This is a genomic window from Streptomyces sp. H51 (genome assembly GCF_035656535.1).
Taxonomy (GTDB): domain Bacteria; phylum Actinomycetota; class Actinomycetes; order Streptomycetales; family Streptomycetaceae; genus Streptomyces.
In genome coordinates this window covers 1-115,343 of the sequence record NZ_JAYMHD010000020.1, presented here as the reverse complement: position 1 = coordinate 115,343, position 115,343 = coordinate 1, and the positions used below count along the sequence as shown (strand labels likewise).

Below are 115,343 nucleotides of genomic sequence, written 5' to 3'. Positions count from 1 at the left end.
CTGCACCTCGCTGGAGGCGCCGGTGTCGTACGAGCGGCGGTCCTGACTCTGACCCATCGTCACAATCCCCCTGTTTCCTGTCGGCCGCGTCTACCGGCCGCCGAAGCGGGCGGCGTCGAAGTTGGCCGCGCCCATGTTCTTGGTGGCGTTGTCCCGGGTCTCGACGTCACCGGTGCCGAAGGCGGTGTCCATACCGCTCTGACCGCCGAGGATCGCGCCGAGCGAGCTGTTCAGCGCGTTGGTGATCTCGTCCGCCCTGGCCTTGAACGAGTCGAAGGCGACCTTGCCGGACCCGTTGAACTTGCCCTCCAGCGGCTCCGCCGCCTGGATCAGCCACCGGATCAACGTGCCCAGGTCGTCACTGGAACCGACCGTGCTCCTGCCGAGCTCCGACAGGGTCGTCGACCCCATGTCGAACTTCACGTGCCCACCCCCGTGCATCACGTAACAACCAGACAATCACAGCGCGTTCGCGCATGTTGCATCACAACAGGTTGCACACGCAACGCGGTTGATCGTGGTGTGGCAGGATCCGGACATCTCCGCGACGTGATCACCGCACCGTTCCGCCGACAGGGGGCGGGCGTCCGCCGGGCCGGGAAGGAATTCCGCGCATCCGTGCAACCCTCCCCCCGCCTCGCGGGTCGTACGTGGCATCAGGGCTTCCGGGCGGGGATCCGGGGGGATCGCGGGGGTTCTGACGGGAGGGGAAGACGAGGGGGCCCGGCCGACGGGCCGGGCCCCCTCGAAGCATGTCCGGGCAGCGCAGCGCAGCGCCATGGCATCGCGGGTCAGCGGGCGCGTCTCACAGCTCCTCGACCTCCGTAGCCGTCGGGAACGACTCCTGGGCTCCCCGCCGGGTGACCGCCACCGCGCCCACCCGGGCCGCGTACTCCGCCGCCTCCGGCAGGGGCGCGCCGGTTCCCAGCCGGTAGGCCGGCGCCGCCGTGAACGCGTCGCCCGCGCCCGTGGTGTCCACCGCGTCGACCCGCACCGGCGGGACGCGGCCGACGCCCGCCGGGGACGCCACCAGGGCGCCCCGCGCGCCCAGCGTCACCACCACCGATCGCGGGCCCTTCGCGAGCAGCAACCGCGCCCGGTCCTCCGGCCGGTCGCTCACGCACGCGTCGCCCAGGATCACCCTGGCCTCGTGCTCGTCGACGATGAGCGGGTCGCAGGCCGCCAGCACCTCGCCCGGCAGCGGCCGCGGCGGGGACGGGTTCAGCGCGAAACGGCTGCCCGGCGCCAGGTTGCGGACCACCGCCACGACCGTCTCCAGCGGGATCTCCAACTGGGTGGAGACCACCCGCGCGGCCTGGAAGAGGCTCGCGGCCGTCCGGACGTCCTCGGGGTCAGCCGGCCGTTCGCGCCCGGCGAGACCACGATGCTGTTGTCCCCCGACGGGTCCACCGTGATCAGCGCGACCCCGGTCGGTGCCCGCCCACCAGCACGCCCACCGTGTCGACCCCGGCCGCCCGCTGCGAGTCCAGCAGCAGCCGGCCGTGGGCGTCGTCGCCGACCCGGGCCAGCAGGACCGTACGGGCTCCGAGGCGGGCCGCCGCGACCGCCTGGTTCGCGTCCTTGCCGCCCGGGTGCACGGCCAGGTCGGAGCCGAGCACGGTCTCCCCGGCGCCCGGCCGGCGCTCGACTTCGATCACCAGGTCGGCGTTGGCCGACCCCACGACCAGCAGGTCGTAGTCGTACATGAGGGTTCCGTCCCGCCGTCCTCGTCCCGTGATCCTCGTTCTTCGGGGTCCTTCGGCGTCCTCCGGAGTCCTTCGGGACCACCTTCACCGGGAGCCACGGGCCGCACCGCGGGACGCAGGGGCCCGAGACCGGATCGTGATGTCAGAGCGCGGCGGTAGCGTCGGATCATGTCCAATCAGGCGGGGAGTGCCTCCGGACCGGGGGAGCGGCGCACGGCCGTGCTCGAGGGTGTCCTCGAGCGCATCACGTACGCCAACGAGGAGAACGGCTACACGGTGGCCCGGGTCGACACCGGCCGCGGCGCGGGCGACCTGCTCACGGTCGTCGGCGCGCTGCTGGGCGCCCAGGTCGGCGAGTCGTTGCGGATGGAGGGCCGCTGGGGCTCCCACCCCCAGTACGGCAAGCAGTTCACGGTCGAGAACTACACGACGGTGCTGCCGGCCACCGTCCAGGGCATCCGCCGCTACCTGGGCTCCGGCCTGGTCAAGGGCATCGGACCGGTCTTCGCCGACCGCATCACCCAGCACTTCGGCACCGACACCCTGAAGATCATCGAAGAGGAGCCGAAGCGCCTGATCGAGGTGCCCGGGCTCGGCCCCAAGCGCACCAGGAAGATCGCCGAGGCCTGGGAGGAACAGAAGGCCATCAAGGAGGTCATGCTCTTCCTCCAGACGGTCGAGGTCTCGACGTCCATCGCGGTGCGCATCTACAAGAAGTACGGCGACGCCTCCATCTCCGTCGTGAAGAACCAGCCCTACCGGCTCGCGGCCGACGTCTGGGGCATCGGCTTCCTGACCGCCGACAAGATCGCCCAGTCCGTCGGCATCCCGCACGACAGTCCGGAGCGCGTCAAGGCCGGCCTGCAGTACGCGCTGTCGCAGGCCACCGACCAGGGCAACTGCTACCTGCCCGAGGAGCGGCTGATCGCGGACGCGGTGAAGCTGCTGCAGGTCGACACGGGCCTGGTCATCGAGTGCCTCGCCGAGCTGGCGGCGCCCCCGGAGGAGGGGGAGGACCCCGGCGTCGTACGGGAGAAGGTGCCCGGACCGGACGGCGGGGAGCCCGTCACCGCGATTTATCTCGTCCCCTTCCACCGCGCCGAACTCTCCCTCTCCGCACAGCTGTTGCGCCTGCTGCGCACCGACGAGGACCGGATGCCGGGCTTCCGCGAGGTGGCCTGGGACAAGGCGCTGGGCTGGCTGCGGGGCCGCACCGGCGCGGACCTCGCCCCCGAGCAGGAGGCCGCCGTCAAGCTGGCGCTGACCGAGAAGGTCGCCGTGCTCACCGGCGGTCCCGGCTGCGGCAAGTCCTTCACGGTCCGCTCGATCGTGGAGCTGGCCCGCGCCAAGAAGGCCCGGGTGGTGCTGGCCGCTCCCACCGGCCGGGCCGCCAAGCGGCTGGCCGAACTCACCGGCGCCGAGGCCTCCACCGTCCACCGCCTGCTGGAGCTGAAGCCCGGCGGCGACGCGGCCTACGACCGGGACCGTCCCCTGCAGGCCGACCTGGTCGTGGTCGACGAGGCCTCCATGCTGGATCTGCTGCTGGCGAACAAGCTGGTCAAGGCGGTGCCGCCGGGTGCCCACCTGCTGTTCGTCGGGGACGTCGACCAGCTGCCCAGCGTGGGCGCCGGCGAGGTGCTGCGCGATCTGCTCGCCGAGGGCGGTCCCGTCCCCGCCGTCCGGCTCACGCGCGTGTTCCGGCAGGCCCAGCAGTCCGGCGTGGTCACCAACGCGCACCGGATCAACGCCGGGCAGCACCCGGTGACCGACGGCATGAAGGACTTCTTCCTCTTCGTCGAGGACGACACCGAGGAGGCCGGACGGCTCACGGTGGACGTGGCGGCCCGGCGGATCCCGGCCAGGTTCGGCCTCGACCCGCGCCGGGACATCCAGGTGCTCGCGCCGATGCACCGCGGGCCGGCCGGCGCCGGCACGCTCAACGGGCTGCTCCAGCAGGCCATCACCCCGGGCCGTCCCGATCTGCCCGAGAAGCGTTTCGGCGGCCGGGTCTTCCGTGTCGGCGACAAGGTCACCCAGATTCGCAACAATTACGAGAAGGGCAGCAACGGTGTCTTCAACGGCACCGTGGGCGTGGTCACCTCGCTGGACCCGGTCGACCAGCGCCTGACGGTGCTGACGGACGAGGACGAGGAGGTTCCGTACGAATTCGACGAGCTGGACGAACTGGCGCACGCGTACGCGGTGACCATCCACCGCTCCCAGGGCAGCGAGTATCCGGCCGTGGTGATCCCGGTGACCACCGGCGCCTGGATGATGCTCCAGCGGAACCTTTTGTATACGGCGGTCACCCGGGCCAAGAAGCTGGTGGTCCTCGTCGGTTCACGCAAGGCGATCGGTCAGGCGGTGCGCACGGTGTCCGCGGGACGCCGCTGTACGGCGCTCGACTTCCGGCTCGCCCCCCGGCCCCTGTAGGCCCCCGCAGGGGGCTCCCGGGGGAGACATCGTAAAAAATGATCGATCAAATGAGTCGCCTAGGTCACACAGCACTTCCGGATGAGCAACAGAGGGGGCAGGATGAGCAAGTTGGCGGCACTGAGTGCCGCCAATAGGCCCGATGGTCGACCCCGAGTGCACTCTCCTGAGCCAATTGGGGGATGGTAGAGACAGTCAGGGCAACCTCGAAGATGAGGCACTACGTCGGTGAGGGAAGACGTGAGCGACAACTCTGTAGTACTGCGGTACGGCGACGGCGAGTACACCTACCCGGTGATCGACAGCACCGTCGGCGACAAGGGCTTCGACATCGGGAAGCTCCGCGCCCAGACCGGTCTGGTGACCCTGGACAGCGGCTACGGCAACACGGCCGCCTATAAATCCGCGATCACCTACCTCGACGGCGAGGCGGGCATACTCCGGTACCGCGGCTACCCGATCGAGCAGCTGGCCGAGCGCTCCACCTTCCTGGAGGTCGCCTACCTGCTGATCAACGGCGAGCTCCCGACCGTCGACGAGCTGTCGACCTTCAAGAACGAGATCACGCAGCACACCCTGCTGCACGAGGACGTCAAGAACTTCTACCGGGGTTTCCCGCGCGACGCCCACCCGATGGCCATGCTGTCGTCGGTGGTCTCCGCGCTGTCCACGTTCTACCAGGACAGCCACAACCCGTTCGACGAGAAGCAGCGCAACCTCTCGACGATCCGCCTGCTCGCCAAGCTTCCGACGATCGCGGCGTACGCGTACAAGAAGTCGATCGGCCACCCGTTCGTCTACCCGCGCAACGACCTCGGCTACGTCGAGAACTTCCTGCGCATGACCTTCTCCGTGCCCGCGCAGGAGTACGACCTCGACCCGACCGTGGTCTCCGCGCTCGACAAGCTGCTGATCCTGCACGCGGACCACGAGCAGAACTGTTCGACCTCCACGGTCCGCCTGGTCGGCTCGTCGCAGGCCAACATGTTCGCGTCGATCTCGGCCGGCATCAACGCGCTGTGGGGCCCGCTGCACGGCGGCGCCAACCAGTCCGTCCTGGAGATGCTGGAAGGCATCCGGGACGCCGGCGGCGATGTCGACTCCTTCATCCGCAAGGTGAAGAACAAGGAGGACGGCGTCCGGCTGATGGGCTTCGGCCACCGGGTCTACAAGAACTTCGACCCGCGCGCCAAGATCATCAAGGCCGCCGCGCACGACGTGCTGTCCGCCCTCGGCAAGTCCGACGAGCTGCTGGACATCGCGCTGAAGCTGGAGGAGCACGCGCTCTCCGACGACTACTTCGTCTCGCGCAGCCTCTACCCCAACGTGGACTTCTACACCGGCCTGATCTACCGCGCGATGGGCTTCCCGACCGAGATGTTCACGGTCCTGTTCGCGCTGGGCCGGCTGCCGGGCTGGATCGCCCAGTGGCACGAGATGATCAAGGAGCCGGGCTCCCGCATCGGCCGCCCGCGCCAGATCTACACGGGCATCGTCGAGCGCGACTTCGTGCCGGTCGAGGAGCGCTGACCCACGGGTCGAGGGCTCGGGGGCGCGAAGCGCTGAGCGCGGTCGGGCTCCCGACACCGGCTGAGCTCGCCCGCGGGCGAGCCGGACAGGACAAAGGCAGAAGGCGCCCTGGCGCCGGTCCCCCCACGGGCCGACGACCAGGGCGCCTTCCCATGTCCCGGTGCGGATTCCCCCCACGGGATCCGGCCGGGCGTCTGTGAGGACAGCGCCTGAATCGCTGTTGTGCAGATCGAGCGGTCGAGCGTTGAGCGTTGAGCAGAACGAGCAGAAGTCGCCGTACCGCTCGGGTGTGCGATCTGCCGGGACAGCGCACGCACGGGAGGGCCGCTCAAAGCTTCCCGCTGTACGTGCCCCGGCAACGCATCTCCGGAGAAAGTCCCCCAAGACATTCTCCAGACGCCAGTCGGCGCCCCCCAAGACGCCTTCTGACATCGTCAACTTAGACCTTCGAGCCCCCTCGATGGTTACGTTCACATCACTGTGATCTGCGTCTCTTGCATATGTCCGTTAGATGCGCAAGAGCCCCGATCCGGCGACCGGGAGTCAAGCGTAAGGATGATGCGCGAGCCTTGTGAAGAGCTTATGTGAGCCCAGAGCATGACTCTAGAGGGACTTTTACTTCCGACCGCACCAACCCGCCGGTAATAAAATCGCCGGCCGTCGGCGGACCGTTCCCCCGGCAGAAGGTCGGCGGAACGTCGGCGCAATGTCAGCGGAACGTCCGCAGCCGCAGGCTGTTCGTCACGACGAACACCGACGAGAAGGCCATCGCGGCCCCCGCGATCATCGGGTTGAGCAGGCCCGCGGCGGCCAGCGGCAGCGCGGCCACGTTGTATCCGAAGGCCCACACCAGGTTGCCCTTGATGGTCGACAGCGTGCGGCGCGAGAGCCGGATCGCGTCCGCGGCCACCCGCAGGTCCCCGCGCACCAGCGTCAGGTCGCCCGCCTCGATCGCCGCGTCCGTCCCGGTCCCCATCGCCAGGCCCAGGTCGGCGGTGGCCAGCGCGGCCGCGTCGTTGACCCCGTCGCCCACCATGGCCACGCTGCGCCCCTCGGCCTGCAGGCGCCTGACGGCGTCGACCTTGTCCTCCGGAAGCACCTCGGCGATCACGTCGCCGGGGTCGATCCCGACCGCCCGCGCCACCGCCTGCGCCACCGCCCGGTTGTCCCCGGTCAGCAGCATCGGCGTGAGGCCCAGTGCCCGCAGCTCGCGCACGGCCTCGGCGCTGGTCTCCTTGACCGCGTCCGCGACGGCCACGACACCGCGTGCCACTCCGTCCCAGCCGACCACGACGGCCGTACGGCCGTCCCGCTCGGCCTCGTCCTTGGCGCGGGCCAGCTCCGCGGGCAGTTCCTCGAAGAGCCGCCCCACGGCCACCTCCAGGCCCTCCACGCGCCCGCGTACGCCCCGTCCGGGCACGTTCTCGAACGCCTCGACCTCCGGGAGCCGTCCGACGCGCTCCTCGGCGCCCGCGGCCACCGCCCGGGCGACCGGGTGCTCGGAGGCGTGCTCCACGGCGCCCGCGAGCCGCAGCACCTGCTTCTCGTCCGCGCCGTCGGCGGCGTACACCTCCTGGAGGGTCATCCGGCCGGTGGTGACGGTGCCGGTCTTGTCGAGGACGACCGTGTCGACGCGCCGGGTGGACTCCAGCACCTCGGGGCCCTTGATGAGGATGCCGAGCTGGGCTCCGCGCCCGGTGCCGACCATCAGCGCGGTCGGCGTGGCCAGGCCCAGCGCGCACGGGCAGGCGATGATCAGCACCGCGACGGCCGCGGTGAACGCGGCGACGGTGTCGCCGGTGGCGCCGAGCCACCCCCCGAACGTGGCGACCGCGATCCCGATCACGACGGGCACGAACACCGCGGAGATGCGGTCGGCGAGCCGCTGCACCTCGGCCTTGCCGTTCTGCGCGTCCTCCACCAGCCGCGCCATCCGGGCCAGCTGCGTGTCGGCGCCGACCCGGGTGGCCTCGACGACCAGCCGGCCCCCGGCGTTCACCGTCGCGCCGGTGACGGCGTCGCCGACGGTCACGTCGACCGGCACCGACTCGCCGGTCAGCATGGACGCGTCCACCGCGGAGGTGCCCTCGACCACGGTGCCGTCGGTGGCGATCTTCTCCCCGGGCCGTACGACGAACCGGTCGCCGACGGCCAGCCGGGACACCGGCACCCGGACCTCGCGGCCGCCGCGCAGCACGGCCACGTCCTTGGCGCCGAGTTCCATCAGCGCCCGCAGGGCCGCTCCCGCGCGGCGCTTGGAGCGGGCCTCCAGGAACCGGCCGAGCAGGATGAAGGCGACGACGCCGGAGGCGACCTCCAGGTAGATCGTGGACGTGCCCTGGGCGCGGGAGACGGTGAAGCCGAACTCGTCGTGCATGCCGGTCATGCCCGCGTCGCCGAAGAACAGCGCCCACAGCGACCAGGTGAACGCGGCCAGCGTGCCGACCGAGACGAGGGTGTCCATGGTGGCGGCGCCGTGCCGGGCGTTCGTCCAGGCGGCCCGGTGGAAGGGCAGGGCGCCCCAGACGACCACGGGGGAGGCGAGGGTGAGCGCCAGCCACTGCCAGTCGTCGAACTGGAGGGCCGGGATCATGGACATCAGGACGACCGGTGCGGCCAGCAGGGCGGAGACGGTGAAGCGCTGCCGGTAGGCGGCGAGTTCGGGGTCCTCCGGCGTCGTCTCCCCGGCGGACTCCGGCTCCGGCCGCGGCGGCGCGGGCTCCTCGGCGGTGTAGCCGGTCTTCACCACGGTGGCGATCAGGTCGGCGATCCGCACCCCGGCGGGGTAGCTGACCTTGGCCTTCTCCGTCGCGAAGTTCACCGTGGCGGTGACGCCGTCCATGCGGTTGAGCTTCTTCTCGACGCGGGCCGCGCAGGAGGCGCAGGTCATCCCGCCGATGAGCAGCTCGACCTCGGAGTGGCCGTCCTGGTCCGCCGGTGTGTGGGCGGTGGTGCTGGTCATGTCCGGACTCCAGACATCGGACCGGGCCGTGCGGACGCAGTATCAGCTGGTCGGCACAGCCGGTCGGAGAACAGGTGCTGTCGGTCAGACGGTACCGACGAGCTCGTAGCCGGCCTCGTCCACCGCGGCGCGCACCGCGGCCTCGTCGAGGGGGGCCGCGGAGACCACGGTGACCTCGCCGGTCGAGGCGACGGCCTTCACCGAGCTGACGCCGGGGATCTCGGAGATCTCACCGGAGACGGAGCCCTCGCAGTGCCCGCAGCTCATGCCGCTCACCTTGTAGACGGTGGTGACGGAACCCGGGGTGTCGGACTGGGCGGTCATGTCTCTCTCCTCGTCGAGGCGGGTGGGACGGTGGGGCCCACGGGGACCTCCACCGACTCCACTGTACCCCTAGGGGGTATTTATCCAAGGATCGCCCGCCGCGGCGGGCTCCCCCGGTCCTCCCCGGCTCCTCCCTGGCCCCTCCCCTAGAGTTCCGCGAGAACGCGGTGATCTCCAGGAGCCGAGGCCAGGGCGTATCCGGACGGGCCCCTGGGGCGGACGAAGGTGAGGCGGCGGATGCGCGCAGTGGTGTTCGAACGGTACGGCGAGCCGGCCGAGGTGCGGGACGTGCCGGATCCGCGGCCCGCCGAGCACGGCGTGGTCGTGCGGGTCGAGGCCACCGGCCTGTGCCGCAGCGACTGGCACGGCTGGCAGGGCCACGACCCGGACATCACGCTGCCGCACGTGCCCGGCCACGAACTCGCCGGCGTGGTCGAGGCGGTGGGCGACCGGGTCACCGGCTGGCGTCCCGGCGACCGGGTCACCGTGCCGTTCGTGTGCGCGTGCGGCACCTGCGGCGCGTGTGCGGCGGGCGAGCAGCAGGTGTGCGAGCGGCAGACCCAGCCCGGCTTCACCCACTGGGGCTCCTTCGCCCAGTACGTGGCGCTGGACCACGCCGACGTGAACCTGGTCGCCGTACCGCCGGAACTGTCGTCCGCGACGGCGGCCTCGCTCGGCTGCCGGTTCGCGACGGCGTTCCGCGCCGTGGTGCAGCGGGGCCGGGTGGCCGCGGGGGAGTGGGTCGCGGTGCACGGCTGCGGGGGAGTGGGCCTGTCCGCGGTGATGATCGCGGCCGCGTCGGGCGCGCGGGTCGTCGCCGTCGACGTGTCGCCCGGGGCGCTGGAGCTGGCGCGGCGGTTCGGCGCGGCGCACTGCGTGGACGCCTCGCGCACGCCGGACACCGCGCAGGCCGTGCGTGAGCTGACCGGCGGCGGCGCCCACCTCTCCCTCGACGCCCTCGGCTCGCCCGCCACCTGCGCCGCGTCCGTGAACGGCCTGCGCCGTCGCGGCCGGCACGTGCAGGTGGGCCTGCTGCCCTCGCCGGACGGCACGACCGCCGTCCCGATGGCCCGCGCGATCGCCCTGGAACTCGACGTCATGGGCAGCCACGGCATGGCCGCCCACACCTACGCCCCGATGCTGGAGCTGGTGCGGGCGGGCGTGCTGCGCCCCGATCTGCTGGTGACGTCGACGATCCCGCTGGACGCGGTGCCGGAGGCGCTGGCGGCGCTCGGCACGGCGCCCGGAGCGGGGGTGACGGTCGTCGCGCCGTGGGACTGACGGCGACCGGGGGGCCGTGCCGGGTGGGTCAGTCCTCCCGGCGCCCGCGGTTGCGGGGCCGGGCGGCGACCCAGGCGCGGACGGTGTCGGCGTACCAGTAGGGCTTGCCGCCCTCGACGTGGTCGGGCGGTGGGAGCAGCCCGTGCTTGCGGTAGGACCGCACGGTGTCCGGCTGTACCCGGATGTGCGCCGCGATCTCCTTGTACGACCAGAGCCTTCGGTCGGTCATCGACTGCACCTCCCCGCGCGCACCGCGGTGGCGGCCGGGGGCGGCCGTCGGGGGGACCGGGCGCTGCGCTGGCGATCAGGAACCCTGTGTCCAACGAGCCACCCCGATGGCGGACAGCGGCTGTGCGCCGGGTGTGACGGCACGCCCGCGAAGACGCGACATGTGTGACACGGGGGTGGCTTTTGTGACAGGAGTGCAGCAAAGGCGTACGCGGGCTCACCGGCGCGGCGCGTTGACGTCGGCGACGCGGCCCCGCGGCGAGCGCCGCAAAAGGACTCGTCCGAATGTCCGGACAAACCATTGACACGGCTCGCCGTGCGGAGCTAGAAACGCCGGAGAGCCGATGTGAAGGGAAGCCGATGGCGTACGACCTGATCACCATGGGGCGGATCGGGGTGGATCTGTATCCCCTGCAGACCGGTGTCCCGCTGCCGCAGGTGACGACCTTCGGCAAGTTCCTCGGCGGCTCGGCGGCCAACGTCGCGGTCGCCGCGGCCCGCCTGGGCCGCCGCTCCGCGGTGATCACCCGGACCGGCGACGACCCCTTCGGCGTCTACCTCCACGAGGCGCTGAAGGGCTTCGGCGTGGACGACCGCTGGGTCACCCCGGTCCCCGGCCTGCCCACGCCCGTCACGTTCTGCGAGGTCTTCCCGCCGGACGACTTCCCGCTCTACTTCTACCGGCAGCCCAAGGCCCCCGACCTGGAGATCGACGCCCACGACCTCGACCTCGACGCCGTCCGCGAGGCCCGCGTCTTCTGGGTCACCGGCACCGGCCTGAGCGAGGAGCCGAGCCGCACCGCGACGCTGGCCGCCCTCGCCCACCGGGCCAAGGCCGGCACCACCGTCTTCGACCTCGACTGGCGCCCCATGTTCTGGCGCGACCCGGACGCGGCCCGCCCCTTCTACCGGGAGGCCCTGCGCCACACCACCGTCGCCGTCGGCAACCTGGACGAGGTGGAGGTCGCCACCGGGGTGCGCGAGCCGCACGCCGCCGCCCGCGCCCTGCTCGACGCCGGGGTCGAACTCGCGGTCGTCAAGCAGGGGCCCAAGGGCGTCCTCGCCGTCGACAGCGGGGGCGGCACCGCCGAGGTGCCCCCGCTGCCGGTCGACGTCCTCAACGGCCTCGGCGCCGGCGACGCGTTCGGCGGCTCCCTGTGCCACGGCCTGCTGGAGGGCTGGGACCTGGAGACGGTCATGCGGCACGCCAACGCGGCCGGCGCGATCGTCGCCTCCCGCCTGGAGTGCTCCTCCGCCATGCCGACCACGGACGAGATCGAGGCCGCCCTGAAGGCCGGAGCGGTCCGGTGAGGGCCGGCCGCGTCACGGGCGCCCACCTCCGGGACACGCACACCGCCCACCCCACCCCCGCCCGCGTGGACGTGGCCGAACTCGTGCGCCTCCGCGCCCACCACCCCGAGGCGGTCGCGGAGGCCGCCGCCCGCCGTGTCCGCCGTCCGCTGCTCGGCGACACCGGCCGGCTGATGATCGTCGCCGCGGACCACCCGGCCCGCGGCGCCCTCGGCGTCGGCGGCCGCGGGTTCGCCATGGCCGACCGCGCCGACCTGCTCCGGCGCCTGTGCCTGGCCCTGTCCCGCCCCGGTGTGGACGGCGTCCTCGCCACCGCCGACGTCCTGGACGACCTGCTGCTGCTCGGCGCCCTCGACGGCAAGGTCGTCATGGGCTCCATGAACCGCGGCGGCCTGCAGGGCGCCCGCTTCGAACTCGACGACCGCTTCACCGGCCACCGCCCCGAGGACATCGACCGCCTCGGATTCGACGCCGGCAAGCTGCTGCTGCGCATCGACTACGACGACCCGGGCTCCCTCACCACCCTGGAGTCCGCCGCCCGCGTCGTCGACGCCATGGCCGCACGCCGGCTCCCCGTCTTCGTCGAACCGTTCATCAGCCGCCGCACCGGCGGCGGCGGACTGCGCAACGACCTGTCCGCCGAGGCGGTGACCAGGTCCATCGCCATCGCCTCGGGCCTGGGCGGCACCTCGGCCTACACCTGGCTGAAGGTGCCGGTCACCGACGACCCCGACGCCATGGCGGAGGTCATGGCGACCTCCACGCTGCCCGCGGTCCTGCTCGGCGGCGACATCGGCGACGGAGCCGAGGACCGGGCGGCGGCGTACGAGAAGTGGCGCCGGGCCCTGCGGCTGCCGACCGTGCGGGGCATGGTGGCCGGCCGCTCGCTGCTGTATCCGGCGGACGGCGACGTGGCCGCGGCCGTGGACGCCGCCGTGGGACTGCTGTGAGGCCGCCGTATGAGCGACGTGCGCGACATGAGCCACACGAGCGACGAGCCGCGGGTGCTCGCGCGACACGTCGGATGTACCGTGCAAACAGGTTCTGAGGAACCACAACTCCCGGACAGGGCAAGCGTGTTCGCGTCGGACAGCGGCGCGGCGCACGCCCCCCGAGACCCCCGGGTCCAGATCGCCTCCGGCGCGGGAGACCGCTTCGCCCTGGCAGGAGCGAAGTGCGAGCGACGACTCCCCGCCCGCTACGGCCCCGCGCCGGAGGTCCCGAACGGCTTCGGCCGCACACGCGTGTCTCCCCGGCGTGGAAGCGCACCCGAGGGCTCTCACGCGGACCGCACGGAGGGATACCGATGACGGTGCGGACCTCGACGACGAGGCTCACGGTCGCGCAGGCGCTCGTGCGCTTCCTGTCCGCCCAGTACACCGAGCGGGACGGCGTACGGCGCCGGCTCGTCGGCGCGACCTGGGGCATCTTCGGCCACGGCAACGTGGCGGGGATCGGCCAGGCCCTGGTGGAGTACGCCGCTGACATGCCGTACCACCAGGGCCGCAACGAGCAGGCCATGGTGCACGCGGCGGTCGGCTACGCCCGCCAGTCCGACCGGCTGTCCACACACGCGGTGACGACCTCCATCGGTCCGGGCGCGACCAACCTCGTCACCGGCGCCGCGCTCGCCACGATCAACCACCTCCCGGTCCTGCTGCTGCCCGGCGACGTCTTCGCCGGCCGCCCCGCCGACCCGGTGCTGCAGCAGCTCGAGGTACCCCACGCCGGCGACGTGTCGGTCAACGACTGCCTGCGCCCGGTGTCGAGGTACTTCGACCGGATCACCCGCCCGCCGGCCCTGATCCCCGCGGCGCTGAACGCGATGCGCGTGCTCACCGACCCGGTGGACACCGGCGCGGTCACGCTCGCCCTGCCGCAGGACGTCCAGGCCGAGGCGTACGACTGGCCGGAGGAGTTCTTCGCGGAGCGCACCTGGGCCGTCCGCCGGCCGGGCCCCGACCCGGCCGAACTCGCCGACGCGGTCCACGCGATCCGCTCGGCCCGCAGGCCCCTGGTCGTCGCGGGCGGCGGGGTGCACCACAGCCGCGCCGAGGCGGCCCTCGCGGAGTTCGCGGAGGCCACCCGCATCCCGGTCGCCTCCACCCAGGCCGGCAAGGGTTCGCTGCGCCACGACCACCCGCAGGACGTCGGCGGCATCGGTCACACCGGCACCGCGACCGCGGACGAGCTCGCCCGCACCGCCGACCTGGTGATCGGCGTCGGCACCCGCTACACCGACTTCACCACCGCCTCCGGCACCCTGTTCACCGGCGACGGCGTCCGCTTCCTCAACCTCAATATCGCGCCCTTCGACGGCCACAAGCTCGCCGGCCTGCCGCTGGTCGCGGACGCCCGCAGCGGCCTGCAGGAGCTGACCGAGGCGCTCGAGATGCACGACCACCGGGTCGCCGACTCCTACGCCGCGCGGTACACCGAGGACAAGGAGCGCTGGGAGCAGCGCGTCGACGCCTGCTTCGAGGCCGGCGACCCCGACGTCCGGCCGACCCAGCCGCAGGTCCTCGGCGCCCTGGACGCCGTGGTGGACGACACGGACGTGATCGTCAACGCGGCCGGTTCGCTGCCGGGCGACCTGCACAAGCTGTGGCGGACCCGCTCGCGCGACCAGTACCACGTCGAGTACGGCTACTCGTGCATGGGCTACGAGATCCCGGCCGCGATCGGCGTGAAACTGGCCGCCCCCGACCGGCCCGTGTGGGCGCTGGTCGGCGACGGCACGTACCTGATGATGCCGACGGAGATCGTGACGGCCGTGCAGGAGGGCGTCGCGATCAAGGTCGTCATCGTGCAGAACCACGGGTACGCCTCCATCGGCGGCCTGTCGGAGTCGGTGGGCGGCGAACGGTTCGGCACCGCCTACCGCTTCCCGGCCGGCGACGGCACGTACACCGGCGCCCCGCTGCCGGTGGACCTCGCCGCCAACGCGGCCAGCCTGGGCATGCGCGTGCTGCGCGCGAGGACCGTCGGGGAACTGCGCGCGGCGCTCGCCGAGGCGCGGGCCGCCGACACACCCACATGTGTCTACGTCGAGACCGAAACGTCAGACACAGTGTCGGGCGCGCCTCCCGCGCAGGCCTGGTGGGATGTACCCGTGGCCGAGACCGCGACCCGAGCGTCGGCGGTCGAGGCACGAGAGCTGTACGAACGGCACGTCTCCACCCGACGCCGCCATCTGTGAAGGAGAAACCGGGCATGACGAAGATCGTCAACCACTGGATCGGCGGCAAGACCGTCGAAGGCGCCTCGGGTACGTTCGGGCCGGTCACCGACCCGGCGACCGGCGCCGTCACCACGAAGGTCGCCTTCGCGACGGTCGACGAGGTGGACGCGGCGGTCGCCGCCGCCAAGGAGGCCTACGCGACCTGGGGCCAGTCCTCGCTGGCCAAGCGCACGGAGATCCTCTTCCGCTTCCGCGCCCTGCTGGACGCCAACCGGGACGCGATCGCGGAGCTGATCACCGCCGAGCACGGCAAGGTGCACTCCGACGCCCTCGGCGAGGTGGCGCGCGGCCTGGAGATCGTCGACCTGGCGTGCGGGATCACCGTGCAGCTCAAGGGCGAGCTGTCCACGCAGGTCGCCAGCCGCGTCGACGTGGCCGCGATCCGGCAGCCGCTCGGCGTCGTCGCGGGCATCACGCCGTTCAACTTCCCGGCGATGGTCCCGATGTGGATGTTCCCGATCGCCATCGCCTGCGGCAACACCTTCGTGCTGAAGCCGAGCGAGAAGGACCCGTCGGCCTCGCTGAAGCTCGCCGAGCTGCTCGCCGAGGCGGGCCTGCCCGACGGCGTCTTCAACGTCGTGCACGGCGACAAGGTGGCCGTCGACCGCCTGCTGGAGCACCCGGACGTCAAGGCCGTCTCCTTCGTCGGCTCCACCCCGATCGCCCGCTACATCCACACCACCGCCTCCGCCAACGGCAAGCGCGTGCAGGCCCTGGGCGGCGCGAAGAACCACATGCTGGTGCTGCCGGACGCCGACCTGGACGCGGCCGCGGACGCCGCCGTCTCGGCCGCCTACGGCTCCGCCGGCGAGCGCTGCATGGCCATCTCCGCGGTCGTCGCGGTCGGCGCGGTCGGCGACGAGCTGGTGGAGAAGATCCGCGAGCGCGCCGAGAAGATCAAGATCGGCCCCGGCAACGACCCCGCCTCCGAGATGGGCCCGCTGATCACCGCCGTCCACCGCGACAAGGTGGCGTCCTACGTCACGAACGCGGCCGCCGAGGGCGCCGAGGTGGTGCTCGACGGCACCGGCTACACCGTCGAGGGCCACGAGGACGGCCACTGGATCGGCATCTCGCTGCTCGACAAGGTGCCGACCACGGCGAAGGCCTACCAGGACGAGATCTTCGGCCCGGTGCTGTGCGTGCTGCGCGTCGACACCTACGAGGAGGGCCTGGCCCTCATCAACAACTCGCCCTTCGGCAACGGCACCGCGATCTTCACCCGGGACGGCGGCGCGGCCCGCCGCTTCCAGCTGGAGGTCGAGGCCGGCATGGTCGGCGTGAACGTCCCGATCCCGGTCCCCGTCGGCTACCACAGCTTCGGCGGCTGGAAGGACTCCCTCTTCGGCGACCACCACATCTACGGCAACGACGGCACGCACTTCTACACCCGCGGCAAGGTCGTCACCACCCGCTGGCCCGACCCGGCGGACGCCCCGGCGGGCGTCGACCTGGGCTTCCCGCGCAACCACTGAGCGTCACCCGAACCCCTGGTGGGGCCGTCCGATATACGGACGGCCCCACCTTTTTTTCCGGCCGCGCTACGGTTACCGTACGGCTGAAAGTGGCCCGTTTTGCGGTCTTGACGCAACGTTAACGCTCGGCGAATCGCACGCTGGCGACGGAATCCGTAGGTAAACAGCCATTGACGTGATGGTTTTCGTCGGGGTTCCATGCTGGCGCCGGGAGCGGACGTAGAGACCCAGGACGCGATCCGCCGGAGGCGATAGCGCGCTCCCGACCCACACCCTCAGTCGTACGAGTCGATCGGACCTGTTGCATGACCGACACGCTCCGCCCCGCCGAGACCGCCGCCGCGGCGGCGGTGGACAGCCCCCAGAAGCTCAAGCGCTCCATCGGCGTGGTCGGCGGGACCCTGCTGACGCTCTCGTGCGTGACACCGGCCTCCACGCTGTTCGTGGTCGTCCCCGACCTGTTCGGCTCGCTCGGCACCGCCACCGCCCTGACGATCGCCATCGGCTCCCTGTTGTGTATCGCCGTGGCGTTCTGCTACTCCGAGCTGGGCACCCTCATCCCCAGCGCGGGCGGCGAGTACGCCATGGTGTCGACGATGGCCGGGCGCCTCGCGGGCTGGCTGGTCTTCGTGCTGTCCCTGCTGGTGGTCATGATCGTCCCGCCGGTGATCGCGATGGGCACGGCCGACTACCTCGCCCCGATCGTGCACCTCGACCCGGCGATGACCGGCGCCGGCGTGATGCTGCTGGCCACCCTCGCCGGTCTGCTCGACCTGCGCGCCAACGCCTGGATCACCGGCATCTTCCTGGTCCTCGAGGTCATCGCGGCGGCCGTGGTGGCCTTCCTCGGCTTCGCCCACGGCGAGCGGGGCGCCGACAGCCTGGTGTCGATGCAGGTGGCCGGCGCCGACGGCCACGCGGACACCGTGACGGCCATGATGGTGGTCTCCGGCCTCGCCATCGCCCTCTTCATCACCCAGGGCTTCTCGACCGCCGTCTACCTGTCCGAGGAACTGGAGCACCCGCGCCGCAACGTCGCCCGCACGGTGCTGGCCACCCTCGCCATCTCCACCGTGATCATCCTGGTCCCGGTCGCCGCGATCACCATGGGCGCCCCCGACATCGCCGCGCTCACCGGCGGCGACATCAGCACCATGGTCACCGACTGGTCCAACTCGGCCGTCGGCACCTTCGTCAGCCTCTGCGTGGCCCTCGCGATCATCAACGCCGGCATCGTCATGGTCATCCAGAACTCCCGCGTCCTGTTCGCCTCCGCCCGCGACAAGGCCTGGCCCGAGCCGGTCAACAACGTCTTCTCCCGCCTCGGCCGCTTCGGCTCCCCCTGGGTCGCCACCCTCGCGGTCGGCGTCCCCGGCGCGCTGCTCTGCTTCGTGAACCTCGACACCCTGTACGGCGTGACGGGCGTCTCCGTCACCGGCATGTACCTGCTCGTCGCGGTCGCCGCGCTGCTGTCCCGCCGCGGCCACCACAAGCACACGCCCGCCTGGCGCATGCCGCTGTGGCCCGCGGTGCCGGTGCTGCTGATCGTGGTCCTGGCCTACGTCCTCAGCCAGCAGGAGACCGGCTACCTGCTGTGGACCGGCGGCATCACCGCCGTCGCCACCCTGTACTGGGTCCTGTACCTGCGTCCGCGCAAGGACACGCGCTGGCTGGTGTCCCTCCCGGAGGACGCGCAGGCCTGAGCCCGGGGGCCCGGCGAGCCCGTTGGGGCCGGCCGGCCCGGCCTACCGCGACCGCGGTACGCCGGCCCGGGCGCGTACTCCCGGGGGAGGGCCGGAGGCTCACCCCCGGGTCTGCCCCGGTCGCCGGCCGCGGACCGTACCGTTGACGCATGGATCTTCGACTGCCCCGCGTGCGAGGGCTGCTGCGGAGGCCCCGGAGGCTGCTGGCCGCCGGGGCCGCCGTCGTCGTGCTCGCCGGTGCCGGCACGTGGACGGCCGTCGCCTCCGACGACGCCCCCCGGGTGCGCCGCAGCGACCGGGTGCTGGCCGTGGACGGGGTGCGCCTGGACACCTCGTACTTCACCGCGGGCCCGGCAGGCCGCCGCCCGGCCGTCCTGCTGGCGCACGGCTTCGGCGGCAGCAAGGCCGACGTCCGGCAGCAGGCGGAGGACCTGGCCAGGGACGGCTACGCGGTGCTGACCTGGTCGGCGCGCGGTTTCGGCAGGTCCACCGGGAAGATCGGGCTGAACGCCCCCGACGGCGAGGTCGCCGACGTCTCCCGGCTCGTCGACTGGCTGGCGGCCCGGCCCGAGGTGCGGCTCGACAAGCCGGGCGACCCGCGCGTCGGCGTCGCCGGCGCCTCCTACGGCGGCGCGGTCTCCCTGCTGGCCGCGGGGTACGACGACCGGGTGGACGCCATCGCCCCCGCGATCACCTACTGGAACCTGGCGGACGCGCTGTTCCCGAACGGCGTCTTCAAAAAGCTGTGGGCGGGCGTCTTCGTCAACACCGGCGGCGGCTGCGCCAGGTTCGAGACCCGGCTGTGCCGGATGTACGAGCGGGTCGCGGAGTCCGGCACGCCGGACGCCGCCGCGCGCTCCCTGCTCCAGGCCCGCTCGCCGTCCGCCGTCGCCGACCGCATCAAGGTGCCCACGCTGCTGGTGCAGGGCCAGACCGACTCCCTCTTCCCGCTCGGCCAGGCCGACGCGGCGGCCCGGGCGATCCGGGCGAACGGCGCCCCCGTCGACGTCGACTGGATCGCGGGCGGGCACGACGGCGGCGACCTGGAGGCCGGCCGCGTGCAGGCCCGCGTGCGCGCCTGGTTCGACCGCTACCTCAAGGACGACCGGCACGCCGACACCGGCCCGGCCTTCCGCGTCACCCGCACCGGAGGCGTCGACTCCACCGACGGCGCGGCCCGGCTGCGCGGCGCCGGCGGCGACACGTACCCCGGGCTGGCGAGCGGGCGCAGGACGGTCGCCCTGACCGGACCCGAGCAGAGCTTCGCCAACCCGGCCGGCGCCGGCCCGCCCGCCGTCTCCGCCCTGCCCGGCCTCGGCGGCCTGGGCGGCCTGGCCCGGCTGTCGTCGCTCGGCGTCGGCGTGTCGGCCGACTTCCCCGGCCAGTACGCGGGCTTCGAGTCGGCGCCGGTCCGCACCGACCTCAGGATCACCGGCTCGCCCACGGTCACCGTCCACGTGCGCTCCACGAGCGACACCGCCGTCCTGTTCGCCAAGGTGTACGACGTCGGCCCCGGCGGCGGGCAGCCCGTGCTGCCCGCCCAGCTGGTCACGCCCGTCCGCGTCGAGGGCGCCGAGGCGGGCAAGGACGTCACGGTCACCCTCCCGGCGATCGACCACGAGGTCCAGCGCGGGCACCGGCTGCGCCTGGTCCTGGCCTCCACCGACCTCGGCTACGCCTCCCCGGCGGCCCCGGCGACGTACACCGTCTCCGTGCGGGGCGGACTGCTGGTCCCGACGGCGCCCGGCGTGCGGACGGCCGCCGCGCCGCTGCCCGGGTGGGTGTGGTGGCTGCCGCTCGCCGGCGCGGCGGTCGCCCTGGCCCTGCTGCTGACCGGCCGCCGCCGCACCGCCGCCGCGTCCCCCGACCCGGCGCTCGACGGCGTCCCGCTGCAGATCACCGCGCTGAGCAAGCGGTACGCCGGCGCGGCGGACCGGTACGCGGTCCGCGACCTGTCCTTCCGCGTCGAGAAGGGCCAGGTGCTCGGCCTGCTGGGCCCGAACGGCGCGGGCAAGACCACCACGCTGCGCATGCTGATGGGCCTGATCAGGCCCGACGCCGGCGAGATCCGCGTCTTCGGCCACGCCGTCCGCCCCGGCTCCCCGGTGCTCTCCCGGGTCGGCGCGTTCGTCGAGGGCGCGGGCTTCCTGCCGCACCTGTCCGGCCGGGAGAACCTGGAGCTGTACTGGCGGGCGACGGGCCGCCCGCCCGAGGACGCGCACCTGGACGAGGCGCTGGAGATCGCCGGCCTCGGCGACGCGCTGGCCCGCGCGGTGCGCACGTACTCGCAGGGCATGCGCCAGCGCCTCGCCATCGCCCAGGCCATGCTGGGCCTGCCCGACCTGCTGATCCTCGACGAACCGACCAACGGCCTCGACCCGCCGCAGATCCGCGAGATGCGCGAGGTGATGATCCGGTACGCCGCCGCAGGCCGCACGGTGATCGTCTCCAGCCACCTGCTGGCCGAGGTCGAGCAGTCCTGCACCCACCTGGTCGTCATGGACCGCGGCAGGCTCGTCCAGGCCGGCCCGGTGCACGAGATCGTCGGCTCCGGAGACACCCTGCTCGTCGGCCTCGCGGCCCCCGTCCCCGACCCGCTGATCGAGAAGGTGGCGGCCCTCCCGGGCGTGAACGCGGCGACCCGCACCCCCGAGGGCCTCCTGATCCACCTCTCCCCGACGCCGACGCCGACGCCGACGCCGACGCCGACGCCGACGCCGGCGGCACCAGCCTCTGCCGGGACGCCGGTCGCCTCTGCCGGGACCTCGGTCGCGCCGGTCGGGCCGACCCCGGTCGGTGCGTCGGCCGCGCGGGTCGAGCCCGCCTCCGCCGGTGCGTCGGCCGCGCCGGCCTCCGCCGGGACGCCGGCCGCGGCGTCCGGCCCCGCCGGGACAGGGGAGACGCCCGTCGCGCCCGTGTCCGGGCCCGTCGGGACGCCCGGGGCGCCGGACACGCCCGTCGGGACGCCGGCCGCGCGGATCGCGCCTGGTCCTGCCGGAGCGCCGGGCGCCCCTGCCGGAGCGCCGCAGGTGCGAGCCGGGAGGCCGGAAACGCGTGACGAGCCCGCGCCCGACGGGGCGCCGGACGCGTCGTCCGCATCCGCCCACGCCGGGGCGTCGGCAGCGCCTGTCGACACGCCGGACGCCGCGCCCGCCCCTGCCAGGGCGCCGGACGCGCGGGTCGGCACGCCGGACATGCCCGGGGCGCCCCCGCCCGCCCCGCCCGTGCCCGCCCCGCCCGCGCCCGCGTCGGCCGCGGGGACGGCGGACGCCCCGGTCGCGACGGCGCCGGCCGCGGCGGCTGCCACCGTCGGGACGCCGGACGCGCCCGCAACCGTCGGCACGCCGGAGGCGCCCCGTGCCGCGGCCGCCGCGCTGCTGTTGGCCGAGTTGGTGCGGCTCGACGTTCCGGTCGCCTCCTTCGGCCCCCACCGCCGTCTGGAAGACGCCTTCCTCACCCTGATCGGAGGCTCCGCATGAGCACGCTCGCCGGGCACGGCCCGTCCGCGCAGTCCGCCTCCGGCTACCGGGCCGGCCGCACCCTGCCCCTTCGCGTCGAGCTGGTCCGGCAGTTCAAGCGGCGCCGCACCCTGATCATGGGCGGCATCCTCGCCGCGCTGCCGTTCGTACTGCTGGTCGCCTTCGCGATCGGCGGCGACCCGGGCGGCCGCAACGCCCGGGTGACGCTGATGGACACGGCCACCGCGTCCGGCGCCAACTTCGCCGCCGTCAACCTGTTCGTGTCGGCGGGCTTCCTGCTGGTGATCCCGGTGGCCCTGTTCTGCGGGGACACGGTCGCCTCCGAGGCGAGCTGGTCCTCGCTGCGCTATCTGCTGGCCGCGCCCGTGCCCAGGGCCCGCCTGCTGTGGTCCAAGCTGGCCGTCGGGCTCGGACTCAGCCTGGCGGCCATGGTGCTGCTGCCCGTGGTGGCTCTCGCCGTCGGCACGGCCGCCTACGGCTGGGGCCCGCTGGAGATCCCGACCGGCGGCGCGCTGGAGCCGGGGACCGCCGCCCAGCGGCTGGCGGTGGTCGTGGCGTACCTCTTCGTGTCCCAACTGGTCACCGCGGGGCTGGCGTTCTGGCTGTCCACGAAGACCGACGCCCCTCTCGGCGCGGTCGGCGGCGCGGTCGGCCTGACCATCGTCGGCAACGTCCTGGACGCCGTGACGGCCCTCGGCGACTGGCGCGACTTCCTGCCCGCGCACTGGCAGTTCGCCTGGGCGGACGCCGTCCAGCCGCACCCCGAGTGGTCCGGCATGATCCAGGGCACGGCGGTCTCCGTGACGTACGCGCTCGTGCTGTTCGCCCTCGCCTTCCGCGGTTTCGCCCGCAAGGACGTGGTCTCCTAAGCCGGTCGCGGGCCGGCCCCAGGTCACCGGAAGGTCACCCACCGGTCTCGGCGGGCCATGATCGTGGCCGTGTCGAGACCCTTCCGCAACGCCCCGTCCCGCACGCTTCCGCCCCCTGCGACGTCACAGTCGAAAGCAAGGGACTCGGACGTCGACGCACCTTGGGGGCAGGGAAGATGGAGCAGTACCGCACAGCACCGCCGGGCGTCTCCCGGCCGCGCGCCCGACAGCTGCGCCGCACCCTGCTCGCGCTCACGGCCGCGGGCGGCCTGCTGCTGACGGCGGCGGCCTGCAGCGCGAGCGACTCCGGTGGCAGCGGCACGGACGGCCCGGAGCACGGCGCCCTCCCGGCCCCCGTGCCCGCACCCGGCCAGAGCGGCGGCGAGCGGCGGCAGGACGGCACGGCCCGCGACGCCGACCCGTCCCCGGACCTCGTCTCCACCTTCGCCCTCGACGTCGACACCGCCTCCTACGGCTACGCGCGCCGCACCCTCGCCGAGGGCCGCCGGCCCGACCCGTCGACCGTCCGCCCCGAGGAGTTCGTCAACAGCTTCCGCCAGGACTACCGGCGGCCCGACGGCAACGGCTTCACGGTCACCGTCGACGGCGCCCGCACCGACCGGCGCGACTGGTCGCTCGTCCGCGTCGGCCTCGCCACCCGCCCCGCCGGGACGGGCCGCGAACGCCCGCCGGCCGCCCTCACCTTCGTCATCGACGTCTCCGGGTCCATGAGCGAGCCGGGCCGTCTCGACCTCGCGCGGAAGTCCCTCGGCACCATGACGGACCGGCTGCGCGACGACGACTCGGTCGCGATCGTCACCTTCAGCGACAAGGCGGAGACGGTCCTGCCGATGACCCGCCTCGGCGGCCACCGCGGCCGGGTCCACGACGCCGTCGACGGCTTGGAGCCGGCCTACTCCACCAACCTGGGCGCCGGCGTCGAGACCGGATACGCCACCGCGGTCGAGGGCCGCCGGGAGGGCGCCGTCAACCGGGTGGTCCTCGTCTCGGACGCCCTCGCCAACGACGGCGACACCGACCCCGACTCGATCCTCGACCGCATCGCCGCCGCCCGCCGCGAGTACGGCATCACCCTCTTCGGCGTCGGCGTCGGCAGCGACTACGGCGACGCCCTGATGGAGCGCCTCGCCGACAAGGGCGACGGCCACACGGTGTACGTGTCCGGCGAGGACGAGGCCCGCACGGTCTTCAGCGAGCAGCTTCCGCGCAACATCGACCTGACCGCCCGGGACGCCAAGGCCCAGGTCTCCTTCGACCCCGCCACGGTCGCCGACGTCCGCCTCGTCGGCTACGACGACCGCCGCGTCGCCGACGACGACTTCCGCGACGACCGCGTCGACGGCGGCGAGGTCGGCCCCGGCCACACGGTCACCGCCCTCTACGCCGTGCGCACCCGGCCCGGCGCCGACGGCCACCTCGCCACCGCGACCGTCCGCTGGCTCGACCCCGCCACCCGGGCCCCGCACGAGCGCTCCGGCGACCTGGAGACCGGCGCGCTCCACGACACGGTGGGCGCGGCGAGCCCCCGCTTCCAGGTGACGGCCGTCGCCGCCTACTTCGCCGACGCCCTGCGCGCCGGAGCGGACCGCGGCCGCGACATGCCCGGCGCCCCCGGCCTCGCCGCACTCCATGAGACCGCCTCGAAGCTGGCCCGGCAGACGGAGGACGAGCAGGTACGCCACCTGGCCACAGCAATCGCCCAGGCCCACCGAACCGAAAACTGACCCCCACCCAGCAACCCCCGACCCCGACCCCCGACCCCGACCCCGACCTCCACCTCGGCCTCCCACCTCGGCCTCCCACCTCGGCCTCCCACCTCGGCCTCCCACCTCGGGCCCCGGCCTCGGGCTTCGGCTCTCGGTTCTAGGGCCGTAGGACCGGGCCTCGGGCCGGGCTTCGGGTCTCGATACGGTCCCCAGCCTCCAGCCCCGGTCTCGGACCGCGGGCTCCGGCCCCCGCCCTCGGGCCCCGGCCTCCGGCTCGGGCCCCGACCCCGACCTAGGGTCTCGGGCTCCCGGCTCCCGGCCCCTGGCCTCAGGCCTCAGGCCTCGACCTCCGGCTGTGGCTGCGGGTCTCGCCCCCGGCCTCGGGCCCCGGCCCGCGGTCTCGGGCTTGGGCTCGGTCGCGGGCCCCCGCCCCCCGGCTTCGGGCCCCGGCTTCAGGCCCCGGCCCCGGCCCCGGCCCAGGGTTTCGGGCTCCTGGCGCCCGGCACCTAGCCCCCGGCCTCGACCTCCGGCTGGGCCTCGGGCCCCGGCCCGCGGTCTCGGGCTTGGGCTCGGTCGCGGGCCCCCGCCCCCCGGCCTCGGGCCCCGGCCCCGGCCCCGGCCTAGGGTTTCGGGCTCCTGGCGCCTGGCCCCTGGCCTCGACCTCCGGCTGTGGCTGCGGGTCTCGCCCCCGGCCTCGGGCCCCGGCCCGCGGTCTCGGGCTTGGGCTCGGTCGCGGGCCCCCGCCCCCCGGCTTCGGGCCCCGGCCTCGGGCCCCGGCCCCGACCTAGGGTTTCGGGTCTCGGGCTCCCGGCTCCCGGCCCCTGGGCTCAGGCCTCGACCTCCGGCTGGGCTTCGGGCTCAGGCCTCGGCCTCCGGCTCGGGCTCCGACCCCGACTCCGGTCTCAGGCTTCGGGTCTCGGCGCCCGGCCCCTGGCCTCCGGCTGGGCTGCGGGTCTCGCCCCCGGGCCTCGGGCCGGGCCTCGGGCCGGTCCCGGGCCCCGGCCCGCGGTCTCGGGCTTGGGCCCGGTCGCGGGCGCAAGCCCCCCGGCCCCGCCCCGCCCCCACCAGCGCGCCCCCGCGGATGCGGTCGGACCCATTGACCTTTGTTTACGCGCGGGTAAGTTGACTCCGGAGTAAGTTCGAGCTGTCCGTCCGAGTCGCGATCTGGAGCCGTGATGGGTGTACGCAAGGATCTGAAACGGGCGAAACGGCGCACGGACCTGGCCGCGCGCGCCGAGGTCGAGCTCGTGCGGGACGACACCGGCACGGTGCGCGAGGTCCGCACCGCCCCCATGGCCGCGCCGCTCACCGCCGGCAGCACCGCCGACCTGCCCTTCACCAACGCCGCCGAGGCCCCCGACGCGGTGGTCCTGCGCCGCCGGCGCGACGGCGGCTGGCAGCCGGTGACCGCCGCCGCGTTCGCCCGCGAGGTCACCGCCGTGGCCAAGGGACTGATCGCCGCCGGCCTCGAACCCGGCGGCCGGGTCGCCGTGATGTCCCGCACCCGATACGAGTGGACCGTCCTGGACTTCGCGATCTGGGCGGCGGGCGGCCAGACCGTGCCGGTGTACGCCACCTCCTCCGCCGAGCAGGTGGAGTGGATCGTCCGCGATTCGGGCGCCCGCCTCGTCGTCACCGAGACCGCGGACAACGCCGCGACGGTCACCACCGCCACGGCCGGCCACCCGCACCAGCCCCGCGTATGGCAGCTGGACACGGACGCGCTCGCCGACCTCACCGCCCTCGGCCGCGACGTGCCGGACGACGAGGTCACCAAGCGCCGTACGTCCCTCACCCCCGGCACCATCGCCACCGTCTGCTACACCTCCGGCACCACCGGACGGCCGAAGGGCTGCGTGCTCACCCACGCCAACCTGCACGCCGAGGCGGCCAACACCGTCGAACTGCTGCACCCCATCTTCAAGGAGGTCACCCACCAGGTCGCCTCCACCCTGCTCTTCCTCCCGCTCGCCCACATCCTCGGCCGCACCCTGCAGATCGCCTGCCTGATGGCCCGCATCGAGGTCGGCCACTGCCCGAGCCTCAAGCCCGACGAACTGCGCCCCGCGCTCAAGGAGTTCCGCCCGACCTTCCTCGTCGGCGTCCCCTACCTCTTCGAGAAGATCCACGACACCGGCCGCGCGACCGCCGAGAAGCTCGGCCGCGGCGCCTCCTTCGACCGCGCGCACCGCATCGGCGTCCGCTTCGGCGAGGCGCACATGAACAGGTTCCTCGGCCGGGGCAAGGGGCCCGGCCCCGGCCTGTACGCCGCCTGGGCCCTGTACGACCTGCTGGTCTACCGCCGCATCCGCAAGGAACTCGGCGGCCGCACGCGCTACGCCATCAGCGGCGGCTCCCCCCTCGACCGCGACCTCAACCTGTTCTTCTACGCGGCCGGGATCATCGTCTACGAGGGCTACGGCCTGACCGAGACCAGCGCCGCCGCCACCGTCGTCCCGCCCCTCGGGCCCCGCCCGGGCACCGTCGGCCTGCCCGTCCCCGGCACGGCCGTACGCATCGCCGACGACGGAGAGGTGCTCATCAAGGGCGGGGTGGTCTTCGGCGCGTACTGGAACAACCCCGCCGCCACCGACGCCGTCCTGGACGACGGCTGGTTCGCCACCGGCGACCTCGGTTCCCTCGACGAGGCCGGCTACCTCACCATCACCGGCCGCAAGAAGGACATCCTCGTCACCTCCGGCGGCAAGAACGTCTCCCCGGCCGTCCTGGAGGACCGGCTGCGCAGCCGCCCGCCCGTCGGCCAGTGCATCGTCGTCGGCGACAACCGCCCCTTCGTCGCCGCCCTGATCACCCTCGACCCGGAGGCCGTCGCGCACTGGCTGTCGGTCCGCAGGCTGCCCGCGGACACCCCGGCGTCCGAGCTGGTGCGCGACCCGCGGATGCGCGCCGACGTGCAGCGGGCCGTGGACTTCGCCAACCAGGCGGTCTCCCGCGCGGAGTCCATCCGCGCCTTCGCCCTCGTCGAGGGCGAGTTCAGCGAGGAGAACGGAATGCTGACGCCGTCTCTGAAGGTCAAGCGGCACGCGGTGCTCGACGCCTACGCCGACGACATCGAGGCGCTGTACGGGGGCGGCGGCCGCTGACACCCGCCGGGACACGCCGAAGGGCGGAGCCGCCGGCCGGCGACCCCGCCCTTCGCGGACCGTGTCAGCGCTCGCTGTTGGCGGACAGCAGCGACACGTCCTCCAGCAGGTGCGACAGCGCCCCGTCGCGCTTGGCCTGCGTGGAGTTCTCCGTGCACTGCTGGTTCAGGTCGTCCGACAGGAGCGGCACGTCCTGGATGACCGAGGCAGGACCCGGGCCGGCGGCCGCCACCGGAATGTCGTTCACAGCGATGCAGGGCTTGTTGAAGGAGCCCTGGATGAGGGCCATCTGGGGGCTCATGTTGCCGTACGTGGCGGAGTTGCCGTAGCTCTGGATCGCGCCGTTGCCGTTGGCCACGGTCGGGCCGCTGTCGTCGCCCAGGGCCATGGCCTGGGGGGCGGTCGCGGCACAGGCTCCCATGACGGAAGCGGCGACAGCCGCCGAGGCGAAGACCTTCTTGATCATTGCTCAGTCCTTTCCGAAGAAACCCCGTTCACCGGAGCTCTCTGGACAACTCCATGCGGACGGTGCGGTTTCTCCCGTTCACCCGGTCGGCGGACACGGCGAGGCCCGGCGGGACCACCCTGCCGCGGCCGGGGCCGGGAAGCCCGGGGCGGTGCGGCCAACCGGGTGAACGTCCGCAACCAATACCGCCGGGCCCGGTTGTTGTGGCCGTAGGACAGTGCGTCGCTACGAGGAAAGGAACGCGAAGTGCTCAAGAAGGCAATGGTCGCCGCAGCGGCCGCCGCTTCTGTCATCGGAATGTCGGTCGCGGCCGCTCCCACGGCTCTTGCCGCGGGTGACGACTCGGGCCCGACCGTGGCCAACGGCAACGGCGCGTCGTCGTCGTTCGGCAACTCGGTGACCAAGGGGGACAGGAGTCCGCAACTGTCGTTCATCGGGGGCTCGTTCAACAAGCCGTGCGCGGCGCTGAACGACATCGACGTCGCGACCGCCGGTCCGGGCCCGGCCACGGTCCTGCAGGACGTGTCGCTCCTCTCGGACGACCTGAACCAGCAGTGCGCCGACAACTCCACGCAGGCCAAGCGCGACGGCGCGCTGTCGCACGTCCTGGAGGACATGGCGGTCCTGTCGGCGGTCCGCGGCTGAGGCACGCGGTCCCGCGAGCGGCGCGGCGGCCCGCGGACTTCCCCGCGCGGGCCGCTCTCCGTCGTCCGTTGCTCCTCTCGGATGAGCGACGTCTCACGGTGTGATGCATCCGGATGAACCGGTCGTGCTCCACGGTTCCCTTCCGCCTCTGCCGTCAATTCCTGGTGTGCAGCCTGCGGGTCATGATGCGAGCCGTTCCTGTTGTGCTCGCTCGGCTTCGGCCGTCATCGAGGCATGACCGCAGAGAAGGGATAGAGATGAAGAAGACCGCCGCTGTCGTCGCTGGTGTGGTTCTGGCCCTCGGCATGGCCGCCCCCGCCTTCGCCGACGAGGACACGACCGGTGTGGCCGCCGGCTCACCCGGTTTCCTCTCCGGCAACGTGATCCAGCATCAGGTTCACAACGACCTGAACGTGTGCGGGAACTCTTTCGGCCTCATCAGCCTGTTCAACGCGCCCACGGGCGTCTGTGTCAACCGCTGACGACGCGTCATCCCGGCCATCCGGCCGGGTGAGGCCGGTCTCGGGCACCTTGCTGTGCGCCCGGGGCCGGCCTTTCCCATCTCTCGAGGAAGACCACCACGACAATGCGACTGACCCTGAACAAGGGAATGGTGGCGGCCGCCGCTGCGACGGGCATTCTGTCCCTGTGCGGCGGACACGCCCTCGCCGACGCGCACAGCGACGGAGTGGCCGCGGGTTCGCCGGGCGTTCTGGCCGGCAGCAATGTCCAGCACCCGGTCGACACGCAGGCCGACGTCTGCGGCAACACCGTCGACGGATCCGCCGCGAGCGATCCGGCCTCCGGCAACGCCTGCGCGAACACGTCGGGCCCGGACGACCAACGCCCGCACGACACACTGCCCAGCGACGACACCGGATACGGCGACGACGCCGGCCCCAGCGACCAGGCCGGCCCCAGCGACCAGGCCGGTCCCAGCGATGACGCCGGTCCCAGCGACGAGGCTGGTTACGGCGACGAGGCCGGTCCCAGCGATGACGCCGGTTACGGCGACGACGCCGGTCCGAGCGACGAGGCCGGTCCCAGCGATGACGCCGGTCCCAACGACGAGGCTGGTTACGGCGACGAGGCCGGCCCCAGCGACGAGGCCGGTCCGAGCGATGACGCCGGTTACGGCGATGACGCCGGTCCGAGCGATGACGCCGGTCCCGTGGACGAGTCCGGTTACGGAGACGACGCCGGTCCCGTGGACGACTCTGGCCATGGGGACGACTCGGGCCATGGCGACGAATCGGGTTACGGCGACGAGGCCGGTCCCGGCGACGAGGCTGGTTACGGCGACGAGGCCGGTCCCAGCGACGACTCCGGCTACGGCCACGAAACGCCCCCCGAAGGCCAGCCCACGCCGGCACCCCCCGGCGGGCCCACGCCGGCACCCCCCGGCCAGCCCACGCCGGGTCCCACCGGGCCCACGCCGGGTCCCACCGGGCCCACGGCGCCTCCCGGCGGTCACCCCACCCCGGCCCCGCCCTACGGCGAGCACCACATCCCGCCCGGCGGCGAGGACACCACGGCGCCCTCCACGCAGCCACCTCAGCTGGCCCACACCGGTAACGGCGCGGCGCTGGCCGCCTCCGGTGCCGGTGCCGCCGCGCTGATCGTGGGCGGCATCGTTCTGTACCGGCGAGGCCGCACCGCGTCCCGCCGGTGACGCACCGGGTGCCGGACGGTTCCGCGTCCGGCACCCGACGCCCGCACCGCTACGCGGTGCCGCCCGGCAGCGGGACGGACGGCGAACCGGCGGCGCCGCTGCCCGTGGGCTGCCGGACGATCGTGCTCGGGCCGCCCCCCGCGCGCAGCCGTCGCCGTACCCCTCGGACCAGCGCGCCCGCCGTGTAGGTCGCCCCGTGCACGAACCGCATCGCCGGGCCGAAGCCCGAGGCCGTGACCAGCCCCGCCATGAACAGGCCGGCGTACGACGACTCGAAGTCCCGCCCGACCTCCGGCGATCCGTCGGCCACCGTGGCCAGCGCCCCGCGCAGGTCGTCCGAGAGCAGGCCCAGCCGGTCGCACGTCGCCGTGAAGCCCGTGGCCGCGATGACGTGCTCCGTCTCCAGGGACCGCTGCGACCCCGCCGCGCCTCCCCGGCCCACCAGGTCCAGCCGGACCCCGTCGGACACCGGCCGGGCCGCCGCGACCTCGTGGCCGAGCAGCACCTGCACGGCCGGCTCCACCCGGTCCCGTACCCACCACGCGCCGGCCGGACCGAGCGCCGTCGCCGCGATCCGGGCGCGCGTCGACTCCGGCAGGCGCCGGAAGAGGCCGGGCCGCTCGGAGTAGAACCAGTTCCGCCAGCCGCAGCCCAGGCCGCTCTGCGGTGAACGGACCGTCTGCCACCAGGGGCGTTCCCACGGCGGCGGCACGTCGTTCCAGCACAGCCGGTCGGCGCGGGCCAGCACCCGTACCCGCGAGCCCTCCTCGGCGAGGATGGCCGCCGTCTCCAGGGCCGCCTGGCCGCCGCCGATCACCGTGACGTCCCGGCCCCGGAACCGGGCCAGGTCGCTGTGGTGGCTGCTGTGCGAGACGAGCGAGGCGTCCAGTCCGCGCAGGGCGCCCGGAATCTCGACGAAGGGCATGACGCCCACCGCCAGGGCCACGGTACGGGCGTGGAGCACCTGCCCGTCGTCCGTGACCGCCTCGAACCCGCCCGGGCAGGGCGACACCCGGGTCACCATGCGCTCGTCCACCTCCGGTACGGCATGACGGGCGAACCACAGGCCGTATTCGGCGAACATGTCCAGCGGGATCGGGTGCCCGTGCCGGGCGGCCACGCCCCGGCCCGCGCAGTACACGTCCAGCCGCCACCGCCCTTCCGGGTCCGAGAGATTCGAGGCCCACGGCTCCGACTTGAGGAACATGCCGCGCGGCATGTGGTCGCGCCAGGACGCCATGGGCCGGCCGAAGACGCGCAGGTTCAGCCCGGCGGCCGCGGCGTGGGACGCGATGGACAGGCCGTAGGGGCCCGCACCCACCACCAGAAGGTCGTACATCAGCAACTGCTCGCTTTCTCGTCGTCGGTCAGGCCGGCGACATCGGTCGGTTCGGTCGGTTCGGTCGGTTCGGTCTGGTGGGTCTGGTGGGTCTGGTGGGTCGGGTGGGCCTGTTCGTTGCAGGAGTGGGTCGAGAGGGCGGATGGGCTTCGGGGCGGCTGGGGCGGCTGGGGCGGCTGGGACGATTGGGGCGGTCGGGTAGCGGTGGCCCGGCCGGCCGGGCCGCCCAGGCGGTCCCGCAGGCGCCGGGAGACGTGGCGGCCCCACAGCGGCCACAGCGCGCGGCCGGGGGAGGGGTCGTCGGCGGCGTGCCAGGCCAGTTCGCGCCCGGCCGGGGAGGGCCGCAGCGTGGTCAGCGGCGCGTAGTTCTCCACCACGAACTCCCGCCCGGGCAGGGGCACCCCGGGAGGCAACGGACGGTGTGTCAGGTCCAGGTGCAGGGCGCGGACCACGTCCAGACCGGCCGCGTCGGCGAAAAGGCGGAACTGGGCGCCGGGGCGGGGGTTGAAGTCGAGCAGGTGGTAGCGGCCGGTGGTGCCGCAGCGGCGGAAGTCGAGGTCGAGGATGCCCCGGTAGCCGAGTGCGGCGGTGAGGCGTTCGCAGAGCGCCTGCACCTGCGGGTTGGGCGTCCAGCGGCCCACCGCCGTCAGGCCCGCGCCGCGCGGCCAGGACCGCAGCTTGACGCCGGGCCCGCCCCCGCGCATCCCGCCCGCCCGGTCGGCGTACCCGTGGAAGAACCAGTCGCGGTGCGGCCCGGGCGGCAGGAAGGCCTGCAGCAGAAGCCGGCTGCCCGCCTCCGCCGAGCGCAGGAACAGCTCCCGCGCCTCCCGCGCCGAGCGGACCACCACCGTGCTGCGCAGACCGCTCCCCGGGGGCAGCAGCCAGGGGCGGCTCCACTTGGCCACCACCGGCAGGCCGAGCCGCCCGGCGTCGGTGGCCGCCTGCCGCGGGCTGTCGGGGACGTGTGTCTCGGGGTGGGGGACGTCCAGCTCGGCGCACACACCGGCCAGTGCGGCCTTGTCTGCGACGCGCTCGGACAGCGAGGCGGGCAGCGCGGGCAGCAGGTAGGAGGGGGCGAGTTCCTCGCGCAGCCGGCCCACGGCGAGGGCGCTCGCGTCGTCCATCGGGATCAGGACGGCCGGGCGCGGGATGCGGGCGGCCACCCGGTGCAGCGCGACGGAGATGTCGTGGGCGGACGCGCCGGGCGGGGGCGGGGGATGGATCTGGCGCACGAAGCGCGATCGGGACACGGGACTTTCCGTGGTGTCGGCGACCACGTGCACATCGATCCCCGCTCTGCCGAGCGAACGCACGGCGCCGAGCGTGCCGTGGTGAAAGGGATTCCGGTCGATGCGCAGCAGAACGGCCGGCACGCGGGTGTCGAAAAGCGACGCGGACATGGTGTCTTCTCACTCGATAGCCGTAGCGGCGGTGGCGTACTTGCGGTTCGTATGACTGAGTGTCAGTGACAGAAGTCCAGTGATGGACGGTCGGCGCCGGAAATTTCAGCGACGGAGATCCAGTGGCGGAGATTCAGTGACGGAAATCCACAGCACGAGGACGGAGAAAGGAGCAGGAATGGCCACACAGCAGCGGCGCCCCCGGTTCGGGCGGCCGGCCGTCGTCGTGGCGGCGGTCGCCGCGACGGCCGTCCTGGCGTCGGGTCCCGGTTTCGCCGCGGGCGTGGGAACGGATCGGGCCGCCGATCCCCCCGCACCCGCGCCGACGTCCCAGGCCCCGCCGCCCACCGCGCCGCCGCCCACCACCCCACCGCCCATCGCGCCGCCGCCCGGCACGCCGCTCCCCGCCACTCCGTCGCCCGTCGGGACCCCGCCCGGCGCGGACGTCCCCGCCTTCGGCGCGTACCTCGACTACGGAGCCTCCGGCGTGGCGCGCATGGCCGCGCTCAGCCACTGGCTGGGCGGCGCCGAACTGCGCGTCGGCCACACCTACCTGCCCGGCGACCGCTGGAGCAACATCGAGGGAGCCCCCGGCTTCCTCGACATGTGGGCGGACTGGCGCACCGAGAAGGCCGACCGGATGCTCGTCCTGAACGTCCCCATGCTGGAGCGCAGCGAGGGCGGCGTCCCCGACGACGAGGTGCGCACGCTGCTGCGCGAGGGCGCCGCCGGCGCGTTCGATCACCACTTCAGGGCCCTCGCCGAGCGGCTGGTGCGGCTGCGGGTGCCGGACACGGTGATCGTGCTCGGCTGGGAGATGAACGGCATCACGTACACCCATCGCTGCGGGCCGGACCCGGAGGCCTGGAAGAAGTACTGGAACAGGATCGTCACCACCATGCGTTCGGTGCCGGGACAGAAATTCCGGTTCGATTTCGCGCCGACCCGCGGCCGGGACGCCGTTCCCTGGACGGAGTGCTATCCGGGAGACGACACGGTCGACATCATCGGCATGGACGCGTACGACCAGCCGTCCGGACTGTCGTTCGATCAGCAGGTGAAAGAGCCCTACGGGCTTCAGCAGCACGTGGATTTCGCCAAAGCCCACGGCAAGCCCATTTCCTATCCCGAATGGGGACTCTTCCGCAACGGCGACAACGCCGAGTACATGAAACGGATGCTCGCCTGGATGGGCGAGCACAAACCGCTCTACAACACGCTGAGCGACTACTGCCCGCACGGCGTGTGGCAGTGCCCGGCCAACCCGAGGGCGTCCGCGGTCTACCGCTCCGTGCTCTCCGGCCGCACCGGCGACCCGGACCCGGCGCCCCCTGCGGTCCCGGTACCCGGCCTGCCCACCCGCCCGGCCGACACACCGCCGCCCGCCGCTCCGCCGCCCCTGTCCGACTGCTCGCCGCTGAACCTCGGCGAGTGGGTCGAGTACTGGATCGGCGGGAAGGTGTGCCTGCTCCTCGACCGGTGGTCGCGTGACTGGTGACCCCGTGGCGGCGGGACGGTCACGCCCCGCCGCCACCGCGTTCCCTCCACTTCCGCAGCAGCTGCCCGCCGCGGTGCCGGGCGGCGACCGCGCCGACGGCCGCCGCGAGCAGCGGGGCGGTGTGCGGGCGGGCCAGCAGCAGCCGCCGGTTGACGACCGGTACCGGGCGCCAGTGGTGCTTGTAGGGCTCGTCGCCGCGCAGCAGGCTCAGCGTGCCGGAACGGACGTGCTCGGTGCACGCGTCGAGCAGCATCACCGCCACGTCGGCCTTGCGCTGCCGCAGGCACGGATGGGCGCCGTACAGGTAGCCGCCGGTCAGCCGCCGCGACAGCAGCGTCAGGTCGACGGCCACCACGTCGTCGTCGAGCCGGAACTCGGTGACGACCGCGTCCCCGGCGCGCACCATCGGCTCGACCGCCCGCACGAGGTGCCGGGCGAACCGCGGCCGCAGGTGCTCGGCGGTCACCTTCCGGCCCTCCCACTGCAGCCGGTGCAGCTCCAGCAGCCGCCGCAGCGCCTTGTCCACCTCCTCCGGGCCGACGGCATGACGCTCGACGCCGAGCGCGGACAGCTTGCGCAGCTTGGCGCGCACCCGCTGGGCCTTCGCCGACGGCAGCCGGGCGACCAGCTCGTCCATCGGCACGCCGGGCAGCTCCAGGCACAGCGAGTCGCTCATCCGGTGCCGGGGCCCGCGCCAGCGCTCGTAGACCCGCTCGGCCGCGCCGCCGGGCCGCACCTCGCGCAGGTCGATCAGCGCCGTGCCGGCGCAGACCGCCAGGGCGTCGCCCAGCGCGGCGACGGCCGCCTCGCCGCGCTCGTCGTCGAGCAGCACGTCGCCGTAGTCGGAGATCGCCCCGCCGAGCGGCACCAGCGCGGGCACCGGGCGCCGGACGCGCATCAGCGGCGCGGCCGCCACCAGGTCCCCGCCGTCCCGCACCACGAGCAGCCGCAGCCGGCCGGGGCTGCCGTAGCAGCGCCACCAGGAGTGCAGCCAGGCGTGGCTCTGGAACGGGGTCGCCGACGCACACCGCCGGTACAGCCGGTCCCATTCCGGGGCGAGCCGCGCGAAGGCGGCCTCGTCGGTGACGAGCCGCGTCGTGTACGTCACAGCTGCCCGTGGGCGGCGACGGCGACGGCCGGACCGGGCACCGCGGCGGACCCTTCCCGCTGCCTCCACCCCTGCCGCGGCCGTACCAGCAGCACCAGCCCGCCCAGCAGTCCGCCCGCGCTCGCGCCCACCAGAGCCGTCACCGTCGCCGAGGGCGAGGAGGGCTCGGCCGGTTCGGTGGCGCGGGCGAACGACTCCAGCGTGACGTTGGTGTCGGCCTTGGTGTTCTGCGCCTGCCGGGTCACCGCCCGGGAGACGGCGTTGGCCATGTCGGCGGCCAGGTCGGGGCGGGTGGAGGTGGCCGTGATCGCGACCATCGGGGCGTCCGGCGAGGTCGCCGTCCGCACGCTCTCCTTCAGCGTCCGCACCGGCACCCCCGCCCACACCTGCGCGTCCCCGAGCACCGCCAGCTGGGTGGCGACCCGGCCGTAGGCCTGGGCGAAACCGAGCGCGGAGGCCGGGTCGGAGGTCTTCGTCGGCACGGCGACGACATAACTGGTGGCCGTGTAGGCGGGCGGCTCGGCGAGGCCGTAGGCGCCGCCGATCAGGCCGCCGGCGAGGACGCCGGCCGCGAGTACGGACCAGGGCGGCGGCGTCAGGCCGCGGAGGAACGCGACCGCGCGGCGCGTTCCGGCGGGATGGTCGGTCATCAGGAACTCGCTCCCAGGAGTGAGGGGGACAACGACGGGGACACCGTGGCCGTGTACACGTCCATCAGCCGTGCGGCGCTCCGGGTGATGCAGTAGTGGCGGGCCGCGTCGGGGGCGGCGCGCGGCCCCGGGTCCCGCGCGCGGGCCGCGGCCACGGCGGCGGCGAACTCCGCGGCGCCGCCCCGCACCCGGCGCGCGCCGGACGCCGCGTGCGGCGGCAGGTCCTCCAGCGCCGGGCAGGAGGCGTACAGCACCGGCAGCCCGGCCGCCAGCGCCTCGACGATCGCCAGGCCGAAGGCCTCCTCGGGGGACGGCGAGGCGAGCACGTCCATGGCGGACAGCAGCGAGGGCAGGTCCGGGCCGGGGCTGCCGTCGGGCAGGCAGGGACGCTCGCCGGTGAACAGCACCCGGTCGGCGACCCCCGCCTCGTGGGCGGTGCGCCGCAGGACGTTCTCCTCCGGCCCGCCGCCGACCAGCATCAGCCAGTGGTCGGGCGGCAGCTGCGCCAGCGCGCGGACCAGCACGCCGAAGCGCTTGCCCGCGGTGAGCCGGCCGATGCCGCCGACGACATGGGCGTCCTCCGGCAGCCCGAGACGCCGGCGGGTGCGGTGGCGCCGGGCCGGGTCGAAACGGAAGCGGGCCAGGTCGACGCCGTTGGGGACGACCTCGATGCGCGGGCCGGGCACGCCCCAGCGCCTGAGCCGCTCGGCGACCGTGGGGGAGACGGCGACGGTCCGGCGGCCGAGGCGCTCACTGGCCAGGTACAGCCCGCGCACCCCGGCACTGAGCCGGCGCCCCTCCATCTGCGAGTCGCCCAGCGAGTGCTCGGTGGCGACGATCGCGCGGACGCCCGCGAGCCGCGCCGCGAGCCGGCCGTAGACGCAGGCGCGGTAGAGGTGGGTGTGCACGAGGTCGTAACCGCCCTGGCGGATGAACCGCACCAGGCGCGGCAGCGCGGCCAGGTCGCGGTTGCCGGCCATGCCGAGGTGCACCACCCGCACCCCGTCGGCGGACAGCCCGTCGGCGACCGCGCCCGGGTTGGTCAGCGTCACGACGTCGCAGTCCACGGGCAGGTGCCGCAGCAGCAGCCGCAGCTGCTGTTCGGCGCCGCCGACGCCGAGCCCGGTGATGACGTGGAGGGCCCGCATCTCACAGCCCCCCGACGGGGCGGCGGCGCAGACGGTGCAGCCGGTGCTTGAGGAAGAGGCGCACGGCGGTGTCGTTCTGGCCGACGTGCACGCGGGGCAGGGCGTGCGGGCCGGTGAGCGGGCCGGGGTCGATGGCGCAGGCGTACGCGTATCCGGCGTCCCGCACGGCGGCCACCGCGCGCCGGTCGACGGTGCCGTACGGATAGCAGAAACCGGCGACCGGAGTGCCGGTCAGCTCCGCCAGCAGCGCGCGGCTGTCGCGGACCTCGGCGGTGAGGGTGGCGTCGTCCGCCCGGGTGAGGTCGACATGGGTGAGGCCGTGCGAGCCGATCTCCACGCCCGCGGCGGCCGCCTGCCGGATGCCGTCGGCGGTCAGCAGGGGCTTGCGCGGGCCCAGCGGGTCCCAGGCGTTGTCCCCGCCGAGCCGGCCGGGCAGGACGAACAGGGTGGCGCCGCAGTCGAAGCGCCTGAGCAGCGGCAGCGCCGCGTCGACGAAGTCGGCGTACCCGTCGTCGAAGGTCAGCCCGACCAGGCCGCGGCCCTGACCGCGGGCGCGGGCGGCCAGCAGGTCGGTCATGCCGACGCCGCGCAGTCCCCGCCGGCGCAGCCAGCGCAGCTGCGCCCGGAGCCGCTCGGGCGTCACCGTGATGCGGTACGGGTCGTCCGAGCAGTCGCCCACGGAGTGGTACATCGCCACCCACGGGACGGGTCCCGCGGCGAGGCGTCTGCCGGTGTCGGGGGAGTCAACGGGTACGGCCATCGGTGAGCCTCCGGGTGGCGGAACGGACGAGACGGAGCGCGGGTTCGATGCCCTGGACGTCCAGGGCCCGGCCGAGCAGGACGAAGACGCAGGCCACGACGGCCGCGCCGGTGACGAGTGCGGGCAGGGGCGAGTCGATGCCGTGCGCGGTGAGGGCGCCGGCCGCCGCGGCGGCCAGCGCGGCGCACACCGGCCTGCCGAGCCCGGCCAGCACCCGCCGGCCGCGGATCGGTACGCCCCGGGGGCCGCCGGCCGGGCCGGCCAGCAGCAGGGAGGCGGTGAGGGTGATGCCGGCCGCGTTGGCGGCGGCGATGCCGCACACGCCCCAGAACTCCACGGTCGCGGCGCCGAGACCCGAGGTCAGCAGGATCCCCGCGCCCATGGCGCCGGCCGGGTACCAGGTGGGACGGCCCGCCGAGAAGTACGAGCGGACCAGCACGCCGACCAGGGTCTGGCCGAGCAGGCCGAGCGCGTACACGCGCATCACGCCGGCCGTGGCCGCCGTGTCCCGCGCCGTGAACGCGCCGCGCTGAAAGAGGAGTTCGACGATCTGAGGGGCGCAGGCGAGCACCGTGGCGGTACCGAGCAGCACCAGGCAGGCGGCCAGCGCGACGTCCCGCTCCACCCGGTCGCGGGCCCGCCCGGTGTCGCCCTCGGCCAGGGCGCGGGCGACCACCGGGAAGGTCACCGTGCACAGCATCAGCGACAGCACCATGGGCATCTGGGCGACCTTCTGGGCGTAGTTCAGGTGCGAGATGGCCCCGGCCGGGAGGTGGGAGGCGAAGAAGCGTTCCACGAGCGTCTGGGACTGGCGGCACAGCGCGAAGAGCAGGACGGAGCCGACCAGGGCGAGGTCCATCGGACGCGGTTCGTCCGCCCCGGCACCCCCGTCCGACGCCTGCCCGCGCAACTGCCGCCACAGTGCCGGGAGTTGCGCGGCCACCATGAGACAGCCGCCCGCCGCGACCCCGGCCGCCGCCGAACGCACGCCCCAGCGCCCGCCGAGGACGAGCATCCCGGCGATGATGCCGGTGTTGTAGGCCACGTAGATCGTCGCCGGGGCCAGGAAACGGCGGTGCGCCCGCAGGGCCGCGCTGCAGTACCCGGCCAGGCCGAAGCTCAGCACGCAGGTCGCCGTCAGCCGGGTGCAGTCCACGGCGAGGGCGGGGTCGGGCAGGCCCGGGGCGAGGGCCCCGACCAGGTAGGGAGCGGTGCCGACGAGCAGCGCGGACACCGCGACCAGGGCCAGCGACAGGCGGGGCAGCGTGGCGGCGACCAGGGCGCGCACCGGGTCACCGGGAGCGCCCTGCGCGCGGCGGGCCAGGGCCAGGCTGAACGCCGGGATCAGCGCGAAGGCCAGCCCGTCCTCGATGAGCAGCGTGGAGGCGAACTCCGGCACCGTCCAGGCCACCAGGAACGCGTCCGTCTCACTGCCGGCCCCGAACAGCCGCGCCAGCGCCTGGTCCCGCACCAGCCCGAGCAGCGCCCCGGCGACCGACAGCGCGGCGGTGACCAGCGCGGCCTTGGCGAGGAAACGGCGGGAGACGTGGGAGCCGGAGACGGCCGGGGAAGCGGGGGAGACCTCGGAGGCGGGTGGATCCGGACGCGTCGGAGAGTCCGGAGAGCCGGCGCCCGGAGGGTCCGCGTAACCGGCGTCCGGAGAGTCTGGAGAGCCGGCGTCCGGAGAGTCGGGGGAGGTCAGCGGGGCCGGGGCGGCCTCCGGCCCCGCCCGGCCGGGGGCGTGGTGGCCGGCGGGGGCGGGGGTGGTGGCGGTGGCGGTGGCCGGGTCGGGGTCGTGCAGGGCGGTGGGGGTGCGCGGTGCGGGGGGCGGTGTCGGCGTCATCGGGCGGCCGCCTCCTCGGCCGGTGCCGGTGCCGGTGCCGGCGCCGGTGCCGGGGCCGGCACCGGCGCGTCCGGCGATTCCGGCGCGGTGCCGGCCGCGCCACCGTCGGCCAGCGCCCACCACGCCACCAGCCCGAAGCACACCGCCGTCAGCACCGTCGACGGCCCGCCGATGTCGGCGTACGCGAAGTCGACCAACTGCCAGACCAGCAGCCCGCACGCGACGAGGGCGCAGTCCAGCCCGCCGCCGTGTCCGCGCGCCCGCCGCAGTCCCCGCAGCCCGCACACCAGCAACGCCAGCCAGCTGCCGACCAGGGCGAGGACCCCGAGCAGGCCCTGTTCGGCCAGCACCAGCAGGTACATGTTGTGCGGGGACAGCAGCGGCTGCCTGCGGAACGCGGCCCCCGCGCCCTCCGTGTCGCTGGCCGACGACAGCGCCAGCGAGGCGTGCGCGTCCCGGTGGTCGGGGAAGCCCTTCAGCCCCACGCCGGTCAGCGGGTGCTCGCGCCACATGTCCACGGCCGCCGCCCACATGGTGTACCGGTCGACGACCGACTGGTCGGGCGCGTCGGTGACCTGCGCGATGCTGCCGATGCGCGCCTGCAGCGGCGTCGTACCGGCCCCGAACCCGCCCACCAGGACCACGCCCGCGGCGACCAGGGCCGCACCCACCCGCAGCGCACGGCGCAGCCCGGACAGCACGAGCAGCACACAACAGGTGACCGCCGTCGCGATCCACGCCCCCCGGCTGAAGGACAGCGCGAGCGGCAGGACCAGCGCCGCCGCGCACCCGGCCGCCGCCGCCCGCTGCCGCACCGGGCCCCGGCCCAGCGCCAGACCCAGCGCGGCCACCAGCCCGAAGGAGACGACCGTCGCCATGCCCATCACGTCCGTCGCCCCGAAGGTGCCCACGGCCCGGATGTCCTCGCCCTGGTAGGAGGCGCCGGTCCCGGTGACGTACTGGTGCACGCCGATCGCCCCCTGCCACCCGGCGAACCCCACCAGCGTCCAGGCCAGCAGCCGGAAGTCGCGCCGGCCGCGGATCAGCAGCAGGACGGCCGCCGGGACCAGCACGAAGACCTGGAGGTAGCGGCCGAGGCCGGTGATCCCGGCGTCGGCCGACGCGGCCCCCGCCGCGGCGACCGCGAGGCCGAGCACGGGCAGGCCCAGCACGACTCCGGCGGTACGCGTCAGGGGACGTCGGCGCTGCCGTACCAGACCGATCGCGCAGAGGGCGACCATCAGCCCGGAGAGCGCGTCGGCGGGACGGGCCCCGCCCTCGCCGCCCGGCCCGGACGGCAGCGCGAGCACGGCGATCACCGCCGGCACCGGCAGCAGGGGGGCCAGCGAGCGCACCCGGGGCAGGGAGAGGGGCAGGACCAGGCTCATCGGCTCAGCTCCCGGTGGGACGCACGATGGCGACAGCCGTGCGCAGCAGGATGCAGACGTCCTGCCACAGCGACCAGTTGTCGATGTAGGCGTTGTCGAAGCGGGCCCGGTCCTCGATCGAGGTGTCACCGCGCAGACCGTGGATCTGGGCGAGCCCGGTGATGCCGGCCCGCATGCGGTGGCGGGCCGCGTAGCCGGGGTAGGTCTCGGTGAACTGCGCGACGAAATAGGGACGTTCGGGGCGCGGGCCGACCAGGCTCATGTCGCCGAGGAAGACGTTCCACAGCTGGAGCAGTTCGTCCAGCGAGGTGCGCCGCAGGAACCGGCAGAACCACGACATGCGTTCCTCGCCCGCCACGCTCCACCGGGTCGCGGACTCGTGCTCGTCGGCCGGGCGGTGGGTGCGGAACTTCAGCAGCGTGAAGGGGCGGCCGTCCTTGCCGATGCGTTCCTGCCGGAAGACCACGCCGGGTCCCTCGCCGATCCGCAGCGCCACCGCGCACACCAGCAGCAGCGGGCTGACCAGCAGCAGCAGGGTCCCCGACACCGCCACGTCCAGCATCCGCTTGCCCACGTCGCCGCGCCGCCGCGAGCCGAGGTCGAGCCGTCGGCAGGCGAACCCGGCGAGCTGCTCCCGGCTCGGGTACGCCGGGGACTCCGCGTCGACCTCCCACACGGCGCATCCCGATGCGGCGAGCGCCACCAGCAGCGGCCCGTGCTGGGACCGCACCGACGGGTGCACGGTCAGGACGTCCCGCACGCCGTTCTGGATGAGGGCCCGCTGCACCTCCTCGCCCGTCGTGAGCACCGGCAGCCCGTCGGCGCCGTCGGACTCCTCGGCCACGATGCCCACCGGCCGCACCCCGCAGCCGGGGTTGCGCAGGACGGCGGTCGCCACCCGCCGCGCGGTCGGCGCCGGGCCGACCACCAGGGCGGCGTGCGGCCGGCGCAGCAGCGTGACGCGCCGCCGCCAGTGCACCAGACCGCGGCCCGCGCAGGCCACCGCCGACTGGAGCAGGAAGCCCAGCAGCAGGGTGCGCGCGGACAGCGCGTGCCACGGGGCGTACGCCGCCACGAGCGCCGCCGGCGTCGTCCAGGCCACCGCGATCCGGCCGCAGACGGCGGGCAGTTCGTCCAGGACGCCGGTCACCGGCCGCGGCGGGCGCGGGCGCAGCAGCAGCGTCCCGGCCAGCAGCAGGGCGGCGAGCAGCAGACGGTGCCGGGTGTCGGCGAGCACGGCCGCGCCGAGCCCCGCCGCCGCGAGGTCCACGGCGAGCAACGGCACGGGCGAGGCGGGCCGCTCCGACGCACGGCGGGCGGGAAGACGGGGGCCGGCGGCGCCGGGCGGCGGCAGCAGCGAGAGCGGGGAGGATCCCGGGTCCCGTGGCTGGCCACCGGGGGAGGGGACGGTGCTTTCCGCGGTCACGAGTGAATGGACTCCCTGCACTCGGTGGGCTCGACGCTGTGGGTCGTTCGGTTCGCGTGCGGGCCGTCCCGGCCCGCACCGGGCCCCACCCCTTCGGCGGCGGCTCCCGCCTGCTCGGCGGCGGCGCCCATTTGGTCGGCGGCGGCGCCCGCCTGCATGGCGCCGGCGCCCACTTGGCCGGCGGCGGCCCCCGCCTGCACGGGGGTGGGCGCTGCCTGCTCGCTTCCTGGCCGCGCCGCCTTGTCGCCGGGCTCCACCGACTGCGCCCGGTGCCCTGCTCCTTCGGCGGTGGGCGTCGCCTGTCGGGTGCCCGGTGTTGCCTGCCGTGTGCTGGGCCCGGCGGTCTCGGCCCGGTGCCCTGCTCTTTCGGCGGTGGGCGTCGCCTGTCGGGTGCCCGGTGTTGCCTGCCGTGTGCTGGGCCCGGCGGTCTCGGCCCGATGCCCTGCTCTTTCGGCGGTGGGCTCTGCCTGCTGGGCGCGGGACGTGGCCCTGTCGGGCCCGGGCCCTGTCGTCGCGGCGGTGGGCCCTGCCTGTCGGGGGCTGGGCCTCGCCGCCCCGGCGCCGGACCCGGCCCGCTCGGCGCTGGACCCGGTCCGTTCGGCGCTGGACCTGGCCCGCTCGGCGGCGGGCTTCATCAGCTCGGCGGCCGGCTTCGTCCGTTCGGCGGCGGGCTGAGTCCGTACGGCGGCGGGCGCGACTCCGAGGAGGTCGCGGTACACGTCCGTCACCGCTTCGGCCGCGTGCCGCACGTCGTGCGTGGACAGGACGTGCCGGCGCCCCCGCTCCCCGAGCGACTCGCGCAGCGGCGGGTCGAGCAGCAGCCCGGCGACCGCCCCGGCGAGCGCCGCCGGGTCCTCGGGGGGCACCAGGCAGCCGGACACGAGTTCCGGCGGCAGGCTCTCCCGGGCGCCGTCCACGTCCGTCATGACCACCGGCCGCCCGCACGCCATCGCCTCCAGCGGGGCGAGCGCCATGCCCTCCCAACGTGAGGGCAGCACGACCAGGTCGGCGGCCTGGTACCAGGGGACGGTGTCGGCGACGGCCCCGGCGAACAGCACGCAGGCGGGGGCGCGGGAGGCGAGCGACGCCCGGTCGGGACCGTCCCCGACGAGCGCCAGACGGGCGTCCGGCACCCGCTTCCGCACGGCGTGCCACGCGTCGAGCAGGACGTCCTGGCCCTTCTGCCGGCACAGCCGCCCGACACACACGACGAGCGGGGCCGCCGGATCGACGCCCGGCAGGAGCCCGGCGCGCACGGTGCCCACGGCGGCCGGACGCCACCGCCGCGGGTCGATCCCGTTCGGCACCACGCTCCACCGGGCGGCGACCCCGGCGCGTACCCCGGTCGCACGCTCCGCGTCGCTCACGCACACCACCCGGGAGGCCCAACGCGCCCCCCAGCGCTCCCACTTCAGCGCGAGCGCCGCGGTGATCCCGCCGACCGCCTCGAACGACCAGGCGTGCGGCTGGAACACCGTCGGGATCCGCCCGCGCACCGCGAGCCGTCCGGCCAGTCCCGCCTTCGCGCTGTGCGCGTGCAGCAGATGCGGCCGCACGTCCTCGATCAGGCGGGACAGCCGCCGTACCTCGCGGCCGAGGGACGGCCCCGGCGAGCGGGTCGCCTGCCAGCGCCGTACGTCGGCGCCCAGCGAGGCCAGCCCGGCGGCGAGCGGACTGTCGGGACAGGCGACGGTGACGTGCAGGCCGGCCGCGAGCTGGGCCCGCGCCAGGTCCGTCACTACCCGGGCGACCCCGCCGTCCACCGGCTGGGTGACGTGCAGGACCCGGGTCCGCGGGGCGGTTGCTGACAGGTGCATTGCGCGAATACCTCGCTCACGGGTGGCGCCGGGGGCTGCGGGCGGGAACGCGCCTCACCGCGGTGCGTCGACGGCGGCGAAGAGCACGCCCGCCCACACCACGTCCCGCGGGGAGCGAAGCCGGAAGGCGAGCCCGTCACCGCCGGGCCGCAGAGCCTTCCCGAGATCGAACACGTCGGAGTCGTAGCCGAGGGTGTTGGCGTACGACGGCACGCGCGTCGACCGGACCGCGGCCGGCTCGGAGATCGTCGAGTTCAGCACGTCCTCGCGCGGGTTGGCGGCGTCCGTCAGCGGCGTGGCCGGCGAGCGGCCGGCCGTCACGGTCAGGGTGTCGCCGGTGATGCCGCGGTCGCCGTCGTAGGCGACGAGTCCGGCCCGGCCGGAGGCGTTCTTCGCGAACTTCATGTCGCGCAGCCGGATCTCCCGGCCGGCCTTCGGGTCCAGCGGCTCGAAGCCGTCCCACAGGGCGAGCCGGCGCAGCGGCTCCGCCGGGTTCTCGTACGCCACCACCAGCGTCCAGCCGCCCCACGCCCCGGCCGACGACTTCCCCATGGCCGTGTTGACCTGGGCCACGGTCCACAGGCCCGAGCCGCTGTCCCGGACCAGCCGGGTGACGTCCGCCGAGGCCTGGAAGGCGTCCGCGCCCCGGGCCACCCGGTGGCCGACGACCGAGTCGGCGAGCACCTCCTTGTACTCGCCGCCGGGCTCGGCGATCAGCACCCGTCCGTTGTCCTCGGGCGGCTTCTGCTCGCCCACCCGGAGGTTGCCGCCCCAGTACAGGCGCGCGTACGACACCCGGGCGCCCTGCGGCAGGCGGACCTCGGCGCTGGAGGAGTTGTAGGTGTTCGGGTCGCTGTCGATGTCGACGTAGAACATGTCGAAGTCGCCGTTGACCGCGGTGGCGCCCTCGCGGACCGCCGGACAGTCGGGCTCGGCGGCCGGGGGAGTCACGGCGCGGCAGCTGATGGTCGCGTTGGCCGCGCGGACGATGCCGCCGTGCTGCACCGCGCGGTACCGCTCGGTGAACGCCAGCCGTTCGGCCTCGGGGGCGGGGGGTGCGGTCGGCGCGGCGGCGCAGACGGGAGCGCACAGCGCTCCGAGGGCGAGAACGCCCACCGTCGCACGGCGCAGCAGCGGACCCGGGGAATTGCGCATGACCGGCATGGCCCTTTCGGGATTCGTGGAACTCGGGAAAGTCGAGTGCGAAGTGCGGGCTACAGGGATGCGTGGGGAGGCCGGCGACTCGTGGACGAGGCCAGCGACCCCAGTCATTATGCGTATAAACCCGTTCAAACCCGACAATTATGTCGTAGGGGTTGAGTCCGGCCTTCGGTCAGATCACTCGTTCGGCGGCACAACCCGCCCGGCGGGCCGGGCGTTGACATCGTGTCGGGCACGTCCGCCCGGATGTCTGCGTCAATCCCAAGGAGCACCTCTCCATGTCCCGTATCGCGAAGGGCCTGGTCCTCACCTCCGCCGCCGTCGCGGCCGTCGCCGGCACCGCCGGTATCGCCTCCGCCGACTCCGAGGCGCAGGGCGCCGCGCTGCACTCCCCGGGCTTCCTGTCGGGCAACCTGGTGCAGCACCCGCACCACACGCAGCTCAACTTCTGTGGCAACACCGGTCACTTCACCGGTGTGCTGAACCCCGCGTTCGGCAACAAGTGCTTCAACGGCTGACGCCGACGCCTGCTGTCGCGCGCGCCGCACGGCGCGCCACGCCTGGCCGGCCGCCCGCCCGATCAGCATCGGGAGGGCGGCCGGTGTGCGTCGTGCACGGGCGGATGCCGACGCGCCGATACCGGACGGGCCGTCAGGCCACTACCGGACGGGGCGTCAGGCCGTCATCGAGCGGGGCTCAGGCCGTCACCGGACGGGGCGTCAGGCCGTTACCGGACGGGGCGCGACGCCGTTACCGGACGGGCGTCACGCCTTTGACGTGGGCCGCTCGTTCGAGTGGACCGCGGGAAGTCTCCCTGTACGGGGTTTCCGACGTGGCCGGGAGTCGTTAGGCATGGCGCCACCGTTCCCGCCGGCGCCGTGTGTCGCCGAAGAGAGGATCCCGATGAAGTCCCTGAAAGCCGCCGCCGTCGTCGCCGGTACCCTCGCCCTCGCCGGCGCCACCGCGCCCGCGTACGCCCAGGACGCCGCCGACATGACGCCCACCAGCCTCAACGGTGCGGTGAACACGCTCACCAAGGGCCGCATCGACCCCGTCGACGCGACGCCGCTGCACCACCGGTCGAACGCCCTGAACACCGAGAACAAGGACTCCGTGCTCCACACCGTACGGTCCACCACGAACACGCTGAACGACAAGGGACTCCTCGGTGGTCTCCCCCTGGGGCGCTGACGCGCCGCCCCGCCGGCCCCTCGTCCGCGGGGACGCGGAGCGCGCCGTCGCCGGGCCGTTCGCGACGTGCCCCGCCGGCTCTGGCTCCGGGGCGCGCTCCGGGTCCGGGCCCCGCTCCGGGGCCGGGGCCGGACCGGGCGGCAGGGGAGCGCGGTGACCCCGGCCCCCCGCGAGAACCGCGCCTCCGGTGCGGCCGATCCGGGCACGCTCGTGGTGATGGCCTGGAGCGCCGAGGCTCCGGACGGCGACATGCCCTACCTGCTCGCCTACTCCCTCGGAGACGTCCCGGACGGCCCCGAGGCCGCGACGGCCGCCGTCGAGCGACTGCTGGAGGACAACGGCCTGCCCGCCGACGGTGACGTCGTCGACGGCGCCGCCCGACCGGACCTGCCGGTCGGCCTGTTCGTCGACGGCGACCAGGCCGTCGTCACCATGGTCGGCTTCAGCGCCCGGTGCCTGCCGCCGCCGGAGTGGCTCGCCGCGGTCGCCGAACGCGGCTACGCCTACTTCCTGTTCACCACGCGCCCCTGGCCCCGGGCCCAGCCCGGCAAGGCCGTCGCACCCGAGGCGCTGGCCGCGTTCGCCGGCGCCGAGGAAACCCTGAACGCGGCGGCCCACGTCGTCCTGCCCGCCCGCGACCCGCATGACTGAGGGCGGCCGACGGCGGGTGACCGGCGGCGACCTCCCGGCGACACCGGCAGCGTCGGCCTGCCGGATGTGAAGGTCCCCCGGACGGACTTCGTCCCCCCGCCCTGCAGCCGACGCCGGCCGCCGAACCGGGCCTGCGCCGGGGCCGGTAGCCGCACCGGGTCACTCCCGCGGCCGTTCGACGGTGACCGCGCGGGGCCATCGACGGTTACCGCTGTGGACACGTGAAACGGACGAGGAGCGAGCCATGGTCGTCGGCGTCGGCGAAGTACCGGCGGGGAACCGCCCCGCAGCGGAGGAGCGGGCGAGAGGCGGGCCCGACGGCGGCACCCGGCGGGAGGTGCTGCGCGGCCTCCTCGCCCCGGCCGCGGTCCTCACGCTGGCCCCCGCCGTCGCCGCCTCCCGGCCCCCGCACACACGACCGGGCCCCGAAGAGCCCGACGCGACCCTGTTCGACGAGACGTACCGGGGTCGCCGTATCCGCGGCGTCAGAACCCCGCTCGCCGCGGCCGCCGGCGGTGGCCGCGGCGACACCGCCGAGTGGCAGGTGACCGTGGACGGCCGCCCGCTGCACCTGATGCGCCGCGCCGACGGGACCTGGCTGAGCATGGTCGACCACTACCGCTCATACCCCACCCCCCTCGACGCGGCCCGCGGGGCCGTCGACGAACTAGGCCCCGGGGAGCGGCTGCGCGACCTGGCGCCGGGGCCGATCAGCGAGGGTCACCCGCACCCGGGGGACGGTCATGGCGTACGTGCGTAAGGACGTCAGCACGCTCACGCCCGACGAGCGCCGACGGTTCGTGCGGGCCCTGCTGGAGATCAAACGACGGGGAGAGTACGACGAGTTCGTGCGGACGCACCTCGAGTACTACACCGCCGACGGCGAGGACGGCCTGCGCACCGCCCACATGGCCCCCTCCTTCCTGCCCTGGCACCGCATGTTCCTGCTCGAACTGGAGCGGGCCCTGCGCCGGGTGGACCCGTCGGTCACGGTGCCGTACTGGGACTGGACCCGCGACCGCACGAAGCGGTCGGTGCCCTGGACCGCGGACCTCCTCGGCGGCGACGGACGCCGTTCGGACCGCCGGGTGACGACCGGGCCGTTCGCCTACGCCGAGGGCAACTGGACCCTCACGGAGGGCGTGACCGACGGCGCGTTCCTCACCCGGGACCTCGGACGCGCCCGCGACCCGATGGAACTGCCGACCAGCAGTGAGCTGGCACGGGCGCTCGACGACCCGCTCTACGACACCGCCCCCTGGAACTCCACCGTCACCAGTGGGTTCCGCAACAAGCTGGAGGGGTGGGGGACCGGCCGGGGCAGCGCCTCCTGGCGCAACCACAACCGCGTGCACCGGTGGGTGGGCGGGGTCATGCTGGGCGGCGCCTCCGTCAACGATCCCGTCTTCTGGCTGCACCACGCCTTCGTCGACCTGCAGTGGACCCGCTGGCAGCGCCGTCACCCCGGCGCCCGCTACCTGCCGGCCGCGCCGCCCGGGCCCGGCGACGCACAGCACGAGCGGGTCGTCGCCCGCGACCAGAGGATGCCGCCGTGGGACGTCACGCCGGAGGAACTGGAGGACGTCAGCGGGATCTACCGGTACGCGTGAGGCGTGGTGCGGCGCGCCTGCCGTGCGGATGGGGGCGCGCCTGGGAACGGGCGGAGCCCCGGCGCTCGAGGTGCCGGGGCTCCGGGTGCGCGCGGACGGAACCGTGCGCGGGGGGCGGGCGGTGCGTACGTCAGCCGCCGTAGCCGTTGCTGCCGTCCTTGTGCTCCTTGTGGTCCTTGCGCTCCTTGTGGTCCTTGTGCTTCTCGTGGCGGCCGCCGTCGTTGACGCAGACCTGGCCGAAGGCCGGGTTGAGCAGGCCGCCGCCGAGGGTGTTCCCGCAGAAGTTGATCTGGGTGTCGACGGGTGCCTGAATGACGTTCCCGGACAGCACGCCGCCGGAACCGACGGCCGCGCCTTCGGCACCGGCGTCCGCCATGGCGAGGCCGGTCCCGCTGAGGACCACGGCGCCCGTGCCGAGCGCGACAGCGGCTGCCTTCGCGATGCGAGACATCACGTTCTCCTTATGACTCGGTAAGTGCGCCGGCACCTCTCGCCGCCGCACTTCCCGTTCAACGCCGCCGCTGACGGGTGGTCACGCCCTTTCACGCCGCGTCACCCCTTTCGGCCTCGGGGCGGGGCCGGGGGACGGGGAAGAGGGGAGGACAGGGACCGTCGCGGTCAGCCGAGCCGCCGTACCGGCGCCCCGTCCAGGAAGGCCCGGGTGTCCTCCACGGCCTGGCCGTAGTACGTCTCGTAGTTCGCGCGCGAGACACAACCCAGGTGAGGAGTCGCGAGCAGGCGCGGTGCGGTGCGCATCGGGTGGCCGGCGGGCAGGGGCTCGGTGTCGAAGACGTCCACGCCGGCGCCGGCGATGCGGCCCTCGTGCAGGGCGGCCGGCAGCGCGCTGTGGTCGACGATCGCGGCACGCGAGGTGTTGACCGGATGAGCGGTGGGTTTCATGAGAGCCGGCTCGGCGGGACCGAGCAGGCCACGGGTGCCGTCGCCGAGGACGAGGTGCACGGAGACGAAGTCACCGGCAGCCAGCAACTCCTCCAGGGATGCGGCCGGTTCGACTCCGACCTGGTCGGCACGCTCGTGGGTGAGATGCCGGCTCCAGGCGCTGACGCGCATGCCGAAGGCGAGTCTCCGATGCACCTCGGCCGTCCGGACGTCAGTAATAGTCGCGCATCAGCTCGGTGGCCCAGCCGGGCTGGCTGGTGGGGCCCTGGGGGCCGAACTCGGCCATGTACGGCTTGACGTCGAGCACGGGCGAGCCGTCGACGGCGTCCAATCCCTGGACGTGCAGGTCGAGTCCGGTCACGCGCAACAGGCGGCAGCGGGAGACGCCGAGGCGGTTGGGGCGGTTCTTGCCGCGCTGGGCGAAGATGCCGACGGCGGGCCAGTCGGCGTTGCCGCGCGGATGGCGGGCGCCGGTCTCGATCCGGTCCGGCGCCACGCGGTCGAAGTGGTAGACGACCTCGAGGTGGGAGAACGCGTCCAGACCGGCGACCGCGTCCGGGCCGAAGCGGTCGGCGTCCAGCCGGACGACGGACCTCACCTCTCCCCACTCGTCGTCCCGGACCTCTTCCCGCCCCCCGATCACCCACCCGACGGGACGCACGACCAGCTCGGCGGGAGTGCTGCTCACGGGCATACGGCACGCCTTTCGTCGCGGGGAACGCGGGCCGGGACCACCCGGGCCGGGGCCACCCGGGCGGGGACCACCCGGGCCGGGACCACCCGCCCACGGTACCGAGCCGGTGACGGAGGCGTGGCCCGTCCGGCCGAGGCGGACACAGCGATCGTCACGCCCACGGACCGGCGCCCGGCCAAATGCGCCGGGCAGGGACCGGCCGACCGCGCCATGGGCTTCCGGCTGCACAGGATCTTCCCGAGCTTCCCGACCCACGGGGGCTGGGAGTCGATGGCCGTGCACGTCGTGCTGCGGTACGGCTCCAGGGCCGACGCCGAGGCACTGCTCCCGGTGTTCCTCGACGCCCCCGCGCAACGGGACCACCTGGTACCCGTCTTCGCCCGGCACGGCATCGACACGTTCGCCGCCCTGCTGGGGCACCGGACGGACCGGGACTGGCTCGGCCTGCGCATGGCACCGACCCGGAGGAGAGCAGCGAGGCGCTGTGCCGCCTCCTCTTCGCCTGGCCGACGCCGTCCGTCAACGACTCCCTGACCGGTCGGCCCACCGCGTGCTCGATCCCGGCGACCCGCTGATCGCCGGACTGCACCACCTGGAGACGCTCCTCCTGCGCGAGGCACGCCACGAACCGGAACTCCGCACGATCACCTCGAACCGACCCCTCCGCCGCCACCAGGCCCTCCCCGGCAGACCACCCGCCCCCGCCCCCGCTGCCGGGGCTCGGTGACACGCGTCCCCGAAACCGGCACGGCGCTCCGGCCCGCACCGGGATATCAGCCGAAACGAGGACCACTCCCCGTTTCATGTTACGGTCGTGCCCATGTCCAATCGGGGAGGGGTCCCCACTTCGTTCCAAGGAGTCGCCGATGCACACACAGCACCCCACCGTCCGGCTCGCCGACCTCACCGACGACTTCACCGTCGACCCCTACTCAGCCTTCGCCGCGCTGCGCTCCCGCGGGCCTGTCCACCACGTGCGTTTCCCCACCGGGGACGAGTCGTGGCTGGTGCTCGGGTATGAGGAAGTGCGCGGCGCGTTCGCCGACCCGAGGCTGCGCAACGACGTGCGGCACTCCGCCGACTTCGAGGACGACGGGCTGTACGCCGTGGGGCGCAACATGCTCCAGGTCGATCCGCCCGATCACACTCGGCTGCGGACGCTGGTGGCGCGTGAGTTCACCGCCCGCCGCGTCCAGGCGCTGCGGCCGCGCATCCAGGAGGCGGCCGGTGCGCTCCTGGACGCCGTGACCGCCGACGGCCGTGCCGATCTCGTGGCCGCGTACGCCTATCCGCTGCCGCTCACCATCATCTGCGAGCTGCTCGGCGTACCGGACGTGGACCGGGCTGCCTTCCGGGCGTGGTCCACGAAGGTCGTCGCACTCGATGAAGCGGAGCAGTCCGCCCGCGCCGCGCAGGAGATGGCCGTGTACCTCGCGGGGCTGGCGGAGGAGAAACGGCGGCTGCGGGACGCGGCGGAGAGCGATCTGCTGCACGCCCTGGTCCGCACCCACGACGGCGACGGCACCGACCGGCTCACCCCGGAGGAACTGCTCGGCATGGCCTTCCTGCTGCTCGTCGCAGGGCACGAGACCACCGTGAACCTCATCGCCAACTCCGTCCACCTGCTGCTCTCCCACCCCGCGCAGCTCGCCGCCCTGCGCGCCGACCCCGAGTTGCTGCAAGGCGCCGTGGAGGAGACGCTCCGCTTCGAGTCGCCCGTGCCGGCGGGCACCTACCGTTACACCGCTGAACCGGTCACCCTCGGCGGCGCCCGGATACCGGCGGGTGCGCGTGTCGTGCTCTCCATCGCCGCCGCGAACCGCGACCCCGCGCGCTTCCCCGACCCCGAACGTTTCGACATCCGCCGCGATCCGGCCGCGACCCGCGCCCACCTCGCCTTCGGCCACGGCCTGCACCACTGTCTGGGCGCCCCGCTGGCCCGCCTGGAGGCGACCCTGGCCCTGCGCGTCCTGCTGGACCGATTCCCCCGCCTGGCCTTCGACGGCGACGGCACACCGCAGTGGCGCACCAGTCTCATGCGGAGCCTGCGAGAGCTGCCGGTGCGCTGGTGAACACGAGCCCGCTCCCTCGAAAACGGCGGGCGGAACGATCCCCGTCCGCTCGATCGGAGTAGCATCCGTACCGGGGAGCGCTCTCCGTTCTCCCCGGTACGGCGGTGAGGCGGAGAAGGAGAAGGCACGATGGGCGCTCACGCGTCGACGGGGCGTCGCGACGCGTTGCGCAACCGGAAGCTGCTGACGCAGACCGCCCGCGAGGTCTTCGCCGAACAGGGGCTGGACGCTCCGCTCGACGTCATCGCGCGGCGCGCAGGCGTGGGCAACGCCACCCTCTACCGCCACTTCCCGACCCGCGCCGCGCTGGTGGACGAGGTCTTTCGGGACGGTCTCACCGAGACCATGGCCGCCGGCGCGCGAGCACGTGCCGCCGAGGACGCGTGGACAGGTCTGACGCAGTACCTGCACACCGTGTTCTCGGCACTTGCCGCCGACCGTGGCACCAACGACCTCATGACCACGGGCCTGGAAGGCGTGACCTCTCTGGAGGCCGTCCACGCCCATAACCGCGCCACCATCACGGACCTGCTCCGCCGCGGCCAGGCGCAGGGCACCGTCCGCCCGGACCTCACCCCCGAGGACGTCCTCCTCGCCCTCGCGGCGCTGGGCCGGGTCGTACCTGCCCTGAACGCCGTCGCCGCGGACTACTGGACCCGCCCGCTCACCCTGCTCCTCGACAGCTTCCGCGCCCACCCCACCGCGCCCGCCCTGCCCGAACCGCCCCTGACCTCCACCGAGCTCGGCACCGTACTCCTCGAACTCGGCCCGCACCGAAGCCATTGAGAGGGCGCCCCCTCCGGCACGGCCAGCCGCACATCGCTGCCGCACCGCACCGCACCGGCGCTGGGGCCGGGGCCCCTACTTGCTGCGCCTCTCTGCCTTCCTGTTCCGAAGAAGGTATACGGCTCCAGTCATCCAGCTCAGGAAGAGCAGGCCGACAGCGGACTCGAGCATCTGGACCCAGCGGTCGCCGTCGGTGATCAACTCGGCGAGGTAGATGCCTGCGTCAAGGCTCCCCATCGCGAAGAACAACACCGAGCTCCTACCAAGCGACCTTCCCGTCTTGCCGACTCCTGCCGCCACCTGGCCACTTTGCATGCCGCTCATGATGACTGAGATCGCGCCGCAGAGCCATAACCCGCCAACTGCCGCGACCACGATGGGCGTCCCGCACGAACAGCCCCCTGACGAAGTGGCTCAACGACGGCATACCGCCCGCCCCGGTGGCGGAGTGGGCCGGTAACGGCGTCGTTGTGCTCCTCGCCACGTACGCACGGTGCGTCGACGGGCAGCTGCCGGATCTCAGGCGACGCCCGGAAGCCGCGGGCGACCTCCCGGAGGCGAAGGTGCCGGACACCGGCTGATCTTCGACCGGTCGAGAACTTCGACACGTATTCGACACGGCCACCCGCGAAAACCCGGTGACAGCCGGACAGTCACGGAGTCTGCCCTTGATCATCAAGAGGGACTCCGGAGCTGGCTTCGTCGTGGTCAGTGAAACCCGCTCTGACCAGCAAAAAGCCCTCCCTGACGGGAGGGCGGAGACTGGCGCCCCCGGCAGGACTCGAACCTGCGGCCAAGCGCTTAGAAGGCGCCTGCTCTATCCACTGAGCTACGGGGGCCGGGTGTGGTGGCCTCTGTCGTGGTGCCCGGGTCTGGGCCGTTCCGTGACGTTGCCGGGGACAAGGATAGGGCTCCCGCATCCTTGTCCCTGTTGCTTCGCCTCCGTGGCTCAATGTGGAGGTTCGGTGAAGCGGTCCTGATAATCGCAGGCAGGTACGAATCGTGCATCGCTTTTGGCGTCTCGCGCGCCGGGTGTTGTGTACTCGTTATGCCTGGACTGTGCCGGTGTCCCAATCATCCCTTTCGCCTCTTATGTCTCTGTCGGCGCGCAGGCGGCCCATATGCTTTGGATATCCCCTAAAATTGGGCATTCTTCGCATGTGGTGACCTTGGACGTACGGCCTCAGCTGCTCGACGCACTCTCCGCCCTGCGCGACCGTGTCGCCGCCGCACGCTTCCCGCTGCCCGTGGCGGGGGCCCCACGCGCGCGTGCCAACCGCGTCGAACTGCTCGCGCAGCTCGACGACTACCTGGTGCCCCGATTGCGGGACCCCGAAGCGCCGTTGCTCGCCGTCGTGGGGGGATCCACCGGCGCGGGAAAGTCCACCCTCGTCAACTCCCTTGTGGGCCGCAGGGTCAGCGAGGCGGGCGTGCTGCGGCCGACGACGCGGACACCGGTGCTGGTGTGCCACCCGGAGGACCATCACTGGTTCAGCGGGATGAGAGTGCTGCCCGGCCTCACGCGCGTGTGGGTGCCGCAGCAGGAGGCGACGGACGACCTGCTGCTACCCGGCGAGAACCCCGGGCGCGTGCTGCGCATCGAGACCGTCGACACGTTGCCCCCCGGCCTTGCCCTGCTCGACGCGCCCGACGTCGATTCCCTGGTCGCCGACAACCGCGTTCTGGCCGCCGAACTCATCTGCGCCGCCGACGTCTGGGTCATGGTGACCACCGCCGCCCGTTACGCCGACGCCGTCCCCTGGCATCTGCTGCGCGCCGCCAAGGAGTACGACGTCACCCTGGTGACGGTGCTCGACCGCGTGCCCCACCAGGTCGTGTCCGAGGTGTCCCGGCAGTACGCGGCGCTGCTCACCAAGGCCGGACTCGGCGACGTCCCGCGGTTCACCGTGCCGGAGCTGCCGGAGTCGGCCTGGGGCGGCGGGCTGCTGCCGGCCAGCGCCGTGGCGTCGCTGCGCGACTGGCTCGTCCGCCACGCGCAGGACCCGGTCGCCCGGCAGCACGCCATGGCCCGTACCGCCTACGGGGTGCTCGGCTCGCTCAAGGCCCGGATGCCCGAGCTGGCCTGCGCCGCGGCCGCGCAGTACGCGGCCGCGGTGCGGCTCACCACCGCCGTCGACCTCGCGTACGACAGTGAGCAGGCGCGCGTGCGGGAGCGTCTGCAGGCCGGGGCCGTGCTCGCCGGGGACGCCCTGAAGCGCTGGCGCGCCTTCCCGCTCGACTGCACCGCCGGGGAACTGCTCGACGCGCTGGTGGAGAGCCTGGCCGCGCTCCTGCTGTGCCACGTCACAGCCGCCGACGAGCGCATCGACGACGCCTGGCGACGTGAACCCGCGGGCGCCGCCCCGGAACTGGCCGACCAGGACCCGTCCCCGGGTGGCGCCGAGCACCGGATCGCGCTGGCGGTACGGCGCTGGCGGCGGGAGCTGGAGGAGTACGCCGAGGAGGAGGTCCGCGACCTCGACCGCGCCGTCGCGCCGGACCCCGAGGCGGTCACCGCGCTGGTCGCCACCGCACTGCTGGGCGGCCGCCGGGCGCGCCCGGCGGGCGAGAAGCTCGCCGAGCGGATCGGCCCGCACGGTGCGCTGCGGCTGCGCGACCGGGGCGGGCGGCTGCTCACCGGCCACCTGGAACGGGTGCTGCACGCCGAGCGCGAGCGCCGTCTCGCCCCGCTCGAAACCCTCGACGTCCGGGCCGAACCCCAGGCCGAACTCATCGCCGCGCTGTCCGTACTGCTGAAGGAGAGGTGACCGGTGACCGCCATGACCGACCAGGACCGCACCGAGCACGCCGACCGTGACGACGACGTGGACGCCGAGGACGTGGACGCCGAGGACGTGGACGCCGAGGACGTGGACGTGGACGGGGACGTCACGGATGTGGACACCGAGGGCGTGGATGTCGAAGACGCGGACACCGAAGACACGGACACCGAAGGTGGGGAGGTCAGAGCCGTGGAGGTCGAAGGCGGGGAGGCGGAGGAGGCGGACGTCCAGGGCGGCTCCGGGAGGACCGGAGGCGGTCAGCGCGCCGGCGAGTCCCACGCGCGTGTGGCGGGCACGTACGAAGCCGGATCTTCCGGGAGAGCGGACGGTGCGGACGGAACGGACGGCGTGAACGGAACGGACGGCGTGAACGGGTGGGACGACGGGCTGGTGGCGCGGAGGGCTACCGCCGCCGACACCACCCGGGAGGCCGCCGACACCACCCGGGAAGCGGCCGCCGCGGTCGAGTACCGCGGATCCGGTCCACAGGTGTCGGGGCCACTGGTCTACCCCGGAGCCCTGCGCGCCCGCCTCGAGGCGCTGCGCGAGCTGGTGGGCGTGTCGCGCACCCGGCTCGACAGCCGGACCCTCGCGCAGGCCGGCCGGGTCCTGAACGAGTCGGCGGCACGGGGCAGCCTCTCCGGGCAGCACACCGTCGTCGCCATCGCGGGCGCGACGGGCAGCGGCAAGTCGCAGCTGTTCAACGCGCTCGCCGGGGTCGTCATCTCGGAGACGGGCGTGCGCCGGCCCACCACGGCGGCGCCCATCGTGTGCAGTTGGAGCGAGGGCGCCCTGGGCCTCATCGAGCGGCTCGGCATCCCGCCCCGGCTGCGCCGCCGCCCCCTCTACAACGGCGAGGCGGACGCCCAGCTGGACGGACTCGTCCTCGTCGACCTGCCCGACCACGACTCAGCGGCCGTCCAGCACCGCCAGCAGGTGGACCGCGTGCTCGCCCTCGTTGACGCGGTCATCTGGGTCGTCGACCCGGAGAAGTACGCCGACGCCATGCTCCACGAACGGTATCTGCGGCCCATGGCCGGCTACGCCGAGGTGATGTTCGTCGTTCTCAACCAGACCGACCGGCTGCCCGGTGAGGCCGCCGAGCAGGTCCTCGACGACCTGCGGCGGCTGCTCGACGAGGACGGCATCGCGCTCGGCGAGCACGGCGAACCGGGCGCCACCGTGCTCGGGCTGTCCGCGCTCACCGGGGACGGCGTCGGTGAACTGCGCGACGCGGTCGGCCGGTTCGTGGCCGAGCGCCGCGCGCCGGCGCGCCGGGTCGCCGCCGACGTCGATGTAGCGGCGGCGGGACTGCGGCGCGTGTACGCCACCCGGCGACGTACCGGGCTGAGCGAGGAGGCGCGCGACGACTTCTCCGCCCGGCTCGCGGACGCGGTGGGCGCCACCGCGGCGGGCGAGGCGGCCGAACGCGCGTGGCTGCGCAACGCCAACCGGGCGTGCGGGACGCCCTGGCTGCGGCTGTGGCACTGGTACCACGACCGGCGAGAGCCCGCCACGGGCCGGCTGCTCCCGCGGACGCAGGCGGACGAGGAGGCCACGGCCCGCCAGCGCGTCGAGCAGGCGGTGCGGACCCTGGCCGACCGGGCCTCGGACGGGCTGCCCGCACCGTGGGCGCAGGCGGTGCGCGAGGCCGCCGTACGCGGCTCCCAGGGGCTGCCCGAGGCGCTCGACAAACTGGCCGCGCGCGCCGCGCTGCCGGGGCGGCCGCCGCGGCCCGGCTGGTGGCCGGCGGCGGTGCTGGCGCAGGCGTCGATGACGATCCTCCAGGTGGTGGGCGGGCTGTGGCTGCTGGGCCAGATCCTCGGGATCATGGCGCCCAACCTGGGGGTGCCGGTGCTGCTGATGGTGGCCGGAATCGTCGGCGGCCCGCTCGTGGAGTGGGGCTGCCGGATGGCCGCGCGCGGACCGGCGCGGCGCTACGGCACGGAGGCGGAGAGACGCCTGCGGGAGGCGGCTGCCGCGTGCGGACGGGCCCGGGTGCTGGATCCGGTGGCGGCGGAGCTGCTTCGGTACCGGGAAGTGCGGGGGCAGTACCTGCGGGTGACGGGGGTGACGGCCGCGTCCCTGTGAACCGGCTCGTGGTTGCCGGTTGCCGGTTGCCGCTCCCCGCTTCCGGCTTCCGGCTTCCCCGTTCTGGGTTCTGGGTTCTGGGTTCCGGGTGGGGCTCACTCGTCCGGGTGGTGGAGTTGTCCACAGGCGGAGGGTGGTCCACAGGGCCCGGCGGGCTCGGCCCGATGGAGGCAGTCTGGCGGTGCGGCGGTCGCGAAGGGCGGCCGCCGCGGCAGACGCAGCCGTACGGGACGGGCCCGGCGGCGTATCCGGGAGGGGTCGGCGATGAACGAGACGATCATCTGCGCTGTGGGGAACGTGGCCACGCAACCGGTGTACCGGGAGCTCGCGTCGGGAGCGTCCGCGCGGTTCCGGCTCGCGGTGACCTCGCGCTACTGGGACCGCGAGAGGAACCTGTGGGCGGACGGGCACACCAACTTCTTCACGGTGTGGGCCAATCGGCAGCTCGCCGCGAACGTGGCGGCGTCGCTCAACGTGGGCGATCCCGTCGTCGTGCAGGGCAGGCTGAAGGTCCGTACGGACGTGCACGAGGGGCAGAACCGGACGTCGGCGGACCTCGACGCGACGGCGGTCGGTCACGATCTCGCCCGCGGCACCTCGGCCTTCCGCCGGGCGGCCAGGCCCGAGCCGGGGGCGGCCGCCGTGCACCGCCAGCCGGAGCCCGACTGGGAGAGTCCGCATCCGGGCCCCGCGGCCTCGGCCCTCGCGGCCCCGGGTTCCGCTCACCCGGGTTCCCGACAGGGCGCGCAGGCGGTCGCGGTGACGTGATGTCAGGTCGTGTCCCGGACTGACCCGAGTGCGGCATATTGGCCCATGTGTTCCCGGCGGCACGGTGGATTTGTCGATAAGCCCTGCTCATGGGCCTTCTCGGCGATAACGATTCCGAGTCGGATCGCTTGTCTGACGATATGACTGGGAGTCGTGGTGTGCCGCGTCCTTAGGATGCCGGGCATAGCTCTCGGGGCTTCTGATTCTGCTGCTGGGACCACACCCCCCACGTCAACGGTCCTGCTCGAAGGGGAATTTGGTGTTTGCTTCGTTCTCTGTGCCGTCCCTGCGCGGGCGTCGAGCGGTCCGCGTCGCCGCCGCGACGCTGGCGTCCGGGCTCCTCACCGCCGGCGTGCTGACGGGGGCCGGTACGGCCGCGGCCGCGGAGACGACACAGGGGCAGGGCGGGGCGACCGCCACCATAGGCGGCCTCAAGACGTACGGCGCCGCGCTGATCCACGGCGACGCCGGTGACCAGCAGGTGTCGGCGGGCCTGTTCGAGATGTCGGTCGACGGCGGCGGCACGCTGCAGACGTACTGCGTCGACATCAACAACCCCACGCAGCGGGACGCGAAGTATCACGAGACGCCCTGGAGCGGCACCTCGCTGGGCTCCAACAAGGACGCGGGCAGGATCCGCTGGATCCTGCAGAACTCCTACCCGCAGGTCAACGACCTCGCGGCGCTCGCCGCCAAGGCCGGCGTCGCGGGCGGCCTGACGGAGCAGGACGCGGCGGCCGGCACCCAGGTGGCGATCTGGCGCTACTCGGACGGGGCCGACGTCGACGCCGTCGACCCGCAGGCCGAGAAGCTCGCGGACTACCTCCAGCGCAGCGCGGTCGACATGGCGGAGCCCGAGGCATCGCTGACTCTCGACCCGCCCGCCGTCTCCGGCCACCCCGGCGGACTGCTCGGTCCGGTCACCGTGCACACCAACGCGGACGCCGTGACACTGGTGCCGCCCGCGGACGCGGCCATCAGCGGTGTGCGGATCGTCGACAAGGACGGCAAGCCGCTCACCTCCGCGGCGGATGGCGGCAAGGTCTTCTTCGACGTCCCCGAGGACGCCGCCGACGGGTCGGCCGAGCTGACCGCGCAGGCGTCGACGACCGTGCCGGTCGGACGGGCCTTCGCGTCCGAGAGCAGGAGCCAGACGCAGATCCTGGCCGGTTCCAGCGAGTCGACGGTCTCGGCGACGGCGAGCGCGACCTGGGCGAAGACCGGTGCGATACCGGCGCTGTCGGCGGAGCGGAACTGCGCCGAGGGAGCCGTGGACATCACCGCCGCGAACCAGGGCGATGAGGCGTTCACCTTCGAGCTGATGGGCCTCGAGCACAGCATCCCCGCGGGGAAGTCGCGCACGGTGACGATCCCGCTGCAGGAGGATCAGGCGTACGACTTCACGATCACCGGGCCGGGCGGTCTGGAGAAGCGGTTCACCGGTGTGCTCGACTGCAAGACGCAGGGCAGCGGGGGCGGCGAGGTGACCCAGACGCTCAGCGAGCCGAGCCCCGCCACGGCGGGTGGCGTCGCCGACGACACCAACCTCGCCGCGACCGGCGGCTCCAGCGCGACACCGCTGATCGCGGGCGTTTCCATCGCCTTCGTGGTCATCGGCGGCGCGGCTCTGGTCGTCGTCCGCAGGAAGCAGACCTCCTGAGCGCGGACGGCGCGCACAGCCCGGGCGGCGCGTGCCGCGCGGGCCGGAGTCCCCGGACGGGACGGATCCTTGGCAACTGAACAGGGGTGAGGGCCTGATCCGGTGAGTGGATCAGGCCCCTGATTACGGCGGATGGCTGTGCCGACCCGTGGGTGCGGCTTCCAGGTGCCGTTCGTCGTGGCAGTGGCAGTGGCAGTGGCAGTGGCAGTGGCAGTGGCGAGGGAGGCGGGCGGCGGGAATCGGTCGCCGGGCCGCCTCCGCCGGTCACATCCCTACTTGTCGCCCGGGGTGATCTCCCACGTGGTGTTGTCGCCGTGCTGCTGTGTCCAGAACAGGCGCCAGCCGCCGCGGAACAGCGTCGGCACCTTGGCGCCGAGGATGCCGCCCGTGCCCGGGTCGCCGTCGGAGACGTGGATGCCGGTGATCTCGTTGTCACCGTCGTTCTGGATGCCGCCGTTCACCGAGGACAGCATGTTGTCCAGGGTCGCCGAGGGGTCGCGGCCCTCGGCCAGGAAGCGCACCGGCTGTGCCCCGCGCGAGTGGTCGGTCGTCGTGGCGAAGACGTAACCGGAGTCCAGGGCGCCCCGCTGGGCGTGCAGGGTGTCGCCCGCGTCCTCGACGAAGGCGACGTGCGTGCGGTCGAGGAAGGCGACGTTGTCGATGCCCGTGTGCGCCTTGTCACCGGTGTAGAAGACGCTGAGCTTGCCGTTGTCCGAGCGCGGGTCGCTCTGGGTGAGCTTGTACAGGGTGCCCCAGCCGCCGTAGCCGTCGTTGGCGGTGCTGGTGGTGTTGGTGTCGCCGGTGGCGTCGAAGTAGAACTCGCGGAAGTCCGTGCCGGGGCGGAACTGGCCGTTCTCCGTGCGCTTGAACGGGGTCGCCTTGGCCGCCTTCGCCAGGGCGTTGGCGTCGAACGCCTTGCCGCTGGTGTCGGTCCTGGTGTCGTGGAGGGTCACCCAGCGGGTGCTCAGGGCCGGACCGTAGTTGGTCAGGTCCTTCTGGTCGTCGGTGAATGCTCCGCCGGTGGGGTGCTCGCCGTCGACGTTCTGGTACGCGATGGGCGAACCGCTGCGGCGGGAGACCACCTGCAGGGCCTGGAGCTTGCCGCCCTTGGTGAGGTCGCGCTTGTCGTAGGGGACCAGCCGGTAGACGAAGCTGTTGGGGACCTTCGTCTTGGTGGCGACTGTGGTTCCGCCGGTGTCCTCGAGCATCCACAGGTTGCCGGCGGAGTCGTTCTGGATGCCCTCGTAGCCGGCCCGTCCGGTGACGAAGGAGATGTCCTGCACCTTCGAGTCGATGTCCGGGGTGGCCTGGAGCACCCCGCCCTCGGCCCCTTCCTCGGAGGTGAACAGCAGGCGCTTGGCCCAGGGGTCCCAGGTGGAACCGTCGATGGCGGGAAGGCTCGTGCCGTCGGTCTGCTCGGTGGCCAGCAGCGTCACCCGGTGTGCCTGGTCGGCGTCGAGGTTGATGCGGGTGATGTACCCGGCCTCGCCGCCCTCGTGGCCCTGGAAGAGGAAGCGCGTGCCGTACGGGTAGGACGCGTCCGCGCCGTGCAGGCCGGACATCTTCAGGTAGGTGTTCTTGTCGGGCTCGGTCTTGCTGGCCTCGATCTTCACACCCGGGGCCTGCTTGACGGCGGGGTCGGGCAGCAGGGTGCCGTCACCGAGGTATCCGTAGTACGGGACCTGCTCGGTGGGGTTCTCCAGCTTCAGGGAGCCCTGCGCGACAGGGTGCTCGGTGAGTCCGGGCGACAGGACGTTCGGAGCGGTCACGCCGCGGGCGTCGGTGACAGCCGGCACCGACGACCAGGCGGCCACGCCGCCACTGGCGTCGGCGGCACCGGGAGACAGTGCGAGGCCGGCACCGATCACACTCGTCGCCAGCACTGTCGCGGCAACGCCGCCACGTCTCTTCTTGGCCATGTGGGATCACCTTTCGGATGAGCGAGGGCACACAGTCAAGACACAGCCGCCGTCGGACGATGGCTGGATCGGTGTCAGTCCGATTGATGGTCCGTGAACATTGTTCGGCCTCGCCCGCCAGGGGAGGTCCAGCCGATGGAAGGGACCCTGACGGGTCAGCCCCTCGGCAGTGATCGGCTCAGGCCCGTCTCCGGCCCGTCTCCGGCCCGTCTCCGGCCCGTCTCCGGCCCGTCTCCGGCCCGTCTCCGGCCCGTCTCCGGCCCGTCTCCGGCCCGTCTCCGGCCCGTCTCCGGCCCGTCTCCGGCCCGTCTCCGGCCCGTCTCCGGCCCGTCTCCGGCCCGTCTCCGGGCCGTGCAGGGCGCCCGAGACCGGCCCACGGGGGCCGGCAGCGACAGTCGAGCCTCCGACGCCAGATGCAAAGGACCAGGTCAGGACACCCGGACCAGACGCGTTTCCCCCCAGGGGTGGCGGTCAGGCAAGATGGGGTGTATCTGCCCACTGCCAGATTTCAAGCTGCCGGACGGTTTCTCTTGGCTGAGTTCATTTACACCATGCGCAAGGCGCGCAAAGCGCACGGCGACAAGGTGATCCTCGACGACGTCACCCTGAACTTCCTGCCGGGTGCCAAGATCGGCGTCGTCGGTCCGAACGGTGCCGGCAAGTCGACCGTGCTGAAGATCATGGCGGGGCTGGAGCAGCCCTCCAACGGCGACGCGTTCCTGTCGCCCGGCTACAGCGTCGGCATCCTGCTCCAGGAGCCCCCGCTGAACGACGAGAAGACCGTCCTGGAGAACGTCCAGGAGGGTGTCGCCGAGATCAAGGGCAAGCTCGACCGGTTCAACGAGATCGCCGAGCTGATGGCGACCGACTACTCGGACGCCCTGCTCGACGAGATGGGCAAGCTCCAGGAGGAGCTCGACCACGCCAATGCCTGGGACCTCGACGCCCAGCTGGAGCAGGCCATGGACGCCCTGGGCTGCCCGCCCGGCGACTGGCCCGTGGTCAACCTCTCCGGTGGCGAGAAGCGCCGGGTGGCGCTCTGCAAGCTGCTGCTGGAGGCCCCCGACCTGCTGCTCCTCGACGAGCCCACCAACCACCTCGACGCCGAGTCGGTGAACTGGCTGGAGCAGCACCTCGCCAAGTACGAGGGCACCGTCGTCGCCGTCACCCACGACCGGTACTTCCTGGACAACGTCGCCGGGTGGATCTGCGAGGTGGACCGCGGCCGCCTGCACGGCTACGAGGGCAACTACTCCAAGTACCTCGAGACCAAGGCCGCCCGCCTCAAGGTCGAGGGCCAGAAGGACGCCAAGCGGCAGAAGCGCCTCAAGGAAGAGCTGGAGTGGGTGCGCTCCAACGCCAAGGGGCGCCAGGCCAAGTCCAAGGCACGTCTGGCCCGCTACGAGGAGATGGCGGCCGAGGCCGAGAAGATGCGGAAGCTGGACTTCGAGGAGATCCAGATCCCGCCGGGGCCGCGGCTGGGCAACGTCGTCGTCGAGGTCGAACACCTCAGGAAGGCCTTCGGCGAGAAGGTCCTCATCGACGACCTCTCCTTCACGCTGCCGCGCAACGGCATCGTCGGCATCATCGGGCCGAACGGCGCGGGCAAGACCACGCTGTTCAAGATGATCCAGGGGCTGGAGAAGCCCGACTCCGGTTCGATCAAGGTCGGCGACACCGTCAAGATCTCGTACGTCGACCAGAGCCGCGAGAACATCGACCCCAAGAAGACGCTGTGGGCCGTCGTCAGCGACGAGCTGGACTACATCAACGTCGGCCAGGTCGAGATGCCCTCGCGGGCCTACGTCTCCGCCTTCGGCTTCAAGGGACCGGACCAGCAGAAGCCGGCCGGTGTGCTCTCCGGCGGTGAGCGCAACCGCCTGAACCTGGCGCTCACCCTCAAGCAGGGCGGCAACCTGCTGCTCCTCGACGAGCCGACCAACGACCTCGACGTCGAGACGCTCTCCAGCCTGGAGAACGCGCTGCTGGAGTTCCCGGGCTGCGCCGTGGTCGTCTCCCACGACCGGTGGTTCCTGGACCGCGTCGCCACCCACATCCTCGCCTACGAGGGCGAGTCCAAGTGGTTCTGGTTCGAGGGCAACTTCGAGTCCTACGAGAAGAACAAGATCGAGCGGCTCGGACCGGACGCCGCGCGTCCGCACCGCGCCACCTACAAGAAGCTGACCCGGGGCTGATCGATCTTGCGGCACATCTACCGCTGCCCGCTGCGCTGGGCGGACATGGACGCGTACGGCCATGTCAACAACGTGGTCTTCCTGCGCTACCTGGAGGAAGCCCGTATCGACTTCCTGTTCCGCCCGGACAAGGAGTTCCAGCAGGGGTCCGTGGTGGCGCGCCATGAGATCGACTACAAGCGGCAGCTCGTCCACCGGCACTCGCCCGTGAACATCGAGCTGTGGGTCACGGAGATCCGGGCGGCGTCCTTCACCATCGCCTACGAGGTGAAGGACGACGACGTCCTCTACGTCCGCGCGTCGACGGTGATAGTGCCGTTCGACTTCGAGGCGCAGCGGCCCCGCCGGATCACCCCGGAGGAGCGGGAGTTCCTGGCGGAGTACCGGGACGACGAGGAGGAGGCCGTCGCCGCATGACGGTGCTCCACCTCGCGGACGAGGGGGAGGCGGCGGATCTCGCGGCCTTCCTCTCCCGGCTGCTCCACTACGACCGCGGAGCGGCGGTACGCATCCAGGCGGCGGGCACCGCGCTCGCCGTCTTCGGACGGCCGCCGTCCTTCGAGGTGCTGGCGATCCGCGCGGTTCGGCTCGCCGAGCCGTACGAGGACGGGCCGGCCGTCGCGCTGGACGTCACCGTCTCGGCCGGTGAACTGCTCGAGTCCGTCGACGAGCCGGCCGCCACGGCCGCCGTGCCGGCCGCGGTCACCGGTCCGCCGTGGGCGGGCGTGCTGCCGCCGCGCGGAGGGTGGCGGCCCGAGCCCGGGCTTCCGGCGCCGGAGGCACTGCGCGCGGCGGTCGGGGCGGCGGTCGCCGAGTTCCGCTCCCGCACCCAGGAACTGGCGCCGCAGCAGCGGACGCGCACCGAAGTGGACCGCATCGGGCGGGAGATCTGGTCCCGCACGATCGGCGACACGGAGCTGCCGGTGCGGGTCGCGCACGCGGCCCAGTCGCTCGGCTTCCTGCGCCCCGAGGCGGACGACCCGGTGCTGTTCGCGTCGGGCGCCTGGCTGAGGCTGCGCACGCCGTACGGGTCGGTCGCCGTGCGGCGGGTGGGACGTGAGGCGCTGGGCGTGAGCGTCGGCGTCGGCGTCCGCTGACTCGGGCGGAACCGTCAGCCCTGCTCCCCACTGTCGTCCGGCCGGACGGCGATGTGGTCGCTCTCCAGTTCCAGGGCCACCCGGTCCCGCATGCCGAGGGCCTCGGTGTACTCGGCCGGGAGCTGGAGGCGGCCGGCCCGGTCGAGCATGGCGTACTCGCGGGCGACCACCGTCTCGTGACCGGTCTCCGCGTCGACCTCGCTGCGGCGCAGCACCTCAGTGGAGGTGCGGCCGTCCCGGATGGCGACCGTGCGGCGCACCTCCGTGGCGACCGCCTGGTCGTGGGTGACGATGACGACGGTGGTGCCGAGACGCTCGTTCGCGGTGCGGAAGGCGGCGAATACCTGTTCCGCGGTGTGCGAGTCGAGTTCGCCGGTGGGCTCATCGGCGAGCAGGACCGCGGGGTCGTTGGCGAGGGCGACGGCGATGGCCACCCGCTGCTGCTGGCCGCCGGACATCTGGTGCGGGCGGCGGTCGCGGCAGTCGGCCACCTGTAGCAACTCCAGTAGCTCCAGGGCGCGTTCGGCGTGGGCGCGGCGGGCCCCGCGGGTGCGGGCGCCGGACAGTTGCAGCGGGAGGGCGACGTTCTGGGCGGCGGTGAGGTAGGGCAGGAGGTTGCGGGAGGTCTGCTGCCAGACGAAGCCGACGGTGCCGCGGCGGTAGGCCAGGCGGTCCCGGGCGGTCATGGTGAGCAGGTCGTGCCCGGCGACGCGGGCGGCGCCGGCGGTGGGGGTGTCCAGGCCGGCGAGGATGTTCATGAGGGTGGACTTGCCGCTGCCGGACGCGCCCACCAGCGCCATCAACTCGCCCTCCCGGACCAGCAGGTCGAGACCCTGGAGCGCCTGCACCTCCACTCCGTCCGCGCTGAAGACGCGGACCAGGCGGTCGCAGGTGATCAGCGCGTCGTGGCCGTAGGCCGGCCGGTCGCGGCGGGCGGCGGCGCGGTCGGCCAGGTCGGCGAGGGTGGGGTTCGTCGTCATCGGGCTGCCTCCTCGACCGGCGCTCCGACGGGGGCCGGGTGGGTCGTCGGGCGGGTCTCGCCCGTGCTCCGGGCGGGTGCTTCGACGGTGGGTGGTCCGTCTGTGGTGGGGGCGGGTGCTTCGACGGGGGCCGGGTGGGTCATCGGGTGTCTCCCGCGCGCAGTTCGGTGATCGATCCCCGGCGCCCCGTCCACCAGGCCTGCACCACCGCGGCGGCCACCGTCACCGCCAGGACCGCCAGCGCGGGCACCGCCAGCGACATCGCGTCGGTGCGCAACTCGGTTCGGCCCGTGGCGGTTTCGGCGGAGGCGAGGGCGATCGTCGTCAGGTCGACGCCCGGCGACAGCAGCCGGATCGCCGCCCAGCCGGTCAACGCGCCGCCCACGGCGGCCGGCAGCGCCTGCGGCAGCGACTCCAGGACCAGCAGGCGGCGGCCCTGCGCACGGGTCAGGCCCATCGTGCGCAGGCGGGCCAGCAGGGCGGCCCGTTCGGGGGCGGCGCGCAGCAGGGACAGCAGCAGGGCCAGGACGGCGTAGCCCGCGCCGGCGGCCACGGCGGCGGTGTAGACGCGCTCGGCGCCGGACTGCAGCGGCGAGTCGACGTATCCGGCACGCTCCTCCGCCCGCACCTGTACGGCCCCGGCGTCGCCCGCCGCCCGGCGCAGCGCGCCCGCGTCGATCCGGCCGCCGGTCAGCAGCAGCACGTCGGGACGCGCGGCCTCCCGGCTCAGCCCGGCGCGGTCGACGACCAGGAAGTCCGCGCCGGTCACCGCGGGTGTGCGGGCCCGGACCAGGGCGATCCGGACGGTGACCGTGCTGCCGTCCTCCAGCCGCACCGGGAACGGCCGGGTGCCGTACGTGCGGGCCACCTGCGGGGAGGCCAGCGCCGGAAGCGCCCCGCCGCCCGCCGGACGCCTCAGCCGGCCGGCGTCGAACGCCCCGAGCCGGGTCCGGTCCGCCAGCCCGGCGTAGGCGCTCGGGTCCACGCCCGCCAGCGGCACCGACTGCCTGCCGTCCGCCGGCTTGGCCTGGTACGCGAGACTCACCTGGGCCAGCCCCCGCACGCCGGGCGACCGGCGCACCCGCTCGGGCAGCCCCGACGGCAGCGGGGCGGTCGCCTCGACGCGAGCGTCGGCGCCGACGGCGAGCAGCGCCGCGTGATCGCGGGCCTCGCGCACGCCCGCCAGGACGGAACCGCCGAACGCCGCCGTGGTCAGCGCCGCCAGCAGCGCCAGCAGGGGCAGCACCGCGGACGTGGCGGCGCGGCCCGCGCGGGCCAGCGACAGGACACCCAGCAACCCCCGCAGCCGGGCCGCCGGGCGGGCCAGCGCGCGCAGGGGCAGCGGGTGCAGGCGGGCCAGCAGCAGGGCCGCGGCCACGCCGATCAGCACCGGGGCCGGCGCGCCGAGCTGATCAGCGGCCGCGCCTCGCCTGCGCAGGGTCTCGACCGCGCCCAGCGCCACGGCCAGCACGGTGAGCTCCGCGACCGTACGGCGCCGGGACGGACGTACCGCCGTCACGTCCTGCCTGCCGGTGTGGACCCGGACCGTGCGGTGCGCGAGCGCGGCCCGCAGCGGGAACGCGGCGCAGGCGGCCACCGTGACCGTGGCCGCCGCGGCGACGGCGGGCAGCGGACGGCCGCCGGGGAGGGCGAGGAGCGCGATCGCCAGGCCGACCGCCCCCGCGGGCAGTGCGACGACCGCGGTCTCGGCCAGCAGGCGTCCCGTCACGCCCGGCAGGGAGCCGCCGCGGGCGCGCAGCAGGGCGAGTTCGGCGCGGCGGCGGTCGGCGGCGAGAGCGCCGGCCATCAGCAGGACGACGGCGGCGACCGTGCCGGTGCCGAAGGCGGCCACGGCGACGAGCGGCCGGACGCCCGCGCGCAGCCGCGTGAAACGGCCGAGCACCTCGTCGAGGTCGGTCTCGGCGTCCGCGGCCGGGTCGGTCGCCGCGCGCACCGCGCGCAGGTCCGGACCGGACTCCAGGGAGGCGATCGCCGACCGCAGCCCGTCCGCGTCATGGGAGTGGAGGTCACCGGTGGCGGGCGCCAACTGCCAGTAGCGCCAGGGGTTTCCGGCCGTCCCCAGCATCGCCGGGGCCGCTTCGGGGGCCAGCAGCAGGGCGCCCAGCCAGTACTTGTCGGCGTCCGCGCCCCCGCCCGGCACCCGGACCAGGCTGGGGCCGCGCAGCAGCGGCTGGGTCGCCCAGTAGCCGCCGTCCGGGTCGCGCGGGGCGACGACGCCGGTGACGCGGACGGCCAGCGGGGCGCGTTCCACAGCGGGCAGGTGGATCACCGCACCGGGCTCGATGCGCAGCTTCTCCGCGGTCTCGGCGGTGACGGCGGCCTCCACCGCGGGCGTGGCCGCCGTCACCCGCGCGCCGGCCCGGGGCAGACGGCCGGAACGGACCGTGGCGTGCCCGGCCAGACCGTGCTGCGCGGCGAGCACGAACTGGGCGGGCAGCCCGGTCGGCCGGGGCAGCCACGGGTCCGGCGCCGGCAGCGGGCGGGCGGTGCGCACCCCGTACGTCGACTGCCCGGGGTCCGCTGTGAGCGGCCGCCCGACCGCGGTGCGGACGCGCGCGTACTGCCGGCCGAGCGGGCCGGGACGCAGCGCCTCCTCCCGCCGTTCCCGGGGCAGGCGCACGTCCGGCTGCGGGGCGGACAGGCGCAGGGCGGTGCTGTCGGGGCGCGCCTGCGCGACGGCCCGGCGCAGCCCGGCGTCCTCGTACCGGTCGACCGCCGACGGGAAGGCGGCCGCGAGACACGCGGTCAGCGCCACCAGCAGCGCCAGCGCCCACGCGGCGGCGGGCGCGGCGCGCAGCCGGGTACGGATCCACGGGGCCGGGGCCGGGGACGTGGGCGCGGACGGGACGTCGGACCGGGCCGGGGCCGGGGGAGCGCCGCCCGCCTCCGTGCCACCGGCGTCCGCGCCGTCCGCGTCCCTGTGGGGGCTCATGTCACTCGCCTCCCTGCTCGCGCAGTGACCTCGCCGGGTCCGTCCGGCGCACTGCCAGCAGGGCGGTGACCAGGAGCGGGGTCACCGCCACGGCCGCGAGCACCAGGGCCAGCCGGGGGAGCGGCAGTTCCACGAGCACCTCCGGCACCGGGCGCGTCGCCTGCGCGGTCAGCACGGTCAGCGGGATCACCGCCCGGGCCAGTACGGTCCCCAGCGCCGCGCCCACCACCAGCGCCAGCGCCGCCAGCACGCCCTGCTCCACGGCGATCATGCGGGCGAGCCGCCGGCGCGGGGCGCCCAGGGCGCGCAGTACGGCGAGTTCCGCGCCCCGCTCCCGCAGCGAACCCGCCGCGCTCACCGCGAACCCGACCGCGGCCAGCGCCGCCGCCACCGCGGCCGTCGCCGCGAACGCCGCCTCGGGGCCGGCCCCGAACGGGTCGTCGCGCAGGTGTGCCGCCGTCTCGTCCCGCACCACGACCTGACCGGCCTCCAGATCGGGCAGCGCCCGCAGCCGCGCGGCGACCCGCGCCGACGCGCCCGGGTCGGTGCGCAGCCACCACTCCGTCGGGGTGACGCTCGTCCCGTACCGCTCGGCCAGCACCCGGTTCACGGACCGCAGGTCGACCAGCAGGGCCCCGCCGCCCGCGTCGCCGGTCGTCGGCAGCGCGCGCACCGACCGCACGATCCGCACCGGCACGTTCTCGCCGCCGAGCGTCACATCCAGCCGCCCGCCGACCCGCGCGCCCGCCGAGGCGAGGAAACGGTCGGTCGCGACGGCCCCGACCTCCGCGGCCCGCGCGGGCTGCGCGACCCGCATCCGTACCGTCACCGAGGCGATGACCCAGGTCTCGTCGACCGGGATGTGTCCCGTGTCGTACTCGACGGCCGGCGGCCCCGACGAACTGACCTCCGGCCGCGTCGGGTTGGTGTCGGCCTCCGGCGACGCGAGCTGCCCGTCGCCGCCCGAGTCGGCCGTCCAGGCGGCCGGCAGCGGCAGCCGCCGTACGGTCCCGTCGGTGCTCGTGGCCGTCAGGCGGCCCAGGACCAGGCGGTGCCGTTCGGAGTGACCGACCGGCTGGGACATCACCAGTTGCACGCCGGTGAGCGTCAGCGGGCCCGGCGGGAGGGCGACCCCGAGGGTGTGGGCGCGGCCGTCGGCGGGGAGTTCGCCGGCCGGGACCTGGTACGGGGTGCCGTACCGGTCCTCGAGGGTGAACGTCGCGTCCGTGGTGGTGCCCTGCTGCCGCGAGGTGCGCAGGGTCGCCGTCAGCCGCAGCCGGGCGGTGCGCGCGGGCACCCGGGCACCGGCCGTCGTCACCTTCGGGCCGAGTCCGGCGAGCAGCGCCCGCACCGGCCGGGGCGCCAGGTCCCGGCGCATCAGCACCGCGTCCGCCGCGTGCGCGGTGTCCAGGGCCAGCAGGGCCGCCGTGCGGTCGCCGGACAGCGGCAGCTCGGTTCGGACGGCGGGCGCGGCCTCGCGGACGTGCGGGATCGCCGCGTACGTGTCCGTGCGGCCCAGGCCGTCCTCACCGGCGGCGACGACCCGTACGGGGGCGCCGGCGCCGAAGTCCGCCTGGTCGTCCTGCGAGCGGTCCCAGGAGGCGCCCTGCGCGACGGCCAGCATGCCGAGCGCGACGGCGAGCACCAGCAGCAGCACCGGGCCCGCGCCGCGCGTCGGACGGCGGCTGAGCTGCCAGCCCGCCAGCGCCGCCGTCAGCCCCCGCCCGCCGGCCGCCCGGTGCTCGGCGAGCCGCGCCACCAGGGGCAGCAGCCGCAGCGTCAGCACCGTCCCGGCGAGCAGCGCCAGCGCGGGCGCCGCCACCAGCAGCGGGTCGATGCCCAGGGTGCCCCGGCTGCCCTCGGCCACCGCGCCCGAGTCCTGCCGGGCGAGCTGCCAGTACGCGACCCCGGCCACCGCCAGCAGTCCCAGGTCCGCGCCCGCCCGCAACGACCCGGGCAGCGACCGGGCCCGGCCCGCCCGGAACCCCTCGACGGTGAGCGCCGGCAGCGTCACCGCCAGCGCGCACCCCAGGGCCACGCCCGCCGCGACCAGCCACACCCCGGGCCGTCCGCCGGGCGGCACGTCCAGGCGCAGCCCGATCCGGGCCAGCGCCCCCTGCCCGGCCAGCAGCCGGGTGAGCGGTCCCGACAGCGGCGGCGCGCACACCACCGCGGGCACCGCCAGGAACAGCGCCTCCACGGCGGCGATCCCCGCGATCCGGGCCCGGGAGCCGCCGCGCGCCCTCAACAGCCGCGTCTCGCCGGTCCGTTCCGCGCTCAGCAGCCGGGCCACCAGCAGCAGCGCGCAGGCGGCGAGCAGGGCGAGCTGCAGCGCGACGATCAGCAGGGTGGAGCGGGAGACCAGCAGTGAACGTTCGACACGGTCCAGGACGTCCGGGAGGGAGGTGCCGGCGGCGGTCGTGCCGCTGAGCGCGGGCTGCCCGCGCAGGGCCCTGCTCTCCGACCGGGCCGCCCGGCGCAGCGCGTCGATCCGCCCGGTCGTCACGGAGGAGAAGTCGGCCGACGCCAGCCAGGCCGATGGCCCGGCGCTCACCTTCCCCGCGGTCCCCGCGGTCCCCGCCTTCTCCGCGGTCAGGGCGCCGGGGGTGGTGAGCAGGGGGCCGTACGTCGTGAAGCCGACCGTCCGTACGCCCCGGCCGCCGAGGTCGTCCAGCCGCCAGTAGGGGGCGTCGGCCGCCGCGGGACGGTAGATGCCGGTGAGCGTGACGCGCACCTTCGGGCCGCCGAGCCGGTCGGCGAGGGTGAGGCGGGCGCCCGGCCGCAGGCCGAGGGCGCGGGCGGCGGCCTGCGGCAGGGCGGCCTCGACGCCGTCCCCCGGGCGGTCGCGGGGGGCACGGCCCGCGACGACCCGCACCTGCGTGGGGTCCAGGGCCGCGAAGTACGTCAGGTCCGGGTCGCCGGACCGTTCGGCGGGCGGCCGCAGCGAACGGGGCAGCGCGTACGGCCCGGAACGCGGCAGCGTCCGCACGGTCACCGGCAGCCCGTCGAACGCGCGCCGCGCGCCCGCCCGGACCGCGTCCTCGGCGGCGGCGCGACGGCCGGTCGGCACGTCGGCCTTGACGATCAGCGCCGAGTCGGCGGCGTTCGAGGGGTCGGCCAGCGAGTGCCGCAGGGCCGCGTCGCCGATGGCGCCCGCGTAGGCGGTCAGGGTGGTCAGGACCGCCGTGGTCAGCAGGACGGTGAGCAGGGCGGCGGCGAGCAGCAGGCGGTGCGCGCGGGCGCGCAGCAGCACGAACCGCGCGGTCGCTCCCCATCCGGTCGCCGCTGATCCGGTCACCCGGCCCCCCGTGGTCGTCCAGACCTCCGGGCGATGGTGTCAGAGACGGGGCGTCACGGGTAAGCGCTTGTGAGGCGACCTTGACCGGATCGTGACCGGAATCCGGCGCCGCGCGACCGGAATCCGTACGTCCGACCTGCCGGCCGGTCCCCGGGCGGTGATCGCCTACTGGTCCCCGGCCGGTCCCCGGTCAGTCCGGGGTGTTCACCATCGAGGCCGCCGCGTACGTCAGGTACTTCCACAGCTGCTGCTCGTGCTCCTCGGACAGGCCGAGTTCGTCGAGAGCCGCCCGCATGTGCCGCAGCCAGGCGTCGTGCGCCTCGCGGTCCACGGTGAAGGGGGCGTGCCGCATGCGCAGACGGGGGTGGCCGCGGTTCTCGCTGTACGTCGTCGGACCGCCCCAGTACTGGATCAGGAACAGCGTCAGCCGGTCCTCGGCCGGGCCGAGGTCCTCCTCCGGGTACATCGGCCGCAGGACCGGGTCCTCGGCGACTCCCTCGTAGAAGCGGTGCACCAGACGGCGGAAGGTTTCCTCCCCGCCGACCTGCTCGTAGAAGGTCTGCTCCTGAAGCGTGCCGCGCCGAATCTCATTCACGCCCCCATGGTCGCAGACGGCGCGGGCGGAGACCCAGGCCCTTCGGACCCTCCCGGGCCGGTCCCGTGCCCGTGCCGCGCCCGTCCCGCGCCGGTGTTGTCCTTCCCCGTGCCGGACCGCCCGTAATGTAGAGGTATGGGCGCGCACGCTCTCGACAGGGACCTGGAAGACCTCGCCGCCTCCGCCCGGCAGGCGCTGGTGCGGCGGATCGACGCGACCGGGGCCTGGGACGCCGACCCGGTGTGGCGGGAGGCGTTCGCGGCCGTCCCGCGCCACCTGTTCGTGCCGTACTACTACGTCGGCGTCCGGGGCGGCTACGAACGCCGGTGGGGTGAGACCCCCGACCCGGAAGCACGCGAGAACTGGCTGCTCGGCGCCTACGCCGACGCCCCGCTGGCCACCCGGCTGCGCGACGGCGACCTGGTCTCCTCCAGCAGCCAGCCCTCGCTCATGGCGCGGATGCTCGTGGAACTGCGGGTGCGGGACGGCGACCGGGTCCTGGAGATCGGCACCGGAAGCGGCTACAACGCGGCCCTGCTGGCCCACCGGCTCGGCGACGACGGCCTGGTCACCACCGTCGATCTCGACCCGGAGATCACGGAGTCGGCGCGGCGGCACCTGGCCGCCGCCGGACACCGTCCGGCCGTCGTCACCGGCGACGGCGCCCGCGGCGTCCCCGAGCGCGCCCCCTTCGACCGGATCGTCGCGACCTGCGCCCTGACGTCCGTGCCGCCCGCCTGGCTCGCCCAGTGCCACCCCGGCGCGCGCATCCTGGCCCCGCTCGCCACCGGCCTGATCGCGCTGACCGTCCGCGACGACGGACACGCCGAGGGGCACTTCCTGCCCACGCCCGCCTACTTCGTGCCGTTGCGCGGCGGGACCGGCTCCCGCCCCGAGCCCGTCGACCTCGACGCGGTGCCCGACCATGCACGGGGGGACGAGCTGTTCGGCTTCCTGCTGGCGCTGACCCGCGGCAGCCTCGACGCCCAGGAGGCCTACGTCCTGTGGGAGCGCGAGGGACGCCCGCGACGGGAGCGCTACGGCGTCACGGCCGGCGACGAGCGCGGGTGGGCCTGGCTGGACGACCCGGAGGGGCCGTACGCCTGGCCCCTCCCCGCCTGATCCCCGCCCGGTCGTTGCCCGGTCCCTGCCCGGTCGTCGCCCGACGGCTCAGCCGCGCCGGATGGTGATCGTCGTCCACGCGCCGACGTGCACCCGGTCCCCGTCCTGCAGCGGCACCGGCACGAAGGGCTGGATGGGCTCCTCGGAACCGTTGACCGTGGTGCCGTTGGTGGAGTTCTGGTCGACGACCGCCCAGCCTCCGTCCGGCTGCTGGACCAGCACCGCGTGCTGATGCGAGACGCCCGGGTCCTCCGGCGGCACCGCCAGGTCGATGTCGGGGGTGTCGCCGGTGGAGTGGCGCCTGCGGCCGATGGTGACCTGGTTGCCGCTGAGGGTGCGCTGCTGCTCGGGCGAGTACGCGGGCAGGTTGAGCCCCGCGGCCTCGGGTCCCGAGCGCTGCATCATCGCCATGAAGTACTCGCGGTCCGGCCCGATGGTCGCCGTCCAGGCCGCGGGCTGCTGCGGGTACGCGGGGCCGGGCGGGGCCTGGGTCGCGCCGGGCTGCGGGTAGCCGTAGCCGCCGCCCGGTCCGCGGCGGCCGGGGCCGCCCGGAGCACCGGGGCCGCCCGGAGCGCCGTGGCCGCCCGGAGCGCCGTGGCCCCCCGGGCCGGACGACGGCGGGGAGATCACCCAGTCGTCGTCACCGGGGCCGAAGGGCGGACCGCCCTGCGGCGGCCGTCCCGGCGTCTCCTGCGGAAACGTGGGCGGAGCGGGCGCGCCGGACGGCTGGTACCCCTGCGGTGCGGCCCCGGGCGCACCGGGACCACCGTGACCGGCAGGACCGCCGGGGCCGCCGTGACCGCCGGGCCCACCAGGCCCGCCGTGACCACCAGGCCCACCGGGCGCACCAGGCCCACCGGGCCCGCCGAAGCCGCCGGGGCCGCCGGTGCCGGGCGCGCCGAATCCGCCGGGGCCTCCGGGACCCCCGGGGCCGCCAGGGCCGGGCCCGCCGAATCCGCCGGGGCCCGCGGGCGGGGTCGGGCCGGGCGGCGGGACCGGGCGGGAGGGGTCGGGGCCGAAGTTCGAGGGGCCGGACGGCTCGCTGCCGAAGGACGGGATCGGCTCGGCGGGCCGGTTCATCTGCGACGGGCGGGAGCCCTGGTAGTCGAAGGAGTCACCCGCGCCGTACGACGGTCCCGGCGGCTGCTGGAAGCGCGCGGACGGGCCCGGGCCCGGGCCGGGCGCCGGCGGGCGCGAGGCGGCCGGGGTGTAGGAGGTCGCGGTGTTGGTCAGGAAGTTCCACCGGCACTCCTCGCAGAAGGGCGCGCCGCCCTCGCGGGGCGTGCGGCACTGCGGGCACAGCTCCGGCTCGGCGTCCGGCACGGCCGACAGGTGCGGGCGGCCGCCGGGCTGGTTGCCCTGCGGGGGCGGGAAGCCGTAGCCGCCGCCGGGCGGGGGCGGCGGGGGAGGGGGCGGGGGCGGGGGCACGGCACCGGCCATGCGGTGACCGCAGACCTCGCACCAGTCGTCGGAACCCGACTGGTGTCCGTTCGGGCAGGTCGGCATGTCGGCGCTTCCCCCTCTCCTTCAGGGTCCTACTACGGTCCTGCTGCGTCGTTTCGGGTCACTTCTTCACACGAACAGTCTTTGTCGACCGGGTTTCGAGAGTCATCTCGTCGGCGTCCTCGACCTTCGTCTTCAGTCGCACAGTACCGGTCGCCGCGTCGACCACGTCCACCACCTTCGCAAGCAGTTTCGCAGTATCCGCGTTTCCGGAGGCGCTGGCGAGCTGGACGGCCCGGCCCAGCTTGGCCGTCGCTCCGTCGAAATCACCCGCTTTGCGGAGGTCCAGTCCCTGCTGGATGGCCTGGGCCAGTTCCGCCTGTCCGGTGTAGTGGGCGACCTGCGGGTTGATCGAGGTGGAGGCGGCCATGTCGTCGGTCCACACGGCCCGTACCAGGCCCTGGGCGCCCAGGTTCCGGGCGCCGCCACCCCCTCTCGCGCCCTCCGGGACCACCAGCGAGACGCGGGCGGCCAGCATCTCCTGGCCGATGTGGGCGGCCGGGACCTCGACACAGACGTGGTAGTCGCGGGACTCGTCGCCCCAGGAACCGGTGGGGTAGTCCCCGGCGCGCGGTCCCGCCTCGGTGCGGCGGTCCGTCAACTCCTCGACGGTCGGCGCCACTTGCTTGACGAACTTGATGGTGGTGCCGACCGGCGTCCACAGTCTGAGGGCGACGTCCGCGACCTCCTTGCCCATGGCCTTCTCCATCATCCGGGTGAAGTCGGCGGCCAGGGCGGCCGGGTCGGCGACGATGTCGGCGCTACCGAGCAGGGCGGAGGCGATCCCTGTGACTTCTTTCACTTCCCAGTCGGTGCCCACGCCGCGGGCGTCGCAGGTGAAGCGCCCGGCGCAGGCGTCCAGGGCGGCCTTCAGGTCCTCGGCGGACTCGTGCTCGTTGCGGCCGTCGGTGAGCAGGATGCCGTGGCGGATGGTGACGTCCGCGGAGGACAGCAGCCGGTCGGCGAGGCGCAGCCAGGTGCCGATGGCGGTGCCGCCGCCGGCGCTCAGCTTGCGCAGAGCCTGCTTGGCCTGGGCGCGGGTGGTGGCGTCGGCGACCGCGAGGCGGCCGCCGCCCGGGTAGACCTCCTTGGCGACGTGCGTGCCGCCGATCACCGCGAAGTGCACGCCGTCGCGCAGGGTGTCGACGGCGGCGGCCGTCGCGTCGCGCGCGTTGCGCATCTTGGTCGGCGGGTAGTCCATCGACCCCGAGCAGTCGACCATGATCGCCACGGCCGCGGAGGGGCCCTGCCCCGGCGCGTAGAGGTGGGGCGCCGCGACCGCCGCGCCGATCGTGCCGCCGCCGGCGGCGGTCACCGTGACGATCGCGTTGACCTCGCGGCCGCCTTCCGGGAGGTACTCGTTCTGGTACACGTCCACCGAGAACTGCGGCACGTTCGCTTTCGAGATGTTGGCCATACCTGCTCGAATCCCCCTTGAACGGCCCACGTCCGCGCGGGCCCACGACGATGCGCGGACCGGTCCCCTCCGGTCCGCCGAGGCCTCCCCGCCGTCGGATCGGCCTCAGGCCGATCCTGCCCCCTGGCGCACCGCGGGGAACGGCACGACGGCCACTGTTACGTTGTCGTGGCCCCCACCGTCCAGGGCATGGCCGACCAGCACCTGGGCGCAGTGCAGCGGGCGGACGGCGGCGTCGGGCGGCACGACCCGCGCCATCTCCTCGGCCGCCTCCGCGTAGTTCCACAGCCCGTCGGTGCACACCACCACCACTCCCGGGCGGTCCGGCTTGAAGGAGGCGGTGTGCGGCTCCAGTTCGTAGGCGTCCGCGCCGAGCCAGCCGGTGATCGCGTGGGCGCGCTCGTCGGCGTACGCCTCCGCCTCGTTCATCAGGCCCGCGGCGACCATCTGCGCCGCCCACGAGTCGTCCTCGGTGAGCCGGGCCGGCGGCGAGCTGCGGTCCACCGGAACCCAGTAGGCGCGGCTGTCTCCGACCCAGCCGACGACCAGCAGACCGGACGTGACGACCGCGCCGACCAGCGTGCAGGCGGGCGCGTTCTGGTGCGGGGAGTGCTCGCGGGCGGTGGCGGGCTCCGCGGCCAGCGAGTTGACGGCGCGTGAGGCGGCGACGATCGCGTCGTGCATGGCCTGCTGCGGGTGAGTGCCGCGCGGCAGGGCGCCGAGCAGTGCCTCGCTGCCCGCCCGGGAGGCGGCGAGGGAGGCGTCGTCGGGGCGGGTCGCCGAGGACACTCCGTCGCACACCACGGCCAGGGACGCGGGGGTGCCGTCGGGCAGCGTGGTGTGGCCGACGGCGAACGCGTCCTCGTTGCGGTGGTGGCGCAGGCCGCGGTCGCTGACCGCGGCGACCGGGCCGCACTCCTGCTCCATGTGGTCGCGCTCGCGCGGCTGCGCGTGCCCGCAGTTCTCGCAGTAGCCGTCGCTGTCGACGCGGCCCGCGCGGCAGGCCACGCACACCTTGGTCTCCTCGGCGGGCACCGCGAGGTCGGCCAGCCGCGGGTCCGGCGCCTGCAGCGGGTACTCGTCGGGCTCCGGCGGCCGGTCGAAGCGCACGCCGGTGGCCGACTCCGCGGGCGCCCCGGCGGGCGGCGGCACGGGTGCTCCGGCGGGCGGCGCCGCGGGTGCTCCGGCGGGCGGCGGCACGGGCGCCCCGGCGGGCGGTGGCACGGGCGTCCCCGCGGGCGGCGGCACGGGTGCTGCGGCGGGCGGCGCCTGCGGCGGCAGTGGGGCGCCGGAGCCGTCCGGAGGGGGCGTGACCGGCGCCGCGGGCGTGCCGGGCGACGCCGGGGTGGCGGGCCGGGCCGGGCCGCCGGCGCGATCGGCCGGCGGCGGTACCAGCCCGCTCAGTGTGATCGTCGGGTGATCGTCCGGCCGCGGAGGCACCGCGGACAGGTCGTATCCGCACGCACCGCAGAAGCGGTCACCCGACTCGAGCGGCTCCTCACAGCTCGGGCACTTCGACAGAGCGGCCTGCTGGGGCATCTGCGACATCAACTACACCCATGTCCGGGGGCGGTAACGGTTGGCACGTTCCACCAGGTCGATCCTCTCCTCGCCACCCCGCGCCAGCCGGGCCAGCGTGCGGTACGAACGCTCCAGGCCGAAGCGCAGTCCCCGCTCGTCCAGCTCGCTGCCGAGCAGGACGCGGCGGCCGTCCGGCGCGGAACCCTGGCCACCGGAGAGTACCCAGTCCAGCGCGCAACCGAGGACCTCCGCCGACAACTGCTCCCGGCGCGCCGGATCCAGACCGTACGCGTCCAGCGCCTCCACCTGGTCCGCGGCGGCCAGCAGGTCGTCCAGGAACGGGGCGTCCAGGGCGGTCCCCGTACGCCCGCGCAGCCGCGCCCGCACGGCGGCCACCCGCGCGGCCGTGTAGTGGATGGAGCTCTCCGGCACCGACTCCAGCGTCCGCACGGCGCCGCGCCGGTCGCCGCTCGCGAGCTGGACCCGGGCCAGGCCGAAGGCGGCGCTCACATGACTGGGGTCCGCCGACCACACCAGGCGGTAGTACTCGGCGGCGTTGTCCAGCTGGCCGAGCACCTCCGCGCACAGGCCGAGGGCCAGCTTGGGGGCGATCTCGCCGGGGAAGGCGTCGTAGACCGCGTCGAAGGCGAGCGCGGCGCCCTCCTGGTCGCCGGTGACCATTGAGGCCACGCCCCGGTACCAGACCACCCGCCAGTCGTCGGGCCGCTCCTCCTCCAGCGTCCCCAGGGACACCAGGGCCGCGTCGAAGTCGCCGTTCTCCAGCCACGCCCGGATCCGCCGCAGCCGCGTCTCGACCGACTGCGCCGGAGCCGCCGCGAGCGCCCCGAGCAGCTCGGCCGGCGCGGTGGTCATCAGACCCGCGAGGAAGCCGGCGTTGGGGTCCGCGGGGTCGACGCGGGGCACGGGCAGGGCCAGCGCCGCGGCGCGGGTGTCGACGGGCTTGACGAGACCGGCGCCGCCGCCCGCCGGGAGGGGCAGCGGGGACGGCCGCCGCTCTTCCGGCTGCTTCCCCCGCCCGGCCGCGCGCGCCCCCAGCCGGGACACCTCGCCGTCCAGCTTCGGGAACAACTCCGTGTCCGTGACTCTGACTTCGGGCCCGAACAGGGTCGACAGGGCGGGCCGGGCCCGGCCCGTCTGCAGCGACACCACCTCGCGCAGCACGCCCGTCAGCTGCTCGCCCATCTCCTGCGCGGAGGCGAACCGGCGGGCCGGGTCGGGGTCGGTGGCGCGGACCAGCAGCCGGTAGAACGACTCGTACCGGCGGAAGACCTCGATGTTGTCGGGGTCGGGCAGGGAGTCCACGAAGACGTTCGTGTAGCCCTGGAAGTCGAAGGTCAGCACGGCGAGCGTGCGCGCGACCGTGTACAGGTCGCTCGCCACCGACGGGCCGACCTCCGCGACCTCCGGCGCCTGGTAGCCCACCGTTCCGTAGATGGCCGACTCCTCGTCGTCCATGCGGCGCACCGCGCCCATGTCGATGAGCTTGAGCTGGTCCTCCGTCTGGATGGCGTTGTCGACCTTGAAGTCGCAGTACAGCAGGTTGCGGCTGTGCAGGTGGCCGAGCGCCTCCAGGGCCTCGATGCCGTACGCGCACGCCTGCTCCACCGGCAGCGGATCCCGTCTGCCGTCCGTGGTGCGGCGCTCGTTGGCGATCTCCTTCAGCGACTTGCCGCCGACGTACTCCATGACGATGTAGCCGTCGAGTGAGCCGGTGCGCTGGTCGAGGTGCTCCACGAAGTTGTAGATCCGCACGATGTTGGCGTGCTCGATCTCGGCGAGGAAGCGCCGCTCGGAGATCGCCGCCGCCATCGCGTCCTGGTCGCCGGTGTCCAGCAGGCCCTTGAGCACCACCCACCGGTCGGACACCGCGCGGTCCACGGCGAGGTAGATCCAGCCGAGGCCGCCGTGCGCGAGGCAGCCCACCACCTCGTACTGGCCGCGCACGACGTCGCCGCCCCTCAGCTTCGGCACGAACGAGTACGGCTGCCCGCACTTGGTGCAGAAGCCCTCGGTACGGCCCGGCCGGTCGCCGCGCGCCCGGCCCACCGGCGCCCCGCAGTCGGAGCGCGAGCAGAACCGCTTGCGCTCGGGCACCTCGGGGTTGTCCAGCACCATCACCCGCGGGTCGGGCCGGGGCACGTCCGGCACCCGCACCAGTCCGGCGCCCAGCCGGTTCCGCCCGCTGCTGCCGGTGGCGGAGCCGGAGCTGCGCACCGACACCGAACGGCTCGTGGAGCGGCCCGACAGCGAGCGCGACAGCCGCCCCGACACCGAGCGGCGGGACTTCGACGACTGCGACGACGTACGGGAGCTGCCGCGGCTGCCGGAGCGCGCGCTGCCGCTGCCCGACGAGCCCTTGCCGCCGCCGGCGACCCCGGTCGGCGGCGAGCCCACCGAGCCTCCTCCGGAGGAGGCACCCCCGGTGGAGGCACCCCCGGTGGAGGCACCCCCGGTGGAGGCACCCCCGGTGGAGACGACCGGCGCAAGGCCGCAGGTGTCGCAGTACAGTTCGCCGCCGCCCACGTCCTCGTACGTCCCGCCGCAGCCGGGCCGTTGGCAGGTCCGCTGTTCCTGACTCATGACGCCCTACCCCCCTCGTCGCTCATGCTCCGGGCCCCCTGCGGTCCTCGGGGGCGCCCTGCTCCGGCACCCGCTGGCCGCTGCCCAGCGCCTCCGCGACCGCCTGCTGGTAGCGCAGCACGGCCTGTGCGGCCACGCGCAGGTCGCAGGGCGCGCTCCACAGCATGCGCCGCGCCGCGTCGTACCGCTCGACGAGCAACGGATCCTCCGCCAGGCCGTGCCGGGCGGCCTTCGCCTTGTACGCGTCGAGGCGGCCGCGCAGCTCCGCGCGGACCGCGAGCGGCGCGGTGACCGCGGTGAGCGACTCGCGGGCGCGCAGCAGTTCGTCCTCGGCCTTCCGCTCCAGGGACTCCAGCAGCGGCGAGAGCCGGTGCCACTGGGCGTGCCTGCGGTACTCGGCGGCCGTCGCCAGTTGCTCCTGCAGCACGGTCGGCGGACCGCTGACCACCGGTACCTCCGTCGCGGCGATCTTGGCGAGGACCTCGCCGCGCGCGGCGCGCGCCTCGGCGAGCGTGCGGTCGGCGCGGCTGAGCAGGTCCCGCAGTTTCACCAGTCGCGCCTCCGCGTCCTGCCGGACGGTGAGCACGGCGTCGATCTCGCGGCGCACGTCCTCCAGGGCGCGCGCCTCACGGTCGTACACCGTGGTGTCCGGCCGGCCGCCGCCCGGCGCCGAACTGCCCTGCGCCGGGATCCAGTGGGCGAGCGGGTCGGACACCACCTGCTCGCGCAGGGTGGTCAGGGTGCGCGTGATGCGCTCCAGGTCGTCGCCCGCCGGGTGCTCGCCGGGACGCACGCCGACGGAGTGCGCGAGCTGCCGGGTGCGCCGGAGCTCCGCGGCCAGGAGGTCTATGCGGGCGGGCAGCGCCGACCACACCGCGTCGGCGGCCACGACCATGTCCAGGCTCGTCGCGTACAGCTCGTTCATCCGGTCCACCAGCGCGCTCAGCGAGAACCGTTCGCTGAGCCTGCTCGCGCCGCCGGTCAGCGTCGGCGCGTTCGCGGTGGCCAGGGCGGACCCGGCGACCGTGACGGACTCGCCGCGCAGCAGTTCCGTCAGCTCCACCAGGTCCTCGCGGCTGGACCAGCGGCGGCGGGCGCGGATCTCGCGGGCGGTGCGCAGCGCGCCGGTGTAGGCGTCGAAGCAGGCCCACAGCAGCGTGATCGACGCCTCCGTGGCCTGCCAGCGTTCCTTGGTGACGCCGGTGAGCTCGGCGCCTTCGAGGAGTCTGCGGCCCGCGTGGTCCTGCAGGGCGAGCAGCGAGGTCTCGATCGCCTCGTGCTCCGCGCCGAGCCGCGCCAGCGCACGGTCCACCTCGTCCCGGTCCATCACCGGCCCGGCGGGGTCCGTGACGCCCATCGATCACCTCTCGCTGCTGTCGTGTCCGGTCGTTCGTTCGGTGTCTGCCCGCGTGCGTGTCTGCCTACGTGTCCGTGGTGCCGTGTGTTCGTGTGCTGTTCGTGTGCCGGTCCGGCCGTCTGTGCGTCCGGCTGTCCGTCCGGCCGTCCGTCCGGTCACTTGTAGTGGGCGGCCGGAGGGGTCGCGGACATCGACTTCCTGTCCCCCTGGTCCATCGTGGGGTGCAGCCACTTGTCGTACGACGCCCGCCAGCCCGCGGGGTCCTTGACGTAGTTCTGCAGCGTCCGGTTGACCTGGCGTACCAGATCCTCCGAGCCCTTCTTCATCGCCACGCCGTAGTACTCGTTGGTGAACAGACCGCCCTTGAGCTCGACCGTCGGGTCCTGCGCGGCCTGGCTGGCGGCGAGGGCGCCGTCCGTCACCACCGCGTCGACCTCGCCGAGCTGGAGCTTCACCAGGCAGTCGAGCTGGTTGGGGACGACGGTCGTGATGTCGGTGGAGGCGGGGAGGGCGCCGCTGTCGTGGTCCGCCCGCAGCCGGTCGAGCGCCGTGGAGGTCGCCGCCGAGCAGACCTTCTTGCCGGCGAGGCTCCTGTCGTAGCCGGTGACGGTCGAGGCCTTGGGCGCGAGGACCTGCTGGCCGGTCCTGAAGTAGGGCGCGGAGAAGGCGACATCGTCGAGGCGATCGCAGTTGATCGTCATGGTGCGCACCACCATGTCGACCTCGCCGTTCTGGACGGCCTCGATACGGCGGCTGGTGGGGATGGCCTTGAACGTGACCGCGTCCTCGTCGCCGAGTATGTCCTTGGCGATCCGGTGGACGAGGTCGATGTCGAAGCCCTCCAGCTCGCCCTTCTCGTTGTTGGGGTCGAGGTAGCCCCAGCGGTAGCTGTTCTGGTCGACGCCGACCACGAGGCGCCCCCGGGTCCTGATGGCGTCGACGTGGATGGTGGAGCCGCCGCCGTCGGACGGGGACAGGCTCTGGTCCTGCGGGTCCTCGCACTTCTCGGCCCTGGCCTGGCGGCCCCGGGCGAGGCCCTGGCCCGCGCCCTCGGCGCCGTCGTCCGCGTCCTCCGACTGGGTCAGGGGCAGCAGCAGCGCGAAGAGCACGGCGAGGGCGCACAGGGCCGCCATCGCACCCACTCCGCCCCAGCCCCGCAGACCGGACCGCAGACGCCGCGCCACACGTGCCGCGCTCATTCTCCCGCCCCCTTCCCTCCGCATGCTGCCCCTCACCGGTACTCCGAAAGCCGGCGGCCGATGCCGGTCACCGCGCCGGCCGCGCCGAGGACGGCCAGGACCGCGGCCCCGACCGGAAGCCCGGTCAGCGCGTCCCGGCCGTCGCCCGCGGCCTGCCTGAACTCGGCCTGCTCGTGCCTGAGCGCCGTCTTCAGGGCGCCGTCGACGCTGTCGAAGCAGACGCTCGTGGGGTCCTTGCCGACGCCGATGACCTTGTCGCGGGCCTGCTGGTACTCACCCTTGTCGCTGAGGCCCTGGGCGACGCCGTGCCGGTCCTTCCACGCCTTCATGTAGCTGCCCGCGTCGGCCACCGGCTTGCGGCCCGCCGAGTCGTCGGCGAGGCCGGCGGCCGCGGTGAGCGCCGCGCCGAGCTTGCCGATCTGGTCGTCGTAGCCCCAGGCGTAGGCGTCCGCGGTCCTGCCGCCGCCGAGGTCCTTGGTGTCCGCGCCGCGGCGGATCAGCGCGAGGTTCTCGTCGCTGCGGGCGGTCAGGGAGGCGATGCGGGCGTCGTGCAGGACGTCCAGGGAGCGTACGCCGTGGTCGTAGGAGTCGTTCAGGCCGGAGCGGGCGACGACGTGGCCGACGACCAGCCAGAGCAGGACCACCGCGGAGGCGGCCGAGGCGGTGACCAGACCGTGGTTCAGCACCCGGTTCGTGCGCCGGTAGTTGCGGTGCTGGGCCCAGGCCAGCGCCCCCAGGGCGACGACGCCGAGGCCGATCGCCGCCCACGGGAACTCCTTGGCGTCCGCGTAGTCGGAACGCAGCCGCTGGTTCTCGCGCTGGTACAGGCGCTCGGCCTTCGGCAGCATCTCCTGCTGCATCTGTTCGTTCGCCGCGCGCAGGTAGGCCCCGCCCACCGGGTAGCCCTGCCGGTTGTTGGCACGGGCCGTCTCGACCAGGCCCTTGTACTCGGGCAGCAGTTCGCTGAGCCGCTCGATGGTCCTCGCCGACTCGGAACCCGGGTCGGAGCTGGCCGCGGCGGTGACCAGCTTCGCCGCGGCGGTGCGGATGTCGTCCTCGTAGCGCTTCCGCATCTCGGGCTTCTCCTGACGGCCGGCCAGGTAGCCGCTGGCCGCCGCCGTGTTGGCGTCGGCGAGGGAGCGGTAGATGTCGGCCGCGTCGGAGCTGAGGGGCTGGCTGCTGGTGAGCACGTCGTCGGCGGCCGCCGCGCGATCGGTCATCTGCCAGGCGGTGACCGATCCGAACGCGACGACGAGCAGGGCGAGGACGGCGCCGATGATGCGCAGCCGGCCCGGCTCCGTCATCGCGGCGGCGCGCAGCCGGTCGGCGCCTTCGGCGAACGCGGTACGGCGCGGCTGCGGGGACGCTCCCGCGGGGGTGGGGACCGTGGGCCGCAGCGGCGGCGCCGGGGGCGCCGGGGGCGCGGGAACGGCGGCCGTCGGCCCGGGTGGCGCGGTGCTGCTCTCCGGCGGTTGTGTCACGTTGACCTCCCCCATGGTCATCCTTCGCCGCCAGTATCGCCGCCGTCACCGGCATCCGTACCGGCCTGCGCCGGATCTTGATCGGATCGCAGCGCGGCCGGATCGCGGCGCGGTCGGCGGACCACCGGCGCACGGGGCGGTTCCCCGCACCACCCCTGCCCATGAATACGCCGACGGAATCTGATCGGTTCCCGCCTCGATCCCCGTATGCGCGCCCGTGCGCGCCCTGGGGAGACGAGGACGCCTCCCGCGGGGAAGCGAGGGAGGCGTGCGGGAGGCGTGCGGGAGGCGTGCGGGAGGACGCGACCGGTGGCGAGCCTGGTGGGGCCCCCGGGCCACGCGGTGGTTGCGGTTGCCCGGGGCGGCCGGTCGGACGCCGGGTCGTCAGGTCCCGGGTCCCCGCAGTCGGCCGGCGGCCGGCAGGCGCCCCCAGACGCCGGGCCGGTCCAGCCCGAGCACCCGCAGCCGGAAGCGGTCGAGCAGGGGGTTGGGCAGGGTGCGTGCCAGCAGGGTGAGCAGCGCGGCGTGCGCGCCCACGGAGCGGCGGGTGGCCGGGCGGGGCGCGGTCAGCGCGCGGTGCACGGCCGCCGCGACCACGTCCGGCGGCGACCCGGCGCGTTCGTGGGCGACGGCCTTGGCGGCCATGGCGCGGAAGGCGTCCGCGTACAGCCGGCGGCCGTCGGGGCCCATCCGGTCGACGACGGCGTCGGTCTCGGCCTCGAACTTGTCGACCGACGGCGTGTCGATGGATCCCGGGTCGATGAGCACGACGGGGATGCCGGAGGCGCGCAGTTCCAGACGGAGGGCGTCGTTGAGCGACCGTACGGCGTGCTTGGAGGCGCACAGCGGACCGCCGAACGGCATGGTGATCCAGCCGCCCGCGGACCCGATGGTGACGATGCGGCCGCGGCCGGCGCGGATCAGCGGCAGGAGTGCCTGGGTGACGGCGACCAGGCCGAAGACGTTCACCTCGAACTGCCGTCGCAGTTCGCTCAGCGGGAGGGACTCGACCGGGCCCGCGACGCCGATCCCGGCGTTGTTGACCAGCCCCGCCAGGCCCTCAGGGCCCAGGGTGGCGGCGAGTTCGGCCGCGGCGGACCGGACCTGGTCCTGGTCGCACACGTCCAGCCGCAGCGGGGTGATACGGCCGCCCGGCCCGGCGGCGGCCAGGTCCTTGCCGTCGGACTCGCGCCGTACCCCCGCGAACACGCGGAACCCCGCGTCCGCGAGGCGCAGCACGCTCGCGCGGCCGATGCCGGTCGACGCCCCGGTCACCACGACCGCGCCGGGCGGCGCGGTCCCGCGGCGTGCGTTCGCACCTGATGGCTGCATGAGGTTCCTCCCAGGACGGCGCCGACCCGAATTCATCGGGACGTGAAAATGCTCGGCCCGGGCCGGCGGGAAGTCAACAGCGGTAGGCCGGGGGTGGCCTGTTCCGCACCGGTCGCACGCCCCGCCCCCGACGCGCGCCGGCCCCGGCGCCAGTGGCGGAGCCGGGGCCGGGAGCGACGCGTCGGACGGGCGGACGGAGGCGCCGCGCAGGCACCACGGTTCACTCGAACGGGTGAACCGCGCGGCTGCGAGGGCCGTGCGGCGGGGTGTGCCGCGAGGTCGGGAGGGGCCGTGCGGCGGGGTGTGCCGCGAGGTCGGGAGGGGCCGTGCGGCGGGGTGTGCCGCGAGGCTGCGAGGGGTCATGCGGCGGGGTGTGCCGCGAGGCCGGGAGGGGTCATGCGGCGGGGTGCGCAGCGAGGCTGCGAGGGGCCATGCGGAGGGGAGCGCTGCGAGCCGGTGAAGGATCACTCCAGCGGGTGAACCGTGAAGCCGGAAAGGTTCACTCGAACGAATGTGCCGAACCCTCCCCCTGCTTCTCCCCTACTTCCCGGGCGGAGTCGACCGCTGCTGACCGATCGGCGTGGCCGCCACCGCCTGCGGGGAGTCCGGGTTGGCGAACACCGACGGCGCCGCGACCGCCGCCGTCGGGTCGGGGGCCTCCTCCTCCGCCGGGGCCGTCGCACCGCCCACGATGCGGATGTCGGCGGCGTCGAAGGCCCGCTTGACGCGCCAGCGCAGCTCGCGCTCGACGGTGAGGGCCTTGCCGGGCATGGTCTTGGCCGTCAGGCGGATCACCATGGAGTCCAGCAGCACGCTGTCCAGGCCGAGCACCTCCACCGGGCCCCACAGCAGCTCGTTCCAGGGCTCCTCCGCGCTCATCTTCTGGGCGACCTCGTCCAGCGTGGCCTTGAGCCGGTCCAGGTCCTCGTCCGACTTGACGGTCACGTCGACGCCGGCCGTCGCCCAGCCCTGGGAGAGGTTGCCGATGCGCTTGACCTCGCCGTTGCGGACGTACCAGATCTCGCCGCCCGCGCCGCGCAGCTTGGTCACGCGCAGGCCGACCTCGATCACCTCGCCGACGGCCACGCCCGCGTCGATCGAGTCTCCGACGCCGTACTGGTCCTCCAGGATCATGAAGACGCCGGAGAGGAAGTCGGTGACCAGGTTGCGGGCGCCGAAACCGATGGCCACACCGGCGACGCCGGCCGAGGCCAGCAGCGGCGCCAGGTTGATCTGGAACGTGGCCAGGATCATCAGCGCCGCGGTGCCCAGGATCAGGAAGCTCGCCACCGAGCGCAGCACCGAACCGATGGCCTGGGAGCGCTGGCGGCGCCGCTCGGCGTTGACCAGCAGCCCGCCGAGCGCGGTGCCGTCCACCGACTCCACGGTCCGGGTCATGCGGTCGATCAGCTTGGTGAGCGCCCGCCGCACCACGATCCTCAGCACCGTGGCGATGATCAGGATCAGCAGGACCCTGAGGCCGATGGCCAGCCATGTCGACCAGTTCTGCTCGACCCAGCTGGCGGCGTTCGTCGCGCTCTCCTGGGCGTCCTGGAGCGAGGGGACCGTCACCGTCGGCGACTCCGAGGGGGCCGGGGACGGCGAGGGACTGGCGGCCAGTAGGACGGCGGGCAGGGACACGGCAGGTACCTCCAGGTGCAGCGGCCTGCCCCCCGGTACGGCGGTCAAGGTCACGGGAAGGTCACCGGACGGGCAGGTTCACCACACTATCGGGGCATCGTGTGTGGTTCGTGTCCGTCTTCCGGGGGAGAGACGGCCCTCACCCGGGGATGAACAGGAGGGATGAACCGCCCACGGCCGCGGAGAGGGTGAGGATGTGGTCGAAAACACTCCCAGCCCGTTACCGGGAGATGGTGGCGCGTTCACCAGGCAAGAGGGGACACTGACTAGCAGATCGTCCCGGCGCGAGCCACGCGCCGCCGACGCCCAAGGAGGCATCCGTGCCGCATGTCCTGGTCCTCAACGCGTCGTACGAGCCGCTCGGCGTCGTACCGCTCCGCCGCGCGCTCGTCCTCGTCCTCGAGAACAAGGCCGTATGCCTCGAGGAGTCCGGCGCCTTCATGCACAGCGCGACCGTCACGGTCCCCGCACCGAGCGTGGTCCGGCTCAAGCGATTCGTCCGGATTCCCTACCGTGGGCCCGTGCCTCTGACCCGCAGGGCGCTGTTCGCGCGCGACGGGGGCCGGTGCATGTACTGCGGTGGCGTCGCAACCAGCGTCGACCACGTCATCCCACGCAGCCGCGGGGGCAAGCACGTCTGGGACAACGTGGTGGCCTCCTGCCGCCGCTGCAACCACGTGAAGGCCGACCGGCACCTGTTCGAGATCGGCTGGCGGCTGCGCCACAAACCCGCTCCTCCCACCGGTCTGGCCTGGCGCATCATCGGCACCGGCCACAGGGACCCGCGCTGGTTGCCCTACTTGCAGCCGTACGGCGCGGACGACGCCTTGGCCCGGATCGACGGCATTTCCGCCTGACGGTCCGGGCCTTCGCGTACGCCCGCACGAACGGGCGGCCGGCCCCGGGAGCCCCCTGCACTCCCGGGGCCGGACGTCATGCGTAGCGCAGTTCGGCGGGCCGGACGGCGCGGCGCAGCATGGGCAGCGAGGTGGCGGCGGCGAACAGGCACGAGGCGTACACCGCGAGCGGGACCAGCAGCGCGCCGTACGGCACGTCCGGCGCGCCGTGCCGCGCGCCGACCGAGGCGTACCAGACTCCGATCGCCATGCCGCCCGCGCCCGCCACCGCCACCGCGGGTGCCAGCGGCAGCGCGGTCTCCAGCAGCAGTGCCCGGGCCAGCACCGGGTGCGGCACCCCGGCGGCGGTCTGCGCGGCCAGCCCCCGGCGCCGGGTGGCCACGGACTCGGCGGTGCCGACGGCGAGCGCGGACAGGACGATCGCCAGGGCGACGGCGACCGCGGCGGCCGTCAGATCGATGCCGTCGGTGTAGTAGGACATGCCCGTGCTCAGCTCGCCCCGGCGGGCCGAAGCCCGCAGATTCGTGAGCAGCACCTGCCGTACCCCGACGAAGCCCGTGCCCACGACCGTCACCAGCAGCACCGCCGCGTGCGTACGCGCCGCCGACCACGGATCGTCGCGCAGCCGCTCCGCCGCGATCAGCAGGGCGGGGCGCCGCGCGCGGGCGGCGAGCAGCCCGCCCAGTCCGCGGGAGGACCAGCCCGCCAGCCACACGGCCGAGGCGCCGGCCAGCAGGCACAGGGAGAGGACCGCGAGCGGGGCGACGGCGAGAGGGGAGACGGCGGACCGGAAGGCCGTCCCGGCGAACGGGGCCACCGCGACGCACACCGCCGGCACCGCCAGCAGCGCGGTCGCCACCCGGAGCGCCCGCCCCGGCCCCGTGTCCGGCCGCACCCGCCGCAGCCGGCCCAGCGGCGAGGCCACCGCCCGGCGCAGCGCCAGCGCGCTCACCGCCGCGCCCAGCACCGGCACCAGCACCGCCACCAGGGCCGTCCCGGCCCACGCCAGGGGATCGGGGCGGTGCCACAGCCGCAGCAGCGACAGCACGCAGAACACCGTGGCCACCGCCGAGCCGGCCAGGCAGGCCAGCCCGGACTCCAGCGCCGCGATCCGCCGCGTCCGGGCGGGTGCGGCCCCGGCCAGCCGCAGCGCGGCCAGCCGTCGGTCACGGTGCACCGCACCGACCCGCGCGCACTGGCCGAGGAACCCGAACACGGGGACGAGCAGCAGCAACAGCGCGGTGACCACCCCGTCCCGGGTCCCCGGCCGGTCGAGCAGCCCGCCGCCGACCCCCAGGCGGTACTGCCCCTCCATCGGGACCAGCACCGCGACCACCAGTCCGATGCCCGTCGCCCACACCGCCCCGATCGCGGTCAGCGTGAACCGCCACCACTCCCGCCGGTCCGAGCCCCGGGTGAGCAGCAACGCGAGCCGCAGGTCGGTCCTCATACGGTCACCCCCGCCGCCACGACGCCGTCGTCCAGCCGGACCTCGCGGTCGGCGTACGCCGCCACCTGCGCGTCGTGGGTGACCAGCAGCACAGCGGTGCCCGCCTCGCGGGCCGTCTGCGTCAGGGCCGTCATCACCTGCTCGGTCGCCAGGGAGTCCAGCGCCCCCGTCGGCTCGTCCGCGAAGACCACTCTCGGGCCGGTGACCAGGGCGCGCGCCAGCGCGGTCCGCTGGGCCTGGCCGCCGCTCATCTCGCCCGGCCGCAGCGCCTGCCGCCCCGCTGCGCCGAACCGCTCCAGCCACTCGCCGGCCCGCTCCTGCGCCCGCGCCCGCGGCATCCCGCCCAGCATCAGCGGCAGCGCCACGTTGTCCAGCGCCGTCAGCTCGGGAATGAGCTGCCCGAACTGGAAGACCACGCCGAAGTCGCCGCGGCGCAGCTCGCTCAGCCGCTTCTCGGGCAGCGTGTCGAGCCGCTCCCCGGCGTAGGTCACCGAGCCGGCGTCCGGGCGGACGATGCCGGCCATGCAGTGCAGCAGCGTGGACTTCCCGCTGCCGCTGGGGCCGGTCACGGCGAGGAACTCGCCGGCGCGCAGGTCGACGGAGGCGCCGCGCAGGGCCCGCGTCGCGCCGTGTGCCTTGGTGAGATCACGGGCCGCCAGGAGCGGCACCGCGCTGTCCCCGTTGTTCATGTTGCGTCGACCTCCGCGGTCAGGACGGTGAGCCGGGCCGCCGTGGTGGTCATCCAGCGGAGGTCGGCGTCGAGGTGGTTGAGGGCGTAGTCCGCCGAGAGCACGGTCGCCAGGTCGGCGCCTCCGGCGGTCTTGACCGCCGTCAGCTCCCGCATCCGTTCCATGTGCGCGGCCCGCTGGGCGCGCAGATAGGCGTCCGGGTCACCGCCGGACAGGATGGACACGACGACCTTGGCGAAGATCTCGTTCGTCACGAAGGGCGCGGGCGGTGCGATCTCGCCGGCCCACCGGGTCAGTTCGCGCGTGCCCTCGGCGGTCGTGCGGTAGCGGGTGCGCTCCGGGCCGCCGTCGGAGTCGGTGCCCTCGATCTCCGCGAGGCCGTCGCGGACCAGGCGCTGCAAGGTCGTGTAGACCTGCCCGTAGGCCAGCGGACGGGCCTGCGGGAAGCGTTCGTCGTGCCGTCGCTTGAGGTCGTAGCCGTGGCTCGGACCGGAGGCGAGCAGCCCCAACAGGATGTGACGGGTGCTCATGGCGATCATTATGCACTCGATACATGTACTGAGTGAATAGTGCGGCGCATCCCGCCCGGCGCGGCCGGGACAAACCGGGTGAGAATGGTGGAAAAGGCGCGTTGTTGTGTCGCGTACGTCTGTCGCCGCGCCCACGGGGTAGGGCTGCGATGACCCGCGCCGCACTCGACAAGGAGGCCCCCGTGGCCGTTTCCTCGGCACATCTGCTGCTCTCGGCCCTGTCCAAACCCGAGGAACCCCCGGGCCTGCCCTCCCAACCCGGGGAGCCTTCGGCCCGGTGGTCCGGGCCCGGGGAGCCTTCGGCCCGGTCCGGACCCGAGGCGTCCGGCCCCGGGGTGGGCGGTGGCGGCCCCGGGGTGGGCGGTGGCGACTCCGTGGTGGGTCGTGGCGACTTCGGGGTGGGTCGTGGCGACTCCGGGGCGGGCGCGGGTGTCCTCGGCGGGGAGGACGCCCGCGCCGGGATCCCGCTGACCAGCGAACCGCCCCTGCCCGACGCCGAGCCCCTGACCAGCGAGCCGCCGCTCGCCGACGCCGCCCCTCTGACCAGCGAGTCCGCGGTCGTCGAACCGCTCGTCACGAGGCCGTAGATGACCGCGCAGCAGCCGGCCGAGGCGCCCTCCGAGGAACTGTCCCGACTCGCCGAACTGCACGGCGTCGCCCCCTCCTACAACCCCTCCCCGGACCGTACGGTCATGGCCTCCGCCACCGCCCTCACGCTGACCCTGGCCGCCCTCGGCATCGACGCGAGCACGCCCGACGCCGCCCGCGCCGCGCTCGCCGCCCGTGAACGGGAACTGGCCGAGCGGCTGCTGCCGCCGACCGTGGTGCAGTGGAGCGGCGGCACCTGCGCCGCGCTCGACGCCCTCCCGGCCGGAACCCGGCTGCGCGTCGTCACCGAGGACGGCGAGACCCGCGCCGCCGCCGACGGACTTCGGCCCGGCCTGCACCGGCTGACCGCCACCGCGCCCGACGGCCGCACCGCCGAGGCCCACCTGGTCGTCGCCCCGGACCGGCTGCCCACGCCCGGCGGACGGTCGTACGGCCTGCTCGTCCAGCTCTACTCCCTGCTGTCCCAGCGCTCCTGGGGCATGGGCGACCTCGGCGACCTCGGCGAGCTGACCGCCTGGGCCGGCCGTACGCTCGGCGCCGGATTCGTGCAGGTCAACCCGCTGCACGCGGCCGTGCCCGGCACCCCTACCGACCCCTCCCCCTACCGGCCGTCCTCCCGCCGCTTCCCCGACCCCGTGCACCTGCGCGTCGAGGACGTCCCCGAGTACGCCTACGTCACCGACCGCGCACGGGCGCAGACGCTGCTCGAACGCGCCGCCCGGCTGCGCGGATCCGTCCTGCACAAGGACGCCCTGATCGACCGGGACGCCGTGTGGGAGCTGAAACGGGAGGCGCTGGAACTGGTCTGCGGGGTGCCCCTCGGCCCCGGGCGGCGCGCCGCGTACGCCGACTTCCTCGCCGACGAGGGCGAGGCCCTGGAGGACCACGCCACCTGGTGCGCCCTCGCCGAGGTGCACGGTCCGGACTGGCGCCGCTGGCCCGCCGGCCTGCGCGACCCCCGCTCCGCCGAGACGGCCCGCGCCCGCGCCGAGCTGATGGACCGCGTCGACTTCCACTGCCGGCTCGCCTGGCTCACCGATGCCCAGCTCGCCGCCGCGCAGCGCACCGCCCGCGACGCCGGGATGCGGGTCGGGATCGTGCACGACCTGGCGGTCGGAGTGCACCCGCAGGGCGCCGACGCCTGGGCGCAGCAGGAGTACTTCGCGGCCGGGATGTCGGTGGGCGCCCCACCGGACGCCTTCAACGCGCGCGGCCAGGACTGGGGCCTGCCGCCCTGGCGCCCGGACCGGCTCGCCGAGTCCGGCTACGCCCCCTTCCGGCGCCTGCTGCGGGCCCTGTTGCGCTACACCGGCGCCCTGCGCATCGACCACGTCATGGGCCTGTTCCGCCTGTGGTGGGTCCCCGAGGGACACCCGCCCACGGAGGGCGCCTACGTCCGCTACGACACCGAGGCCATGCTCGCCGTCCTGGTGCTGGAGGCGGCGCGCGCCGGGACGGTCGTCATCGGCGAGGACCTGGGCACCGTGGAGCCCGGCGTCCGGGAGGCGCTGCGCGAGCGCGGGGTGCTCGGCACGTCGGTGCTGTGGTTCGAACGGGACTGGGAGGGCGACGGCCGCCCGCTTCCCCTCGACCGCTGGCGCGCCGACTGCCTGGCCACCGCCACCACCCACGACCTGCCGTCCACCGCCGCCCGTCTGACCGGCGAGCACGTCGAGCTGCGCCACCGCCTCGGTCTGCTCACCCGTCCCCTGGAGGAGGAACGGGCGGAGGCGGCGTCCGACACCCGCGAGTGGCTGGAACTGCTGACCGACCTCGGCCTGCTGCACGGGCCGAGCGGCCACGCCGTCTCGGAGGAGGAGGCCGAGATCCAGGCCGTCCACCGGTTCCTGCGGCGCACCCCGTCGCGGCTGGTCGGCATCTGGCTGCCGGACACCGTCGGCGACCGCCGCCCGCAGAACCTGCCGGGCACCTGGGACCAGTACCCGAACTGGCGCCTGCCCGTCGCCGACGCGGAGGGGCGTCCGGTGACGCTGGAGGAACTGGCGGCCTCCCCGCGGCTGCACGCGCTCATCGACGTGGTGCGGGAGGGATGACGCGAGGGAGGGGCGATGGGTACCCCCGGGCGAGTGGTCCGCGAGCGGGTTCGATACTTTGGGCCCGTGGACAAGAAGAACGCCCTGCGCGCCGGCGCCCTGGCCGCCGGTACGACGCTGATGATGCTGCTCATGTCGTCCCCTGCGCTCGCGCTGACCCGCGACGACGGCGACGATCCCGGCAATGGCCTGAGCGTCGTCGAGACGCTGGGCCTCTACGTCCTGGCCCCGGTCGTGCTGTTCCTGGTCATCGCGGGCCTGGTGATGGCCCTCGACAAGTCCCGCAAGAAGCAGGACACCACCGGCTCCGACATCAGGACCAGGGCCGGCGCCGAGAGCGCCTGACGCGGGGCCCTTCACCGGGTCCTTCCCGCTCCCGCCGCACGCCGTACGCCGCCGAGGGCGCCGAGTCCGCCGTACCGAGACACCGGTACGGCGGGGTCGGCGCCCTCGGCGCGTTTCGCGACGCCCGGTCACTGACGCCCGGCCGCTGATGCCCGGCCGCTGATGCCCGGTTGTGGATGCCTGGCACGCGTGGGGCGCGGTCACGGGTGGGGCGCGGTCAGGTACCGCTGGACCGTGGGGGCCAGCCACGCCACGATCTCCTCGCGGGTCAGGTCCACGGCCGACGGCAGCCGCAGCACGTAACGGGTCAGCGCCAGCCCGAGCAGCTGCGTCGCACTGAGCGCCGCCCGCGCCGGGACCTGCTCCGGGTCCGGGCACACCTGGCGGGCGACCGGCAGCAACTGCTCCCGGAAGATGCCCTGCATCCGCTCCGCCCCCGCCTGCCCGGCCGCGCCGACCCGGAGCAGGGCGGTGAGCTCCTCGTTCGCCTCCCACAGTTCGAGAAAATGGGTCACCAGCGCCCGGCCGACCTCCTCACGGGGCAGGAAGCCGAGGTCGGGCAGTTTCAGGTCGACGGAGACGGCCGCCGCGAACAGGCCCTCCTTGGTGCCGTAGTAGCGCATCACCATCGACGGGTCGATACGCGCGTCCCTGGCGATGGCGCGGATGGTGGCCCGTTCGTAGCCGTCGGCCGCGAAGCGCTCGCGGGCCGCGGCGAGGATCGCCTCGCGGGTGGCGTCGGAACGGCGGCGGGTGCGGGGGACTTGCGGTGCCTGTGAGGCGTGGGCGGTGCCGCTGTCCCTGTCGCCGTCCGGACGGCCGCCGCCCAGACCGTTGCCGTCCGGGTCGTTGCCCCTCAGGCCGCTGCCACCAGGGTCGTTGCCGCCCGGTTCGTTGCCGCCCGGGCCGTGCTCCCCGGTTGTCGCGGTTCTCGGCGCGTTGCTGGTGTTCCTGGTGTTGTTGCTGGTGCTCTTGATGTTCGCGGTGCCGCTGCTCCCGTTCATGCTCACGAGCGTATGCCAACACCCGTTTGCCAACAAGTGTTGACCCGAGTTCGCGGGTACCCGTATCGTCGTCAACGAGCGTTGGCCAACAAGCGTTGGGCAACAGTTGTTGGTCAACGGGCGTTGGCCCGGCTGTTGGCCCATAGGCGTAGGCATCAGGAGGTCACCATGAACGGCACCGCCACCCCTCGGAACGGCACCGGCGCCCACGAGAACGGCGCCGCCGGTCCCGTGATCGTCGTCGGCTCCGGGCCCACCGGCCTGCTGCTGGCGGGCGACCTCGCCACCGCCGGCGTCCCGGTCACCGTCCTGGAGAGGCGGCCCCACCACATCAGCAACCTCTCCCGCGCCTTCGTCCTGCACGCCCGCACCCTCGAACAACTCGACGCCCGCGCCCTCGCCGACGAGTTGGAGGCGGTCGGCCGCCCGCTGGACCACCTCCGCCTCTTCACCCACCTCGCCGTCGACCTCGCCGCCCTCCCCAGCCGCTTCAACCATCTCCTCGTCATCCCGCAGTACGAGGTGGAGAAGGTCCTGGAGCGGCGTGCGGTCGAGGCGGGGGCGGAGTTCCGCCACGAGACCGAGGTGACCGGGATCGCGCAGGACGCGGACGGCGTGAGCGTCGAGGTCCGCGGTCCCGGGGGAGCGGCGGAGACGCTGCGGGCCGCGTACGTCGTCGGCGCCGACGGCATGCGCAGCACCGTGCGGCAGGCGGTCGGGCTGCCCTTCCCCGGCCGCTCCGTGATCCGTTCCGTCGTCCTCGCCGACGTGCGGCTGGCCGAGCAGCCCGAGACGCTGCTCACCGTCAACGCCGTCGGCGACGCCTTCGCCTTCCTCGCGCCCTTCGGTGACGGCTACCACCGCGTCATCGGCTGGCACCGCGGCCACGACATCCCCGAGGACGCGCCGCTCGGTCTCGACGAGATCAAGGAGATCACCCGTCTCGCCCTCGGCACCGACTACGGCATGCACGACGCCCGCTGGATGTCCCGCTTCCACAGCGACGAACGTCAGGCGCCCGCCTACCGCGTGGGCCGGGTCTTCCTCGCCGGGGACGCCGCGCACGTGCACACCCCGGCCGGCGGCCAGGGCATGAACACCGGGCTGCAGGACGCGGCCAACCTGAGCTGGAAGCTGGCCGCCGTGGTGCGGGGCCACGCGGACCCTGCCCTCCTCGACACCTACCAGGCCGAACGCCACCCCGTCGGCAAGTCGGTCCTGCGCAGCAGCGGCGGCCTGATCCGCCTCGCCATGGCGAACCGGCCCTGGACGCGGGCGGCCCGGGCGGCCCTGACCACGTGCCTCAACACCGTCGCCCCGGCCGGTCAGGCGCTCGCCGCCCAGGTCGCCGGCATCGGCTACCGCTACCCCGCCCCGCGCGGCGCCCACCGGCTGACCGGCACGCGCGTCCCGGACGTCGCCCTCCAGGGCGGCCGCCTCTACGAGGCCCTGCGCGGCGGCCGGTTCGTGCTGATCACCCCGGAGATCCACGAGGGCGACGGCGCCCGCAAGGACCGGCTCGCGGTGGAGCGCTGGGCGAGCGACCGCCGTACGACGGTGCTGGTGCGCCCCGACGGTTACGTGGCCTGGGCCGCGGACGAGGCGGACGCCCGGACGATCGAGAACGCGCTCGCCGCGCACGTGGGGGCCGCCGGACTCGCGGCGCACGTGGGCTGACCGGGCTCCCCGCGCCCGGCCGTCACTGCGGGCCGGGCGTCCCGGCGAGCAACTTCCTCAGCAGGCCGGCCAGTTGGTCGGCCTGTTCGGCGTCCAGAAGAGTGGACAGGGCCTCCGTCTGAATGGCGAGGCCCGCGCCGACGGCCTCGTCGATGAGCCGCAGCCCCTTGTCGGTCAGGGTCACGTGCAGGCCCCGGCGGTCGTGCGGATCGGGGGAGCGGCGCAGCAGACCGGCGCGTTCCAGTTTGTCGAGCCGGCCCGTCATACCGCCCGTGGTGAGCATCAGGGTCGCCGAGAGGCGGCGGGGTGAGAGGGTGTAGGGCTCGCCGGACCGGCGCAGGGTGGCGAGGACGTCGAACTCGCCGCGGGAGATGCCGTAGGGGGCGTAGGCCTTCTCCACGCGGTCGCCCATGGCGCGGGCGATCCGGTAGATCCGACCGAAGACCTCCATCGCGGTGGTGTCGAGGTCGGGGCGGACCTGCGCCCACTGCTCGATGATCGCGTCCACGGCGTCCCTGGGCTCTGCGTTCATGCGGTGAGTATCCGCCCCGCTCCCGGTCGGTCGCAAGAAACTTGCTTGACGAAAAGTAGCTTAGAGCTAAGCTACTTACAACCAAGCTAATCGAGAGGGGTCCTGCCATGGGACGCTCCCTGACGTCGGCGACATCCCCGACATCCGCGGGACCCGCGGGGTCCGCGAGATCCGCGACATCCACGACCGCACTGCTCACGGCCCTGGCCCCGATCTCCTGGGGCACCACCTACGCCGTCACCACCGAGCTGCTGCCGCCGGACCGCCCGCTGTTCGTCGCCCTGGTCCGGGCCCTGCCAGCCGGTCTGCTGCTGCTCGCCCTGGCCCGGGTGCTGCCGCGCGGCGCCTGGTGGTGGCGGTCGGCCGTGCTCGGCGCGCTGAACATCGGGGCGTTCTTCCCGCTGCTGTTCCTGTCGGCGTACCGGCTGCCGGGCGGGCTGGCGGCGGTCGTCGGCTCGGTCGGGCCGCTGTTCGTGGTCGGGCTGTCGGCGCCGCTGCTGGGGCAGCGGCCGTCGGCGCGGTCGGTGCTGACCGGCGTCGTGGCCGCCTTCGGGGTCAGCCTGGTCGTGCTGAGGGCGGCCGGGGCGCTCGACCCGGTCGGCGTGCTGGCCGCGCTCGCCTCCACCGCGTCGATGTCCACCGGCACGGTGCTGACCAAGAAGTGGGGCCGCCCGACCGGCGTGGGCCCGCTGGCGCTCACCGGCTGGCAGCTGACCGCCGGCGGCCTGCTCATCGCCCCGCTCGCCCTGCTGGTGGAAGGCCCGCCGCCGGCCCTGGACGCCGCCGCGGTGGGCGGCTGCCTCTACCTCGCGCTCGCCAACACGGCCGTCGCCTACTGGCTGTGGTTCCGCGGCATCGGCCGGCTCACCGCCACCCAGGTCACCTTCCTCGGCCCGCTGTCCCCGCTGACGGCCGCGGTGGTCGGCTGGGCCGCCCTGGGCCAGACGCTGACCCCGCTCCAGCTGACGGGCATGGCGCTGGCGCTCGGAGCGACGATGGCGGGACAACTCGCCCCACGCACCGCCGCGCGGCAACCCGCCCCGCCCACTGCCGGAGACCGCGGCCGCCGCCCGAACCCCACCGGCCCGGGCCGTCACGGCGACCCGGCGAACGGAACCGGCATGGAGGGAACCGGCATGGACGGGCCCGGCGCGGACGGAACCGGCATGGACGGGCCCGGCGCGGACGTAAACGGCATGGACGGGCCCGGCGCGGACGGAACCGGCGCGCCGCACCTGACCCCCGCCACCGGCGTACGCCCCACTCCTTGAAGTGGCGGTCCTCCCCAGGTCCGCCGGCAGCCCCGCCTGCACCGCCCCCCAGCCCGTCCACGAGCGGGTCGGCGTGCTCGTCGACACCCCCTCGGCGCGGGCGACTTCGATCAGCCGCGCGACGAAACCGCGGTCGCCGGGGCCGTGCACGGTCGGCCGGAACCGGACGGCCGACGCCCGGACACCGCGTTCGGCCGGCGCCACGGCCGTGTTCTCCGACCGCCCCCGGACCTCCCCGAACGACCCGGCACCGGTCGTCTGCTCCGCCGTCCCGCCCCGCCCCGCCCGGGCCTGAACCGTCCGCGCCGCCCGCCTGCACAGGCCGCACACGCCGCCGGCGGGGCGCCCGCGACCGGGCGCCCCGCCGGGACGGGGACGGGATCGAGCCGCGCCTACCGCGCGTCCGCCGCCTGCGCCTTCAGCGCGCGCTCCACGCCCGAGCGGGACTCGGAGACCAGGCGCCGCAGGGCCGCGACCGGCTCGGCGGAGGCCAGCCAGGCGTCCGTCCGGTCCAGGGTGTCCTGGGACACCTGGACCGACGGGTACAGCCCGACCACGATCTGCTGGGCCATCTCGTGCGAGCGCGACTCCCAGATGTCCTTGACCACCTCGAAGTACTTCGCGGTGTACGGCGCCAGCAGCTCGCGCTGGTCCGTCTGCACGAACCCGCCGATGACCGCCTCCTGCACGGCGTTGGGCAGCTTGTCGGACTCCACGACCGACGCCCAGGCCTCCGCCTTCGCCTCCGGGGTCGGGCGGGCGGCACGGGAGGCCGCCGCGTGGCGCTCGCCGGCCGCCGTCTTGTCCCGCTCGTACTCGGCCGTGATCTCCGCCTCGTCGAAACGGCCGACGGCGGCCAGCCGCTCCACGAACGCCCACCGCAGCTCGGTGTCGACGACCAGGCCCTCGACCGTCTGCGAGCCGTCCAGCAGGGCCTCCAGCAGGTCCAGCTGCTCCGGCGTGCGGGCCGTCGCCGCGAACGCGCGCGCCCACGCCAGCTGGTGGTCGCCGCCCGGCGCCGCCGACCGCAGGTGGGCCAGCGTGGCGTCGGTCCAGCGGGTCAGCAGCGCCTCGCGGGCGGCCGGGTCGGCGTACAGGTCGATCGCCAGCTTCACCTGGCGGTGCAGCGACTGCACGACGCCGATGTCGGACTCCTTGCCGATGCCGGACAGCACCAGCGACAGGTAGTCGTGGGTGGCCAGCTCCGCGTCCCGGGTCATGTCCCAGGCCGACGCCCAGCACAGGGCGCGGGGGAGGGAGGACTCGAAGTCGCCGAGGTGCTCGGTGACGAACGCCAGCGACTCCTCGTCCAGACGGACCTTGGCGTACGACAGGTCGTCGTCGTTGAGCAGCACGACGTGCGGGCGGTGCCGGCCGGCCAGCTGCGGCACGGCGGTCAGCTCGCCGTCTACGTCCAGCTCGACGCGGTCCGTGCGCACCAGCTTGCCGCTCGCGTCGTCGCGGTCGTACAGGCCGACCGCGATGCGGTGCGGGCGCAGGGTCGGCTCGCCCTTGGCGCCGGCGGGCAGCGCCGGGGCCTCCTGGCGGATCGCGAACGACGTGATGACGCCCTCGCCGTCCGTCGCGATCTCGGGGCGCAGGACGTTGATGCCCGCCGTCTCCAGCCACGCCTTCGACCAGGCCTTCAGGTCGCGCCCGGAGGTCTCCTCCAGCGCGCCGAGCAGGTCGGACAGGCGGGTGTTGCCGAAGGCGTGCGCCTTGAAGTACGCCTGCACGCCCCGGAAGAACTCGTCCATGCCGACGTACGCCACCAGCTGCTTCAGGACGCTGGCGCCCTTGGCGTAGGTGATGCCGTCGAAGTTGACGAGCACGTCGTCCAGGTCGCGGATGTCCGCCATGATCGGGTGCGTGGAGGGCAGCTGGTCCTGCCGGTACGCCCACGTCTTCATGGAGTTGGCGAACGTCGTCCAGGAGTGCGGCCAGCGCGACTCGGGGTGGTGCGCCTGGCAGGCGATGGAGGTGTAGGTGGCGAACGACTCGTTCAGCCACAGGTCGTTCCACCACTCCATGGTGACCAGGTCGCCGAACCACATGTGGGCCAGCTCGTGCAGGATCGTCTCCGCGCGCACCTCGTACGCGGCGTCGGTCACCTTGGAACGGAAGACGTACTGGTCCCGGATGGTGACCGCGCCCGCGTTCTCCATCGCGCCCGCGTTGAACTCCGGCACGAACAGCTGGTCGTACTTCTCGAACGGGTAGGCGTAGTCGAACTTCTCCTGGAACCAGTCGAAGCCCTGCCGGGTCACCTCGAAGATCGCGTCCGAGTCGAGGAACTCGGCGAGCGAGGGACGGCAGTACACGCCGAGCGGGACGGACACGCCGTCCTTCTCGTACACGCTGTGGACGCTGTGGTACGGGCCGACGATCAGCGCCGTGATGTACGTCGAGATCCGCGGCGTCGGCTCGAAGACCCAGACGTCGTCCTTCGGCTCGGGCGTCGGGGAGTTGGACACGACGGTCCAGCCGGTCGGCGCCTTCACGGTGAACCGGAAGGTGGCCTTCAGGTCGGGCTGCTCGAACGACGCGAACACCCGGCGGGCGTCCGGCACCTCGAACTGGGTGTACAGGTACGCCTGGTCGTCGACCGGGTCGACGAACCGGTGCAGGCCCTCACCGGTGTTGGTGTACGCGCAGTCGGCCACCACCCGCAGGACGTTGGGACCCTCCAGCAGGCCGGGAAGCGCGATCCGGGAGTCCTTGAAGACCTCCGCCGGGTCGAGCGCGTCCCCGTTGAGGGTCACCTCGTGGACCGTCGGGGCCACCAGGTCGATGAAGGATTCGGCGCCGGTTTCGGTGACGTCGAAGCGCACCGTGGTCACGGACCTGTAGGTGCCGCCCTCCTGCGCGCCGGTGAGGTCGAGATCGATCTCGTACGAGTCAACGGTGAGCAGCTTCGCCCGCTGCTGCGCCTCTTCGCGAGTCAGGTTTGTGCCAGGCACGCGGTCATCTCCTCGTTATGTGTGGGTTCGGCCATCCTTCCATGAGGCACGCCCGGACGTGGGGTGGCCAAGCGGATGCTACCGAGGGTAGTATTGACGGTATGAAGATCAGTGTGAGTCTGCCCCAGGAGGATGTCGCCTTCGTCGACGAGTACGCGTCCAGAACGGAAGCCGAATCGCGGTCGGCCGTGATACATGCCGCCATTGAATTGCTGAGGGCCGCTCAGCTGGAGGCCGAGTACACGGAGGCCTTCGCCGAGTGGGACTCGGGCGAGGACGCCGAGTTCTGGGACGGGTTCAGCGGAGACGGGCTCACTGATGAGGCGCGGTGACATCTACCTGGTCGACTACGAGCCCGTACGCGGCAGCGAGGTCAACAAGGCGCGCCCCTCGGTCATCGTGTCCAACGACGGAGCCAATCAGGCGGTCGAACGCCACGGCCGAGGCGTGATCACCGTAGTGCCGCTGACGTCCAACACCACGCGGGTCCTGTCGTTCCAGGTATTCCTCAGCGCGGCCGAGTGCCACCTGCCGAAGGACTCGAAGGCCCAGTGCGAGCAGGTGCGGGCCGTTGCTCAGGAACGGATGCTCCGGCGGCTCGGTGCGGTGCCGCGACAGCGGATGGTGGAGATCGACGCCGCGCTCCGGCGGCATCTGGCGCTCTGAGGGGGCGGACGGCGAAGGGGCGGTCACCGGCTCCGGTGACCGCCCCTGCCACGTACCGCGTACGAGGCATCTCGTAGGCGGTACCTCGTACGTGCGTGTTACTTGCCGCTCAGCTCCGCCGCCACCAGTTCCGCGATCTGCACCGCGTTCAGGGCCGCGCCCTTGCGCAGGTTGTCGTTGGAGATGAACAGCGCCAGGCCGTTGTCCACCGTCTCGTCGCGGCGGATGCGGCCGACGTAGGAGGCGTCCTGGCCGGCCGCCTGCAGCGGGGTCGGGATGTCCGACAGCTCCACGCCGGGGGCGCCGGCCAGCAGCTCCGTCGCGCGCTCCGGCGGGATCGGGCGGGCGAAACGGGCGTTGACCTGGAGGGAGTGGCCGGTGAAGACCGGGACGCGCACGCAGGTGCCGGAGACCTTCAGGTCCGGGATCTCCAGGATCTTGCGGGACTCGTGGCGCAGCTTCTGCTCCTCGTCGGTCTCGTTCAGACCGTCGTCGACGAGGTTGCCCGCGAAGGGCAGCACGTTGAAGGCGATGGGCCGCTTGTAGACCTGCGGCTCCGGGAAGTCGGCCGCCCCGCCGTCGTGGGTGAGCTTGTCGGCGTCGGCGACGACCTTCTGCGTCTGCCCGTGCAGCTCGGCCACGCCCGCCAGGCCCGAGCCGGAGACGGCCTGGTAGGTGGAGACCACGAGCGCCTCCAGGCCGGCCTCCTGGTGCAGCACCTTCAGCACCGGCATCGCGGCCATGGTGGTGCAGTTCGGGTTGGCGATGATGCCCTTGGGGCGGTTCGCGATCGCGTGCGGGTTCACCTCGGAGACCACCAGGGGCACCTCCGGGTCCTTGCGCCAGGCGGAGGAGTTGTCGATCACGACCGGGCCCTGCGAGGCGACCTTCTCGGCCAGCGCCTTCGAGGTGGCGCCGCCCGCGGAGAACAGCACGATGTCGAGCCCGGTGTAGTCGGCGGTCGCCGCGTCCTCCACCGTCACCCCGTCCACGACCGTCCCCGCGGAGCGGGCCGAGGCGAACAGGCGCAGCTCGTCGACGGGGAAGTTCCGCTCCGTGAGGATCCTGCGCATGACCGTGCCGACCTGACCGGTGGCTCCGACGATTCCGACCCTCACGGCGACTCCCTGCTACGTGTTCCTGCGTGTGTGCGGCCTTTCCATCATGCGGCCGACCCTGACCTGCCTGTCCAATTCTTTGCGCGCCATGCCCGAGGAGTGGGACGCCCGCCGGTGACCCGCGATTGCGGAACTCCCGCCCGCACCCCGGCTGAGCTGCAGAAATTCGCCCCTGGACGGTTGTCGGCCGCAAGCTGTGCGGCCCGCGCCCGGCAGTGTGACGTACACCTCTGGACGATTTCCCGGGCTTCGGACGAACGTTTCCGGGCGCCGCGGCGTCGTAGGGGAAACGCGGTGAGGGGGGTGGCTTGTGCTGCGCAGAAAGGCCCGCCGGGCCCAGGAGGACGACGATCCCCTGGACGCGGCGCAGGAACGCCGGGTGCGGGCGGTGCTCGCGCTGGGCGGAGTGCCGCAGACGGACCTGCCGGACGGGGTGCAGCAGGTCCGTCTGCGGCTGCTGGAGCGGGCCGCGAGCGGCAAGGAGGCGCCGCGCGACGTGTCCGCGTGGGCGGCCGTCGTCGCCTCCAACCTGGCCATGGACTGGCACCGGGCCAAACGCCGCCAGGAGCGGCTCGGCGAGCGTCTCGCCTCCCTGCGCCAGCCGGAACACCTCTCCGGCGAGGACACCCGCGTGCTCTCCCTCGCCGTCGCCCGGGGCCTGGACGAACTGCCGGACGCCCAGCGCCAGGTCCTCGTCCTGCGCTTCTACGCCGACCTGCCGGTCCGCTCGATCGCCGACGAACTCGGCGTCCCGGAGGGCACGGTCAAGAGCCGGCTGCACACGGCGGTCCGGGCCCTGCGCGCCCGCCTGCACGAGGACGAGGTGGTGTGACATGACCGCCGGACACGACAGCTTCGCCGGAAACGACGGCTGCGAAAGCTACGACGGACACGACGGTGCCGACGCCCTGATGGCCGCGATCACCGGCGAGGACCCGCCCGACGCGGCCCGCGCGGACGCCGCCTTCCTGGCCGACCACCGCAGGGCCGCGGCGGACGTGACGCTGCTGCGCGAACAGCTCCGCATGATCGGCGAGGCGCTGGCCGAGCCCCCCACGCCCCCCGCACCCGCCGATGTCCGCGCCCCCGCGCCCGTACGGCCACCACGCGTCCGGCGCCGGGTGCGCGCGTTCGCCTTCGGCGCGCTGGCTGCGGCCGCCGTCGCGACCGTGCTGACGGGCATGGGCTGGCTGGCCGCGCAGGGCGGGTCCGGCGCGAGTTCGGACGCGGGCGGCGGAGACGCGAAGACCGCGCCCGACGCCGGCTCCCTCCTCGCCGATCCCGGCTACCTCGCCTGCGCCCGGGTGGTCGCCGAGGGCGCGGTCACCGGCGTGGAGCAACTGCCCGCGGGTACCGGCCAGGAGCGGATCGTCCTGCACGTGAACCGCTCGTACAAGCCGGAGCGGACCAAGCGGGAGATCACCTTCCTGCTCGACGAGGGCATGGTGCTCAAGGGCCTCCACAAGGGCGACCGCGTCCTGGTGGTGATCCCGCAGCACTCGGCCACCCCGGACCAGGTGCTCGTCGGCGAGCGGGCCATCGCCCGGGAACGCCCCGCGCTCACCCGGGCCCTGTCCACGTCGCGCGAGATCGCCTGCGAGTGACCGGTCTTCGAACGATCGGTGCGGCTCCCACGTCATAGGGGAAACACGACCGAGGGAGAACACCGTTGCCGATCAGGAGACCGCGGCGGGCGAAGGCGGAGACGGACCCGCTGGACGCGGCGCAGGCCGACCGGGTCCGCGCCGTCCTGGCCCTCGGCGGGGTTCCGCAGGAGGATCTCCAGGACGGGCTCCAGCAGGTCCGGCTGCGGCTGCTGGAGCGCCGCGCGCGGGGCGAGGACCCGCCGCGGGACGTGGGGGCCTGGGCCGCGGTGGTGGCCTCGAACCTCGCCGTGGACTGGCACCGCACCCGCAACCGGCAGGAGCGCGTCAGCGCGCGGCTCACCCTGCTGAGCGCCCCGGACGAGCAGAGACGGGACAGCACGGAGAACAGCCTGCGGGCCCTGGCCGTCGCCGAGGGCCTCGACGCCCTGCCCGCCGCGCAGCGGCAGGTGCTGGTCCTGCGCTACTACGCGGATCTGTCGGTGCCGCAGATCGCCGAGCAGCTCGGCATCCCCCTGGGCACGGTCAAGAGCAGGCTGTACGCGGCGGCGAAGCTCCTGCGCGAGCGGCTGCACGTGGAAGAGGCGGTGTGAGGGTGGAGAAGGACGACGAGCTGATGGCGGTCCTGCTGGGCGAGCCCTCACCCGCACCGGCCGGGGACCCGGCGGACCGGTACGCGGCCGCGGAACGCGACATGGCCGCCGTACGGGAACAGCTTCGGTGGATGGGGGACGGGCTGGCCCGGAAGGCGCCCGGGCGGGCGGAGCCCACCCCCGTGCGCGGGCGGCGCCCCGGGCGTCGGGGCCTGTTCGTCCTCGCGGCGTGCGCGGCCGCCGCGCTGCTGGGCACGGGCACGGCGTACCTCGTGGCGCACGACGGCGCCGTGGACGGCGGGTCCGACGCCCTGCTCACCTACGAGGGGCTCATCGCCTGCTCCGCCGGCGTCGTCGAGGGCACGGTGGAACGGGTCGAGCCCGCGGGCGGCGACCACCGGTACCGGATCGTGTTGGACGTGGACCGCTGGTACAAGCCGGCGAGCGGTGAGCGGCGGCTGGCCTTCACCGACGAGGGGGCGAACGTCCCGTCCTACTACCGGACCGGGGTGCGGATGCTCGTCCTGGTGTCGAGCCTGCCCGGGGAGGGACCCGAGACCTACCGCGCGGGCGATCCGCCCTACGGAGAGGGCGAGGGCGAGGGCCGTACCGGGGCCGCCCGCGACGCCCTGGAGGAAGGGCGGCTGCGTGTCGAGCGGGCGCTGCCGGCAGCCGGCGGCCTCCGGTGCGACGGCCCCGGATGACCGCGCACACGCCGAAGGGCGGGCGCCCGTACGGACGCCCGCCCCGTTGGCCGTGTCCGGCGGTGTTACGGCGTGACCTTCTCGATGGCCACGTTGCCGATGCCCGCGACCGTGCCGTTCGCGTTCACCAGCTGGACCTGGCCGAAGAACTCGCGGCCCTCCGGAGCGGCCGCCGCGGCGGTGACGTCCGCGGAGACGGTCGCCGAGGCGCCCGTGCCGAGCTGCACCGCGGCCGGGTCACCGACGGTGACGGTGCCGAGCGAGGAGGAGAAGAACACGTCCTGGTAGTCGTACCCGGTCGAGCCGGACGGGACCGAGTAGCCATCGACCTCGATGGTGTACGTCCCGGCGGCGGGCGAGGCGATCGAGACCGACTCCTCCGAGTCGCCGTCGGCGGACTGGGCGACTTTCTTGCCGTTCGCGTCGTAGACCGTCAGGTCCAGGTCGGCGCCCGCGTCCGAGACGTTGCCGATGGCGACGTCCAGGGACTTGGCGCCCGCGGGGACCTCGACCGTGGTGGTCTGGGTCTCGCCCTCCGCGATCGTCGGGCGGGCGGTCTTGGCCGAGCCGAGCGGGCCGCCGACCAGCTTGCCGTCGAGGGCGGCGAGCTGGTTCGTCACCTTCCAGGAGACGGCGGCCGGGGTGCCGACCTTGGCCTCCGGCACGGTCACGGTCTCCGGGTCGAAGGCCGCGCCGTAGACGGCGACGTCGAGCTTGTAGGGGTTGTCGAGCAGCGGCGAGGTGCGGCGCGACTCGACCTCGATCTCCCAGACGCCGGGCTGCGGGTCGGCGTACGCGCGCACGTCGGGCTTGCAGCCGTTGCCGTCGAGGTAGTTGTTGTAGCAGTACGGCGTCGAGGTGGTGTCGACCGGAACGCCGTACGGGTGGATCGCGATGAACCGGGTCTGGCTCTTGTCCTTCAGCCCGCCGATCGCGACCTCGAGGGACTTGGCGCCCTGCGGCACGGTCACGAAGTACGACTGCGAGCTGTTGCGCTGCACGGTGCTCGCGGCGGAGAAGGTGTACTTCACCGGCGCGGAGACGACGACCGTGGTGAGGATCTGCTCGTCGGTCCCCTCGGTCTTCGGGTCGTCGACCTCGAGGATCGCGCTCTTGATGCCCGCGGACTGCGGCGCGGCCTGCACCTTGACGGTCACCGGCTGGTTCAGCGGCAGCTTCACCTCGTCGGAGCCGACGATCCGGAAGGTGCCACCGGCGTTGTTGGCGATGTTCAGCTCGTGCCGGACGGCCCGGTCCGGGCCGGAGGTGCGGGTGACGGTGACGTCGTACGTCTTCTTCTGGCCCGCCTTCAGGCCGCCCTCGCGGTCGTACAGGCCCGTGCCGTAGCCCGGCGTCTTCAGGAACTGGTCGATCGCGGTGTCGACGGGCGCCTTGACGGCGTAGTCGTGCGCGGTGGCGCCGTCCCTGATGGCGTCCCAGGCGTCGACGATGTCGATGAGGCCCGCGCCCTCCTCGTAGGCCTGGACACCCCTGATGTGGTGGGCCGTCGAGGTCAGCGCCGTGCGCAGGGTGGCGGGCGTCAGGGCGACGCCCTTCTGCTTGGCGGCGCTCAGCAGCAGCGCGCTCGCACCGGCGGCCTGCGGGGACGCCATGGACGTGCCCTGCAGCATCGAGTAGCCGGCCGGCAGCGAGTAGCCCGCCTCGGCGACCGGGGAGCCCGGCAGCCAGGTCTGGGTGGTGTTGATCGAGGCGCCCGGGGCGACCAGGGTCGGCGTGAAGCCGCCGTCCTCACGCGGGCCGCGCGAGGAGAACGGCATCATGGCGTACGTCTTCTCCACGCCCGAGCCGTAGTTGGAGGCCCAGGTCGCCCGGGAGATGCCGGCGCCGACGGAGATCACCTTGTCGGCCAGGCCGGGGTCGCCGATGGTGTTGGCACCGGGGCCGGAGTTGCCGGCCGAGATGACCAGCTGCACGCCGTAGGTGTCGATGAGCCGCGTGTACAGCTCGGCGCGGGCGTTGTTGCCGTCGTTGAGCGCCGGCAGACCGCCGATCGACATGTTGACGATGTCGACGCCGCGGTTGACGACGAGGTCGATCATGCCCTCGGTGAGCGCGACGTTGGTGCAGCCGCCGCTCCAGGTGCAGGCGCGGGAGGAGACGATCTTCGCGCCCGGCGCCGCGCCGTTCATCTCGCCGCCGAACAGGCCGTTGGCGGAGGTGATGCCGGCGACGTGCGTGCCGTGCTCGGACTCGATGACGCCGATGTTGACGAAGTCGACCTTCTTGCCGACCCAGTCGCCGCCGTAGGGGTCCATCGGCACGTCCTTGCGGATCTGCACGACGAACGGCTGGCGCTCCACGACGTCGGTGGACGGGTCGTCGGTGCCGAAGTACCCGACCTGGAAACCGTCCTTGTACGGCTTCATCGGCGTGTCGTCGCTGAAGTCGTTGTTGTTGTTCAGGTCGACGCGCACCGTGCCGGCGGCGGCGTCGTACAGCACGCCCCAGCTGTCGGTGGTGTCGCCGTCCCGGTTGGCGTCGCCCTTGGCGTCACCGCCCGCGGTGACGGACTCACGGAACAGGCTGACCTGGTACGACCCGGCGGGTGCCGTCCAGGACTTGCCGCCGTAGGTGAAGCTCGGGCCGGACACCGAGGTGACCATCGGGCGCCAGGTGGCGTCGCTGTCGACGATCGGGTCGGTCGCCGTCACCCAGTCGACGATCTTCCGCTCGCCGGTGGTGGTCTTCTGCAGGGCCGGGTGGCCGAGGTCGACGCCGGAGTCGAGGATGCCGATGGTGACCCCGCGGCCGTCCGCCTTCGGGTGGTCCTGCACGAAGTCGACGGCGCCCGTCTCGAAGGACGGGTTGTACGGGTTCGTCGCCGGGGTGTTCTTGTCCGGCGCCGGGTAAGCCGTGGCCGTCGCGGCCGACTTGGCGGTGCCGGTGGCGCTCGGGTCGTCGAGCGGGATCTCGTCGCGCAGGTCGATGCCGTGCACGGAGGAGAGCTTGGCGGCGGCGGCGATGGCCGCGTCCGCCTTGGCGGTGGGGACCGTGGCGCGGACGTAGCCGAGCTTGTCGTAGGTCCGGCCCACCGAGCCGCCCTTGACCGCGTCCAGTTCATCGGCGACCTGCTCGGTCTTGCCGGGCGCGGTGGCGATCATCATCGTGACGTTCTTGTCGCCGGCGGCCTTGGCCGCGGCGAGCAGGTCCGCGTCGTCCGAACCCAGCTTGGCGTTCGCGGACTTGACGGCGCCGTCCGACGGGGCGGTGGCGGCCGGGGCGTCGGCGGAGAAGGCCATGGGTATCGGCCCCGCGGCGGAGAGCGCGGTGACGAGACCGGCGGCCACTGCGACGCGGGCCACGCGTCTCGCGCCCGATATCGGATCGCGCTGGGGGGTGTGGGTCATCGGCATCCCTTGTAGGTAAAGGAACGAGCTGGGTACGACCGGGCCGATCGGCCCTGGCCGCGGCAGTCCGGAAGGCGATCCCGGACGATCGCTCAGCTTTACGTAAACACCAGTTGTTTGGGGAGTGTTGACCGAAACGATATGGATGTATGGGGAAAACCCGCGATAACAATTGGGCTCATAAACGTTCAACCGGGACAAAACACCGCAGTGTTCCGGCGCCGGCCGACCGGCGTGGTGACGCGAAGCTTTCGCCGGCGGGCTAACGTCCCCCTGTGCGCGAGACGTTGCGGGTGGCGGCCTACGCCGTGTGCGTCCGGGACGGCCGACTGCTGCTGGCCCGCTGGATCAACGGGACCGGCGAGCCGGAGTGGACGCTGCCCGGCGGCGGCATGGAGCACGGCGAGCATCCCGGCGACACCGTGCTGCGGGAGGTGGAGGAGGAGACCGGCTACCACGTCGAGGTGACCGGCCTGCTCGGCGTCGACTCCTTCCGCCGCGGCGTCCCGCGCCGCTTCCGGCGCACCGCCGACCACCACGCCCTGCGGCTGTTCTACGAGGCGAGGATCACCGGCGGGCGACTGCGCGACGAGGTCGGCGGCTCGACGGACATGGCGGCCTGGCACGCCCTCGAGGAGGTGCCCGGCCTGACCCGGGTGCCGATGGTCGACCTGGGGCTGCGGCTGCTGCGGGAGCGGCCGGTCACCGGACGGCTGGACGAGGTCCGCTACCCCGGCGGATGAACACGGCGTGACCGTCTCCGGGCCGTCCGGGGAGCGCTCGTGGGCGCGCGGGGTGGCCCGAGATCCACGTCCGGTGATCGGCGTCGCGCGTTGCCGTCTCGTTCACGCGCAGGCCATTCCCGGTGCCAAGCATCCAGAGCGAGCGGGACGTTCGCGGCAGCGGGCGCCCGCGACCCTGCCGACGCGTTCGCACCCGGGGAGATCGCGCCATGTCGCGCACACGCTCTGTCGCCGCCCTCACGCCGGGCGTCAACCGCCGTACCGTCCTCGCCGCCACCGGCGCCGCGGCCGTCTCCGTGGGCGTCGGCCGGGCCCTGCGGCCCACCGACAGCCACGCCGCCGCCACCGGCGCCGCCCGCGTCGTGGCCCAGTCCCGCACGGCCCCGGCGGTGCCCCTGGCCCCCTACACCAGGGGCACCACCCTCGCCTCCGTCGCCACCCCGCGCACCGGCTCCGGCTACCGCCGCCTCGGCGACGGCCCCGGCTGGGCCCGCGTCGTCCGCGGCGAACTCGCCGCCCCGAAGTCCGGCCGGGCCGGCCGCCGCACCGCGCTCGCCGCCTTCGTGCAGCTCACCGACCTGCACCTGACCGACACCCAGCACCCGATGCGCCTGGAGTACCTGCGCTCCGCCGACCCGCACGCCTGGCGCCCGCAGGAGGCGCTCACCGTGCAGGGCGCGATCGCGCTGGTGGAGCGGATCAACGCGCTGCGCGGCGCGCCGGTCACCGGCTCCCCGCTGCACTTCGCCATGACCACCGGCGACAACACCGACAACAACGCCCGGTCCGAGCTGGAGTGGTTCCTGACGGTCATGAGCGGCGGCCGGATCACCCCGGACTCCGGCGATCCGCGCCACTACGAGGGCGTGCAGAACAGCGGCCTGAAGCAGTACTGGCAGCCCGACTCCACCGTCCGCGACGCCGACAAGCAGCTCGGCTTCCCGGACCTGGACGGCTTCCTCGCCGCCGCCGTCCGCGAGGTCCGCAGCCCCGGCCTCGACCTGCCCTGGTACTCCACCGTCGGCAACCACGACGCCATGCCGCTGGGCTGCTACGGCCACGGCGACTCCTGGCTCGCCGAGTACGCCGTCGGCGGGAAGAAGCTGATGAGCCTGCCCGCCGCCGAGGCCAGGAAGCTCAAGAGCGCGATCAGGAACGGCTCGGACCCCAGCGGCACCGCCTTCCGCGACCTGCTCAAGGCCCACGCCCGCGACATGCGCTCCGTCACGCCGGACGAACGGCGCGCCCCCTACACCCCGGCCGACTACCTCGAGGCCCACCTCGACCCCGCCCATCGCGGCCTCGGCCCGGTCGGCCACGGCTACTCCACCGCCAACCTCGCGGCGGGCACCCAGTACTACGCCTTCCGCATCGCCGACGACGTCGTCGGCATCAGCCTCGACACCACCGACCCGGGCGGCCACTACGAGGGGTCCCTCGGAAGCGCCCAGCTGAGGTGGCTGGACCGGCAGCTGCGCGACAACAAGGACTCCTACGTCGTCGTCTTCAGCCACCACACCAGCAGGACGATGACGAACACCGGCGTCGCCGACCCCGCCCGCCCCGCCGAACGCCGCCACGGCGGCCAGGAGGTCCTCGCCCTCCTCGGCAGTCACCGCAACGTCCTGGCCTGGGTGAACGGCCACATCCACCGCAACGAGATCACCCCGCACTCGGCCCCCGACGGCCGCTCCTTCTGGGAGATCTCCACCGCCTCGCACGTGGACCACCCCCAGCTCGCCCGCGTCATCGAGATCGCCGACAACAAGGACGGCACCCTGTCCCTGTTCACCACCCTCGTGGAGTCCTCTGCCCCGCACCGCACGGACTTCGCCGACCTCTCCCAGACGGGCCTGGCCGCCCTGTACCGGGAGCTGTCCTTCAACGCCCCCGGCGCGAGCCGGACGCTGGGCGGCGACGCGAACGACCGCAACACCGAACTGGTCCTGCGCAAGGCCTGAACGCGCGCACCGGAAGAGGCCGCCGGGCCACCGAAGGCCCGGTGGCCCGGCAGCCCCTCCCGGACGACCCGGCGACAGGGCCCGGACGACCCGGCGACAGGGCCCGGACGACCCGGAGGCAGGGCCTAACGGGGCTCCACGACGACGTGCGCGGCCGGTTCCCGGTCCGCGGCGGCCATCAGCGCCGTACGGACGATCGCCGCCTGCTGCCGCATGGCGTCCCGCAGCTTTCTCGGTGTGACGTGGACGACCGTGATGCCCAGGCGCTCCAGGTGCTCGCGCTTGCGGGCGTACTCCGACCACGGCGCGCCCTCGTCGTGACGCGGGGCGCGGGTGTCGAGGTCCACCGCCACGGCCTCCCGCGGCCAGTAGGCGTCGAGCCCGCCCAGGTGCGGTCCGCCCGGCAGGCGCAGCTCGACGTTCCACATCGGCTCGGGCAGGCCGTACTCGCGCACCATCCGGTACAGGCGGTCCTCGGCGACCGCCCGGCCCTCGGCCAGCAGGGAGTCCACCGCGTCCAGCACGTGCGGCCGGTCCAGCAGCTTCGCCCGGTCCAGCTCCCGGACGACGGCGGCCGGTTCGCAGTGGCCGTCGCGCACCGCCTCGGTCAGCAGCCGGCGCACCCGGCCCGAGTCCGTCAGCCGGGCCACCGCGTCCGCCAGGGCGCGCGGCACCGGCGCCACCGGAACGCCCGTCACCAGGCGGGCGGCCGGCAGCGCGGACGTGCGGACGATCCGCGCGCAGCCGGCCGAACGCAGCCGGCGCAGCCGGGGGACCAGGACGTCGATCTTCTCCAGTGCCGGCAGCGTCGGCGCGGCGGCGAAGCCGTGCAGCGCCAGGGCGGCCAGGCCGGTGATCACCGCGTCCGGGTACACCGGCCGGTGCGGCTGCCCGATGCCCGGCTGCACCGGCACCGCGGCGCCCGGCCGCGCGGGCCGGGGCGGCTGCCCGGCGGCCGGTTGCTCCGGCACCGCGGTGGCCGTCCGGGCGGGCGCCCCGGCGTCCGCTTCGCGCGCCGCGTACCTCAGCACCGCGTGCAGCCGCTCCTCGCTGGTCGCCCGCCCTGGGTGCAGCAGGAAGACGCCCGGGAGGATCTGCTGCCAGGGGCCGCCGGGGCGGCAGTGCTCGTTCGTCTCCGCGGGCGACACACCGAGCGAGCGCAACTGGGCCGTCGTCAGCACGCGGCCGCGGACCTCGGGGAGGGGACGGGCGGAAAGGCGAGCGCGGGGGGTGTTGTGATTCATGCACCGGCCATTCCCACCACCCGCCGGGCCTCTAACCGCTGTTACACGCTTGTCGACAAATGCGGACAACGCGGCGCTAAAGGACGGGTGTTCGGATGCCGAAGAGCAAGGAAAACCCCTGGTCCGTCCCGGCGGGACCAGGGGTTACGGCTGCTGTTGCCCGAATTACGTAACGGCGACGGCCGTTTCTCTCATGTCAGCTGAGCGGGCAGGTGGCGGTGGCCCTGTCGGTCCACGACAGGCCGGCGGCCGC

Annotated in this window: 88 protein-coding genes, 1 tRNA gene and 4 pseudogenes (1 of these 93 running past the window's edge); 47 read left to right on the top strand and 46 right to left on the bottom strand. The window is 73.9% G+C overall.

The genetic code is table 11. The features are described 5' to 3' along the window. The 3 genes and pseudogenes from VKA29_RS05150 to VKA29_RS05140 all read right to left on the bottom strand — a co-directional run. On the bottom strand, positions 1-57 hold the beginning of the coding sequence (locus VKA29_RS05150) for a pore-forming ESAT-6 family protein (protein ID WP_324783973.1). It extends 255 nt beyond the left edge of the window; only the first 57 of its 312 coding nucleotides appear in the window; its start codon is at positions 55-57; its stop codon lies off the left edge, out of view. A 33-nt stretch (positions 58-90) separates the two neighbouring features. Beyond that, complete coding sequence (locus VKA29_RS05145; RefSeq protein ID WP_324783972.1) at positions 91-423, bottom strand: hypothetical protein; 333 nt, start codon at positions 421-423, stop codon at positions 91-93. Positions 424-805: 382 nt separating this feature from the next. Next, positions 806-1,706 (bottom strand): annotated as a pseudogene (locus tag VKA29_RS05140) (ribokinase). A 168-nt stretch (positions 1,707-1,874) separates the two neighbouring features. Between VKA29_RS05140 and VKA29_RS05135 the strand changes: the two are divergent. Both VKA29_RS05135 and VKA29_RS05130 read left to right on the top strand, forming a co-directional pair. After that, on the top strand, positions 1,875-4,139 hold the full coding sequence (locus VKA29_RS05135) for an ATP-dependent RecD-like DNA helicase (RefSeq protein ID WP_324783971.1): 2,265 nt from the start codon (positions 1,875-1,877) through the stop codon (positions 4,137-4,139). Between the two features lie 240 nt (positions 4,140-4,379). Then, the gene (locus tag VKA29_RS05130) at positions 4,380-5,669 is read left to right on the top strand and encodes a citrate synthase (RefSeq protein ID WP_324783970.1); all 1,290 of its coding nucleotides are present in this window, start codon (positions 4,380-4,382) and stop codon (positions 5,667-5,669) included. A gap of 709 nt (positions 5,670-6,378) precedes the next feature. On the opposite strand, the gene VKA29_RS05125 is transcribed toward VKA29_RS05130, so the two are convergent. Beyond that, positions 6,379-8,631, bottom strand: coding sequence for a heavy metal translocating P-type ATPase (locus VKA29_RS05125; protein ID WP_324783969.1), 2,253 nt, complete (start codon positions 8,629-8,631; stop codon positions 6,379-6,381). Between the two features lie 84 nt (positions 8,632-8,715). Beyond that, a complete protein-coding gene (locus tag VKA29_RS05120) occupies positions 8,716-8,955 on the bottom strand; it encodes a heavy-metal-associated domain-containing protein (protein ID WP_324783968.1) in 240 nt (79 codons plus the stop codon). Positions 8,956-9,192: 237 nt separating this feature from the next. Between VKA29_RS05120 and VKA29_RS05115 the strand changes: the two genes are divergently transcribed. Continuing rightward, positions 9,193-10,236, top strand: coding sequence for a zinc-dependent alcohol dehydrogenase family protein (locus VKA29_RS05115; protein ID WP_324783967.1), 1,044 nt, complete (start codon positions 9,193-9,195; stop codon positions 10,234-10,236). A 28-nt stretch (positions 10,237-10,264) separates the two neighbouring features. Here the strand turns inward: VKA29_RS05115 and VKA29_RS05110 are convergent, their stop codons facing one another. After that, complete coding sequence (locus VKA29_RS05110; RefSeq protein WP_324783966.1) at positions 10,265-10,465, bottom strand: helix-turn-helix transcriptional regulator; 201 nt, start codon at positions 10,463-10,465, stop codon at positions 10,265-10,267. A 359-nt stretch (positions 10,466-10,824) separates the two neighbouring features. On the opposite strand from VKA29_RS05110, the gene iolC reads away from it, so the two are divergent. The 10 genes and pseudogenes from iolC (at position 10,825) to VKA29_RS05060 (ending at position 27,373) form a co-directional block, all read left to right on the top strand. Next, on the top strand, positions 10,825-11,775 hold the full coding sequence (iolC, locus tag VKA29_RS05105; protein ID WP_324783965.1) for a 5-dehydro-2-deoxygluconokinase: 951 nt from the start codon (positions 10,825-10,827) through the stop codon (positions 11,773-11,775). Between the two features lie 65 nt (positions 11,776-11,840). Then, a complete protein-coding gene (locus VKA29_RS05100) occupies positions 11,841-12,725 on the top strand; it encodes a Cgl0159 family (beta/alpha)8-fold protein (protein WP_324784206.1) in 885 nt (294 codons plus the stop codon). A 54-nt stretch (positions 12,726-12,779) separates the two neighbouring features. Continuing rightward, positions 12,780-12,998 (top strand): annotated as a pseudogene (locus tag VKA29_RS05095) (5-deoxy-glucuronate isomerase); the annotation flags it as partial. Positions 12,999-13,081: 83 nt separating this feature from the next. Beyond that, the gene (gene iolD / locus VKA29_RS05090) at positions 13,082-14,974 is read left to right on the top strand and encodes a 3D-(3,5/4)-trihydroxycyclohexane-1,2-dione acylhydrolase (decyclizing) (RefSeq protein WP_324783964.1); all 1,893 of its coding nucleotides are present in this window, start codon (positions 13,082-13,084) and stop codon (positions 14,972-14,974) included. A 14-nt stretch (positions 14,975-14,988) separates the two neighbouring features. Then, on the top strand, positions 14,989-16,491 hold the full coding sequence (mmsA, locus tag VKA29_RS05085) for a CoA-acylating methylmalonate-semialdehyde dehydrogenase (RefSeq protein ID WP_324783963.1): 1,503 nt from the start codon (positions 14,989-14,991) through the stop codon (positions 16,489-16,491). Positions 16,492-16,796: 305 nt separating this feature from the next. Then, on the top strand, positions 16,797-18,194 hold the full coding sequence (locus VKA29_RS05080) for an APC family permease (RefSeq protein ID WP_324783962.1): 1,398 nt from the start codon (positions 16,797-16,799) through the stop codon (positions 18,192-18,194). Positions 18,195-18,343: 149 nt separating this feature from the next. Continuing rightward, positions 18,344-21,673, top strand: coding sequence for an alpha/beta fold hydrolase (locus tag VKA29_RS05075; RefSeq protein WP_420718437.1), 3,330 nt, complete (start codon positions 18,344-18,346; stop codon positions 21,671-21,673). Further along, a complete protein-coding gene (locus VKA29_RS05070; RefSeq protein WP_324783961.1) occupies positions 21,670-22,542 on the top strand; it encodes an ABC transporter permease in 873 nt (290 codons plus the stop codon). Before VKA29_RS05075 ends, VKA29_RS05070 begins: the two co-directional genes overlap by 4 nt. 176 nt (positions 22,543-22,718) lie before the next feature. Further along, a complete protein-coding gene (locus tag VKA29_RS05065; protein WP_324783960.1) occupies positions 22,719-24,287 on the top strand; it encodes a vWA domain-containing protein in 1,569 nt (522 codons plus the stop codon). A 1,157-nt stretch (positions 24,288-25,444) separates the two neighbouring features. Next, positions 25,445-27,373, top strand: coding sequence for an AMP-dependent synthetase/ligase (locus tag VKA29_RS05060; RefSeq protein ID WP_324783959.1), 1,929 nt, complete (start codon positions 25,445-25,447; stop codon positions 27,371-27,373). Between the two features lie 64 nt (positions 27,374-27,437). Here the strand turns inward: VKA29_RS05060 and VKA29_RS05055 are convergent, their stop codons facing one another. Then, positions 27,438-27,839 (bottom strand): rodlin, encoded by a 402-nt coding sequence (locus VKA29_RS05055; RefSeq protein ID WP_324783958.1) that lies wholly within the window; start codon positions 27,837-27,839, stop codon positions 27,438-27,440. Between the two features lie 246 nt (positions 27,840-28,085). On the opposite strand from VKA29_RS05055, the gene VKA29_RS05050 reads away from it, so the two are divergent. The 3 genes from VKA29_RS05050 to VKA29_RS05040 all read left to right on the top strand — a co-directional run bounded on the left by VKA29_RS05050 (position 28,086) and on the right by VKA29_RS05040 (position 30,156). Next, positions 28,086-28,484: a rodlin gene (locus tag VKA29_RS05050; protein WP_324783957.1), complete on the top strand. Its 399-nt coding sequence runs from the start codon at positions 28,086-28,088 to the stop codon at positions 28,482-28,484. A gap of 257 nt (positions 28,485-28,741) precedes the next feature. Next, on the top strand, positions 28,742-28,966 hold the full coding sequence (locus VKA29_RS05045) for a chaplin (RefSeq protein WP_324783956.1): 225 nt from the start codon (positions 28,742-28,744) through the stop codon (positions 28,964-28,966). Positions 28,967-29,070: 104 nt separating this feature from the next. After that, positions 29,071-30,156 (top strand): chaplin family protein, encoded by a 1,086-nt coding sequence (locus VKA29_RS05040; RefSeq protein ID WP_324783955.1) that lies wholly within the window; start codon positions 29,071-29,073, stop codon positions 30,154-30,156. 49 nt (positions 30,157-30,205) lie between these two features. Here the strand turns inward: VKA29_RS05040 and VKA29_RS05035 are convergent, their stop codons facing one another. Further along, the gene (locus tag VKA29_RS05035) at positions 30,206-31,495 is read right to left on the bottom strand and encodes an NAD(P)/FAD-dependent oxidoreductase (RefSeq protein ID WP_324783954.1); all 1,290 of its coding nucleotides are present in this window, start codon (positions 31,493-31,495) and stop codon (positions 30,206-30,208) included. After that, positions 31,495-32,895, bottom strand: a complete 1,401-nt coding sequence (locus tag VKA29_RS05030; RefSeq protein ID WP_324783953.1) for an ATP-grasp domain-containing protein — start codon at positions 32,893-32,895, stop codon at positions 31,495-31,497. The genes VKA29_RS05035 and VKA29_RS05030 overlap by 1 nt, the downstream gene beginning before the upstream one ends. Before the next feature lie 178 nt (positions 32,896-33,073). On the opposite strand from VKA29_RS05030, the gene VKA29_RS05025 reads away from it, so the two are divergent. Then, on the top strand, positions 33,074-34,393 hold the full coding sequence (locus tag VKA29_RS05025) for a glycoside hydrolase family 26 protein (RefSeq protein WP_324783952.1): 1,320 nt from the start codon (positions 33,074-33,076) through the stop codon (positions 34,391-34,393). Positions 34,394-34,412: 19 nt separating this feature from the next. Here VKA29_RS05025 and VKA29_RS05020 read toward each other — a convergent pair whose 3' ends face one another. The 9 genes and pseudogenes from VKA29_RS05020 to VKA29_RS04980 all read right to left on the bottom strand — a co-directional run bounded on the left by VKA29_RS05020 (position 34,413) and on the right by VKA29_RS04980 (position 45,688). After that, positions 34,413-35,501: a GNAT family N-acetyltransferase gene (locus tag VKA29_RS05020; RefSeq protein WP_324783951.1), complete on the bottom strand. Its 1,089-nt coding sequence runs from the start codon at positions 35,499-35,501 to the stop codon at positions 34,413-34,415. Further along, positions 35,498-36,151 carry a lipopolysaccharide biosynthesis protein gene (locus VKA29_RS05015; RefSeq protein WP_324783950.1) on the bottom strand — a complete coding sequence of 218 codons (654 nt, stop codon included), beginning with the start codon at positions 36,149-36,151 and terminating at the stop codon, positions 35,498-35,500. Before VKA29_RS05015 ends, VKA29_RS05020 begins: the two co-directional genes overlap by 4 nt. Beyond that, positions 36,151-37,299 (bottom strand): glycosyltransferase, encoded by a 1,149-nt coding sequence (locus VKA29_RS05010; RefSeq protein WP_324783949.1) that lies wholly within the window; start codon positions 37,297-37,299, stop codon positions 36,151-36,153. Before VKA29_RS05010 ends, VKA29_RS05015 begins: the two co-directional genes overlap by 1 nt. Position 37,300: 1 nt before the next feature. Beyond that, positions 37,301-38,059, bottom strand: a complete 759-nt coding sequence (locus tag VKA29_RS05005; RefSeq protein WP_324783948.1) for a polysaccharide deacetylase family protein — start codon at positions 38,057-38,059, stop codon at positions 37,301-37,303. Next, on the bottom strand, positions 38,043-39,902 hold the full coding sequence (locus VKA29_RS05000; RefSeq protein ID WP_324783947.1) for a lipid II flippase MurJ: 1,860 nt from the start codon (positions 39,900-39,902) through the stop codon (positions 38,043-38,045). Before VKA29_RS05000 ends, VKA29_RS05005 begins: the two co-directional genes overlap by 17 nt. Beyond that, positions 39,899-41,290, bottom strand: coding sequence for an O-antigen ligase family protein (locus tag VKA29_RS04995; RefSeq protein WP_324783946.1), 1,392 nt, complete (start codon positions 41,288-41,290; stop codon positions 39,899-39,901). The genes VKA29_RS05000 and VKA29_RS04995 overlap by 4 nt, the downstream gene beginning before the upstream one ends. 4 nt (positions 41,291-41,294) lie before the next feature. Beyond that, a complete protein-coding gene (locus VKA29_RS04990) occupies positions 41,295-42,716 on the bottom strand; it encodes an exopolysaccharide biosynthesis polyprenyl glycosylphosphotransferase (RefSeq protein ID WP_324783945.1) in 1,422 nt (473 codons plus the stop codon). A gap of 685 nt (positions 42,717-43,401) precedes the next feature. Continuing rightward, a pseudogene (locus VKA29_RS04985) lies at positions 43,402-44,533 on the bottom strand (glycosyltransferase); the annotation flags it as partial. 54 nt (positions 44,534-44,587) lie between these two features. Next, positions 44,588-45,688, bottom strand: coding sequence for a DUF3344 domain-containing protein (locus VKA29_RS04980; RefSeq protein ID WP_324783944.1), 1,101 nt, complete (start codon positions 45,686-45,688; stop codon positions 44,588-44,590). A gap of 284 nt (positions 45,689-45,972) precedes the next feature. Between VKA29_RS04980 and VKA29_RS04975 the strand changes: the two genes are divergently transcribed. The 5 genes from VKA29_RS04975 (at position 45,973) to VKA29_RS04955 (ending at position 49,146) form a co-directional block, all read left to right on the top strand. Further along, entirely contained in the window at positions 45,973-46,212 is a 240-nt protein-coding gene (locus VKA29_RS04975) for a chaplin (RefSeq protein WP_324783943.1), read from the top strand. A 385-nt stretch (positions 46,213-46,597) separates the two neighbouring features. Then, positions 46,598-46,885 (top strand): hypothetical protein, encoded by a 288-nt coding sequence (locus VKA29_RS04970; protein ID WP_324783942.1) that lies wholly within the window; start codon positions 46,598-46,600, stop codon positions 46,883-46,885. 153 nt (positions 46,886-47,038) lie between these two features. Beyond that, positions 47,039-47,536 (top strand): DUF5949 family protein, encoded by a 498-nt coding sequence (locus tag VKA29_RS04965; protein WP_324783941.1) that lies wholly within the window; start codon positions 47,039-47,041, stop codon positions 47,534-47,536. A 244-nt stretch (positions 47,537-47,780) separates the two neighbouring features. Then, entirely contained in the window at positions 47,781-48,296 is a 516-nt protein-coding gene (locus tag VKA29_RS04960; RefSeq protein WP_324783940.1) for a tyrosinase cofactor, read from the top strand. Continuing rightward, the gene (locus VKA29_RS04955; protein ID WP_324783939.1) at positions 48,280-49,146 is read left to right on the top strand and encodes a tyrosinase family protein; all 867 of its coding nucleotides are present in this window, start codon (positions 48,280-48,282) and stop codon (positions 49,144-49,146) included. The genes VKA29_RS04960 and VKA29_RS04955 overlap by 17 nt, the downstream gene beginning before the upstream one ends. Before the next feature lie 130 nt (positions 49,147-49,276). On the opposite strand, the gene VKA29_RS04950 is transcribed toward VKA29_RS04955, so the two are convergent. From VKA29_RS04950 to VKA29_RS04940, 3 genes and pseudogenes are all read right to left on the bottom strand, one after another. Then, on the bottom strand, positions 49,277-49,597 hold the full coding sequence (locus VKA29_RS04950; RefSeq protein WP_324783938.1) for a chaplin: 321 nt from the start codon (positions 49,595-49,597) through the stop codon (positions 49,277-49,279). Positions 49,598-49,764: 167 nt separating this feature from the next. Continuing rightward, positions 49,765-50,229 (bottom strand): annotated as a pseudogene (locus VKA29_RS04945) (NAD(P)-dependent oxidoreductase); the annotation flags it as partial. Positions 50,230-50,257: 28 nt separating this feature from the next. After that, positions 50,258-50,740: an SAM-dependent methyltransferase gene (locus VKA29_RS04940; RefSeq protein WP_324783937.1), complete on the bottom strand. Its 483-nt coding sequence runs from the start codon at positions 50,738-50,740 to the stop codon at positions 50,258-50,260. 117 nt (positions 50,741-50,857) lie between these two features. On the opposite strand from VKA29_RS04940, the gene VKA29_RS04935 reads away from it, so the two are divergent. From VKA29_RS04935 to VKA29_RS04925, 3 genes are all read left to right on the top strand, one after another. Then, on the top strand, positions 50,858-51,274 hold the full coding sequence (locus tag VKA29_RS04935) for a hypothetical protein (RefSeq protein ID WP_324783936.1): 417 nt from the start codon (positions 50,858-50,860) through the stop codon (positions 51,272-51,274). A 332-nt stretch (positions 51,275-51,606) separates the two neighbouring features. Further along, positions 51,607-52,812, top strand: a complete 1,206-nt coding sequence (locus VKA29_RS04930; RefSeq protein ID WP_324783935.1) for a cytochrome P450 — start codon at positions 51,607-51,609, stop codon at positions 52,810-52,812. Positions 52,813-52,941: 129 nt separating this feature from the next. Further along, entirely contained in the window at positions 52,942-53,598 is a 657-nt protein-coding gene (locus VKA29_RS04925; RefSeq protein ID WP_324783934.1) for a TetR/AcrR family transcriptional regulator, read from the top strand. 75 nt (positions 53,599-53,673) lie between these two features. Here the strand turns inward: VKA29_RS04925 and VKA29_RS04920 are convergent, their stop codons facing one another. Beyond that, positions 53,674-53,898, bottom strand: coding sequence for a hypothetical protein (locus tag VKA29_RS04920; RefSeq protein WP_324783933.1), 225 nt, complete (start codon positions 53,896-53,898; stop codon positions 53,674-53,676). A gap of 463 nt (positions 53,899-54,361) precedes the next feature. Then, positions 54,362-54,437: transfer RNA gene (locus VKA29_RS04915), tRNA-Arg, on the bottom strand. A gap of 321 nt (positions 54,438-54,758) precedes the next feature. On the opposite strand from VKA29_RS04915, the gene VKA29_RS04910 reads away from it, so the two are divergent. The 4 genes from VKA29_RS04910 (at position 54,759) to VKA29_RS04895 (ending at position 60,900) form a co-directional block, all read left to right on the top strand. Next, positions 54,759-56,366, top strand: a complete 1,608-nt coding sequence (locus tag VKA29_RS04910) for a dynamin family protein (protein WP_324783932.1) — start codon at positions 54,759-54,761, stop codon at positions 56,364-56,366. A gap of 3 nt (positions 56,367-56,369) precedes the next feature. After that, the gene (locus tag VKA29_RS04905; RefSeq protein ID WP_324783931.1) at positions 56,370-58,472 is read left to right on the top strand and encodes a YfjP family GTPase; all 2,103 of its coding nucleotides are present in this window, start codon (positions 56,370-56,372) and stop codon (positions 58,470-58,472) included. Positions 58,473-58,736: 264 nt separating this feature from the next. After that, the gene (locus VKA29_RS04900) at positions 58,737-59,240 is read left to right on the top strand and encodes a single-stranded DNA-binding protein (RefSeq protein ID WP_324783930.1); all 504 of its coding nucleotides are present in this window, start codon (positions 58,737-58,739) and stop codon (positions 59,238-59,240) included. Between the two features lie 259 nt (positions 59,241-59,499). Continuing rightward, a complete protein-coding gene (locus VKA29_RS04895; RefSeq protein WP_324783929.1) occupies positions 59,500-60,900 on the top strand; it encodes a Cys-Gln thioester bond-forming surface protein in 1,401 nt (466 codons plus the stop codon). A gap of 272 nt (positions 60,901-61,172) precedes the next feature. On the opposite strand, the gene VKA29_RS04890 is transcribed toward VKA29_RS04895, so the two are convergent. Then, the gene (locus VKA29_RS04890) at positions 61,173-62,819 is read right to left on the bottom strand and encodes a hypothetical protein (RefSeq protein ID WP_324783928.1); all 1,647 of its coding nucleotides are present in this window, start codon (positions 62,817-62,819) and stop codon (positions 61,173-61,175) included. Positions 62,820-63,349: 530 nt separating this feature from the next. On the opposite strand from VKA29_RS04890, the gene ettA reads away from it, so the two are divergent. The 3 genes from ettA to VKA29_RS04875 are packed head-to-tail and all read left to right on the top strand — an operon-like array spanning position 63,350 to position 66,111. Then, complete coding sequence (gene ettA, locus VKA29_RS04885; protein WP_324783927.1) at positions 63,350-65,014, top strand: energy-dependent translational throttle protein EttA; 1,665 nt, start codon at positions 63,350-63,352, stop codon at positions 65,012-65,014. Positions 65,015-65,020: 6 nt separating this feature from the next. Further along, on the top strand, positions 65,021-65,431 hold the full coding sequence (locus tag VKA29_RS04880; RefSeq protein WP_324783926.1) for a thioesterase family protein: 411 nt from the start codon (positions 65,021-65,023) through the stop codon (positions 65,429-65,431). Further along, positions 65,428-66,111 carry a hypothetical protein gene (locus VKA29_RS04875; RefSeq protein ID WP_324783925.1) on the top strand — a complete coding sequence of 228 codons (684 nt, stop codon included), beginning with the start codon at positions 65,428-65,430 and terminating at the stop codon, positions 66,109-66,111. Before VKA29_RS04880 ends, VKA29_RS04875 begins: the two co-directional genes overlap by 4 nt. Positions 66,112-66,125: 14 nt before the next feature. Here the strand turns inward: VKA29_RS04875 and VKA29_RS04870 are convergent, their stop codons facing one another. From VKA29_RS04870 to VKA29_RS04855, 4 genes are all read right to left on the bottom strand, one after another. Next, positions 66,126-67,091, bottom strand: coding sequence for an ABC transporter ATP-binding protein (locus VKA29_RS04870; protein ID WP_324783924.1), 966 nt, complete (start codon positions 67,089-67,091; stop codon positions 66,126-66,128). A 139-nt stretch (positions 67,092-67,230) separates the two neighbouring features. After that, positions 67,231-70,044 carry an FtsX-like permease family protein gene (locus tag VKA29_RS04865; protein WP_324783923.1) on the bottom strand — a complete coding sequence of 938 codons (2,814 nt, stop codon included), beginning with the start codon at positions 70,042-70,044 and terminating at the stop codon, positions 67,231-67,233. 1 nt (position 70,045) lies between these two features. Next, positions 70,046-73,342, bottom strand: coding sequence for an FtsX-like permease family protein (locus tag VKA29_RS04860; protein ID WP_324783922.1), 3,297 nt, complete (start codon positions 73,340-73,342; stop codon positions 70,046-70,048). Between the two features lie 190 nt (positions 73,343-73,532). Beyond that, positions 73,533-73,937: a globin gene (locus tag VKA29_RS04855; protein ID WP_324783921.1), complete on the bottom strand. Its 405-nt coding sequence runs from the start codon at positions 73,935-73,937 to the stop codon at positions 73,533-73,535. A 135-nt stretch (positions 73,938-74,072) separates the two neighbouring features. Here VKA29_RS04855 and VKA29_RS04850 point away from each other — a divergent pair, with 135 nt between their 5' ends. Beyond that, positions 74,073-75,059 (top strand): methyltransferase domain-containing protein, encoded by a 987-nt coding sequence (locus VKA29_RS04850; RefSeq protein ID WP_324783920.1) that lies wholly within the window; start codon positions 74,073-74,075, stop codon positions 75,057-75,059. A 48-nt stretch (positions 75,060-75,107) separates the two neighbouring features. Here VKA29_RS04850 and VKA29_RS04845 read toward each other — a convergent pair whose 3' ends face one another. The 9 genes from VKA29_RS04845 to VKA29_RS04805 form a co-directional block, all read right to left on the bottom strand. Further along, a complete protein-coding gene (locus tag VKA29_RS04845; protein WP_324783919.1) occupies positions 75,108-76,565 on the bottom strand; it encodes an FHA domain-containing protein in 1,458 nt (485 codons plus the stop codon). Positions 76,566-76,623: 58 nt separating this feature from the next. Further along, entirely contained in the window at positions 76,624-77,979 is a 1,356-nt protein-coding gene (locus tag VKA29_RS04840; RefSeq protein ID WP_324783918.1) for a VWA domain-containing protein, read from the bottom strand. Positions 77,980-78,084: 105 nt separating this feature from the next. Further along, positions 78,085-79,527 carry a PP2C family serine/threonine-protein phosphatase gene (locus VKA29_RS04835; protein ID WP_324783917.1) on the bottom strand — a complete coding sequence of 481 codons (1,443 nt, stop codon included), beginning with the start codon at positions 79,525-79,527 and terminating at the stop codon, positions 78,085-78,087. Between the two features lie 3 nt (positions 79,528-79,530). After that, positions 79,531-82,101, bottom strand: coding sequence for a serine/threonine-protein kinase (locus VKA29_RS04830; RefSeq protein ID WP_324783916.1), 2,571 nt, complete (start codon positions 82,099-82,101; stop codon positions 79,531-79,533). A 22-nt stretch (positions 82,102-82,123) separates the two neighbouring features. Further along, a complete protein-coding gene (locus VKA29_RS04825; RefSeq protein WP_324783915.1) occupies positions 82,124-83,458 on the bottom strand; it encodes a hypothetical protein in 1,335 nt (444 codons plus the stop codon). A gap of 155 nt (positions 83,459-83,613) precedes the next feature. Beyond that, complete coding sequence (locus VKA29_RS04820) at positions 83,614-84,657, bottom strand: glutamate ABC transporter substrate-binding protein (protein WP_324783914.1); 1,044 nt, start codon at positions 84,655-84,657, stop codon at positions 83,614-83,616. Between the two features lie 32 nt (positions 84,658-84,689). Beyond that, positions 84,690-86,153 carry a hypothetical protein gene (locus VKA29_RS04815; RefSeq protein WP_324783913.1) on the bottom strand — a complete coding sequence of 488 codons (1,464 nt, stop codon included), beginning with the start codon at positions 86,151-86,153 and terminating at the stop codon, positions 84,690-84,692. A gap of 369 nt (positions 86,154-86,522) precedes the next feature. Then, complete coding sequence (locus tag VKA29_RS04810) at positions 86,523-87,470, bottom strand: SDR family oxidoreductase (RefSeq protein ID WP_324783912.1); 948 nt, start codon at positions 87,468-87,470, stop codon at positions 86,523-86,525. A 540-nt stretch (positions 87,471-88,010) separates the two neighbouring features. Beyond that, positions 88,011-89,111, bottom strand: a complete 1,101-nt coding sequence (locus VKA29_RS04805; protein WP_324783911.1) for a mechanosensitive ion channel family protein — start codon at positions 89,109-89,111, stop codon at positions 88,011-88,013. A 320-nt stretch (positions 89,112-89,431) separates the two neighbouring features. On the opposite strand from VKA29_RS04805, the gene VKA29_RS04800 reads away from it, so the two are divergent. Next, on the top strand, positions 89,432-89,968 hold the full coding sequence (locus tag VKA29_RS04800; protein WP_324783910.1) for an HNH endonuclease: 537 nt from the start codon (positions 89,432-89,434) through the stop codon (positions 89,966-89,968). 76 nt (positions 89,969-90,044) lie between these two features. On the opposite strand, the gene VKA29_RS04795 is transcribed toward VKA29_RS04800, so the two are convergent. The 3 genes from VKA29_RS04795 to VKA29_RS04785 are packed head-to-tail and all read right to left on the bottom strand — an operon-like array spanning position 90,045 to position 92,637. After that, complete coding sequence (locus VKA29_RS04795; protein ID WP_324783909.1) at positions 90,045-91,418, bottom strand: ABC transporter permease; 1,374 nt, start codon at positions 91,416-91,418, stop codon at positions 90,045-90,047. Further along, complete coding sequence (locus tag VKA29_RS04790) at positions 91,415-92,107, bottom strand: ABC transporter ATP-binding protein (RefSeq protein ID WP_324783908.1); 693 nt, start codon at positions 92,105-92,107, stop codon at positions 91,415-91,417. Before VKA29_RS04790 ends, VKA29_RS04795 begins: the two co-directional genes overlap by 4 nt. Then, entirely contained in the window at positions 92,104-92,637 is a 534-nt protein-coding gene (locus tag VKA29_RS04785) for a PadR family transcriptional regulator (protein WP_324783907.1), read from the bottom strand. Before VKA29_RS04785 ends, VKA29_RS04790 begins: the two co-directional genes overlap by 4 nt. 398 nt (positions 92,638-93,035) lie before the next feature. Between VKA29_RS04785 and VKA29_RS36910 the strand changes: the two genes are divergently transcribed. From VKA29_RS36910 to VKA29_RS04770, 3 genes are all read left to right on the top strand, one after another. Beyond that, positions 93,036-93,224: a hypothetical protein gene (locus VKA29_RS36910; RefSeq protein ID WP_420718444.1), complete on the top strand. Its 189-nt coding sequence runs from the start codon at positions 93,036-93,038 to the stop codon at positions 93,222-93,224. Then, positions 93,225-95,300, top strand: a complete 2,076-nt coding sequence (malQ, locus tag VKA29_RS04775; protein ID WP_324783906.1) for a 4-alpha-glucanotransferase — start codon at positions 93,225-93,227, stop codon at positions 95,298-95,300. Between the two features lie 66 nt (positions 95,301-95,366). Beyond that, on the top strand, positions 95,367-95,645 hold the full coding sequence (locus VKA29_RS04770; RefSeq protein ID WP_324783905.1) for a hypothetical protein: 279 nt from the start codon (positions 95,367-95,369) through the stop codon (positions 95,643-95,645). A gap of 200 nt (positions 95,646-95,845) precedes the next feature. Here VKA29_RS04770 and VKA29_RS04765 read toward each other — a convergent pair whose 3' ends face one another. Continuing rightward, complete coding sequence (locus tag VKA29_RS04765) at positions 95,846-96,367, bottom strand: TetR family transcriptional regulator (RefSeq protein WP_324784205.1); 522 nt, start codon at positions 96,365-96,367, stop codon at positions 95,846-95,848. Between the two features lie 450 nt (positions 96,368-96,817). On the opposite strand from VKA29_RS04765, the gene VKA29_RS04760 reads away from it, so the two are divergent. After that, on the top strand, positions 96,818-98,326 hold the full coding sequence (locus VKA29_RS04760) for an FAD-dependent monooxygenase (RefSeq protein WP_324783904.1): 1,509 nt from the start codon (positions 96,818-96,820) through the stop codon (positions 98,324-98,326). A gap of 22 nt (positions 98,327-98,348) precedes the next feature. On the opposite strand, the gene VKA29_RS04755 is transcribed toward VKA29_RS04760, so the two are convergent. Beyond that, positions 98,349-98,858, bottom strand: a complete 510-nt coding sequence (locus VKA29_RS04755; protein ID WP_324783903.1) for a MarR family transcriptional regulator — start codon at positions 98,856-98,858, stop codon at positions 98,349-98,351. Positions 98,859-98,965: 107 nt separating this feature from the next. Here VKA29_RS04755 and VKA29_RS04750 point away from each other — a divergent pair, with 107 nt between their 5' ends. Beyond that, positions 98,966-100,129, top strand: a complete 1,164-nt coding sequence (locus VKA29_RS04750) for an EamA family transporter (protein ID WP_324783902.1) — start codon at positions 98,966-98,968, stop codon at positions 100,127-100,129. 392 nt (positions 100,130-100,521) lie between these two features. Here the strand turns inward: VKA29_RS04750 and pepN are convergent, their stop codons facing one another. After that, complete coding sequence (pepN, locus tag VKA29_RS04745) at positions 100,522-103,089, bottom strand: aminopeptidase N (protein WP_324783901.1); 2,568 nt, start codon at positions 103,087-103,089, stop codon at positions 100,522-100,524. A gap of 101 nt (positions 103,090-103,190) precedes the next feature. Here pepN and VKA29_RS04740 point away from each other — a divergent pair, with 101 nt between their 5' ends. Both VKA29_RS04740 and VKA29_RS04735 read left to right on the top strand, forming a co-directional pair. Next, complete coding sequence (locus VKA29_RS04740) at positions 103,191-103,421, top strand: ribbon-helix-helix domain-containing protein (RefSeq protein ID WP_324783900.1); 231 nt, start codon at positions 103,191-103,193, stop codon at positions 103,419-103,421. After that, positions 103,408-103,755, top strand: coding sequence for a type II toxin-antitoxin system PemK/MazF family toxin (locus tag VKA29_RS04735; protein WP_324783899.1), 348 nt, complete (start codon positions 103,408-103,410; stop codon positions 103,753-103,755). Before VKA29_RS04740 ends, VKA29_RS04735 begins: the two co-directional genes overlap by 14 nt. Positions 103,756-103,853: 98 nt before the next feature. Here the strand turns inward: VKA29_RS04735 and VKA29_RS04730 are convergent, their stop codons facing one another. Then, complete coding sequence (locus VKA29_RS04730) at positions 103,854-104,873, bottom strand: aspartate-semialdehyde dehydrogenase (RefSeq protein WP_324783898.1); 1,020 nt, start codon at positions 104,871-104,873, stop codon at positions 103,854-103,856. A gap of 310 nt (positions 104,874-105,183) precedes the next feature. Here VKA29_RS04730 and VKA29_RS04725 point away from each other — a divergent pair, with 310 nt between their 5' ends. From VKA29_RS04725 to VKA29_RS04710, 4 genes are all read left to right on the top strand, one after another. Further along, entirely contained in the window at positions 105,184-105,705 is a 522-nt protein-coding gene (locus VKA29_RS04725; protein WP_324783897.1) for a sigma-70 family RNA polymerase sigma factor, read from the top strand. A gap of 1 nt (position 105,706) precedes the next feature. Beyond that, complete coding sequence (locus tag VKA29_RS04720; RefSeq protein WP_324783896.1) at positions 105,707-106,477, top strand: hypothetical protein; 771 nt, start codon at positions 105,707-105,709, stop codon at positions 106,475-106,477. A gap of 65 nt (positions 106,478-106,542) precedes the next feature. Further along, positions 106,543-107,070 (top strand): RNA polymerase sigma factor, encoded by a 528-nt coding sequence (locus VKA29_RS04715; RefSeq protein ID WP_420718436.1) that lies wholly within the window; start codon positions 106,543-106,545, stop codon positions 107,068-107,070. Further along, positions 107,067-107,774 (top strand): hypothetical protein, encoded by a 708-nt coding sequence (locus VKA29_RS04710; RefSeq protein ID WP_324783895.1) that lies wholly within the window; start codon positions 107,067-107,069, stop codon positions 107,772-107,774. The genes VKA29_RS04715 and VKA29_RS04710 overlap by 4 nt, the downstream gene beginning before the upstream one ends. A gap of 65 nt (positions 107,775-107,839) precedes the next feature. Here VKA29_RS04710 and VKA29_RS04705 read toward each other — a convergent pair whose 3' ends face one another. Next, the gene (locus VKA29_RS04705; protein ID WP_324783894.1) at positions 107,840-111,142 is read right to left on the bottom strand and encodes a S8 family serine peptidase; all 3,303 of its coding nucleotides are present in this window, start codon (positions 111,140-111,142) and stop codon (positions 107,840-107,842) included. Between the two features lie 275 nt (positions 111,143-111,417). On the opposite strand from VKA29_RS04705, the gene VKA29_RS04700 reads away from it, so the two are divergent. Beyond that, positions 111,418-111,885, top strand: a complete 468-nt coding sequence (locus VKA29_RS04700; RefSeq protein WP_324783893.1) for an NUDIX hydrolase — start codon at positions 111,418-111,420, stop codon at positions 111,883-111,885. Positions 111,886-112,094: 209 nt separating this feature from the next. Then, a complete protein-coding gene (locus VKA29_RS04695; protein ID WP_324783892.1) occupies positions 112,095-113,846 on the top strand; it encodes a TIGR03767 family metallophosphoesterase in 1,752 nt (583 codons plus the stop codon). A gap of 125 nt (positions 113,847-113,971) precedes the next feature. On the opposite strand, the gene VKA29_RS04690 is transcribed toward VKA29_RS04695, so the two are convergent. Beyond that, a complete protein-coding gene (locus VKA29_RS04690; protein WP_324783891.1) occupies positions 113,972-115,090 on the bottom strand; it encodes a hypothetical protein in 1,119 nt (372 codons plus the stop codon). Positions 115,091-115,343: the final 253 nt, after the last annotated feature.

What these genes read in the sequence shown, in the direction of transcription:
- VKA29_RS04795 (WP_324783909.1), bottom strand. Translation starts at nt 91,418, where the DNA reads ATGAGGACCGACCTGCGGCTCGCGTTGCTGCTCACCCGGGGCTCGGAC.
- VKA29_RS04995 (WP_324783946.1), bottom strand. Translation starts at nt 41,290, where the DNA reads ATGAGCCTGGTCCTGCCCCTCTCCCTGCCCCGGGTGCGCTCGCTGGCC.
- VKA29_RS05120 (WP_324783968.1), bottom strand. Translation starts at nt 8,955, where the DNA reads ATGACCGCCCAGTCCGACACCCCGGGTTCCGTCACCACCGTCTACAAG.
- iolD (WP_324783964.1), top strand. Translation starts at nt 13,082, where the DNA reads ATGACGGTGCGGACCTCGACGACGAGGCTCACGGTCGCGCAGGCGCTC.
- VKA29_RS04875 (WP_324783925.1), top strand. Translation starts at nt 65,428, where the DNA reads ATGACGGTGCTCCACCTCGCGGACGAGGGGGAGGCGGCGGATCTCGCG.
- VKA29_RS05060 (WP_324783959.1), top strand. Translation starts at nt 25,445, where the DNA reads ATGGGTGTACGCAAGGATCTGAAACGGGCGAAACGGCGCACGGACCTG.
- VKA29_RS05025 (WP_324783952.1), top strand. Translation starts at nt 33,074, where the DNA reads ATGGCCACACAGCAGCGGCGCCCCCGGTTCGGGCGGCCGGCCGTCGTC.
- VKA29_RS04970 (WP_324783942.1), top strand. Translation starts at nt 46,598, where the DNA reads ATGAAGTCCCTGAAAGCCGCCGCCGTCGTCGCCGGTACCCTCGCCCTC.
- VKA29_RS04845 (WP_324783919.1), bottom strand. Translation starts at nt 76,565, where the DNA reads ATGCCGACCTGCCCGAACGGACACCAGTCGGGTTCCGACGACTGGTGC.
- VKA29_RS04925 (WP_324783934.1), top strand. Translation starts at nt 52,942, where the DNA reads ATGGGCGCTCACGCGTCGACGGGGCGTCGCGACGCGTTGCGCAACCGG.
- mmsA (WP_324783963.1), top strand. Translation starts at nt 14,989, where the DNA reads ATGACGAAGATCGTCAACCACTGGATCGGCGGCAAGACCGTCGAAGGC.
- VKA29_RS04820 (WP_324783914.1), bottom strand. Translation starts at nt 84,657, where the DNA reads ATGAGCGCGGCACGTGTGGCGCGGCGTCTGCGGTCCGGTCTGCGGGGC.
- VKA29_RS04690 (WP_324783891.1), bottom strand. Translation starts at nt 115,090, where the DNA reads ATGAATCACAACACCCCCCGCGCTCGCCTTTCCGCCCGTCCCCTCCCC.
- VKA29_RS05115 (WP_324783967.1), top strand. Translation starts at nt 9,193, where the DNA reads ATGCGCGCAGTGGTGTTCGAACGGTACGGCGAGCCGGCCGAGGTGCGG.
- VKA29_RS05030 (WP_324783953.1), bottom strand. Translation starts at nt 32,895, where the DNA reads ATGTCCGCGTCGCTTTTCGACACCCGCGTGCCGGCCGTTCTGCTGCGC.
- VKA29_RS05065 (WP_324783960.1), top strand. Translation starts at nt 22,719, where the DNA reads ATGGAGCAGTACCGCACAGCACCGCCGGGCGTCTCCCGGCCGCGCGCC.
- VKA29_RS04950 (WP_324783938.1), bottom strand. Translation starts at nt 49,597, where the DNA reads ATGTCTCGCATCGCGAAGGCAGCCGCTGTCGCGCTCGGCACGGGCGCC.
- VKA29_RS04785 (WP_324783907.1), bottom strand. Translation starts at nt 92,637, where the DNA reads ATGAGCACCCGTCACATCCTGTTGGGGCTGCTCGCCTCCGGTCCGAGC.
- VKA29_RS04850 (WP_324783920.1), top strand. Translation starts at nt 74,073, where the DNA reads ATGGGCGCGCACGCTCTCGACAGGGACCTGGAAGACCTCGCCGCCTCC.
- VKA29_RS04830 (WP_324783916.1), bottom strand. Translation starts at nt 82,101, where the DNA reads ATGAGTCAGGAACAGCGGACCTGCCAACGGCCCGGCTGCGGCGGGACG.
- VKA29_RS05010 (WP_324783949.1), bottom strand. Translation starts at nt 37,299, where the DNA reads ATGCGGGCCCTCCACGTCATCACCGGGCTCGGCGTCGGCGGCGCCGAA.
- VKA29_RS04825 (WP_324783915.1), bottom strand. Translation starts at nt 83,458, where the DNA reads ATGGGCGTCACGGACCCCGCCGGGCCGGTGATGGACCGGGACGAGGTG.
- VKA29_RS04940 (WP_324783937.1), bottom strand. Translation starts at nt 50,740, where the DNA reads ATGCCCGTGAGCAGCACTCCCGCCGAGCTGGTCGTGCGTCCCGTCGGG.
- VKA29_RS04695 (WP_324783892.1), top strand. Translation starts at nt 112,095, where the DNA reads ATGTCGCGCACACGCTCTGTCGCCGCCCTCACGCCGGGCGTCAACCGC.
- VKA29_RS04750 (WP_324783902.1), top strand. Translation starts at nt 98,966, where the DNA reads ATGGGACGCTCCCTGACGTCGGCGACATCCCCGACATCCGCGGGACCC.
- malQ (WP_324783906.1), top strand. Translation starts at nt 93,225, where the DNA reads ATGACCGCGCAGCAGCCGGCCGAGGCGCCCTCCGAGGAACTGTCCCGA.
- VKA29_RS05080 (WP_324783962.1), top strand. Translation starts at nt 16,797, where the DNA reads ATGACCGACACGCTCCGCCCCGCCGAGACCGCCGCCGCGGCGGCGGTG.
- VKA29_RS05135 (WP_324783971.1), top strand. Translation starts at nt 1,875, where the DNA reads ATGTCCAATCAGGCGGGGAGTGCCTCCGGACCGGGGGAGCGGCGCACG.
- VKA29_RS05000 (WP_324783947.1), bottom strand. Translation starts at nt 39,902, where the DNA reads ATGACGCCGACACCGCCCCCCGCACCGCGCACCCCCACCGCCCTGCAC.
- VKA29_RS05125 (WP_324783969.1), bottom strand. Translation starts at nt 8,631, where the DNA reads ATGACCAGCACCACCGCCCACACACCGGCGGACCAGGACGGCCACTCC.
- VKA29_RS04930 (WP_324783935.1), top strand. Translation starts at nt 51,607, where the DNA reads ATGCACACACAGCACCCCACCGTCCGGCTCGCCGACCTCACCGACGAC.
- VKA29_RS04705 (WP_324783894.1), bottom strand. Translation starts at nt 111,142, where the DNA reads ATGACCCACACCCCCCAGCGCGATCCGATATCGGGCGCGAGACGCGTG.
- VKA29_RS05055 (WP_324783958.1), bottom strand. Translation starts at nt 27,839, where the DNA reads ATGATCAAGAAGGTCTTCGCCTCGGCGGCTGTCGCCGCTTCCGTCATG.
- VKA29_RS04740 (WP_324783900.1), top strand. Translation starts at nt 103,191, where the DNA reads ATGAAGATCAGTGTGAGTCTGCCCCAGGAGGATGTCGCCTTCGTCGAC.
- VKA29_RS05075 (WP_420718437.1), top strand. Translation starts at nt 18,344, where the DNA reads ATGGATCTTCGACTGCCCCGCGTGCGAGGGCTGCTGCGGAGGCCCCGG.
- VKA29_RS04790 (WP_324783908.1), bottom strand. Translation starts at nt 92,107, where the DNA reads ATGAACAACGGGGACAGCGCGGTGCCGCTCCTGGCGGCCCGTGATCTC.
- VKA29_RS04755 (WP_324783903.1), bottom strand. Translation starts at nt 98,858, where the DNA reads ATGAACGCAGAGCCCAGGGACGCCGTGGACGCGATCATCGAGCAGTGG.
- VKA29_RS04960 (WP_324783940.1), top strand. Translation starts at nt 47,781, where the DNA reads ATGGTCGTCGGCGTCGGCGAAGTACCGGCGGGGAACCGCCCCGCAGCG.
- VKA29_RS04900 (WP_324783930.1), top strand. Translation starts at nt 58,737, where the DNA reads ATGAACGAGACGATCATCTGCGCTGTGGGGAACGTGGCCACGCAACCG.
- VKA29_RS05040 (WP_324783955.1), top strand. Translation starts at nt 29,071, where the DNA reads ATGCGACTGACCCTGAACAAGGGAATGGTGGCGGCCGCCGCTGCGACG.
- VKA29_RS04870 (WP_324783924.1), bottom strand. Translation starts at nt 67,091, where the DNA reads ATGACGACGAACCCCACCCTCGCCGACCTGGCCGACCGCGCCGCCGCC.
- VKA29_RS04980 (WP_324783944.1), bottom strand. Translation starts at nt 45,688, where the DNA reads ATGCGCAATTCCCCGGGTCCGCTGCTGCGCCGTGCGACGGTGGGCGTT.
- VKA29_RS04720 (WP_324783896.1), top strand. Translation starts at nt 105,707, where the DNA reads ATGACCGCCGGACACGACAGCTTCGCCGGAAACGACGGCTGCGAAAGC.
- VKA29_RS04890 (WP_324783928.1), bottom strand. Translation starts at nt 62,819, where the DNA reads ATGGCCAAGAAGAGACGTGGCGGCGTTGCCGCGACAGTGCTGGCGACG.
- VKA29_RS05110 (WP_324783966.1), bottom strand. Translation starts at nt 10,465, where the DNA reads ATGACCGACCGAAGGCTCTGGTCGTACAAGGAGATCGCGGCGCACATC.
- VKA29_RS04735 (WP_324783899.1), top strand. Translation starts at nt 103,408, where the DNA reads ATGAGGCGCGGTGACATCTACCTGGTCGACTACGAGCCCGTACGCGGC.
- VKA29_RS04865 (WP_324783923.1), bottom strand. Translation starts at nt 70,044, where the DNA reads ATGAGCCCCCACAGGGACGCGGACGGCGCGGACGCCGGTGGCACGGAG.
- iolC (WP_324783965.1), top strand. Translation starts at nt 10,825, where the DNA reads ATGGCGTACGACCTGATCACCATGGGGCGGATCGGGGTGGATCTGTAT.
- VKA29_RS05035 (WP_324783954.1), bottom strand. Translation starts at nt 31,495, where the DNA reads ATGTACGACCTTCTGGTGGTGGGTGCGGGCCCCTACGGCCTGTCCATC.
- VKA29_RS04840 (WP_324783918.1), bottom strand. Translation starts at nt 77,979, where the DNA reads ATGGCCAACATCTCGAAAGCGAACGTGCCGCAGTTCTCGGTGGACGTG.
- VKA29_RS04975 (WP_324783943.1), top strand. Translation starts at nt 45,973, where the DNA reads ATGTCCCGTATCGCGAAGGGCCTGGTCCTCACCTCCGCCGCCGTCGCG.
- VKA29_RS04955 (WP_324783939.1), top strand. Translation starts at nt 48,280, where the DNA reads ATGGCGTACGTGCGTAAGGACGTCAGCACGCTCACGCCCGACGAGCGC.
- VKA29_RS05005 (WP_324783948.1), bottom strand. Translation starts at nt 38,059, where the DNA reads ATGGCCGTACCCGTTGACTCCCCCGACACCGGCAGACGCCTCGCCGCG.
- VKA29_RS04810 (WP_324783912.1), bottom strand. Translation starts at nt 87,470, where the DNA reads ATGCAGCCATCAGGTGCGAACGCACGCCGCGGGACCGCGCCGCCCGGC.
- VKA29_RS05015 (WP_324783950.1), bottom strand. Translation starts at nt 36,151, where the DNA reads ATGACCGACCATCCCGCCGGAACGCGCCGCGCGGTCGCGTTCCTCCGC.
- VKA29_RS04835 (WP_324783917.1), bottom strand. Translation starts at nt 79,527, where the DNA reads ATGTCGCAGATGCCCCAGCAGGCCGCTCTGTCGAAGTGCCCGAGCTGT.
- VKA29_RS05045 (WP_324783956.1), top strand. Translation starts at nt 28,742, where the DNA reads ATGAAGAAGACCGCCGCTGTCGTCGCTGGTGTGGTTCTGGCCCTCGGC.
- VKA29_RS04815 (WP_324783913.1), bottom strand. Translation starts at nt 86,153, where the DNA reads ATGGGGGAGGTCAACGTGACACAACCGCCGGAGAGCAGCACCGCGCCA.
- VKA29_RS04760 (WP_324783904.1), top strand. Translation starts at nt 96,818, where the DNA reads ATGAACGGCACCGCCACCCCTCGGAACGGCACCGGCGCCCACGAGAAC.
- VKA29_RS05070 (WP_324783961.1), top strand. Translation starts at nt 21,670, where the DNA reads ATGAGCACGCTCGCCGGGCACGGCCCGTCCGCGCAGTCCGCCTCCGGC.